General features: G+C 30.0%; 126 protein-coding genes and 2 tRNA genes (2 of these 128 only partly in view). 69 read left to right on the top strand and 59 right to left on the bottom strand.

Features of this window, described 5'->3' with window-relative positions:
• Window positions 1-2,134 carry the 5' portion of a methionine synthase gene (gene metH / locus A9601_RS13825; protein WP_011818423.1) on the bottom strand. 1,433 nt of this gene lie to the left of the window's left edge, so only the first 2,134 of its 3,567 coding nucleotides appear in the window; it begins with the start codon at window positions 2,132-2,134; its stop codon lies off the left edge, out of view.
• Window positions 2,135-2,152: 18 nt separating this feature from the next.
• The gene (locus A9601_RS13820) at window positions 2,153-3,067 is read right to left on the bottom strand and encodes a branched-chain amino acid transaminase (RefSeq protein ID WP_011818422.1); all 915 of its coding nucleotides are present in this window, start codon (window positions 3,065-3,067) and stop codon (window positions 2,153-2,155) included.
• Between the two features lie 72 nt (window positions 3,068-3,139).
• Here A9601_RS13820 and cobN point away from each other — a divergent pair, with 72 nt between their 5' ends.
• On the top strand, window positions 3,140-6,877 hold the full coding sequence (gene cobN, locus A9601_RS13815) for a cobaltochelatase subunit CobN (RefSeq protein WP_011818421.1): 3,738 nt from the start codon (window positions 3,140-3,142) through the stop codon (window positions 6,875-6,877).
• Window position 6,878: 1 nt separating this feature from the next.
• On the opposite strand, the gene A9601_RS13810 is transcribed toward cobN, so the two are convergent.
• From A9601_RS13810 to A9601_RS13795, 4 genes are all read right to left on the bottom strand, one after another.
• Complete coding sequence (locus A9601_RS13810; RefSeq protein WP_011818420.1) at window positions 6,879-7,526, bottom strand: PHP domain-containing protein; 648 nt, start codon at window positions 7,524-7,526, stop codon at window positions 6,879-6,881.
• Window positions 7,519-8,085 carry a protoporphyrinogen oxidase HemJ gene (hemJ, locus tag A9601_RS13805; protein ID WP_011818419.1) on the bottom strand — a complete coding sequence of 189 codons (567 nt, stop codon included), beginning with the start codon at window positions 8,083-8,085 and terminating at the stop codon, window positions 7,519-7,521. The genes A9601_RS13810 and hemJ overlap by 8 nt, the downstream gene beginning before the upstream one ends.
• 88 nt (window positions 8,086-8,173) lie before the next feature.
• Window positions 8,174-10,132, bottom strand: a complete 1,959-nt coding sequence (uvrC, locus tag A9601_RS13800) for an excinuclease ABC subunit UvrC (protein ID WP_011818418.1) — start codon at window positions 10,130-10,132, stop codon at window positions 8,174-8,176.
• A 9-nt stretch (window positions 10,133-10,141) separates the two neighbouring features.
• Entirely contained in the window at window positions 10,142-10,630 is a 489-nt protein-coding gene (locus A9601_RS13795; RefSeq protein ID WP_011818417.1) for a flavin reductase family protein, read from the bottom strand.
• A gap of 60 nt (window positions 10,631-10,690) precedes the next feature.
• Here A9601_RS13795 and coaD point away from each other — a divergent pair, with 60 nt between their 5' ends.
• Window positions 10,691-11,164 (top strand): pantetheine-phosphate adenylyltransferase, encoded by a 474-nt coding sequence (gene coaD / locus A9601_RS13790; RefSeq protein ID WP_011818416.1) that lies wholly within the window; start codon window positions 10,691-10,693, stop codon window positions 11,162-11,164.
• 8 nt (window positions 11,165-11,172) lie between these two features.
• Here the strand turns inward: coaD and A9601_RS13785 are convergent, their stop codons facing one another.
• From A9601_RS13785 to dapF, 4 genes are read right to left on the bottom strand one after another with little or no spacing between them, the layout of a single operon-like run.
• Complete coding sequence (locus A9601_RS13785) at window positions 11,173-12,390, bottom strand: D-alanyl-D-alanine carboxypeptidase (RefSeq protein ID WP_011818415.1); 1,218 nt, start codon at window positions 12,388-12,390, stop codon at window positions 11,173-11,175.
• 7 nt (window positions 12,391-12,397) lie between these two features.
• Window positions 12,398-13,024 (bottom strand): DUF1995 family protein, encoded by a 627-nt coding sequence (locus A9601_RS13780; RefSeq protein ID WP_011818414.1) that lies wholly within the window; start codon window positions 13,022-13,024, stop codon window positions 12,398-12,400.
• Entirely contained in the window at window positions 13,024-14,196 is a 1,173-nt protein-coding gene (locus A9601_RS13775; RefSeq protein ID WP_011818413.1) for a cysteine desulfurase family protein, read from the bottom strand. The genes A9601_RS13780 and A9601_RS13775 overlap by 1 nt, the downstream gene beginning before the upstream one ends.
• Complete coding sequence (dapF, locus tag A9601_RS13770) at window positions 14,196-15,056, bottom strand: diaminopimelate epimerase (RefSeq protein ID WP_011818412.1); 861 nt, start codon at window positions 15,054-15,056, stop codon at window positions 14,196-14,198. The genes A9601_RS13775 and dapF overlap by 1 nt, the downstream gene beginning before the upstream one ends.
• 105 nt (window positions 15,057-15,161) lie before the next feature.
• On the opposite strand from dapF, the gene leuS reads away from it, so the two are divergent.
• On the top strand, window positions 15,162-17,732 hold the full coding sequence (leuS, locus tag A9601_RS13765; RefSeq protein WP_011818411.1) for a leucine--tRNA ligase: 2,571 nt from the start codon (window positions 15,162-15,164) through the stop codon (window positions 17,730-17,732).
• On the opposite strand, the gene A9601_RS13760 is transcribed toward leuS, so the two are convergent.
• A complete protein-coding gene (locus tag A9601_RS13760) occupies window positions 17,729-19,312 on the bottom strand; it encodes a glucose-6-phosphate isomerase (RefSeq protein ID WP_011818410.1) in 1,584 nt (527 codons plus the stop codon). The genes leuS and A9601_RS13760 overlap by 4 nt on opposite strands.
• Before the next feature lie 183 nt (window positions 19,313-19,495).
• On the opposite strand from A9601_RS13760, the gene purN reads away from it, so the two are divergent.
• Window positions 19,496-20,152, top strand: coding sequence for a phosphoribosylglycinamide formyltransferase (gene purN, locus A9601_RS13755; protein WP_011818409.1), 657 nt, complete (start codon window positions 19,496-19,498; stop codon window positions 20,150-20,152).
• Here purN and argC read toward each other — a convergent pair.
• A complete protein-coding gene (argC, locus tag A9601_RS13750) occupies window positions 20,136-21,191 on the bottom strand; it encodes an N-acetyl-gamma-glutamyl-phosphate reductase (RefSeq protein WP_011818408.1) in 1,056 nt (351 codons plus the stop codon). The genes purN and argC overlap by 17 nt on opposite strands.
• Window positions 21,192-21,279: 88 nt before the next feature.
• Here argC and ribBA point away from each other — a divergent pair, with 88 nt between their 5' ends.
• Window positions 21,280-23,004 (top strand): bifunctional 3,4-dihydroxy-2-butanone-4-phosphate synthase/GTP cyclohydrolase II, encoded by a 1,725-nt coding sequence (ribBA, locus tag A9601_RS13745; protein WP_011818407.1) that lies wholly within the window; start codon window positions 21,280-21,282, stop codon window positions 23,002-23,004.
• A gap of 3 nt (window positions 23,005-23,007) precedes the next feature.
• Here ribBA and A9601_RS13740 read toward each other — a convergent pair whose 3' ends face one another.
• The 5 genes from A9601_RS13740 to A9601_RS13720 all read right to left on the bottom strand — a co-directional run bounded on the left by A9601_RS13740 (window position 23,008) and on the right by A9601_RS13720 (window position 27,107).
• The gene (locus tag A9601_RS13740) at window positions 23,008-23,445 is read right to left on the bottom strand and encodes a peptidylprolyl isomerase (protein ID WP_011818406.1); all 438 of its coding nucleotides are present in this window, start codon (window positions 23,443-23,445) and stop codon (window positions 23,008-23,010) included.
• A 37-nt stretch (window positions 23,446-23,482) separates the two neighbouring features.
• Window positions 23,483-23,866, bottom strand: a complete 384-nt coding sequence (locus tag A9601_RS13735; RefSeq protein WP_011818405.1) for a DUF3110 domain-containing protein — start codon at window positions 23,864-23,866, stop codon at window positions 23,483-23,485.
• Between the two features lie 33 nt (window positions 23,867-23,899).
• Window positions 23,900-24,859 carry a DnaJ C-terminal domain-containing protein gene (locus tag A9601_RS13730; protein WP_011818404.1) on the bottom strand — a complete coding sequence of 320 codons (960 nt, stop codon included), beginning with the start codon at window positions 24,857-24,859 and terminating at the stop codon, window positions 23,900-23,902.
• The gene (gene dnaK / locus A9601_RS13725) at window positions 24,810-26,807 is read right to left on the bottom strand and encodes a molecular chaperone DnaK (protein WP_011818403.1); all 1,998 of its coding nucleotides are present in this window, start codon (window positions 26,805-26,807) and stop codon (window positions 24,810-24,812) included. Before dnaK ends, A9601_RS13730 begins: the two co-directional genes overlap by 50 nt.
• 213 nt (window positions 26,808-27,020) lie before the next feature.
• Window positions 27,021-27,107, bottom strand: a tRNA-Ser gene (locus tag A9601_RS13720).
• Between the two features lie 49 nt (window positions 27,108-27,156).
• On the opposite strand from A9601_RS13720, the gene A9601_RS13715 reads away from it, so the two are divergent.
• The 9 genes from A9601_RS13715 (at window position 27,157) to psaK (ending at window position 33,354) form a co-directional block, all read left to right on the top strand.
• On the top strand, window positions 27,157-27,531 hold the full coding sequence (locus A9601_RS13715) for a 2Fe-2S iron-sulfur cluster-binding protein (RefSeq protein ID WP_011818402.1): 375 nt from the start codon (window positions 27,157-27,159) through the stop codon (window positions 27,529-27,531).
• 5 nt (window positions 27,532-27,536) lie between these two features.
• Entirely contained in the window at window positions 27,537-28,385 is an 849-nt protein-coding gene (locus A9601_RS13710; protein ID WP_011818401.1) for an inositol monophosphatase family protein, read from the top strand.
• 18 nt (window positions 28,386-28,403) lie between these two features.
• The gene (locus A9601_RS13705; RefSeq protein WP_011818400.1) at window positions 28,404-29,555 is read left to right on the top strand and encodes an ATP phosphoribosyltransferase regulatory subunit; all 1,152 of its coding nucleotides are present in this window, start codon (window positions 28,404-28,406) and stop codon (window positions 29,553-29,555) included.
• A 118-nt stretch (window positions 29,556-29,673) separates the two neighbouring features.
• Entirely contained in the window at window positions 29,674-31,578 is a 1,905-nt protein-coding gene (htpG, locus tag A9601_RS13700; protein WP_011818399.1) for a molecular chaperone HtpG, read from the top strand.
• Window positions 31,579-31,617: 39 nt separating this feature from the next.
• The gene (rpmB, locus tag A9601_RS13695) at window positions 31,618-31,854 is read left to right on the top strand and encodes a 50S ribosomal protein L28 (protein ID WP_011818398.1); all 237 of its coding nucleotides are present in this window, start codon (window positions 31,618-31,620) and stop codon (window positions 31,852-31,854) included.
• A 5-nt stretch (window positions 31,855-31,859) separates the two neighbouring features.
• Complete coding sequence (locus A9601_RS13690) at window positions 31,860-32,393, top strand: peroxiredoxin (protein WP_011818397.1); 534 nt, start codon at window positions 31,860-31,862, stop codon at window positions 32,391-32,393.
• 3 nt (window positions 32,394-32,396) lie between these two features.
• The gene (locus A9601_RS13685; protein WP_011818396.1) at window positions 32,397-32,699 is read left to right on the top strand and encodes a DUF2499 domain-containing protein; all 303 of its coding nucleotides are present in this window, start codon (window positions 32,397-32,399) and stop codon (window positions 32,697-32,699) included.
• Window positions 32,692-33,027, top strand: coding sequence for a DUF3593 domain-containing protein (locus tag A9601_RS13680; protein ID WP_011818395.1), 336 nt, complete (start codon window positions 32,692-32,694; stop codon window positions 33,025-33,027). Before A9601_RS13685 ends, A9601_RS13680 begins: the two co-directional genes overlap by 8 nt.
• Window positions 33,028-33,093: 66 nt before the next feature.
• Window positions 33,094-33,354, top strand: a complete 261-nt coding sequence (gene psaK / locus A9601_RS13675; protein WP_011818394.1) for a photosystem I reaction center subunit PsaK — start codon at window positions 33,094-33,096, stop codon at window positions 33,352-33,354.
• 18 nt (window positions 33,355-33,372) lie between these two features.
• Here psaK and dxs read toward each other — a convergent pair whose 3' ends face one another.
• Window positions 33,373-35,262 carry a 1-deoxy-D-xylulose-5-phosphate synthase gene (gene dxs / locus A9601_RS13670; RefSeq protein WP_011818393.1) on the bottom strand — a complete coding sequence of 630 codons (1,890 nt, stop codon included), beginning with the start codon at window positions 35,260-35,262 and terminating at the stop codon, window positions 33,373-33,375.
• Between the two features lie 116 nt (window positions 35,263-35,378).
• Between dxs and ilvA the strand changes: the two genes are divergently transcribed.
• The 3 genes from ilvA to A9601_RS13655 all read left to right on the top strand — a co-directional run bounded on the left by ilvA (window position 35,379) and on the right by A9601_RS13655 (window position 37,810).
• Window positions 35,379-36,920: a threonine ammonia-lyase, biosynthetic gene (ilvA, locus tag A9601_RS13665; RefSeq protein ID WP_011818392.1), complete on the top strand. Its 1,542-nt coding sequence runs from the start codon at window positions 35,379-35,381 to the stop codon at window positions 36,918-36,920.
• A 66-nt stretch (window positions 36,921-36,986) separates the two neighbouring features.
• A complete protein-coding gene (gene scpB, locus A9601_RS18335) occupies window positions 36,987-37,493 on the top strand; it encodes an SMC-Scp complex subunit ScpB (protein WP_071813227.1) in 507 nt (168 codons plus the stop codon).
• A 38-nt stretch (window positions 37,494-37,531) separates the two neighbouring features.
• Window positions 37,532-37,810 carry a YggT family protein gene (locus tag A9601_RS13655; RefSeq protein ID WP_002807500.1) on the top strand — a complete coding sequence of 93 codons (279 nt, stop codon included), beginning with the start codon at window positions 37,532-37,534 and terminating at the stop codon, window positions 37,808-37,810.
• A gap of 2 nt (window positions 37,811-37,812) precedes the next feature.
• On the opposite strand, the gene A9601_RS13650 is transcribed toward A9601_RS13655, so the two are convergent.
• The gene (locus tag A9601_RS13650) at window positions 37,813-38,142 is read right to left on the bottom strand and encodes a nucleoside triphosphate pyrophosphohydrolase family protein (RefSeq protein WP_011818390.1); all 330 of its coding nucleotides are present in this window, start codon (window positions 38,140-38,142) and stop codon (window positions 37,813-37,815) included.
• A gap of 61 nt (window positions 38,143-38,203) precedes the next feature.
• On the opposite strand from A9601_RS13650, the gene pyk reads away from it, so the two are divergent.
• The 5 genes from pyk to A9601_RS13625 are packed head-to-tail and all read left to right on the top strand — an operon-like array spanning window position 38,204 to window position 43,760.
• Window positions 38,204-39,994 carry a pyruvate kinase gene (pyk, locus tag A9601_RS13645; protein WP_011818389.1) on the top strand — a complete coding sequence of 597 codons (1,791 nt, stop codon included), beginning with the start codon at window positions 38,204-38,206 and terminating at the stop codon, window positions 39,992-39,994.
• On the top strand, window positions 39,987-41,219 hold the full coding sequence (locus A9601_RS13640) for an ABC transporter permease (RefSeq protein WP_011818388.1): 1,233 nt from the start codon (window positions 39,987-39,989) through the stop codon (window positions 41,217-41,219). The genes pyk and A9601_RS13640 overlap by 8 nt, the downstream gene beginning before the upstream one ends.
• 48 nt (window positions 41,220-41,267) lie before the next feature.
• A complete protein-coding gene (locus tag A9601_RS13635; RefSeq protein WP_225866271.1) occupies window positions 41,268-41,804 on the top strand; it encodes a biotin transporter BioY in 537 nt (178 codons plus the stop codon).
• Window positions 41,804-42,259, top strand: coding sequence for a signal peptidase II (gene lspA / locus A9601_RS13630; RefSeq protein WP_011818386.1), 456 nt, complete (start codon window positions 41,804-41,806; stop codon window positions 42,257-42,259). The genes A9601_RS13635 and lspA overlap by 1 nt, the downstream gene beginning before the upstream one ends.
• A 1-nt stretch (window position 42,260) precedes the next feature.
• The gene (locus A9601_RS13625; RefSeq protein ID WP_011818385.1) at window positions 42,261-43,760 is read left to right on the top strand and encodes a GTP-binding protein; all 1,500 of its coding nucleotides are present in this window, start codon (window positions 42,261-42,263) and stop codon (window positions 43,758-43,760) included.
• 133 nt (window positions 43,761-43,893) lie between these two features.
• Here A9601_RS13625 and A9601_RS13620 read toward each other — a convergent pair whose 3' ends face one another.
• Window positions 43,894-45,279 (bottom strand): pyridoxal phosphate-dependent decarboxylase family protein, encoded by a 1,386-nt coding sequence (locus tag A9601_RS13620; RefSeq protein WP_011818383.1) that lies wholly within the window; start codon window positions 45,277-45,279, stop codon window positions 43,894-43,896.
• A 43-nt stretch (window positions 45,280-45,322) separates the two neighbouring features.
• Here A9601_RS13620 and A9601_RS13615 point away from each other — a divergent pair, with 43 nt between their 5' ends.
• Entirely contained in the window at window positions 45,323-45,838 is a 516-nt protein-coding gene (locus A9601_RS13615; RefSeq protein ID WP_041484530.1) for a nucleoside deaminase, read from the top strand.
• On the opposite strand, the gene A9601_RS13610 is transcribed toward A9601_RS13615, so the two are convergent.
• Window positions 45,813-46,997, bottom strand: coding sequence for a pyridoxal-phosphate-dependent aminotransferase family protein (locus tag A9601_RS13610; RefSeq protein WP_011818381.1), 1,185 nt, complete (start codon window positions 46,995-46,997; stop codon window positions 45,813-45,815). The genes A9601_RS13615 and A9601_RS13610 overlap by 26 nt on opposite strands.
• A gap of 213 nt (window positions 46,998-47,210) precedes the next feature.
• Here A9601_RS13610 and glnA point away from each other — a divergent pair, with 213 nt between their 5' ends.
• From glnA to A9601_RS13595, 3 genes are all read left to right on the top strand, one after another.
• Window positions 47,211-48,632 carry a type I glutamate--ammonia ligase gene (gene glnA, locus A9601_RS13605; RefSeq protein WP_011818380.1) on the top strand — a complete coding sequence of 474 codons (1,422 nt, stop codon included), beginning with the start codon at window positions 47,211-47,213 and terminating at the stop codon, window positions 48,630-48,632.
• Window positions 48,633-48,733: 101 nt separating this feature from the next.
• A complete protein-coding gene (locus tag A9601_RS13600; protein ID WP_011818379.1) occupies window positions 48,734-49,789 on the top strand; it encodes a class I SAM-dependent methyltransferase in 1,056 nt (351 codons plus the stop codon).
• Between the two features lie 12 nt (window positions 49,790-49,801).
• Window positions 49,802-50,065, top strand: coding sequence for a DUF6439 family protein (locus A9601_RS13595; RefSeq protein ID WP_011818378.1), 264 nt, complete (start codon window positions 49,802-49,804; stop codon window positions 50,063-50,065).
• Here the strand turns inward: A9601_RS13595 and A9601_RS13590 are convergent.
• Both A9601_RS13590 and A9601_RS13585 read right to left on the bottom strand, forming a co-directional pair.
• On the bottom strand, window positions 50,044-50,478 hold the full coding sequence (locus tag A9601_RS13590; protein ID WP_011818377.1) for an ATP-binding protein: 435 nt from the start codon (window positions 50,476-50,478) through the stop codon (window positions 50,044-50,046). The genes A9601_RS13595 and A9601_RS13590 overlap by 22 nt on opposite strands.
• A gap of 48 nt (window positions 50,479-50,526) precedes the next feature.
• On the bottom strand, window positions 50,527-51,246 hold the full coding sequence (locus A9601_RS13585; RefSeq protein ID WP_011818376.1) for a GUN4 domain-containing protein: 720 nt from the start codon (window positions 51,244-51,246) through the stop codon (window positions 50,527-50,529).
• Between the two features lie 36 nt (window positions 51,247-51,282).
• Between A9601_RS13585 and mnmH the strand changes: the two genes are divergently transcribed.
• Genes mnmH through A9601_RS13570 form a run of 3 tightly spaced genes read left to right on the top strand, consistent with a single transcriptional unit; the run spans window position 51,283 to window position 53,794 of the window.
• On the top strand, window positions 51,283-52,323 hold the full coding sequence (mnmH, locus tag A9601_RS13580; protein WP_011818375.1) for a tRNA 2-selenouridine(34) synthase MnmH: 1,041 nt from the start codon (window positions 51,283-51,285) through the stop codon (window positions 52,321-52,323).
• A 60-nt stretch (window positions 52,324-52,383) separates the two neighbouring features.
• Window positions 52,384-52,737, top strand: a complete 354-nt coding sequence (psb28, locus tag A9601_RS13575; protein ID WP_011818374.1) for a photosystem II reaction center protein Psb28 — start codon at window positions 52,384-52,386, stop codon at window positions 52,735-52,737.
• 13 nt (window positions 52,738-52,750) lie between these two features.
• The gene (locus A9601_RS13570) at window positions 52,751-53,794 is read left to right on the top strand and encodes an AI-2E family transporter (protein WP_011818373.1); all 1,044 of its coding nucleotides are present in this window, start codon (window positions 52,751-52,753) and stop codon (window positions 53,792-53,794) included.
• A 204-nt stretch (window positions 53,795-53,998) separates the two neighbouring features.
• On the opposite strand, the gene secF is transcribed toward A9601_RS13570, so the two are convergent.
• The 6 genes from secF to rsmA all read right to left on the bottom strand — a co-directional run bounded on the left by secF (window position 53,999) and on the right by rsmA (window position 59,669).
• Complete coding sequence (gene secF, locus A9601_RS13565) at window positions 53,999-54,913, bottom strand: protein translocase subunit SecF (protein ID WP_011818372.1); 915 nt, start codon at window positions 54,911-54,913, stop codon at window positions 53,999-54,001.
• Window positions 54,914-54,933: 20 nt separating this feature from the next.
• Window positions 54,934-56,403 (bottom strand): protein translocase subunit SecD, encoded by a 1,470-nt coding sequence (gene secD / locus A9601_RS13560; RefSeq protein WP_011818371.1) that lies wholly within the window; start codon window positions 56,401-56,403, stop codon window positions 54,934-54,936.
• A 3-nt stretch (window positions 56,404-56,406) separates the two neighbouring features.
• Complete coding sequence (locus A9601_RS13555) at window positions 56,407-57,390, bottom strand: pyruvate dehydrogenase complex E1 component subunit beta (protein WP_011818370.1); 984 nt, start codon at window positions 57,388-57,390, stop codon at window positions 56,407-56,409.
• A 179-nt stretch (window positions 57,391-57,569) separates the two neighbouring features.
• Window positions 57,570-57,872: a DUF3082 domain-containing protein gene (locus A9601_RS13550; RefSeq protein ID WP_011818369.1), complete on the bottom strand. Its 303-nt coding sequence runs from the start codon at window positions 57,870-57,872 to the stop codon at window positions 57,570-57,572.
• Between the two features lie 24 nt (window positions 57,873-57,896).
• Window positions 57,897-58,832: a 4-(cytidine 5'-diphospho)-2-C-methyl-D-erythritol kinase gene (ispE, locus tag A9601_RS13545; protein ID WP_011818368.1), complete on the bottom strand. Its 936-nt coding sequence runs from the start codon at window positions 58,830-58,832 to the stop codon at window positions 57,897-57,899.
• Between the two features lie 12 nt (window positions 58,833-58,844).
• Window positions 58,845-59,669, bottom strand: coding sequence for a 16S rRNA (adenine(1518)-N(6)/adenine(1519)-N(6))-dimethyltransferase RsmA (gene rsmA, locus A9601_RS13540; protein WP_011818367.1), 825 nt, complete (start codon window positions 59,667-59,669; stop codon window positions 58,845-58,847).
• A gap of 56 nt (window positions 59,670-59,725) precedes the next feature.
• Here rsmA and A9601_RS13535 point away from each other — a divergent pair, with 56 nt between their 5' ends.
• From A9601_RS13535 to A9601_RS13515, 5 genes are all read left to right on the top strand, one after another.
• Window positions 59,726-60,058: a hypothetical protein gene (locus A9601_RS13535; RefSeq protein WP_011818366.1), complete on the top strand. Its 333-nt coding sequence runs from the start codon at window positions 59,726-59,728 to the stop codon at window positions 60,056-60,058.
• Between the two features lie 19 nt (window positions 60,059-60,077).
• Window positions 60,078-60,494 carry a 23S rRNA (pseudouridine(1915)-N(3))-methyltransferase RlmH gene (locus A9601_RS13530; protein WP_011818365.1) on the top strand — a complete coding sequence of 139 codons (417 nt, stop codon included), beginning with the start codon at window positions 60,078-60,080 and terminating at the stop codon, window positions 60,492-60,494.
• 98 nt (window positions 60,495-60,592) lie between these two features.
• A complete protein-coding gene (locus A9601_RS13525) occupies window positions 60,593-61,009 on the top strand; it encodes a LexA family protein (RefSeq protein ID WP_011818364.1) in 417 nt (138 codons plus the stop codon).
• Complete coding sequence (locus A9601_RS13520) at window positions 61,006-62,292, top strand: Y-family DNA polymerase (RefSeq protein ID WP_011818363.1); 1,287 nt, start codon at window positions 61,006-61,008, stop codon at window positions 62,290-62,292. Before A9601_RS13525 ends, A9601_RS13520 begins: the two co-directional genes overlap by 4 nt.
• 10 nt (window positions 62,293-62,302) lie before the next feature.
• Window positions 62,303-62,770: a hypothetical protein gene (locus A9601_RS13515; RefSeq protein WP_011818362.1), complete on the top strand. Its 468-nt coding sequence runs from the start codon at window positions 62,303-62,305 to the stop codon at window positions 62,768-62,770.
• 16 nt (window positions 62,771-62,786) lie between these two features.
• On the opposite strand, the gene dnaG is transcribed toward A9601_RS13515, so the two are convergent.
• On the bottom strand, window positions 62,787-64,820 hold the full coding sequence (dnaG, locus tag A9601_RS13510; protein ID WP_011818361.1) for a DNA primase: 2,034 nt from the start codon (window positions 64,818-64,820) through the stop codon (window positions 62,787-62,789).
• A gap of 96 nt (window positions 64,821-64,916) precedes the next feature.
• Here dnaG and A9601_RS13505 point away from each other — a divergent pair, with 96 nt between their 5' ends.
• The 5 genes from A9601_RS13505 to A9601_RS13485 are packed head-to-tail and all read left to right on the top strand — an operon-like array spanning window position 64,917 to window position 67,626.
• Complete coding sequence (locus tag A9601_RS13505; protein WP_011818360.1) at window positions 64,917-65,807, top strand: DMT family transporter; 891 nt, start codon at window positions 64,917-64,919, stop codon at window positions 65,805-65,807.
• Between the two features lie 18 nt (window positions 65,808-65,825).
• Window positions 65,826-66,188 (top strand): glycine zipper 2TM domain-containing protein, encoded by a 363-nt coding sequence (locus tag A9601_RS13500; RefSeq protein ID WP_011818359.1) that lies wholly within the window; start codon window positions 65,826-65,828, stop codon window positions 66,186-66,188.
• Window positions 66,189-66,866: a Holliday junction branch migration protein RuvA gene (gene ruvA / locus A9601_RS13495; RefSeq protein ID WP_011818358.1), complete on the top strand. Its 678-nt coding sequence runs from the start codon at window positions 66,189-66,191 to the stop codon at window positions 66,864-66,866. It abuts the gene before it with no gap.
• A 31-nt stretch (window positions 66,867-66,897) separates the two neighbouring features.
• Window positions 66,898-67,167, top strand: a complete 270-nt coding sequence (gene rpsO / locus A9601_RS13490) for a 30S ribosomal protein S15 (RefSeq protein ID WP_011818357.1) — start codon at window positions 66,898-66,900, stop codon at window positions 67,165-67,167.
• Between the two features lie 9 nt (window positions 67,168-67,176).
• Window positions 67,177-67,626 (top strand): PAM68 family protein, encoded by a 450-nt coding sequence (locus A9601_RS13485; protein ID WP_011818356.1) that lies wholly within the window; start codon window positions 67,177-67,179, stop codon window positions 67,624-67,626.
• Window position 67,627: 1 nt separating this feature from the next.
• On the opposite strand, the gene A9601_RS13480 is transcribed toward A9601_RS13485, so the two are convergent.
• From A9601_RS13480 to A9601_RS13445, 9 genes are all read right to left on the bottom strand, one after another.
• The gene (locus A9601_RS13480) at window positions 67,628-71,125 is read right to left on the bottom strand and encodes a DNA polymerase III subunit alpha (RefSeq protein ID WP_011818355.1); all 3,498 of its coding nucleotides are present in this window, start codon (window positions 71,123-71,125) and stop codon (window positions 67,628-67,630) included.
• An 84-nt stretch (window positions 71,126-71,209) separates the two neighbouring features.
• Complete coding sequence (gatA, locus tag A9601_RS13475; RefSeq protein ID WP_011818354.1) at window positions 71,210-72,658, bottom strand: Asp-tRNA(Asn)/Glu-tRNA(Gln) amidotransferase subunit GatA; 1,449 nt, start codon at window positions 72,656-72,658, stop codon at window positions 71,210-71,212.
• Between the two features lie 30 nt (window positions 72,659-72,688).
• Complete coding sequence (locus A9601_RS13470; RefSeq protein ID WP_011818353.1) at window positions 72,689-72,925, bottom strand: DUF1816 domain-containing protein; 237 nt, start codon at window positions 72,923-72,925, stop codon at window positions 72,689-72,691.
• A gap of 125 nt (window positions 72,926-73,050) precedes the next feature.
• Window positions 73,051-74,058: a 23S rRNA (guanosine(2251)-2'-O)-methyltransferase RlmB gene (gene rlmB, locus A9601_RS13465; RefSeq protein WP_011818352.1), complete on the bottom strand. Its 1,008-nt coding sequence runs from the start codon at window positions 74,056-74,058 to the stop codon at window positions 73,051-73,053.
• A 4-nt stretch (window positions 74,059-74,062) separates the two neighbouring features.
• Window positions 74,063-74,461 (bottom strand): ribonuclease III domain-containing protein, encoded by a 399-nt coding sequence (locus A9601_RS13460; protein WP_011818351.1) that lies wholly within the window; start codon window positions 74,459-74,461, stop codon window positions 74,063-74,065.
• The gene (locus tag A9601_RS18325) at window positions 74,458-74,820 is read right to left on the bottom strand and encodes an STAS domain-containing protein (RefSeq protein ID WP_343205482.1); all 363 of its coding nucleotides are present in this window, start codon (window positions 74,818-74,820) and stop codon (window positions 74,458-74,460) included. Before A9601_RS18325 ends, A9601_RS13460 begins: the two co-directional genes overlap by 4 nt.
• A 64-nt stretch (window positions 74,821-74,884) precedes the next feature.
• Entirely contained in the window at window positions 74,885-76,024 is a 1,140-nt protein-coding gene (gene carA / locus A9601_RS13455; RefSeq protein ID WP_011818350.1) for a glutamine-hydrolyzing carbamoyl-phosphate synthase small subunit, read from the bottom strand.
• 14 nt (window positions 76,025-76,038) lie between these two features.
• Window positions 76,039-77,073, bottom strand: a complete 1,035-nt coding sequence (trpD, locus tag A9601_RS13450) for an anthranilate phosphoribosyltransferase (protein WP_011818349.1) — start codon at window positions 77,071-77,073, stop codon at window positions 76,039-76,041.
• A 33-nt stretch (window positions 77,074-77,106) separates the two neighbouring features.
• Window positions 77,107-77,403, bottom strand: a complete 297-nt coding sequence (locus A9601_RS13445) for a DUF3288 family protein (RefSeq protein ID WP_041484528.1) — start codon at window positions 77,401-77,403, stop codon at window positions 77,107-77,109.
• Between the two features lie 80 nt (window positions 77,404-77,483).
• On the opposite strand from A9601_RS13445, the gene A9601_RS13440 reads away from it, so the two are divergent.
• The 3 genes from A9601_RS13440 (at window position 77,484) to A9601_RS13430 (ending at window position 80,096) form a co-directional block, all read left to right on the top strand.
• Window positions 77,484-79,229 (top strand): ABC transporter ATP-binding protein, encoded by a 1,746-nt coding sequence (locus A9601_RS13440; RefSeq protein ID WP_011818347.1) that lies wholly within the window; start codon window positions 77,484-77,486, stop codon window positions 79,227-79,229.
• Between the two features lie 37 nt (window positions 79,230-79,266).
• On the top strand, window positions 79,267-79,995 hold the full coding sequence (gene msrA / locus A9601_RS13435) for a peptide-methionine (S)-S-oxide reductase MsrA (protein WP_011818346.1): 729 nt from the start codon (window positions 79,267-79,269) through the stop codon (window positions 79,993-79,995).
• A gap of 27 nt (window positions 79,996-80,022) precedes the next feature.
• Window positions 80,023-80,096, top strand: a tRNA-Pro gene (locus tag A9601_RS13430).
• A 209-nt stretch (window positions 80,097-80,305) separates the two neighbouring features.
• Here the strand turns inward: A9601_RS13430 and A9601_RS13425 are convergent.
• Complete coding sequence (locus A9601_RS13425) at window positions 80,306-81,106, bottom strand: undecaprenyl-diphosphate phosphatase (protein ID WP_041484601.1); 801 nt, start codon at window positions 81,104-81,106, stop codon at window positions 80,306-80,308.
• 68 nt (window positions 81,107-81,174) lie between these two features.
• On the opposite strand from A9601_RS13425, the gene A9601_RS13420 reads away from it, so the two are divergent.
• Complete coding sequence (locus tag A9601_RS13420) at window positions 81,175-81,447, top strand: hypothetical protein (protein ID WP_011818344.1); 273 nt, start codon at window positions 81,175-81,177, stop codon at window positions 81,445-81,447.
• A 203-nt stretch (window positions 81,448-81,650) separates the two neighbouring features.
• Here the strand turns inward: A9601_RS13420 and A9601_RS18930 are convergent, their stop codons facing one another.
• The 5 genes from A9601_RS18930 to A9601_RS13400 form a co-directional block, all read right to left on the bottom strand.
• Window positions 81,651-81,776 (bottom strand): hypothetical protein, encoded by a 126-nt coding sequence (locus A9601_RS18930; RefSeq protein ID WP_011818342.1) that lies wholly within the window; start codon window positions 81,774-81,776, stop codon window positions 81,651-81,653.
• 89 nt (window positions 81,777-81,865) lie between these two features.
• Entirely contained in the window at window positions 81,866-82,093 is a 228-nt protein-coding gene (locus tag A9601_RS13415) for a DUF1830 domain-containing protein (RefSeq protein WP_011818341.1), read from the bottom strand.
• 91 nt (window positions 82,094-82,184) lie between these two features.
• Window positions 82,185-83,129, bottom strand: a complete 945-nt coding sequence (locus tag A9601_RS13410) for a kinase (RefSeq protein WP_011818340.1) — start codon at window positions 83,127-83,129, stop codon at window positions 82,185-82,187.
• 4 nt (window positions 83,130-83,133) lie between these two features.
• Window positions 83,134-83,931, bottom strand: coding sequence for a mannosyl-3-phosphoglycerate phosphatase-related protein YedP (gene yedP / locus A9601_RS13405; protein WP_011818339.1), 798 nt, complete (start codon window positions 83,929-83,931; stop codon window positions 83,134-83,136).
• Between the two features lie 2 nt (window positions 83,932-83,933).
• Window positions 83,934-85,694 (bottom strand): sugar phosphorylase, encoded by a 1,761-nt coding sequence (locus A9601_RS13400; protein ID WP_011818338.1) that lies wholly within the window; start codon window positions 85,692-85,694, stop codon window positions 83,934-83,936.
• 50 nt (window positions 85,695-85,744) lie between these two features.
• On the opposite strand from A9601_RS13400, the gene A9601_RS13395 reads away from it, so the two are divergent.
• Complete coding sequence (locus A9601_RS13395; RefSeq protein ID WP_011818337.1) at window positions 85,745-86,971, top strand: glycosyl transferase; 1,227 nt, start codon at window positions 85,745-85,747, stop codon at window positions 86,969-86,971.
• Here the strand turns inward: A9601_RS13395 and ureC are convergent.
• The 4 genes from ureC to A9601_RS13375 are packed head-to-tail and all read right to left on the bottom strand — an operon-like array spanning window position 86,968 to window position 90,260.
• Entirely contained in the window at window positions 86,968-88,677 is a 1,710-nt protein-coding gene (gene ureC / locus A9601_RS13390) for an urease subunit alpha (protein WP_011818336.1), read from the bottom strand. The genes A9601_RS13395 and ureC overlap by 4 nt on opposite strands.
• A 4-nt stretch (window positions 88,678-88,681) precedes the next feature.
• Entirely contained in the window at window positions 88,682-89,002 is a 321-nt protein-coding gene (locus A9601_RS13385) for an urease subunit beta (RefSeq protein WP_011818335.1), read from the bottom strand.
• Between the two features lie 2 nt (window positions 89,003-89,004).
• Window positions 89,005-89,307, bottom strand: a complete 303-nt coding sequence (locus A9601_RS13380; RefSeq protein ID WP_011818334.1) for an urease subunit gamma — start codon at window positions 89,305-89,307, stop codon at window positions 89,005-89,007.
• 50 nt (window positions 89,308-89,357) lie between these two features.
• Window positions 89,358-90,260, bottom strand: coding sequence for an urease accessory protein UreD (locus tag A9601_RS13375; RefSeq protein WP_011818333.1), 903 nt, complete (start codon window positions 90,258-90,260; stop codon window positions 89,358-89,360).
• Between the two features lie 48 nt (window positions 90,261-90,308).
• On the opposite strand from A9601_RS13375, the gene ureE reads away from it, so the two are divergent.
• The 8 genes from ureE (at window position 90,309) to urtE (ending at window position 97,280) form a co-directional block, all read left to right on the top strand.
• Window positions 90,309-90,758 (top strand): urease accessory protein UreE, encoded by a 450-nt coding sequence (ureE, locus tag A9601_RS13370; RefSeq protein ID WP_011818332.1) that lies wholly within the window; start codon window positions 90,309-90,311, stop codon window positions 90,756-90,758.
• Entirely contained in the window at window positions 90,751-91,437 is a 687-nt protein-coding gene (locus tag A9601_RS13365; RefSeq protein WP_011818331.1) for an urease accessory protein UreF, read from the top strand. Before ureE ends, A9601_RS13365 begins: the two co-directional genes overlap by 8 nt.
• Window positions 91,438-91,440: 3 nt before the next feature.
• Window positions 91,441-92,052, top strand: a complete 612-nt coding sequence (gene ureG, locus A9601_RS13360; protein ID WP_011818330.1) for an urease accessory protein UreG — start codon at window positions 91,441-91,443, stop codon at window positions 92,050-92,052.
• Between the two features lie 128 nt (window positions 92,053-92,180).
• Window positions 92,181-93,458 (top strand): urea ABC transporter substrate-binding protein, encoded by a 1,278-nt coding sequence (gene urtA / locus A9601_RS13355; protein WP_011818329.1) that lies wholly within the window; start codon window positions 92,181-92,183, stop codon window positions 93,456-93,458.
• An 82-nt stretch (window positions 93,459-93,540) separates the two neighbouring features.
• Window positions 93,541-94,695: an ABC transporter permease subunit gene (locus A9601_RS13350; protein WP_011818328.1), complete on the top strand. Its 1,155-nt coding sequence runs from the start codon at window positions 93,541-93,543 to the stop codon at window positions 94,693-94,695.
• Entirely contained in the window at window positions 94,695-95,825 is a 1,131-nt protein-coding gene (urtC, locus tag A9601_RS13345; protein WP_011818327.1) for an urea ABC transporter permease subunit UrtC, read from the top strand. The genes A9601_RS13350 and urtC overlap by 1 nt, the downstream gene beginning before the upstream one ends.
• Window positions 95,818-96,567: an urea ABC transporter ATP-binding protein UrtD gene (gene urtD, locus A9601_RS13340; protein WP_011818326.1), complete on the top strand. Its 750-nt coding sequence runs from the start codon at window positions 95,818-95,820 to the stop codon at window positions 96,565-96,567. The genes urtC and urtD overlap by 8 nt, the downstream gene beginning before the upstream one ends.
• 2 nt (window positions 96,568-96,569) lie before the next feature.
• Complete coding sequence (gene urtE / locus A9601_RS13335) at window positions 96,570-97,280, top strand: urea ABC transporter ATP-binding subunit UrtE (RefSeq protein ID WP_011818325.1); 711 nt, start codon at window positions 96,570-96,572, stop codon at window positions 97,278-97,280.
• A gap of 32 nt (window positions 97,281-97,312) precedes the next feature.
• On the opposite strand, the gene A9601_RS18885 is transcribed toward urtE, so the two are convergent.
• The 4 genes from A9601_RS18885 to A9601_RS13320 form a co-directional block, all read right to left on the bottom strand.
• Window positions 97,313-97,492 carry a hypothetical protein gene (locus A9601_RS18885; RefSeq protein WP_041484600.1) on the bottom strand — a complete coding sequence of 60 codons (180 nt, stop codon included), beginning with the start codon at window positions 97,490-97,492 and terminating at the stop codon, window positions 97,313-97,315.
• 251 nt (window positions 97,493-97,743) lie between these two features.
• Window positions 97,744-97,917 (bottom strand): hypothetical protein, encoded by a 174-nt coding sequence (locus tag A9601_RS18625; RefSeq protein ID WP_011818323.1) that lies wholly within the window; start codon window positions 97,915-97,917, stop codon window positions 97,744-97,746.
• Window positions 97,918-98,317: 400 nt separating this feature from the next.
• Window positions 98,318-98,632 carry a hypothetical protein gene (locus tag A9601_RS13325; RefSeq protein ID WP_011818322.1) on the bottom strand — a complete coding sequence of 105 codons (315 nt, stop codon included), beginning with the start codon at window positions 98,630-98,632 and terminating at the stop codon, window positions 98,318-98,320.
• A 127-nt stretch (window positions 98,633-98,759) separates the two neighbouring features.
• Window positions 98,760-99,158, bottom strand: coding sequence for a hypothetical protein (locus A9601_RS13320; protein WP_011818321.1), 399 nt, complete (start codon window positions 99,156-99,158; stop codon window positions 98,760-98,762).
• Window positions 99,159-99,234: 76 nt separating this feature from the next.
• Here A9601_RS13320 and A9601_RS18620 point away from each other — a divergent pair, with 76 nt between their 5' ends.
• The 3 genes from A9601_RS18620 to A9601_RS13310 all read left to right on the top strand — a co-directional run bounded on the left by A9601_RS18620 (window position 99,235) and on the right by A9601_RS13310 (window position 100,298).
• The gene (locus A9601_RS18620) at window positions 99,235-99,384 is read left to right on the top strand and encodes a hypothetical protein (protein WP_167315822.1); all 150 of its coding nucleotides are present in this window, start codon (window positions 99,235-99,237) and stop codon (window positions 99,382-99,384) included.
• A gap of 97 nt (window positions 99,385-99,481) precedes the next feature.
• Entirely contained in the window at window positions 99,482-99,778 is a 297-nt protein-coding gene (locus tag A9601_RS13315) for a hypothetical protein (protein ID WP_011818319.1), read from the top strand.
• A 280-nt stretch (window positions 99,779-100,058) separates the two neighbouring features.
• Window positions 100,059-100,298: a hypothetical protein gene (locus tag A9601_RS13310; RefSeq protein ID WP_011818317.1), complete on the top strand. Its 240-nt coding sequence runs from the start codon at window positions 100,059-100,061 to the stop codon at window positions 100,296-100,298.
• Window positions 100,299-100,319: 21 nt separating this feature from the next.
• On the opposite strand, the gene A9601_RS13305 is transcribed toward A9601_RS13310, so the two are convergent.
• The gene (locus A9601_RS13305) at window positions 100,320-100,661 is read right to left on the bottom strand and encodes a hypothetical protein (RefSeq protein ID WP_011818316.1); all 342 of its coding nucleotides are present in this window, start codon (window positions 100,659-100,661) and stop codon (window positions 100,320-100,322) included.
• Between the two features lie 366 nt (window positions 100,662-101,027).
• Here A9601_RS13305 and A9601_RS13300 point away from each other — a divergent pair, with 366 nt between their 5' ends.
• From A9601_RS13300 to A9601_RS13290, 3 genes are all read left to right on the top strand, one after another.
• Entirely contained in the window at window positions 101,028-101,222 is a 195-nt protein-coding gene (locus A9601_RS13300) for a hypothetical protein (RefSeq protein ID WP_011818315.1), read from the top strand.
• Window positions 101,223-101,379: 157 nt separating this feature from the next.
• Window positions 101,380-102,702: a Rieske 2Fe-2S domain-containing protein gene (locus tag A9601_RS13295; RefSeq protein ID WP_011818313.1), complete on the top strand. Its 1,323-nt coding sequence runs from the start codon at window positions 101,380-101,382 to the stop codon at window positions 102,700-102,702.
• Between the two features lie 104 nt (window positions 102,703-102,806).
• The gene (locus A9601_RS13290; RefSeq protein ID WP_011818312.1) at window positions 102,807-103,595 is read left to right on the top strand and encodes an ABC transporter ATP-binding protein; all 789 of its coding nucleotides are present in this window, start codon (window positions 102,807-102,809) and stop codon (window positions 103,593-103,595) included.
• Here A9601_RS13290 and A9601_RS13285 read toward each other — a convergent pair.
• Window positions 103,588-103,776, bottom strand: a complete 189-nt coding sequence (locus A9601_RS13285) for a hypothetical protein (RefSeq protein ID WP_041484527.1) — start codon at window positions 103,774-103,776, stop codon at window positions 103,588-103,590. The genes A9601_RS13290 and A9601_RS13285 overlap by 8 nt on opposite strands.
• A 154-nt stretch (window positions 103,777-103,930) precedes the next feature.
• Between A9601_RS13285 and A9601_RS13280 the strand changes: the two genes are divergently transcribed.
• Window positions 103,931-104,518, top strand: coding sequence for a Crp/Fnr family transcriptional regulator (locus A9601_RS13280; RefSeq protein WP_011818311.1), 588 nt, complete (start codon window positions 103,931-103,933; stop codon window positions 104,516-104,518).
• Window positions 104,519-104,522: 4 nt separating this feature from the next.
• Window positions 104,523-104,810 (top strand): hypothetical protein, encoded by a 288-nt coding sequence (locus tag A9601_RS13275; protein WP_041484526.1) that lies wholly within the window; start codon window positions 104,523-104,525, stop codon window positions 104,808-104,810.
• Here the strand turns inward: A9601_RS13275 and A9601_RS13270 are convergent.
• Together A9601_RS13270 and A9601_RS13265 are read right to left on the bottom strand one after the other, a co-directional pair.
• Window positions 104,796-105,350, bottom strand: coding sequence for a ferritin (locus tag A9601_RS13270; protein WP_011818309.1), 555 nt, complete (start codon window positions 105,348-105,350; stop codon window positions 104,796-104,798). The genes A9601_RS13275 and A9601_RS13270 overlap by 15 nt on opposite strands.
• 244 nt (window positions 105,351-105,594) lie before the next feature.
• Window positions 105,595-106,653 (bottom strand): ABC transporter ATP-binding protein, encoded by a 1,059-nt coding sequence (locus A9601_RS13265; RefSeq protein WP_011818308.1) that lies wholly within the window; start codon window positions 106,651-106,653, stop codon window positions 105,595-105,597.
• A gap of 95 nt (window positions 106,654-106,748) precedes the next feature.
• Here A9601_RS13265 and nth point away from each other — a divergent pair, with 95 nt between their 5' ends.
• Genes nth through A9601_RS13250 form a run of 3 tightly spaced genes read left to right on the top strand, consistent with a single transcriptional unit; the run spans window position 106,749 to window position 108,312 of the window.
• Window positions 106,749-107,402 carry an endonuclease III gene (gene nth, locus A9601_RS13260; protein ID WP_011818307.1) on the top strand — a complete coding sequence of 218 codons (654 nt, stop codon included), beginning with the start codon at window positions 106,749-106,751 and terminating at the stop codon, window positions 107,400-107,402.
• Between the two features lie 35 nt (window positions 107,403-107,437).
• Window positions 107,438-108,097, top strand: coding sequence for an SDR family oxidoreductase (locus A9601_RS13255; protein WP_011818306.1), 660 nt, complete (start codon window positions 107,438-107,440; stop codon window positions 108,095-108,097).
• Between the two features lie 26 nt (window positions 108,098-108,123).
• Window positions 108,124-108,312 carry a hypothetical protein gene (locus tag A9601_RS13250; RefSeq protein ID WP_002805798.1) on the top strand — a complete coding sequence of 63 codons (189 nt, stop codon included), beginning with the start codon at window positions 108,124-108,126 and terminating at the stop codon, window positions 108,310-108,312.
• Between the two features lie 10 nt (window positions 108,313-108,322).
• Here the strand turns inward: A9601_RS13250 and A9601_RS13245 are convergent, their stop codons facing one another.
• Window positions 108,323-108,934 carry a PCC domain-containing protein gene (locus A9601_RS13245; RefSeq protein ID WP_011818305.1) on the bottom strand — a complete coding sequence of 204 codons (612 nt, stop codon included), beginning with the start codon at window positions 108,932-108,934 and terminating at the stop codon, window positions 108,323-108,325.
• A gap of 183 nt (window positions 108,935-109,117) precedes the next feature.
• Between A9601_RS13245 and pgsA the strand changes: the two genes are divergently transcribed.
• Window positions 109,118-109,657 carry a CDP-diacylglycerol--glycerol-3-phosphate 3-phosphatidyltransferase gene (gene pgsA / locus A9601_RS13240; RefSeq protein ID WP_011818304.1) on the top strand — a complete coding sequence of 180 codons (540 nt, stop codon included), beginning with the start codon at window positions 109,118-109,120 and terminating at the stop codon, window positions 109,655-109,657.
• Here the strand turns inward: pgsA and A9601_RS13235 are convergent.
• Complete coding sequence (locus A9601_RS13235) at window positions 109,631-110,551, bottom strand: NAD-dependent epimerase/dehydratase family protein (RefSeq protein ID WP_011818303.1); 921 nt, start codon at window positions 110,549-110,551, stop codon at window positions 109,631-109,633. The genes pgsA and A9601_RS13235 overlap by 27 nt on opposite strands.
• Before the next feature lie 92 nt (window positions 110,552-110,643).
• Between A9601_RS13235 and hisA the strand changes: the two genes are divergently transcribed.
• From hisA to A9601_RS13210, 5 genes are all read left to right on the top strand, one after another.
• Window positions 110,644-111,411 (top strand): 1-(5-phosphoribosyl)-5-[(5-phosphoribosylamino)methylideneamino]imidazole-4-carboxamide isomerase, encoded by a 768-nt coding sequence (gene hisA / locus A9601_RS13230; RefSeq protein ID WP_011818302.1) that lies wholly within the window; start codon window positions 110,644-110,646, stop codon window positions 111,409-111,411.
• Window positions 111,412-111,490: 79 nt separating this feature from the next.
• Window positions 111,491-113,107, top strand: coding sequence for a DUF3685 domain-containing protein (locus A9601_RS13225; protein WP_011818301.1), 1,617 nt, complete (start codon window positions 111,491-111,493; stop codon window positions 113,105-113,107).
• A 14-nt stretch (window positions 113,108-113,121) separates the two neighbouring features.
• Window positions 113,122-113,670, top strand: coding sequence for a thylakoid membrane photosystem I accumulation factor (locus tag A9601_RS13220; protein ID WP_011818300.1), 549 nt, complete (start codon window positions 113,122-113,124; stop codon window positions 113,668-113,670).
• 10 nt (window positions 113,671-113,680) lie between these two features.
• A complete protein-coding gene (locus tag A9601_RS13215) occupies window positions 113,681-114,847 on the top strand; it encodes a hypothetical protein (protein WP_011818299.1) in 1,167 nt (388 codons plus the stop codon).
• Window positions 114,848-115,343 carry the 5' portion of a hypothetical protein gene (locus tag A9601_RS13210; RefSeq protein WP_011818298.1) on the top strand. Its footprint extends 560 nt past the window's final position, so only the first 496 of its 1,056 coding nucleotides appear in the window; its start codon is at window positions 114,848-114,850; the stop codon falls past the right edge of the window.

The following is a 115,343-nucleotide window of genomic DNA, read 5'->3' as shown; positions in this document are numbered from 1 at the left end:
TTTCGGCGGATTGGAGTACAAATGGCAATTGCATTTGACCTGAGCCAAATAAATCTCCTACAACTTTCATCCCATCTAGTAAAAAGGTATTAATTATTTCAAGAGGTTTATATTTTTTTAACGCTTTATTTAATTGATCCTCTAATCCTATTTTTTCTCCATCTATAATATGATTTTTCAGACTTTCCTCAAGAGTTTGGTTTTTATTTTCTGAAGATGCTTTTTTGAAATCTTGAATAGATAAATCTTGAAAAGCCTTTGTTAATTCTACTAATGGATCATAAATACAAATATCATCTTCAAATTTTCTTTTATCATAAATCAAATCTAAGCAAAGCTTTTTAGTTTCTTCAGAAATTTTTGATAATGGCAAAATTTTATTTGGTGCGATGATAGCAGAATCTAATCCTGCTTTAATGCATTCATCTAAAAATATTGAATTTAGATTAATTCTTGATAATGGTGAAAGACCAAAACTAATGTTTGATATCCCAAGTATGATATGAATATCTGGGAAATTTTCACGAATTTTTAAAATAGCACTAATAGTTTCTTTAGCGTTTAATCTATCTTCTTCTATCCCTGTAGATATTGGCAGAGCTAATGGATCAAAAAATAGCTCATAATCTGACAAACCACATTCTCTTGTTCTATTAATCGCTCGTTTGACAATCTTATATTTTTTTTCTGAATTCCTTGCCATTCCATCTTCATCAATTGTTCCGACAACAAGACCCGAACCATACCCTAAGGCTAAATTTAGAACTTGATCAAACCTTTCATTGCCATCTTCGTAATTGGTTGAATTTATAATACATTTACCACCAGCTGACTTTAATCCACTTTCCATTTTGTCAGCATCTGTAGAGTCAATCATTAATGGTAAATTTATATTGGTAACTAGTCTTGAAGTTATTTCTTTCATATCTTTCACTCCGTCTCTGCCTACATAATCAACATTTACATCAAGAACGTGAGCATTTTCTTTTTGTTGTTGTTTGGCAATTGCAACTAAGCCATCCCAATCGTCGTTATTTAATAACTCCCTTACCTTTTTCGATCCACTTGCATTTAATCTTTCTCCTACTATTAAGATTGAATTGTCTTGTTTATATGGCACAGAGTTATATATTGATGAGGCAGATGGAATAAAACCACTTGAATTTTTCTTACCATTGTTGTGTGTCCTTTCAATATCAATAATTTCATCGATTATTGAAGACAGGTATTTTATATGTTCAGGTGTTGTCCCACAACATCCACCTATTAATTGAACATTAAAGTCATATATAAAATTCATTAACTGCATCTTTAATTCTATTGGCTTTAATCTATAGTGAGCTACACCACCAATATTTTCAGGAAGACCTGCATTGGGAATACAGCTTATAGCGAAGGGAGAATTTTCAGACAAATATTTAATATGTTCCTTCATTTGCTCAGGACCAGTTGCACAATTAAGTCCAAGGATATCTATATTAAATGGCTCTAATATTGTTAATGCAGAAGCAATATCAGATCCAACAAGCATAGTACCTGTTGTTTCCATTGTTATAGATACCATTAACGGTATATCAATATTTTTACTTTCGAGAATTTCTTTTGATGCTAATAAGGCAGATTTAATTTGTAAAACATCCTGACAAGTTTCAATCAAAAGAATATCAACTCCTCCATCTATAAGACCATAAATTTGTTCTTTATATGATTGCTTTAATTCATCAAAATCTATATGTCCTAAGGTGGGTAATTTAGTTGTTGGCCCAATTGAACCTGCTACAAACCTTGGTTTATCAACTGATGAGTATTTGTGAGCAGCTTTTTTTGCTATAAATGCTGCATTTTTATTTATCTCATAAGCCTTATCTGCAATATCATATTCATCAAGAACTATTGATGAGGCACCAAATGTATTAGTTTCTATAACATGACAACCTGCTTCTAAAAATGAATTATGAACCTTCTCAACTACCTCTGGCGATGATAAAACAAGGTTTTCATTACATCCCTCTAATTCTTTTCCTCCAAAGTCATCTGGAGTAAGATTTAAGTTCTGAAAAGATGTTCCAGTACCTCCGTCAAAAATAATTAATGGTTTTTCATCTCTATTTAAATAGGTTCTGAAAGATTCCATTTTTAGTTAAAAAATAATTTATTTTAGTGAAATTCTTGTTACCCAATTATCATAGTCTTGAGAACGACCTTCTGTTATTTCTATAAGCTTACTTTTTAATTTATTCATTATTGGTCTTTCAACATTTAATTCAGTTGATTCAATTTTTTTAACTGGTGTAATTTTTGCTGCTGTACCAGTTAGAAAAACTTCATCTGCTATTAATAATTCTGTTTTATCAACAGGCCTTTCAATTACATTTATTCCAAATGATTTTGCTAATTCAATTACACTAGCTCTAGTAATACCCTCAAGGATATCTTGATCAACACCAGGAGTGATTAAGTCTCCATTCCTTACAATAAATAAATTCATACCACTAGCTTCGCTTACCTTACCACTTGAATTTAATAGCAGGGCTTCATCAAAACCCGATAAACTAGCTTCTGTTTTGGCTAATGAGCTAGTAATATATGCTCCACTTATTTTTCCTCTTAAGGGGAGAGATCTATCTTCTTGTCTTGACCAACTACTCATCCTACAAGAAACACCATCTGGGGATAGATAATCTCCTAGTTCAATACAATAAATAAAGAAATTTGTTTCAATATTGTGTAACCTTGGCGCTATACCTAAATCGCTTGTATATACAAATGGTCTTATATAAATAGGTTTTTCTGGCTTATTTCTTTTTATAACTTCTTCTAAGGCTTTATAAATATATTCTTCAGAAATTTCAGTTAAGAGTAATTTTGCACTTTGAGATAATCTTTTTATATGTTTATCAGTTCTAAACAAAAGGAATTCTTCTTTGTTTTTTGGGTTAGGTATCGCTCGCATTCCTCCAAATGCAGCAGTACCGTAATGTAGTGCATGAGTAGCTATTGATATTTTTGCTTCTTTAAATGGAATACATTTACCTTCGAACCAGGCGTATGGAAGAAATTCATGCATATTTAATTTATTTAATTAAGGTAAACTTGTTTTATCCTACTTACGTATTCTAAACCTTATTTATATATAAAAATGCACAGGATATTAAATATAGCAGGAAATGAAAAGAATAAGGATGATTTAATTGAGCAACCAGCTGCAGATTTTATTTTTATAACAAGTGTCAAGGCTGATTTAAATCTTATATCAAACTTATTGTTAGAAAAAGAATTTGCTTCATTAAAAAATAATATAAGAGCTTTAGAAATTTCTAATTTAAATTCCTCTGCTCAAATAGATAACTATATATTAAAAACAATAAATTATGCAAAAGTAGTCGTACTTAGAATATTTGGAGATAAAGGTACATGGAACTATGGAATTGAACAACTTTTAAATTGGCAAGCAGTTAATAAAAAAAGGAAGTTAGTAATACTATCTGGTACGATTGACCAGGAAATTTGCTTATGTGAAATAAGTAGTATAGATAAAAATATTGCATTAAATATTTCCAGATTACTAAGATCTGGAGGACTAGATAATTATAGAAAGTTTCTTAATTGTTTAAATTATTTAGTTGTAGATGAAAAATTAATTCCTGATGATTTTTTGAATATTACTTTTTATGCAGATCCCTATTTACATGATTGGAAAAATGAAAGTGGCGAAAAGATAGGAATAATATCCTATAAATCACTTTTTTTGGCTAATGAAATTGAAGTAAACGAAAAACTTAACTTGCAACTAAGAAAATGCGGATTATCTCCTAAAACATTTTTTATTTCAACACTAAAAGATCATATTATTCAGAAGAAGTTAATAGAAATTTTTAAAAAGGAAAATATTAAACTAATAATTACCACAACTTCATTTTCTTCATCTCAAATCAAAAATAATGAATTAATTGAAAATTCAACAAATATTTTTACTTCTCTTAAAATTCCAATTTTACAGCTTCTTTCTTCTAATAGATCAAGAAAAAAGTGGTTAAATTCATCTATTGGAATGAATTCATCTGATTTATTAATGCAAATAATTATTCCTGAATTTGATGGAAGAATTACTACCTGTCCTTCAGCATTTAAAGAAATAATATCTAAGAAAAATACACTATATAGTGAAATAACTAGTTACAAAGCTGATCAAGTAGGTATTCAATGGATTTCAAAATTTGCAACAAATTATGTGAAACTTCAGAAACTTAATAATTTTGATAAAAGAATTTGTTTAATAATAAGTAATTATCCAGTAAAGAACGGAAGAATCGGTAATGGCGTTGGTCTAAATACACCATCTTCAATAATAAATATTCTTAATTGGTTAAAAGATGAAGGTTATGACCTTGGATCATGTAATTATCCTCAAGATTCTTCGGAATTAATGTCAATGCTTATAAAAACTAGAACTAATGATATTGAATCTCAAAATAATAAACCATTAGATTACTTACCACTTAGTGAATATTTAAAATACTGGAATTATTTAGAAATTGATCCCAAAAATATTATTGTTAGTCGTTGGGGTAAACCATCTGATGCTATCGATCTAGATAATAAAGGTTTCTCAATAAATGGTGTTAGATTTGGAAAAATAACATTATTGATTCAACCTCAACGAGGTTATGACGCTTTCACTGATAGAGATATTCATTCTCCCGATCTTCCACCTCCCCATAGATATTTAGCACAATATTTTTGGATTGAAAATGTTTTTAATGCAAATGCTATGTGCCATATTGGTAAACATGGGACTGTTGAATGGTTACCTGGTAAATCTATAGGTCTCAGCAATAAATGTTTTCCAAATATTATTTGTCCAGCAATACCAAACATATATCCCTTTATCGTAAATGATCCTGGAGAAGGATCCCAAGCTAAAAGAAGAACTGCTGCAACAATTATTGATCATTTAACCCCTCCTTTGGATAGGTCAGAATTATATGGAAAATATTCAATATTAGAAAATTATTTAGACGAATATTTTGAAGCAAAATTATTAAATTCTAATCGGATTGAAATAATAGAAAATTCCATTTTTGAATTAATAAAAAAAGATTTTAGCGAAATTACTTTAAAGAATAAAAATAATCAAATAGAAGAAATTGATTCCTTTCTTTGCAATATTAAAGAATCTCAAATTAGGACAGGTTTGCATATTTTTGGCAATAGGCAGAATGATATTAATGAAATAAATTTATTCTTGTGTATAGCAAGAGTACCAAATACGAACCGAATTGGTGTTATTCAATATATAGCAAAACATTTAAAACTAGATTTGAATCCTTGGACAAATCAATATGATCAAATGTTATGTGAAAAGGATAAAAAAATATTATTGACTTTTTCCAACAAAAACATTTTAAACTTTAGAATGGCTATTGATTTTTTGGAACAACAAGCAAAGTATTTAATATATTGGTTTTTTTACAAAAAGAATACCAATATAAAAAATCTAGAAAAATATAAAAATCAGAAAATAATAGACTATTTCTTTAATGAAAAAAAACATAATAAGTATTTTTTATTATTAAAAAAAGAGATTCTAATTCCAATCATTAATTCTTCATATAATGAGAAATTATCATTTATTAATTCATTAAAGGGACAATATGTAAAAAGTGGTCCCTCTGGAGCCCCTACGAGAGGTAAAACCGAAACTTTACCCACTGGTAAAAATTTCTTTTCAGTTGATTCGAGAGGACTGCCAACTGAATCAGCATGGAGTGTTGGTTGTCAGTCTGCTTCACAAATACTTGATTTATACAAACAAGATAATGGAGAAGATTTAAAAAATATAGCAATATCTGTATGGGCAACATCCACAATGAGAAATGGTGGTGAAGACATTTGTCAAATTCTATATTTATTAGGAGTACAGCCTATTTGGGATGGGCCTTCAAGAAGAGTAGTTGATCTAGAAATCATTCCTTTATCTGTTCTCGAAAGACCAAGGGTTGATGTTACTTTAAGGATTTCGGGAATGTTTAGAGATGCATTTCCACAGTTAGTTAAATTAACATCTAAAGCAATAAATCTTGTTTCAAATCTTAATGAAGATGATAAATTTAACCCTCTCGCTGGGGCATCAAGGGATGGTGATTCAATTAATCGTATATTTGGGTCGGCGCCAGGTTCATATGGAGCTGGTCTGCAAGAACTAATTTCAAATTCTAATTGGGAAAATATTGATGATTTTGGAGAATCTTTTCTTAATTGGAGTAAGTGGATTTACAGTGATAATCTTGAACCTATAGAGGATAAAAAATCATTAGAAAATGCACTTAAAAATGTGCAGTTAGTTGTTCATAACCAAGATAATAAGGAACATGATATTTTAGATTCTGATGATTATTATCAGTTTCATGGTGGATTATCTTCAGCAGTTAAAAAATTGAGCGGTAAATTTCCTGAAATGTATCATGGTGATTTATCAAAATTTGGATTATCCAAAATTTCAAAATTACAAGATGAAATTAATAAAGTTGTTATTTCAAGAGTACTTAACCCTAAATGGATAAATGGAATGAAAGATAATGGTTATAAAGGAGCGTTTGAATTTTCAGCTACACTAGATTACTTATATGCTTTTGATGCTTCTACTGAAGTAGTCTCAGATTGGTGTTATGAGGAAGTTTATAAATCATGGTTATGTGATCTGGATCTTAGGAATTTCTTTATAGAGAATAATCCATGGGCTTTAAGAGATATTGCCCAAAGATTTCTTGAAATTATCAATAGAAAAATGTGGAATAATTGTTCATCAGATGTCATTGAAAATTTAAAGAACATAATTATTAATACTGATTCAATAATTGAAAAAAACGAATTCTGAATTATCTACCTAATAGCGAAAGTCCATGACTATCTGTTCCGCATGTTTTTAGCATTGAATATTTATCTGCTAATTTATCTATTTCTGAACATACAAATAAACTAGGATTCCATACTTCATTAAGTTCATAATCGTACCAAACCTCTATTCCATCAATACCTTGTATTTTGGCCTCTGGAATTAATTTATAAAAGGGAATCCTGTATCTCGCTGGATGTGCAAGAAATGATAAGCCACCAGCTAAATTTATTGCTTTTATAACTGATTTAATATTTAAATCATTACCTATTGGAGACTCTCCAAGGATGTAGGGATTTAGGTATTTACTTTTTATATCTATTCCCAATCCAATTACATGTACTAAACATCCTAAAATCAAACAATTAATTTCTATTCCCGAAATTAATGTAAAAGAATCTTTAGGATAATTTTTGAGTATATTATTTTTATTTATATATTCATGAGCTTTAATTGTATGATGATCGGTTATTGATAAAAATTTCAAGTTATTTTTATAAGCTTGTTCTAAAAGTTCATATGGTTCTAAACTTCCATCACTAAATTTTGTATGACAGTGAAAATTAATATTTTTAGGACAACTATTTTTATTAATATTGGAAGTTAATTTAACTAAGTCTTCCCTATTCATTACTTAATGAATTCTCATTTTTCTTTCTAATCTTTGCATATAATTGTATTGAAGCCAACATGAAAATAATAAGTCCAACTACGCTCCATGTAGCAACACTAGTTGGAAAATTATTTTTAAAAATAACTAAAAGTACAATTATAAACAATAATAAAGTAGGCAATTCATTTAATAATCTAAGGTTCTTTGCTGAAATGCTTGAAGTACCATTATGTAATGAATACATTATTTTATAACAATAAGAATGATAAATTACTAATCCCAAAACAAAAGAAATTTTAATTTGCAACCACTTCTCACTTAGCCAACTTGGTTGCATAATAACCATGCAAATAGCCATACTTAAAGCTAATATCATCCCAGGTGTTGTGATTATATTCGCCAGCCTTTTTTCCATCAAAGTGTATTGCTTATTAAAGGCAATTTTTAATTCATTATCCATATTTTTAGATTCTTCATGATATATAAAAAGTCTTACTAAATAAAAAAGTCCCGCAAACCAAACGATTACACCAATAATGTGAAGTGATTTAAACCAGAGATATGCTTCAGCTGCCAAATTACTAGATTAATATAAAAATATATATTTTTAATATAGTTATATTTAACAATATCAAGAAATCTATTTTTCAAAAATTAATTAATATTTATAACTCGTTAAAATATTCATATATATCATTTACTGAATTTTTTCCAAGTCCTTTAACTTTTGATAATTCCTCTTTACTAGCTATTCTTATCGCGTCTATTGATTTAAAATGCTCAAGCAATTCTCTTATTCTTGATGGTCCTAATCCACTGATTTGGGACAATTGAGATCTATTCATTCTTTTAGATCTTTTGTCTCTATGAAAAGATAATGCAAATCTATGTGCTTCATCTCTTACCCTTCTTAATAGAAGAACTCCTTTTTGATTTTCATCAGTATCAAGAGACTTAGTAAATCCTGGAATAAATATTTCTTCATTTTTTTTTGCCAATGAACATATAGTTACTTCTTCCTCAAGACTTAATTCTTTTAATGCTTTAATAGCTGCATTTAACTGTCCTTTCCCTCCATCAATCATTATTAAATCAGGCCAATCTGATAGAAGTTCATTGTCTAATTTACTATTCGTTTTATCATTTAATATTGAAAAATCTCCTCCGTTTTTTTTAAATCTTGACCATTTCTTAAACCTTCTATGTATTACTTCATATATCGAAGCAAAATCATCACTATGTCCTACAAAAACGTTTGGATCTTTAATTTTATATTTCCTATAATCCTGTTTAGAAGGAATCCCATCAATAAAAACGACTTGTGATGCTACAGGGTCACTACCTTGAATATGGCTTATATCATAACCTTCAATTCTTTTAGGTTGTTCGCTTAATTCAAGTATTTGGGCAAGATCCTCAATTGATGATTCATTATCTTGTATCCCATTTAATATTCTATCTAATTCCAATTTCGCATTTTTTAAAACCATTTCTACAGTTTCATGTTTTTTATTTCTTTTTGGGATTAAGATTTTTACTTTATTTTTTCTTAGCTCCGTTAACCAATCCTCTATGGTTGCTTGTTTTGGAAGGTTATATTGAATAAGAATTTCTGATGGTATTTCTACAGGTTCAACATTCATATAATGCTCTTCTAATATCTTTTGTAAAATAAGATTTTCATCTTCATTATTTAATTTTTGACTATAGCCAATTCTCCCAATGAGCTTACCAGATCTCATTTGGAAAATTTGTATACTAGCTAAATTTTTTTCTGAAACTATTCCAAAGATATCTCTATTAATTGAAGAATCTGGTATTGATATTTTTTGTGATTCAGTTAATAATTTTAAACCTGAAATTTGGTCCCTTATTTTTGCTGCATTCTCATAATCTAAATCATTTGAAAATTGCAGCATTTTTTTTTGTAAAAATATTTCTAAGTCATCATTTCTTCCCTGAAATATCATAGATACTTGTTTCATTATTTTTTTATAATCGTCAGATGATATTACTTCTTGGCAAACACCTGGACATCTTCCTATTGAATAATTCAAACAAGTTCTATCCTTATAGACTGGCCTTGGTCTTTGTCTAAGTGGAAATATTTTTTTTATCGTAAATAATGTTCTCCTTAATAGTCCGACATCAACATAAGGTCCATAATATCTATCTAAATTATTTCTATTTCTTCTTCTTCTTGTAATAAATATTCGAGGATATTTTTCACTCCAAGTTATACAAAGATATGGATATTTCTTATCATCCTTTAAAAGAATATTAAAATATGGTTTGTTTGTTTTAATTAAATTTGACTCTAAATTTAATGCTTCATATTCGCTATCTGTGACTATTATTTCTATTTCAGTTATTTGACGAACCATCAAACTTAATCGGGGAGTTAAATCTGAATAATTATTGAAATAACTACTTACTCTACTACGTAGTTTTTTAGATTTACCGATATAAAGTAAGTTATTATCAATATCTTTAAAAAGATAACAACCAGATGACTTTGGAATTTCGGATAATCTTGATTTTAATAACTCCTTATTATTAATTAATTTATATTCAATTTTAAAATTATATTTGTTATTTATTTTTTCGATAGAGGAATTACTCATTTATAATGACTAACCTCCATAATTCCAGCCAGTTGAAGATAAATTTAGTGAGTCAACATCATTATTCAGATAAGCAGATTGAACCTCTCCTACAAAAACGGTATGGTCTCCATGCATAACACTTCCAACAACATTACATTCAACACCACCAACACTATCAACTAAAATAGGCAATCCAAGCTCACCTAAATTAAATTCAACAGATTCAAATCTACCTCCTAATGCTTTTTGAGGTTTAAAGAAAACAGCTGCTAGATCCTTTTGATCACTTTTGAGCACATTTAATGAGAACTTATTGGTTGACTTTATTATTTCATGACTAGAACCCTCTGCTCTAACAGCCATTACAACTAATGGTGGGGTGAAAGAACCTTGAGTCACCCAACTTGCAGTAAATCCATTCACTTCATTTTTATCCTCATCTCTAACGCCACAAATAAATAATCCGTGAGGTATTTTTCTTAATAAGATTTTTTTTGCTTCTAGATTTAATGTCATAATTGATTTAACTAATAATCTTATTTTAACTAAATTTTCTTATTCGTTCATAATAAATTCATGAAAATTCTTTATCCAGGTACATTTGATCCTTTAACAAATGGGCATCTTGATTTAATAGAAAGGGCTGAAAAAATATTTGGCAATCTAGTAGTTGCTGTTTTAGAAAACACCTCTAAAACACCAACATTTAATCTTGAAAGAAGAATAATACAAATAAAAAATTCTCTTTCTCATTTACCTAATATTGAAGTTATTTCTTATTCTGGTCTAACTGTTGATTGTGCAAATGATCTAAAAGCAAATCTTATTCTTAGAGGCTTAAGAGCAATGAGTGATTTTGAGTATGAACTTCAGATTGCTCATACAAATAAATCTCTTAATAATGATATTGAAACTATATTTTTATCTACAAATACAAATTATAGTTTTCTTAGTAGTTCTTTAGTAAAAGAAGTTGCAAAATTTGGTGGTGAAATTAATCACATGGTACCCCCCCCTGTTGAGAAGGATTTAAAAGAATATTTTAAATAATATTTTTGTTAACAAGATTTCAAGTAATAAAGATCACGTAATAATTTAAAAGCTTTTTCTTTATCAATTTTATTAGAATTTTGGATAATGCTTATAATTATTGGCTTTTCATTTTTATATAAAAAGCCAGATAATGCGAAGACATTTGAAAGAGTCCCAGTTTTACCAAAAAACTTTCCAGACAATTCACTATTTACAAATCTTTTAGCTAAAGTTCCTCTCACTCCTGTAATTGAAAGTGTAGATTGATAAGCTTTAAAATCATTAAAATATCTCATTTTATCTAAAAACAATACAACTAACTTTGTTGTAATTTTATTTTTTCGAGACAAACCACTAGCATCAGCAAAGTATGCATTAGTTGCTGGGAGGCCTTTATTTTCAAGCCATCTTTTCAATTTTATATAGTTATTATCGTTCCATGTATTTGAGGCATTTTTAAAAAGAGATTCAGCCGTAAAATTATGGCTTTCAGAATTTGTTAGAGTTAATAATGAAAGAATTGGAGTTGAATATACTTTATTTATCTCTTTAAAATTATTTAAATAAAAAGTTTTTTCTGAATCAAAAATATTTATATATATTTTTGAATTTGGAAATTTATTTTTTAAATAATTTTTAATAAAATTTTTTAATGCATAAATATCATCATATTTATTGTGATTACTTTCTATTGCAAGAGATGTAATTGGAGATCCATATTCGTAATTTTTATCAATATTTGTCCAACCATTAGGCCAATATAATTTTGAATCAATTTCTACAATATTGAAGTTAATAATTTTATTTTCTTTAACATTTGAAATTAGTTCGATTATATTTTCATAATTAAGATCTGGATCACCTTGACCGTGCAAATAATAATCGTTTTTATTTTTAAATAAGGAAGTTTTTAAATTATTATTTAGTTTATATTTACTTAAAACATAAGCTGATGAGAATAATTTTTGGTTAGATGCTGGCAACCTTGGAACATCCTCATTGTAAGAACTTATTATTTCCCCTTTATTATTAATAATTGATACACTAAAGGAATCATCAAGCGTTTGATTCAATAAAGCATCATAAGTAGGACATATTTTGTTTTTAGTAATTATTCCCGGAAAATTAAAATAAATACTATTTAAAACAGTTATTTTCTGATTTGCTAGTAAATATCTTATTAAGAAAGGAAATGTTACTAATACAAGAACAATAAATAAAAATGAAAATATTTTTTTTATCACATTCAATCTATAAATTTACAAAAATAGATTCATTGTCGGGTTTAATTTCAAATTCTTTTTTAAAAAAATATCTTTTATTTTCTTCTTTGAAAAGCAACCAGTTATTTGGATATATATGCATAAGAGCAGCTTTATTTAAAGGCTGCAGAAAATAAATATTTTTCCATGTTTTGACAAAGTTTTTACGTCGCTCTCTTATAACACTTCCTATACCAATATTGGCATCTTCAAATTTTGGATTTAATGAATAATGCGTACCTTGATAATTATCAGACATTGGTTCAAATGAATCGAAATCATATGGCTGAGGTAGTATCGATATCATTGCACTATCAATATTATTTATATTATTTGATTCATTAAATGATTTAAAAGTAAAGATTTTATCTTTGATATCTGGATAGTCTCTTTGAGCCAAAGCCACAGCACCTTGATCAGCAAATGTTATGAATACATTATTATTTTTAGACAATATCTTGTAGATAGTTATTCCAATTCTGTTAAATTTCAATCCTTCAAAATTAAATTCTATAGTAAATCTTTTATTTGAATCTAATAAACTTGGAATAATTGCATCCTCCATATTCTTAAGAGATTCATTTAAATCTTTAGGTAGTCTGTAATTAGTTTCCATTAAAATTTGTCAATACATATTTGAATAAGTTCTAAAAATTTATCTATTTCTGACTTATTGTTTATTGAACCTAAAGTAACACGAATATTTGAATATAGTTCATCATCTTTTAAACCAATATTTTTAAGTGTTGAGCTAGGTTTCCCAGATGAGCTTGAACAAGCACTTCCACTGCTTATGGCTATTTTATTTTCTGACATGAAATTAACAATCTTATAGGCCCGTATAGGCTCAAATAGTTTATTTAACAGTAGAAAAGAAATATGACTGGGAAGTCTATGGTTAATACTACCCGTAATCTTTATATGATTATTATCTTTAATTTTTTGAAAAAAATAATTTTTAAGTTTATTAATATTATTAGAAGGAAATTCAGTTATGTAATCATATAATTTAATTTTTCCTTCAATATTCTTTAGTGATTCATACATTCCAGCGATTAATGGCAAAGCTTGTGTACCTTGTCTAATTGAAAATTCCTGAGTAAGTGATATGTCATTATTTTTTAAAATTTGTCTAGACTTTTCTTTTGTTAAAAGAATACCGATCCCTTTTGGACCTCCAAATTTATGAGCGGATAAACTTAAAAAATCACATTTAAGATCTTTCCAACTGAATATTCCATTACTTAATATTTGAGTTCCATCTAAATGAAACATTATATTTAATTCTTCACATTTGGAACCAATAAATTGGACAGGTTGTATTGTCCCAATTTCACTTTGTCCCCAAATAATTGATACAAGCTTAGTATCATTGTTTAAAAATTTTTCGATATTGGAAATATTTAAAATTCCATCATTTTTTACCGTCCATTCGAAAATATCCCAATTTTGTTTTCTTAGTTTATTAGCACAAATAATTGTTGCTTGATGTTCGACATTTGAAATAACAACCCTACCATTTTTAAATTTCTCATAAATATTATTAAATACAATATTTGTCGATTCCGAAGAACCAGATGTAAAAATTATATCCTCTGGATCTGCTTCAAATATATAAGCTATTTTGGATCTAATTTTTTCAAGATAAGTAGAGCATTTTATACCTAGCTCATATGTAGATGAAGGGTTATGCCAATAATTCCTATAAGTTGAATTAATTATCTTTAAAACATTCTCAGATAATGGAGTTGTGGATGCATTATCTAAATAGATAAAATTATTTTCCATTAATTTACTAAAATTGATCCTGAGAAAACCTTTTTAGCATTACCGGTCATCATTACTTCACAATCGTCTTCTGACCAATCAATTTTAAGATTACCTCCTGGTAAGGTTACTATGGTTTGTGAATTACAAAGGCCTAATTTATAAGCTGCCACATGGATAGCACAGGCACCTGTTCCACAAGCTAAGGTTGGTCCTGCACCTCTTTCCCATACTTTTACTTTTATATTATCTCTATTTAAAATTTGACAAAAATGTACATTAGTTTTTTCAGGAAATAATTCATTTTTTTCAAATATAGGACCAAGTCTGGAAAGAACAATTGACTCTATGTCTTTTACAAAGAATATTAAATGAGGATTTCCCATTCCTACGGCATAACCCATATTACTAAAATCTTTCTCAATAAATTCGTGTGAAGGAATTGAATTTATTTTTTTTTCAATTGTTGTTGGAATATTTTGACCTTCTAAAATAGGGACTCCCATTTTAACTGTAATTTCATCATTTATATATTTTGCAATTTTTAAACCTGCTTTAGTCTCAATTTTATATTCTATATTTTCATTATTCATTGAATCATTTACGTGGAGATACTCAACTAAACACCTAATTCCGTTTCCACACATTTGTGCTTCAGAACCATCAGAATTAAAAATTATCATTTTTGCATAATTATCTTCATTAGGTTCTTCTATAAAAATCACACCATCTGCTCCAACACCAAATTGCCTGTTGCAAATTTTTTTTATATCAAATATTTTATTTGTCTTGTAATTTTTATATAATTCATTTCCTCTAGAATCTATTATTACGAAATCATTTCCGTTACCTTGATATTTTTCAAAACTTATATTTTTCATTTGTAATTCATATATCTTAAATTTTAATTATAAATTATTCCTTTTAACAATCTATTTATTTTATACAATGGATATTAAAATAATAATTTAACAAATAAAAATTAAGTGATTTCTCCCGATAAACGATATGAGGCTGATACCAATTTATATAATCCATCTGAAATAGAAAAAAAATGGCAGTCAATATGGACAGAAAACAATTTATACAAAACCGATGAATTAACTGAGAATAGCGATAAGTTTTATGCCTTATCAATGTTTCCCTACCCTTCAGGCAATCTTCATATGGGACATGTTAGGAATTATGTTATTACAGACTTAATAGCTAGATTCCAAAGGTTTAAGGGTAAATCTGTCTTACATCCAATGGGTTGGGACGCTTTTGGTTTGCCTGCTGAAAATGCAGCTATTGAAAGAGGAATTAGTCCAAGTGTCTGGACTAAAAAAAATATTTCTCATATGAAGTCACAATTAAAGCTTTTGGGCCTATCAGTTGATTGGGATAGGGAATTTGCAACATGTGATGAAAATTATTATATTTGGACTCAATATCTATTTTTAGAGTTATACAAGTCAGGTCTTGTATATCAAAAGGAATCAGAAGTTAATTGGGATCCTATAGATAATACAGTCCTAGCGAATGAACAAGTTGACTCAGAGGGTAAATCTTGGAGATCTGGGGCAGTAGTTGAAAAAAAATTATTAAAGCAATGGTTTTTAAGAATTACTAATTATGCTGATGAGTTATTGAAGGATTTAGAAAAATTAGATAACTGGCCAGAAAGAGTAAAAATAATGCAAGATAATTGGATTGGAAAGTCAATTGGTGCAAATATTAATTTCAATATCAATACCAATCCAGAAAAGAATATAACTGTATTTACAACAAGGCCAGATACTTTATTTGGAGTTACTTATTTAGCAATTTCTGTAAATCATTCATTAATTAAAAAAATTACTGATCAAGAAACCATACAAGATATAGAAAATCTTAAACAATATTTGAAAGATAATAAAAATAATGAACTTGAAAAAATTGGAATAAAAACTAGCTTAATAGCAATAAATCCAGTTAATTCTGAACCTATACCTATTTGGGTGGCTAGTTATGTTCTTGATGAATACGGTACAGGCGCTGTTATGGGTGTACCTGCTCATGATTTAAGGGATTTTGAGTTTGCTAAGAAAAACAATATAGATATTAAACAGGTAATAGTAAAGGATAAAAGTGAACAAAGTAATGAGCTTGATAATGCTTATGTAGAAAATGGATATCTAATTAATTCAAATCATTACAATGGTTTAGCAAATACTATTGCTAAATTAAAAATTGCAGAGGAGGGAGTAAATAATGGATGGGCCGAAAATAAAATTCAATATCGTTTAAGAGATTGGTTAATATCTAGACAAAGATATTGGGGATGTCCGATACCCATCGTTAATTGCAAAAAATGTGGAGCTGTTCCTTTAAACCAATCTGATTTGCCTGTTTCATTACCAAAAGATATAGAAATCTCCGCTAACAAGATTAATGCTTTAGGTAATAATAATGATTGGATAAATACAACATGTCCAAAATGTGGAATAGGGGCAAGGAAAGAAACTGATACTATGGACACTTTCATGTGTTCATCTTGGTATTTTTTAAGATACCCATCTTCAAAATGTTCAACTAAGCCATTTGAAAAGAATGAAATTAATAAGTGGTTACCTGTAGATCAATATGTTGGAGGTGTAGAGCATGCAATTTTGCATTTATTATATGCAAGATTTTTCACTAAAGCTTTGCGAGATAATGAACTATTTGATATTGATGAACCTTTCAAAAAACTATTAACGCAAGGAATGGTTCAGTCCGCAGCCTATAAAAACAATAAAACTGGTAAATATGTTTCTCCTTCCGATATTACTGACTTATCAAATCCTACAGATCCAATTGACAATTCTAAACTCGAAGTTCTTTTCGAGAAGATGTCTAAGTCTAAATATAATGGAATAGACCCTGAATCAGTAATTAAAAAATATGGAGCAGATACAGCAAGAATGTTTATATTATTTAAAGCACCACCTGAAAAAGATTTGGAATGGGGAGATACAGATGTTGAAGGACAATTTAGATTTTTAAGTAGGATTTGGAAGCTTTATATAAATTGTGCAAAAAATATAAATAGTAAATCTAATTCCCATCCAGATAAAGAAAAAAGTTTAATAAAGTCAATGAATATTGCTATAAAAGAAATTTCAAATGATATATTAAATAACCAATTTAATACTGCGATTTCAGAACTAATGAAGTTTTATAATTCATTATCAAATTCCATTAATGATATAAACAATAATTTAAAAATTGATGCTTTAAAAACTTTTTGTATTTTGTTGGCTCCATTTGCACCTCATATTGCAGAAGAAATATGGCATCTTATAGGATTTAAAAAATCTGTACATTTAGAACACTGGCCTTCCTTTAATGCCGAGGCACTAAAGGAAGATTCATATGAACTAGTAATACAAGTGAATGGAAAAGTTCGAGACAAAGTAAATATTAATAATGATATGAGTGAAGATCAAATTAAAGAATTGACTCTTAAAAGACCTAACATATTAAAATGGACTCAAGATAAGGAAATAAGAAAAATAATTATTGTTAAAGGAAAAATAATGAATATTGTTGTTTAAGAATTTATTTTTTGAATAACTAATGAATTTGGATTTGACCAATCGCCCTTAACTAAATAATTATCATTACCGAAACACATTTCACGGAGTATAAAAAATATAGGTTCACTAACTGAATTATCAAATAATGATGTTATGTCATTTATAGAATATTCTCCACCTTCATCTAATAAATGACTTACTTTTTGTTGATACTCAATAATATTTGCAGCTGCTTTCTTTCCAGCTTCAACTCCAGGTTGATCATATGCATTTATATTTACCAATTCAGCGTAGAAGGATACAGCCCTTTCAAATAAAGCGATTAAGGCACCTAGTGAAAAACAATTTAACTTTTCTAACGTAATAGTGATACTTTGTCTGTTTTCACTAGAGAGTGCTGATCTGGTTCCTTGCAAAAAACCAGAAAGATATTCTTTAGGATTCTCTTTTTCATCAAATATATTAGTAGATGGAGAATCTAATAATTCAATAAAAATACAAAAGAAATTATCAATACCATCTCTCAGTTGCTGAACATAGGCATGCTGATCTGTAGATCCTTTATTACCAAAAACGGAAATACCTTGATTAACTACTTGACCATTCCTATTAAATTTCTTTCCTAATGATTCCATTACTAATTGCTGAAGATATTTACTAAAAACCTGTAACCTATCTCTATAAGGTAATACGACCATATCTCTCTTTCCAATACCATCCCCAGTTAAATACCATGCGGATGATAATAGTGCTGCTGGATTATTTTTAAAATCTCTTATACGTGTGGTTTCATCCATTAATGATGCACCTCTGATAAATTCAGATATATTTTCATTAATAAGAGCTAATGGAAGTAATCCCACAGAGCTTGTAATACTAGTTCTTCCACCAACCCAATCTTGCAAATTAAATATTTTTAACCAATTTTCAGAAGTAGCTTTTTTGAATAACTTACTACCTTTCATAGTTATAGCTATAGCATTAGAATTCCATTCAAGAGAATTGTTTTCGCAGTGACTTTTAATAATTTCCATAGCAATTCTAGGTTCAGGCGTACCACCTGATTTGCTTACTACTACAAATAATGTTGTTGATAATTTTTCAGATAACTCTTCTAACTTTTCGCTAATTAAAAAAGGATCAACATTATCGATATAAGAAAAATTTAAGCCTTTAGAACACTTCTGCAGTGACTCTGTAATAAGTAATGGTCCTAATCCACTTCCACCAATTCCTATCCATAGAACATCAGTATACTGCTGATTATTCTTATTCTTAATATCCCCATTTAAAATTTGTTTTCCAAATTCAGAGATTGAATTAATATCTGCTCTAATTTCTTCTCCTATTTTTGAAGAGGGTGAAATTGATGGATTTCTAAGCCAATAATGTCCAACTTGTCTATTTTCATCAATATTTGAGATTGCACCATTTTCTAATTCTTTTATTGATGAAAAAACATCTTTAAATTTATCTTCTAAATTTTTTATCTCTTTACTTGTGAAATTAATTTTGCTTATGTCTAACCAAATATTTAATTTTTTATCAAACCAAAGATAATTACAAAATTTATCCCAAGAGTTTAAATCTCCATTCATTTTATATATTTGTTTCTTTTATTTATTATTCAATTATATCTATACGAATAGTACATAGATTTGAATCATTTAAATTTGTTTAAATTATTATCTTCAAATAAATATGTTTTTGAATATAAACAATTAAAAATGAGGGTTTTTTTTATTTCATATGAATTTATCATTGGATAAAATAAAAAAATTTTGGATAGATCATTTAATTACATAATTTCGCCTGAGATATCTGAATTTAGAAGATTTTCCCCTAAATTAAAAATAGGTGTACTAGCTTCTGGGAAAGGAACAAACTTTCAGGAATTAATTGATCTCTCAGAAAAAGGAGAATTAGATATAGATATAAAAGTTCTAATAACTAACAAAGATGATGCAGGATGTATAAAGAGAGCTGAAAGTAATAAAATACCTCACAAAATTATAAGAGGCAAAGACTTTTCGCAAAAAGAACTATTTGAATTAGAAATTATAAATACTTTAATTCATTACGATGTTGAACTTGTAGTTATGGCTGGCTGGATGAAAATTGTTTCTCCTTTTTTTATTAATAAATTTAAGAATAAGATAATAAATATTCACCCTTCATTACTTCCCGCATATAAAGGTGGTTCTGCGATAAAGGACTCTGTATTAAATGGTTCAAAAATAACTGGTTGTTCAGTACATTTTGTAGAAGAGGAGGTAGATAGTGGATCATTGATAATGCAAGCTGCATTGTCAATTAGAGATGATGATGATATTGAATCACTTTCCAAAAGGATACAAATGCTTGAGCATAAAATTTTACCTCACTCAATCTCTCAAGCTGGGTTTTTGATAAGAAGTAATTTTATGGAAAATTATTAGTTAAATCAAGACCTTCATCCATTGAAAATCCACTCATAAGATTTAAATTTTGAATTGCTTGCCCAGTCTGACCTTTTAACAAATTATCAATTGCAGATAAAATAATAATCCTCCCATTTCGAATATCGACTTTAACAGAAAGGAAAATTTGGTTTGTATTTTTAACCCATTTTGTTGATGGGAATGTATCTACAGGTAAGACCTTAATATTTTTGAAATTTCTATAATAATTATCCAAAAGAATTCTGCAATCATCAGAAGTTAATCCTGGATCTCTTAATCTCCCATATATAGTCGAATGCATACCCCTTGATATCGGTACCAAATGTGGAGTAAAGAGCAGTTCAATTTTATTTCCAGATATTAAAGATGCTACCTGTTCGATCTCTGAGGTATGTCTATGGTTAATCAATCCATATGCTGATAGACCTTCTCCACATTCTGATAAAAGTAGCTTTTGGTTTGGTTCTCGACCACCACCAGAAGTTCCGCTTTTAGAATCAATTACTATACCTTCATTTTCAATAATTCCTTGAGAAAGATAAGGAACTAAAGGAATAAGAGCAGATGTTGGATAGCATCCTGGACAGGCAATTAATCTTCCTTTTGAAATGGCTTCTTTATTTATTTCGGGAAGACCGTAGACTGCCTCTTTACATAAATCGTCATCATTCCTTTTATAAATAGCAGCTTCTTTGGAATATACATTTTTCCATTCATCTAAAGACTTATATCTGTAATCAGCAGATAAATCAATAACTTTAAGTCCCCGATCTAATAATTTCCTTGTCAATGTTGAAGATAGTCCATTTGGTAAGCAAAGCAAAGCAACATCTGCATTTTTTGAAATATTATCTACAGAAATTTCTTCTATATAGGGATCATTATCTAGATAAATAAAAGGAAAATTTTCATTCCACTTTGATCCAGATGTTTTATTACCTCCTAAAAATGAAATTTTGTATTTTTTTATTTTCTTTAAAAGATTTACCGCTTGAATACCGCCGTAACCAGTAGCACCTACAATTGCAACATTCATTTCTTTGAATTGGCAGACTTTGAGATAGGATTATAAAGTGTTGAATTTAAGGTAACTAAAACACTATTTTTCTATATTGATAGGAATAATGAAAGAAACAAGTCCCAAATCAAATAATGGAACAATTTTGGATATAAATGAATCTTTTAAAATTGAATTTGATCCTATCAGCGATGCGTTGGCAGCCATAAGAAATGGTGAATGCATAATTGTTGTAGATGATGAAAGAAGAGAAAATGAAGGAGATCTAATATGTGCGGCTCAGTTTGCTACTCCACAGCAAATTAATTTTATGGCAACTGAGGGACGTGGACTTATATGCCTAGCAATGCAAGGCGAAAAACTTGATTCTTTAGATTTGCCATTAATGGTAGATAGAAATACAGATGAAAATCAAACCGCTTTTACGATATCAATTGATGCTGGACCTGAAAATAATGTTACTACTGGAATTTCTGCTGAAGACAGGGCAAAGACAATTCAAGTTGCTATAAACCCAAAGACAAAACCAGATGATTTGAGAAGGCCAGGACATATTTTTCCATTAAGAGCTAAGAAAGGTGGAGTATTAAAAAGAGCAGGTCATACTGAAGCGGCAGTAGATATTGCGGCGATGTCAGGTCTTTATCCCGCTGGAGTTATTTGCGAAATACAAAATCCTGATGGTTCCATGTCAAGACTTCCTCAACTTAAAGAGTATGCAAAACAGTGGGGAATGAAATTAATATCCATAGCTGATTTAATTAGTTATCGTTTCCAAACTGAGAGATTTGTATTTAGAAAATCCGATGCGGTACTTCCAAGTATTTTTGGTAATTTCAAAGCTTATGGATATGTTAATGAACTTGATGGTTCAGAGCACGTTGCATTAGTTAAACAAAAATCATTCAAATTAAGCGAACCTGTATTAGTAAGAATGCATTCAGAGTGCTTGACTGGCGATGCTTTTGGATCTTTACGTTGTGATTGTAGACCCCAATTAGAGGCTGCCTTATCAAGGATAGAAAAGGAGGAAGAGGGGGTTGTTGTTTACTTAAGGCAAGAAGGCAGAGGTATTGGTCTAATAAATAAATTAAAAGCTTATAGTTTGCAGGATGGTGGATTAGACACTGTAGAAGCTAATGAAAAATTAGGTTTTCCAGCTGATCTCAGAAATTACGGAGTTGGAGCACAGATATTAACCGATCTAGGTATAAAAAAACTAAAATTACTTACAAATAATCCCAGAAAGATTGCTGGATTAGGTGGTTATGGAATAGAAGTTATTGAGAGAGTTCCATTAGTAATTTGTCCAAACGATAATAATGCAGAATATTTGAGTGTAAAAAAAACGAAGCTAGGTCACATGATTGATGAAGATAATTCTAATTCAAGAAATATCGATCCATTTATATCAATATTTCTTGACGGAAAATATAAATCTATTGATCTAGTTCCAATAAAAAATAACGTTATTAAATTCTGTAGTGATAAGAAAATTAATATTAAACTTGAAAGTACTCCAAGATTATTGGCTTTTTGGAATCGACCAAAATTAGTTTGGCGAATTTTACATGATAAGAATAGAACCAATTCCAACATTACTAATGAAGAGATAAAGAATATAGAATTATTTATTCAATTTTTATCCAATTATGAAAATAGTACAAAGATTGGAATTATTGTTTCTAGAAACATTGAACAAGCATTACACCCAAAAAGTAGTATCAAATTAATCAATACTAAATTTTCAATAAATAATGAAATCTTGTATTCATCTACAAGAAAATTTAATCTAGATAAAGAGACATTTAGTATTGTTTTTGAGAGCTAAAAACTATTTTAAAGTTGCCTTTAAAATTTTTGACCCATTAGTAAGCTTTAGCACTACATCCATATCATCAGTCTTACCAAAAACTGTATGAACTCCATCGAGATGGGGTTGTGGTTCATAAACTATGAAAAACTGACTTCCACCTGTATCCTTTCCTGCATGAGCCATAGAAAGTGAGCCTTTTAGATGTTTATTGGAATTAATTTCACATTTTATATTATATCCAGGCCCACCAGTTCCAGGCATACCTGATGCTCCATTACGAGTATTTGGACATCCACCCTGAGCCATAAATCCAGGAATAACTCTGTGAAATGCTAGACCATCATAAAAACCATCACTAATTAGGCTCGTGAAGTTTTTAACTGTATTAGGTGCATCGTCAGAGAAAAATTCAATATTAATGTTCCCAACTTCTGTTTCAAATAATGCAGCTGTCATGTTTTATTTGTTTAGTAATTAATAAATATTTTAGTAGCTAAAGCAACTTTTCAAGGTTTTCCTTAATAGTGTTTATATCAATGCTATCTTTATTACTGTTTTTCTCTTCCTCCCAATTTTCAACTTCTAGGTTTTTATGGGGTGGTGAAATTAATAACCTATCTTCAGCGGTTTTAGGTACAAAATTTTTTTCTACTAGTTTGCATTCATAATCTAATTTAATACAGAAATCTTTTATTTCCTCTATATTAATCATCTCAACCGTTGGCAAAGGAAAATCTTGAGCTTCTAGAAGACCACAATATCTTGTTGCATCATCCTTATCTTCAAACATAAGAACGATGGTCCTTCCTTTAAGTTCGATTGAATGAATTCCTTCCTTATCTGTTCCTGAATTATATAAAAGAACAAATACGTTCATAAGTATCGATTTTACTATTTATATAATATTTGATTAAGAATCAGAAAGTGATAATTCTTGTAATCTTGTATATAAAGCAATTTCTTCATCATTAATATCAGCAGGTATCACTACCAGGATTTCAACATATTGATCACCTACATTATCTTCGAAAGCTAAGCCCCTCCCTTTCATACGTAACATTCTTCCCGTGGATGATTTGGGTGGTACTTGAAGTGTGACATTTCCATCAAGGGTAGGAACCTCTACTGCACAACCAAGAAGAGCATCATGAGGAAATAACTCTAATTTATACAGAACTCTTAAACCATCAATTCTTAGACCACTTTCCGTTTGAACTTTTAACTGTAGATAATGATCTTTACCTCCTCTTGCAATATTTTCAAGTCTTAATCGCCATCCATCTCCAGCGAATGGAGGTGTATCAACTTCTACTACAGTTTCATCTTCAAGCTCAATTAAAATTGAAGCTCCATTTAAGGCCTCATCAGGAGTTAATTCTATAACTGTTTCAATATCTTGGTGGAGTTTAACTGGTGGCGGCTCTTCTGGAGAGGTTGTAGGGTATTCATAATGATTAAATTCATCATTATTTGTATTTGTCGAATCATCCTCATATGTTTCGTTTTCATAATCATCGGAATTCTTTGGTGAATATTCATATCCAAATAATGAATCAAGATAATCATCAAAATCAGGAAACCCAGTCTTGAAATTATTATTTTCGTTATCACCATGGACATTTTCATCCCCATTATTTTTTTTTACATTAGGATCACGAAGATATTCGTATGCTTCGTTAATTAATTTAAATCTTTCTTCCGCATTAATATCATTTTTATTTAAATCTGGATGCCATTTTCTCGCTTCTCTTCGAAAGGCCTTTTTGAGTTCTTTATCATCGAAATCAGGGGGTAAACCCAAAATCGACAAATAGTCTTTTTTAGAGGAAGTAGTCATTGTCCCATGGATCATCGTCCCTAGAATTACCATACCTCGAATTTTTATAATTTCTATTCATTTGATTATCCCAAGGGTCATCATCCCAATAATCATCAGAAAAGAGTTCATCCTTTAATGATCCAAATGTATTTTTAATACCCTGTAAGGGATTATTATCAGTTTTCTTTTCAGCAGCAAATTTTCTATTTAATCCGAATAATGCTTCTTGTAGAGCACTTACTGATATTTCTAATTCTTGAGGATCATCGTAATCTATATACTCTTCAACATCTTGAATAGCCAATTCAACAGCTCGTTGTTGCCTTTCGGCCCCATAAGGGCCAAATTCTAATGAGGCATCTCTAAGTCTTCTCTCAGCTTGCGCAATCAGAGTTAAAGCACTATTTTTTCTATCAATAACAGCTCTTGTCTTTCTATCTTCATTTGCTTTTGCTTTAGCTTCTTCAATTATCGAATTTATTTCTTGTTCATTTAAATTAGAACCTCCAGAGATTGTAACTGTTTGCTTTCTTCCGGTTGTCCTATCAGTAGCACTTACTTCTAAAAGACCGTTAGCATCAATATCAAATGCCACCTGGACTTGAGGTATCCCTCTTGGAGCTGGAGGTATTCCTGATAGTCTAAATTTACCAAGGGATTTATTTTCAGAGGCTAAAGGCCTTTCTCCTTGCCGTACTTGAACAACGACTGATGATTGATTAGCTTCAGAAGTACTAAAAACATCAGATTGTCTTACTGGTATTGGCGTATTACGAGGGATGAGCACTTTCATAAGACCACCAATAGTTTCTAAGCCTAAAGATAAGGGAGTAACGTCATTTAGTAGTAAATCTTGTAAATCACCACTAATAATTCCAGATTGTATCGCAGCTCCAACTGCTACAACTTCGTCAGGATTAACTGATTGACAAGGATCATTTGGAACAAGGGTCTTCACCAATTGTTGAACCATTGGAATTCTTGTGCTGCCTCCCACAAGAACTACCTCATCAATATCTTCAGCGCTCCACCCAGAATCATCTAAGGCTATTTGCACAGGCTCTAATAATCTATCTAGTAAATCTTGTGATAATGATTCAAATATTTTTCTATCTAAGGTTTCTTCAATATGTAACGGCCCTTCTTTACTTGTTGTGATAAATGGTAAAGATATTTTTGTTTTTTGTAATCCTGACAATTCACATTTAGCTTTTTCAGCGGCCTCAGTTAATCTCTGTAAAGCTTGTCTATCCCTTCTTAGGTCAATATCATTTTTAGCAAGAAATTTTTCTGCTAGCCAATCAACTATTTTTGAATCAAAATTATTTCCACCTAGCTGTGTATCACCACAAGTTGCTTTCACATCAAATACACCATTAGAAATTTTTAATAATGAAACATCAAATGTTCCTCCTCCTAAATCAAAAACCAAAACATTATTAGAAGAACTTTTTTCAAAACCATAAGCTAGAGCAGCAGCAGTAGGTTCATTTAGAATTCTATCTACTTTAATACCAGCTAATATTGCAGAATCCTTTGTAGCTTGCCTTTGAGATTCATTAAAGTAAGCAGGGACAGTAATAACAGCAGAATCAACAGTATCTCCAAGATAAGTTTCAGCATCATTAATTAATTTTCTAATCAATGAGCTCACTAATTCTTCTGGTGCATACTCTCTTTCTGTATTTGGACTAAGAACCCTAACGCTTCCATTGTTATTAGCCTTTACGTTATAAGGAACAGAAATACTATTCTCATCTAATTCATCCCAGTCACTACCAATAAATCTTTTTAGGTTATAAAAGGTATTCTTGGGATTTAGAACAAGTTGTCTTCTCGCCTGGTCTCCTATTACTATTTCCTTTTCTTTTGTAAATCCAACAATTGAAGGTGTAGTTCTAGATCCCTCAGAATTTGCAATAACAATTGGACGACCAGCTTCTATAACTCCGACTACAGAGTTAGTAGTTCCTAAATCAATTCCAACTATTTGCCCCATGATTTTAGATTGCTAAATTAAAGCAAAATTTACTAATAATTTAATTAATTTTTATCTTAGATATCTACATATAATAGTAAAAATCAAATATTTTCAACTTAATTTAAATAAATAAGATTATTTATAACTTATCAAAAAGATTACTATCTATTTTAAAAGATTCTTTAATGACAAATGTGTTGATGTAGTTAACCAAAATAAACTAATATAAAACGGAGAGAGAGGGATTCGAACCCTCGATAAAGTTGCCCCTATACAGCATTTCCAGTGCTGCGCCTTCAACCACTCGGCCACCTCTCCCAAGATAACTATTTTAACCCTTGATCATCCCATTTTAGAGGAAAGTTATTTGAAAAAGACTTTCACAGTCACGATTAAAAATAAAGAAACCGGAAAGGTCTACCAAGAGCAGGTTAATAGTGACGAATATATACTTAAGGAATTTGAAAAGAAAGGTTTCAAACTTGCATTTTCATGTAGAAATGGTTGCTGTACAAGTTGTGCAGTTAAAATTAAATCTGGTACTTTACATCAACCTGAAGCAATGGGTGTATCTCAGGCATTAAAAGACAAAGGTTATGCACTTCTTTGTGTAGCTAAAGCAACTTCAGATCTTGAGGTAGAAACTACATATGAAGATGAAGTTTACGATTTACAATTTGGACAATATTTTGGCAGGGGAAATACAAGAGTTGCGCCACCTTGGGAATTTGAGGAGGATTAACTATCATGTTTGAATTAAGTGAAATAGAGGAACTTGCAAATCAAGTAAACTTATCTAATTTATATGAAATAGCCAAGAATTCCGCTCAAATTGGTAATGAAATTTTAAAAGTTAATTACAATAAAATTCAGAAAATATCATCAAAGGGTAGGAAGGGTGATCTAGTTACCAATGTAGATTTGGAAGTTGAAAATAAAATAAAAGAATATTTATTAGAAAAGACACCAAACATATCTATAAATGCAGAGGAATCGGGTAAATTAACCAAATCTAGCGATTTAACGTGGTGTATAGACCCATTAGACGGTACAACAAATTATTCCCATGGATATCCTTTTTTTGGGACTTCTATTGGTCTTGTGTATAAAAATAAGCCAATAATAGGCGCTATATCAGTACCTTATTTAAATGAACTATATTCTGCCTGTTTAGGTTTAGGATCATTCTGCAATGATAGTGAACTTAAAGTATCGAATCCTTCTAATCTATCTGATAGTCTTCTTGTAACTGGTTTCTCTTATGACAGATTTGAGACAGAGGATAATAATTATGCTGAATTTTGTTATTTAACACATAAAACTAGAGGCGTTAGAAGAGGAGGTGCAGCAGCTGTTGATCTAGCATTTGTTGCGGCAGGTAAGGTAGATGGATATTGGGAAAGAGGATTGGAAGTATGGGACCTAGCGGCCGGTGCTATTATTGTTAAAGAGGCTGGTGGTATTATTTCTGATTATCCATCAGGCGAATTTAATTTAAGTTCAGGAAGAATTTTAGCTTGTTCTCCCTGCCTTGAGAATGAATTAAAAAATGAACTAGATAAAGTTTCTCCATTTAAAAAAAATCTGTATACCTAAAATTAGTTAAATATTCAAATGTCAGATATAAAAGAAATTAAATTAGTCGATGTAAAAAATAATTCAAACATCATAAATAATTTAAATAGTATTTATAAACTTTGGGGATATGAAGAGGTTTCACCATCATTTATAAATACTTTACAGACCATAAAAGGCCGTGGCGTTATTGACGAAAATCAGGTTGTAGGAATAGTAAGTAATAATTCATTATGTCTTAGGCCAGAAATGACAACATCAATTGTTAAATTATCATCTACAAGATTAATAAATAAGAAAAGACCTATAAGATTATTCACTAATGGAATGGTTTTTGATAAAAAACAAAATAATAAAAATTCATTTAAGTTACAAGAAAAATTGCAGAGTGGAATTGAATTAATTGGATATGATACAAAATACCCAGAAATTGAAGTTATTAATATTTTGTTTGATTCAATCGATAATATTAATTTGAAGGACGGTTGTAATTTATTTCTACTAGTAAGTACCACAAAAATAATGGACTTGATACTGAACAAATATAAGAATAATAATTTTGAAGAAATTAAGAAAAGTCTGGTTAATTTTGATCAAGATAATTTATCTAAATTAGGAATAGATGAAGATGATAAATATATTCTTAAAGATCTTTTATTCACACGAGGAGAGCCAATTGCAATTTTAAAAAAATTAAAAACTATATATGGTACTAGTAAAACATTAGATGACTTAAATTTTTTATTTGAAACATTATCAAAAATATCAAATAAATATGGTGTTAAATTACAACTTGATCCCACTTTTCAACCTCACTTGAATTTATATGAAGGAATAGTTTTTCAATTAATAGGGGATAATGGTAAAAATAAAAGCGTAATCGCAAAAGGCGGAAGATATGATGAGTTAGTAAGATCATTTAGTCCTAATGAGAAAATATTTAATGGGATTGGATTTACAATTTCAGTAGACATTTTAAGAAATTTAATTAAGGAAGAAAAGACAGATAAAAAAAGAATTTTATTGATGTTTAAAGATTCGTATTTGTTAGAAAAAGGTATGAATGAACAAAAAGAACAACAAAAAAGAGGAAACATTGCCGTCTTACATTTAAATCCATGTGATGACTTGGCTAAAGCCAATCAAATTATGAAAGAAAACAATTGTAGTGAGATTTTGTGGGTTAAATAAAACCTTTTAAAAGTTTATTTAAGTTTTAAAATTCAAATATTGTTCGGACAATACTCCTAATTAAACTTGATTAACAAGTTTTTAAGAAATATTATTTAATATGTTTGATTTTTTTTAAATGGAAAAAGGCGAAATTCGTATTAATACCGAAAATATTTTCCCAATTATCAAGAAGGCAGTATATTCTGACCATGAAATCTTTTTAAGAGAACTTGTTAGTAATGGTGTTGACGCAATTAGTAAAAGGAGAATGGCCTCTATGGCTGGTGATTGCGAGAATACTGAGGAGGCTCAAGTAAAAATAACAATTAACCGTGAAAAAAGTACGTTAACAATTTCCGATAATGGAATTGGAATGAATGATGAAGAAATTAAGAAGTACATAAATCAAGTTGCATTTTCTAGTGCTGAAGAATTCCTAACAAAATACAAAAAAGATAATGATGAATTCATAGGTCATTTTGGACTAGGTTTTTATTCAAGTTTCATGGTGGCAGATAGAGTTGATATATTAACTAAGTCGGCAATTGGGGAATCAAAAGCTTTCAAATGGTCTTGTGATGGATCGCCAAATTTCACGTTAGAGGAATCTGAAAGAGAAACAATTGGTACAGATGTTATTCTTCACCTACTTGAAGAAGAAAAAGAGTTTATCGAGCCTGAAAGAATTAAATCACTAATAAAAAAATATTGTGATTTTATGCCAATAGATGTCTTATTAGAAGGAGAGACAATTAATAAGAAAAATCCTCCCTGGAGAAAACAACCTAGTGAATTAAAAGATGAAGATTATATTGAGTTATATAAATACCTTTATCCTTTCCAGGGAGATCCACTGTTATGGATTCATCTAAATACAGATTACCCATATGACATACAAGGCATTTTGTATTTTCCAAAGTTGTCAGGTAGAGCTGATTGGGAAAAGGGAGAAATAAAACTGTTTTGCAATCAAGTATTCGTAAGCGATTCAATTAAAGAGATAGTACCAAAATACCTTTTACCTTTAAGAGGAGTTATTGACTCTACAGATATACCTCTAAATGTTAGTAGAAGTGCATTACAAACAGATAGAAAAGTAAGGTCTATATCATCATTTATCTCAAAAAAAATCGCTAATAAACTGAAGGATTTGATAAAAAATTCTCCAGAATTTTATGCAGAAATTTGGGATTCAATCTCTGCTTTTATTAAAATTGGTGCTATCGAAGATGAAAAATTTGCTGATTTAGTTAATAACAGTATAATTTTCGAAACAATTTTAAACTCAGAGAAAGACGTAACTAAAGATATTGAAAATAAATCCCTGATCAAGTCCAATGATAAATATTTCACAACTCTCGCAAATTACAAAGAGCGAAATAAATTAACTGATTCTAAAAAAATAATTTATTGTTCAGATCTGATTGCACAGTCTAGTGCATTAAATATCTGTTTATCTGATAATAAAGAAGTTATTAAATCAGATCCCTTAATTGACGCACAATTTCTTCCATGGTTGGAAAGTAAAAATGAAGATTATCAATTCCAAAGAGTAGATTCAGAAATAAATGAACTAGAAGATAAAGAATCTAAAGAAATTGTAGATAAGGATGGCAAATCAAATACAGATAATCTTAGAGATACGATAGTTAAAGCCCTTAAAAATGAGAAAGTAACAGTTAAAGTGCAGTCACTTTCAAGTAAAGATGCTCCACCAGCGATGATCTTGCTTCCAGAACAAATGAGAAGAATTAATGATATGGGTGCTTACATGGAACAAAAGATGCCTGGCTTACCTGAATATCATGTGCTCTTAATTAACAAAGAACATCCACTTATTGTTGGTCTTAATAAAATTACAGGCAACAAAATAATTATTGATGAAAAAGATCCTATTGAGAATCCATTAGCCTCTAAAATTGCTAATCATGTCTACGATATGGCTAAGCTTTCCGTTGGTGGATTAGATCAAGAACAGATAATTAATTTACAAAATAATAATGCCGAATTAATTTCAGAACTACTAAATTCAACAAATTGAGTCATGTGTTAGAATTTTTAAAGATATAACTCAATTAATATGTCAAGAGCTTGCGAACTGACAGGTGCAAAAGCTAATAACGGAATGGCAGTGAGTCACTCACATATTCGTACAAAAAAATTGCAACAAGTTAATCTCCAAAAAAGGAGACTTTGGTGGGAAGAAGGGAAAAAATGGGTAAATATTAAAATTAGCACCAAAGCCCTAAAGTCTATACAAAAAGTAGGTTTAGATAAATTTGCCAAATCTAATGGGGTTGATTTAAAAAAATTCTAAATTTGATGAGAAATTTAGTTATAAGTATATTTATATCTTTTATTTTTTTATTTAATTGTACTTCAGTAATCGCTTTTGACTTTGCTCCTGAAGTTGGAGATATTGCTCCAAACTTTCAATTAGAAGGTTTTAATAAAAACATAAAATCAAAAAATATTTGGGAATTAAATGATTTTCAAGGTAAGTGGCTTGTTATGTATTTTTATCCAAAGGACTTTACAGCAGGTTGCACTCTTGAAGCTAAAGGTTTTTCGGAATTAAAAAAAGATTTTTCAAAATATAATGCCGAAATTGTCGGTATTAGTGCTGATAATCAAGATTCTCATGAAAGTTTCTGCAGCGAAAAATCTATAAACTACACTTTATTATCCGATCCTGATGGAATTATTAGCAAAAAATATGGTTCGTGGATTCCTCCATTTTCTGATAGAAATACTTTTTTGATTTCTCCAAAAGGTGAAATTTCTTATAGATGGATAAGTGTTTTACCTATAAATCATGCCAAAGAAGTACTTAATGTACTAAAGAAAAAAATATAAATTTTGCACGAACTTTCATTTGGAACTTGGTTAATTCACATCTCTTCGGTCATTGAATGGATATTTACCATCTTTGTTATAAACAAAATTTCTAAATATAAAAAATACAATTTATTTTTTTGGTTAAGCTTAGCTATGGTTCCTAACTTAATAGGAGCTATGTGCGCTATTACCTGGCATATTTATGACAATCAAGAAAATCTATACGGTCTAGTATCACTTCAAGGAATATTTACATTTATAGGAAATTCAACATTAGCCTTAGCTGCTATAAAGATTTTTAGAGGAGAAGAGACTTATGAATGATTTATTTTTTAAATTTATAGAGAAATTAGGTTCTATTGATAACACATTATTGTTTGCAGTATCAATAATTCCATATGCAATATTTTTGTTTTACTTATATAAAATCAAATCTGTTAATAATTTTGTAAAAACAGGCTTTTCCTTAACTGTTTTATTCGTATTCATAACTATATTAGTATCTATCTTCACACTTAATTACTATGATAAAACCCTTGTTGAGGTTGACCTCCTGCATGGCTTTGCAGAAGCCTTCCTAACTCTAAGTGATTTTGTTATTTTGTTTGGATTTACAAACTTGTTAAATAGCTTAGAAGTAAACAACTCTTAAGACCTTTTACAATTTTGTGTTTTTTGGGTAAAAGTATTAGAGAATATATGAAAATAACGATTTTTTATGTTTACTACATTATTTGCAGCTGCAGATCCAGCAACTTTTTCTTGGTCTCCAAAGTGTGCCGTCGTAATGATTGCATGTAATGTTTTTGCTTATGCAATTGCTAGAGCAACAATAAGAAAACCTAATGAAGGTTTTGAAATACCTAATTCAAAATTCTATGGTGGTTTAAGTCACGCATCAGTTGTAGGTGCTAATTGCCTAGGTCATATTTTCGGAATTGGAGCAATCTTAGGATTAGCCTCACGAGGTGTTTTATAAATATTTATTTATAAAATTTTAAATAACTAACTTAAATTTCTTAATAATTTTATCTGCCATCTGATCAGGCAAAAGCCCTAATTTTTCTTTACTCTGATCAGGTGAAGCATGATCAACTAAAACATCAGGAATACCTATTCTGTATACAGGAATGTTTATTTCATTATCGTTAAATAGTTCAACTATCGCGGAACCAAAACCACCTATTAAAGTTCCTTCTTCCATAGTTACAACTTTTTGAATCCTACTTGCTAGAGGCATAATAAGATTTTTATCAAGAGGTTTAACAAATCTCGCATTAACAATGCATGCATTAATGTTCATATTTTTTAATATCTTTGCTGTTTCGATTGCTGATGCGACCATTGAACCATAAGCAATAATTAAAATATCTTCTCCTTCTTCAAGTATTTCAGCTTCGCCTATATTCATAGGTTCCCAACCCTCATCCATTACAGCTACTCCTAATCCAGAGCCTCTTGGTATTCTTAGAGCTGTAGGACCATTATGGTTTATTGAAGTTATTAACATTCTCTGTAATTCAGACTCATCCTTTGGAGCCATCAATACAAAATTAGGTATAGATCTCATATAACTGATATCGTACTGACCTTGGTGAGTAGGACCGTCAGCTCCAACTATCCCAGCTCTATCAAGTACGAATGATACAGGTAAATTTTGTATCCCTACATCATGAATTAATTGATCAAAGGCACGTTGAAGAAAAGTACTATAAATAGCTACAACAGGTTTAAGACCATCGCAAGACATTCCTGCCGCAAGAGTAACTGCATGTTGTTCTGCTATTCCTACATCAATATATTGATCAGGGATGTTTTTTTGCAATATATCTAAACCAGTACCTGTAGCCATTGCAGCTGTGATACCAATGACTTTGCTATCTTGCTCACATATTTTTAATAAGGTTTGACCAAAAATTTTACTATAACTAACAGGTTTAGGTTTCTTTGATGGAATAGATTTCCCAGTTGTAAGATCAAATGCAGACTGTGCATGATATCCAACCTGATCGGCTTCTGCATATGGGTATCCCTTCCCTTTTGTTGTGACAACATGAACAAGTACAGGTCTTTTAAGTTTATGGGCTGCGTTAAAGGTCTTAATTAAATTAGCAATATCATGACCTTCAATTGGACCCATATATGTAAATCCAAGTTCTTCAAAAACAGCTCCAACCTTAGGCACAGATAGTCGTCTAACACTTCCTTTAATATTTTTGAGTTCTTCTGGGATATCCTTACCAATTAAGGGTATATTTTTTACACTTTCTTGAACACTATCGGACAAAAATTGCAATGGTGGACTAACTCTTACCTTATTTAAGTACGATGAAAGGGCTCCAACAGGAGGTGAAATAGACATGTCATTATCGTTCAATACTACAACTAAAGGAGTATTTGGTAAGTGACCTGCATGATTTATAGCTTCTAATGCCATTCCTCCAGTTAGTGCTCCATCTCCAATAACAGCAACACATTTATAATTTTCACCTTTTCTATCTCTCGCTATTGCCATTCCTAAAGCAGCAGAAATAGATGTACTTGCATGTCCAGCACCAAAATGATCAAATTTACTTTCACTTCTTTTTAAATATCCAGCGACTCCATTTTGTTGCCTTAGAGAATCAAATTGACTGAAACGTCCTGTAATTAATTTATGAGGGTAACCTTGATGTCCTACATCCCAAACAACTTTGTCAAAATCAAGATCGAGAGTTTGATATAGAGCCAATGTCAACTCAACCACACCTAATCCAGGACCAAGATGTCCACCACTAGTAGATACTACCTGAAGATGTCTTTCTCTAATTTGACAAGCAATTTCCTCTAATTGTGAAACTGTTAAGCCATGAAGTTGATTTGGATGACTTAACTCACTTAAAAGCATTTAACAAAAATTGGCATCTATATAATCTAAAACGCCGAGGTGCAAAATGAGTATTTTTTTTGAAATAGATCATGTAATGTTTTATTAGATTAATAATTAATGCTAAAAATATATATATGAATGATTATTTTGAAAAAATACTTCAAGCTGAAGTCTATGAAGTTGCAAAAAAAACACCACTAGAGAAAGCTCATAATTTAAGTAACACACTTAATAATGAAGTTTTTCTAAAAAGAGAAGATCTTCAGGATGTATTTTCATTCAAAATAAGAGGTGCATATAACAAAATGAGTAAGCTAACTAATTCACAGCTTGCTCAGGGAGTAATTACTTCTAGTGCTGGAAATCATGCCCAAGGGGTTGCACTTAGTGCCCTTAAGTTAAATTGCCAAGCAACCATATTAATGCCCGTTACCACACCTATAGTAAAAGTTAATGCAGTAAAAAGTTTAAAAGCAAAAGTTATATTATATGGTGACAACTATGATGAAACATACAAAGAGGCAATAAGGATTAGCCAAGAAAGAAATTTATGCTTTATTCATCCCTTTGATGATCCAGAAGTAATAGCAGGACAAGGAACTATAGCTATAGAACTTGAACAGCAGCTTAAGGAAAAACCTTATGCAATTTATATTGCTGTAGGTGGTGGGGGATTGATATCAGGAATATCCATATACGTTAAAAAAATATGGCCAGAAGTAAAAATAATTGGTGTAGAACCTGAAGATGCTGACGCTATGACTAAATCATTGGAAGAAGAAAAAATTGTGGAACTACCTTCTGTAGGTCAATTTGCAGATGGAGTAGCGGTAAAAAAAATTGGTAAAAATACTTTTGATATTGGTAGAAAATATATAGATAAGATGATTAGGGTTAATACTGACGAAATCTGTGCTGCTATAAAAGATGTTTTTGAGGATACTAGATCCATATTAGAGCCCGCAGGGGCCTTATCAATAGCGGGAATGAAAAAAGATATTTTAAATTCGAATCATTCAAATAGAAAAATGGTTGCGATTGCATGTGGTGCAAATATGAATTTTGAGAGGCTTAGATTTGTAGCAGAAAGAGCAGAACTTGGAGAGTGCAAAGAAGTAATGATGGCTGTTGAAATTCCTGAACGTGCTGGTAGTCTAATTGATTTTTGTAAGTTACTTGATAATAGAAATCTAACAGAATTTAGCTATAGGATGTCGAATTCTAAGAATGCACAGATATTTGTAGGGGTTCAAGTCTATGGTTTAAATGATAAAAAAAATTTATTAAATGTATTTAGAAATTCTGAGTACTCATTTATTGACATAAGTGATGATGAATTATCTAAAAATCATCTCAGACATATGGTAGGTGGAAGATTACCAAGGGATTTTAAAGAGATGGAATATAAAAACTTTATTGAGCTTTTATACAGATTTGAGTTTCCTGAAAGGCCTGGCGCATTAATAAACTTCTTAAATAATATGAAATCTAATTGGTCTATAAGCGTATTTCACTACAGGAATTATGGAGCTGATGTAGGGAAAATTGTCATTGGAGTTTTGATCGATAAAAATGAGATTTTAGAGTGGAATAAATTTGTAAAAATTCTAGGTTATAAATTCTGGGATGAAACTCAAAACGATACATATAGATTGTTCCTTGGTGCATCAGATTAAATTTAAGGTAAATTAGGAAAGATTTCGGTAATTAAAATCAATCAATCTGATCTAAATACCACGCCAATATCTGATATAGATCTAGTTACTAAAGTTGAAGCTGTTCTATATTTAAAGGGCAGACCAATAACAAAAAAGGATCTTTCAGAAATTACTAATTCTGATATAAACTCAATAAATGACGCAATTAAAGATCTAAAAAATAAATACTCTAATCCCAACTCAGCTATTGAATTAAATGCAGTAAATAACTGTTTTTCTCTCGAATTAAAATCTAGTCTAAATGAATTCGTCGATGATTTACTGCCTTCTGATTTGAAAACATCCGAATTAAGGACATTGGCAACTATTGCGATCAAAAAAAAGATCCTGCAATCGGATCTTATACTTCTTCGAGGTTCAGGTGCTTATGATCATATTAAAGAATTAATAGAAAAGAAATTCATCGTCAAACGGAAGCAAAAAGATGGTAGATCGTATTGGCTATCATTATCAGAAAAGTTTTTTCAAACTTTTGCAGTAAGTAATGAATATCTCTCAAATATAGGAAGCGGTAACAATAAGCAGCAATAATAAGTAAATGTTAGGATGTATTAAATTACGACAAGATAATGCTATCTGAGATTTTTGCAGTTCTGGGTCAAACTTTATCAATTTATTCTTTCATATTGATAATTAGAATTTTACTTACATGGTTTCCAGGTATTGATTGGAGTAACGGTGTTTTATCTGCATTAACTTCTATCACAGATCCTTATTTAAACATTTTTAGAGGTATTATCCCTCCAATAGGTGGATTTGATATTTCATCTTTGTTAGCTTTTTTACTTTTAAATGTTATTCAAAATTTAATTACAAATCTACAGTATGCAAGCTTAGGTTATAGCTGAATTTATCTATCATCTCCTGAACCTCTTATCTTGCCTTTAGCAGCTCTTAATTTTAATTTTTCAAGGTTTTGCAATGCAACATCCTCTAAATTGAAATTTAATTCTGTACAAAGATTTGATACATACCACAAAACATCTCCTAACTCTTTTTTAATACCTAATTTTGAATCGTAGTCAAATATTCCATTTTTATCTCTTATAACCTTTTTCACTTTTTCTGCCACCTCACCAGCCTCTCCCACTAAACCAAGAGTTGGATAAATATTATTTGAACCTAAATCTGGATATTGTGCTGTTTCTCTAGCTTTTTTCTGATAAGTTTTAAAATCCATGACTTAAATAACTAACTTTGGGTATGGTAAATTTATTTATATCTAGCAATATTATCTATATATGTCGAATATTGATTTAAAAAGAAGAACAAAAATAGTAGCAACTATTGGCCCTGCGACCCAATCTGAAGAGATAATTACAAATTTAATTAAAGCTGGAGTAACAACATTCAGATTAAATTTCTCACATGGAGATCATAAAGATCATGCTGAGAGAATAAAAACCATAAGGGAAGTATCAAAAAAGTTAGATATAGATATTGGAATATTGCAAGATCTTCAAGGACCTAAAATACGATTAGGACGCTTTAAAGATGGGCCAGTAAAAGTTAAAAAAGGCGATAAATTTACGCTTACATCAAATGAAGTCGAATGTACAAATACTATTGCAAATGTTACCTACGACAAACTTTCTCAAGAAGTTAGCGAAGGGAAAAGAATACTTTTAGATGATGGAAAAATAGAAATGATTGTAGAAAAAGTTGATACAAAAGCTAATAATCTGGAGTGCATGGTAACTGTAGGAGGGGTTCTTTCAAACAATAAAGGTGTTAATTTTCCAGATGTTCAATTATCAGTAAAAGCATTAACAGAAAAGGATAAAGAGGATTTAAAATTTGGTTTATCTGTAGGAGTTGATTGGATAGCACTAAGTTTCGTAAGAAATCCATCCGATATAAATGAGATAAAAGATTTAATAAACACAAATGGGCATTCAACTCCGGTAGTCGCAAAAATAGAAAAATTTGAAGCAATTGATCAGATCGATACAGTTTTACCCTTATGTGATGGGGTTATGGTTGCAAGAGGTGATTTGGGAGTAGAAATGCCTGCTGAAGAAGTTCCTCTTCTACAAAAGGAGTTAATAAGAAAAGCTAATTCATTAGGTATCCCAATAATTACAGCGACTCAAATGCTTGATTCTATGGCTTCTAATCCAAGACCAACTAGGGCCGAAGTTAGTGATGTTGCAAATGCAATTCTGGATGGTACAGATGCTGTAATGCTTTCAAACGAAACTGCAGTTGGCGATTATCCTGTAGAGGCAGTTGAAACGATGGCAACCATAGCAAGAAGAATTGAAAGGGATTATCCACTTAAGGCTATTGAAAGCCACTTACCCAGTACGATCCCAAATGCTATTAGTGCAGCAGTAAGCAATATAGCTAGACAACTTGATGCAGGAGCTATAATCCCTTTAACTAAATCAGGTTCTACCGCTCGAAATGTAAGTAAGTTCAGACCTCCAACACCTATCTTGGCAACTACTACAGAAAGAAGTGTAGCGAGAAGATTGCAACTTGTTTGGGGAGTTACCCCAATAGTAGTTAAAAATGATGAAAGAACAGCAAAGACTTTTAGTTTAGCTATGCAAATTGCTCAAGAGATGGGCATCCTAAATCAAGGAGATTTAGTAGTTCAAACCGCAGGTACATTAACAGGAATTAGCGGCTCTACAGATTTAATAAAAGTCGGTTTAGTAAGAAAGATTGTATCAAGAGGAATTTCAATAGGGGAAATCGGTGTTACAGGTAAAGCAAGGATAATTAAAAATAATCTTGATATATCCTTAATTTGCCCAGGAGAAATATTATTTGTTCCCAAGGAATTAATGAAAAATATTCCACTGAGTAAAAATATTGCCGGCATTGTTACAAACCAAAATGTAAATGATGTTTACGCCTTTTTTAATAAAAATAATAAAAAGATTTCTACAATTTGTAATTTAGAGAATATGGATAATCATCAAATCAGTAATGGCGATCTTATTACCCTCCAGCTTAATGAAGGTGTTATATACATGGGACAAATTGAAGATGATGATGCAATAGATAAATATAAATATGTCTAGGAATATTTCAATAAAAGAAGCCTTAGGCATGGCAACAAAAACTTTAGTTTCGAACAAATTGAGAAGTTCGCTAACAATGCTTGGAATAATTATAGGAAATGCCTCAGTTATTACACTTGTTGGACTTGGTAGAGGTGCTCAAACATTAGCAAAAAACCAATTAAGTAATTTAGGCGCCAATGTTTTATTCATTGTTCCCGGAAATAATGACACAAGAAGAAGAGGTATTTCATTTCCTAAAAACTTAGTTTTAGAAGATGCAATAGCAATAAGAAATCAAGTCCCAACAGTTAAAAAAGTAGCCCCTCAAATCTCTGCTAACGAAATAGTGCAATCAAATTCTAAAAGTTTAAATATATCAATTGCTGGAGTTACTCCTGAATTTCTTGAAGTAAGAAGCTTTGAAGTAGATAAAGGTAGATTTTTATCAAAAAGTGATGTTAATAGTGCAAGAAGTTATGTTGTGATAGGACCTGATCTGAAAGAGGAATTTTTCAAAGATAAATCTTCATCACTTGGAAAAAAAATCAGAATTAAAGACCATACTTATGAAATTATCGGAATATTAAAGCCCAAAGGTGCTGTATTTGGGAGCAATCAAGACAAAAATGCTTATATTCCATTAACCACCATGGTAAATAGGATTACAGGGAAGGACCCGACATATGGAGTAAGTTTAAGCTTCATTAGTGTTGAAGCGATAAATAAAAATGCAACTAGTGCCGCTAAATTTCAGATTACTAACTTATTAAGGCAAAGACATAAAATAATCAGAGATGATGACTTTGCGGTTAGATCACAAGAAGATGCGCTGAACATAGTAACCAACATAACAAGTGGACTAACTTTTTTACTGGCTGGTATTGGTGCAGTATCTTTAGTGGTTGGAGGCATAGGAATCATGAATATTATGCTCGTTTCTGTAAGCGAAAGGACTGAAGAGATTGGACTTAGAAAAGCAATAGGAGCTAAACAGTCAGATATATTAATTCAATTTTTAATTGAGGCATTGATTTTATCTACAATTGGAGGATTAATTGGAACAACAACAGGATTATCAGGTGTTTTTCTTTTATCTCTGATAACACCACTTCCTGCATCGGTGGGAATTACAACTACTTTTTCCACCATGATCATTTCAGGATCAATAGGTTTAATCTTTGGCGTTTTACCTGCTAAAAGAGCTTCTAAATTAGATCCAATTGTTGCATTAAGAAGTTTATAAATAGAATTTATAATAATGCTCAATTTTTATAAATTAATTGAGATACTAGTGAGTCTTCAATCACTTGTAATAACATCAATGATACCTGTTTATATTCCACTACCTTTTATCTACAAATCTAGTAATAATTTTGAGTTGCCTATCACATGGCAAATTCCAACCATAATTTTATTAACACTTATATTTCATAAAAAAGTTGTTTTCAGAGCATTTACTATATATATAATTTTGGGGCTATTTATATTTCCTGTCTTTCATCAAGGTGGTTCAATAGGTTATTTACTAACCCCAAATTTTGGTTATTTACTAGGTTATTATCCATTAATCAAAATAGTTGATAATTTAAACACTAGAAATAAATTAAACGTTAGTAACTTTTTAAAAAATGGATTTATAGCAATATTTGCTATGCATTTAACTGGAATATTTTACAACTTCATACAAATAATATCTTACAGTCAATTTAATTTATTTTTATATAATTTAGGTAAATACTCATTAGGTAAGATTGGATATCATTTTTTAATGCTTTTTCCACTCTTATTACTTATAAAACCTATAGAACGAATAAAACATAATAAATAATGGTTAATAAAATACAAACAAAATTATATTTTTTATCATTAAGTATTTTTATTGTTCTAATAGATCAATTTACAAAGTATTTAATATCTTATGAAAAATTATTTGTCAATAAAGATTTTCTTTTATTCAAATTAGACCTTGTAAAGAATTATGGGGCAGCATTTAACATATTTAGTGGTAGTAGAATTTTTTTATCTTTAATAAGTATTATCTTTTCAATATTAATTATTTATTTAATATTTAGGAAAAATACCTTAAACATATTTGATTTATATGCTTATAGCTTTATACTTGGTGGAACTTTTGGTAATGGTATAGATAGAATATATAAAGGATTTGTGGTTGATTTTATAAATTTAAATATTATAAATTTTCCAGTATTTAATATTGCTGATATATCTATTAATATTGGTTTTATTTTTTTACTGTATAACTTATTTAAAAATAATAGATAAAATGAATCACTTGAAGTTAAAGTATATAAAGTATTTGGTCTTAATATTATTTCTATATATTTTATTTTCGATATTTGTAAGAATAGTAAATATTTATACTATTTTATTTTTAATAATAATTATTTATATCTTTTATAATATTGATAAGAAATTATTTAAAAAAATAGTTTATAAAGTTATATATAAAAATAAAAAAAATACACTTTTATTTAAAAATACATATGGTGCTGCCAAGATAAGTTTGGAAGGGGTCGAGAATATTAATAAAAAAATTAACGATAAAGTAAAAGTTGAATTGTTAAATTACCAAAAAAATAAACTAGAGTCCCAATTAAAAACAGGAGATTATAAAGTTACTCTTTTTGGAGCAGGTTCCTCAGGAAAAACATCTATAGCAAGATCATTATTGAAAAATATTGTCGGACAAACTTCAGCAAAAATAGGTACGACAAAGCATATTAAAAGCTATAAAATTCGTATCCCAATCTTAAAAAGAAACATTAATATAGTGGATACTCCGGGTTTATTCGAACCATCTAAATTAGGAGAAGAAAGAGAAAAAGCAACAATTTTACAAGCATCAAATTCTGACTTGGTTCTTTTTGTGTTAGATCAGGACATAAATAAATACGAAAACTATTTAATTAAAGAATTATTAAAATTAAGAAAAAAAATAATAATAGTTCTAAATAAATGCGATTTGAGGTCTAGAGATGAAAATAATCTCATCAAAGAAAATATAATTTCTATAACTTCCGCTAGAAAAAATAAAATTTCAGTTGTTAAAACAATTGCAGCACCTCAAGATTCTCCATACATAAAATCAGATGCTTTAAATTTAGTTCCAGAGGTAGGAAGTTTATTTAGAGAAATAATTGAAACACTCGATAATAATGGTGAAGAGTTATTGGCAGATAATATTCTTTTTCGCTCAAATAAGTTAGGTATTAAAAGTAAAAATTTCGTCCAAGAACAAAGATATTTGATGTCAAATAAAGTGATTAATAAATACATGTGGATAACAGGAGGTGTAATACTAGTTAATCCACTACCAGCTATTGATTTCCTTACTACTACCTCCGTAAACCTTCAAATGATAATGGAATTATCAAAAATATATGAAATAAAGCTTACAAAAAAAGATGCAAAAGATTTAGCGACATCATTGCTAAGCGCATTGGCTAAACAAGGAATACTAAAAGGGGGACTCGCTATTCTTTCTCCTGCTTTAGCTACAAGTTTGACAAAAATAATATTATCTAAATCTATACAATCAGTTACAGCAGGCTGGTTAATAAGGATAGTAGGACTAAGTTTGATTGAGTATTTTAAAAATGGTCAAGATTGGGGAGATGGAGGAATTCAAGAAGTAGTAGATAAGATCTATAGGATAAGTAAGAGAGAGGACATCCTAAACAACTTCGTAAAAGAAGCTATTTCAAAAATTGAAATGAAAAAATATTTTAAATCAAATAAAAGGTTGCCCCCATTTACTATGTAAAATTGGATAATTGATCATTTAGATATGTTCTGAAATCAAAGATAGTTATTAAGAGTAAATAAGCAATACAAATAGCTATAGATATAAACCCTGTTACAATTGCAATAATTTTTGGTCTGCCCATATTCACTATTTAAGCATTTAAAAGTCTCAAAAGTTCCTCTATATGGGATTCTTTTGTATTGTAATTTCCCATTACAACCCGTAAAAAATATTTACCTTTAAATTTTGGTCTAGAAAGCATAAAATTATTGTTAATTAGTTCATTAACTTTAGTTTGAGTCCATGCATCAGAGTCTTTTGGCTCAAGTTTCTTTGGTAAGAATGAAACGATATGAAGAGGACCTGAATATATATCAAATTTATTGCTACTAATATTTCTTATAAAAAAATCTTTTCTTTTAATTGATGACTTTAATATATTTTCTATTCCATTCATACCTAAAAAACGTAACCCAAGCCATAATTTTATAACCTCTGCAGGTCTAGAACCTTGTATGCCTATCTCTCCTCTATTTATAATATTTTCTTTAGATGATATGTATGGTAGTCCAGTATTAAAAGTATTTTCTAAAGTACTCATATTTGATACCAATAACAAAGATGAAGTCTTTGTAATACCAATAATTTTTTGTGGATTTATCGTTATCGAATTAGCCTGATTAATATTATTTAAACCTTCTATTGGAATAGAAGTTATTGCAAAAATCCCTCCAATTGAACCATCAATATGTAACCATATATTTCTTTGCTTACAGATTTCACCAATTTCTTTAATCGGGTCAATTGCTCCTCTTACAGTTGTCCCAAGGGTGGCAACAATAGCAAAAATTTTTTTATTTTCTATTGAACATTTTTCTAAAGACTTTCTGAGCTCGTTTATATCCATTCGACCTTGATTATCAGTTTTAATCCTGACAAGATTCGAAGTATCAAGACCCATTACTCTTATACATTTAACGAAGGATGAATGAGCATCTTCACTAACTAGTAATACAGAATCAGGATTTGTACCTAATCCAGCATTATTTCTAGCTGCTATAAGTGCATTCAGATTACTTAATGTACCTCCGCTTGCAGCTATACCCCCTGAGAAATCATTAAACCCTATTTTTTTGGCAAACCATTTGCATAATGATTCCTCAAGCAAAGTTACACTTGGTGATAATTCGTAAGCGAGAAGATTATTATTTAAACCAGCAGCAATTAAATCTCCCAATATAGAGAAAATTAAAGGTGGGGGATCAAGGTGAGCTAGTGAGCCGGGATGAACGGGATTAAATGAATTATTCAAAAGAGATTCAATCTCAGAAAACAAATCTTCTTCAGAGTTGCCATCCTCCGCAGGCATAATGCACTTGAAGCTCTCATCAAAAGGTAAAGGACCATTTTTATCAGATTTAGAGAACCAGTCACAAAGAGTTTTACTTGCTCTATTTAAAAGAATATTCAATTTGTCATTAGTCCCTAAATATGAGGGAAAATATATATTTTTATTATTAATTAAATCTTCAGCCATCAGATAAAATATCTATTAGTAATTGTATTCTCAATATTGGTAAATGAGATATATTTTTGAAAATGGAAATAGTAATGAAGATCAACAAAGAAAAACAAATAATTCAAAATACACTTTGTGGATGAATTCGATATTAAGAAGATCCAAAGAAATTGGAAAAGTTGAACTACCAATATGTTCAATAATTTTAGATGAGAGAGGAAGATGTATCGGGAGAGGTGTTAACAGTAGGAATATAAATAAAGACCCATTGGGTCATGCTGAGATAATGGCACTTAGGCAAGCATCTCTAATAAAAAATGATTGGAGATTTAATGAATGTACTATTATCACAAATTTAGAACCTTGTACTATGTGTTCCTCTGCTCTTATACAAGCGCGGATGGGTAAAGTTATTTTCGGGGCTTACGATAAGAAAAGAGGGGGATTGGGCGGCTCAATTGACCTATCAAAACATGAAAGTGCTCATCACAAAATGGAAATAATTGGAGGTATCCTAGAAGATGAATGTAGTCAAATTTTACAGATTTGGTTCAAAAAGTTGAGGACTCAAAAATAGAAAATTTCTTTAGCTCAGTATCAAATAAGTTTAATAATCTGTCGACATTCTCATCACTTGAGTTAAAGCCCATTAAACCTATCCGCCATACCTTACCAGATAATTCTCCAAGCCCATTTCCTATTTCAATTCCAAAGTTTCTTAAGAGATGATTTCTAAAACCATCCCCATCAACTGCTGGAGGTATTTTAACTGTTGTTAAGGTTGGCAATCTATAATCCTCTGATACATGTAATTCCATGCCAAGACTTTCCAGGCCATTCCAAAGTTTCTTTGCATTAGTATTGTGTCTATTCCAAACATTTTCTAAACCCTCATTCGCAATTAATCGCAAACCTTCTCGAATAGCAAAATTCATATTTACAGGGGCCGTATGATGGTAAACGCGATCAGAACCCCAATATTTATTTAAAAGAGATAAATCTAAATACCAGTTAGGTACTTTTGTTTTTCTTGAACTTAGTTTTTCTTCAGCTCTTTTATTCATCGTAAAAGGGCTTAATCCCGGGGGACAACTTAATCCCTTTTGACTACAACTGTATGCTAGATCAATTTTCCATTCGTCAATCAATAGTTCTAGAGCTCCAAGAGAAGTAACTGCATCAACTAAAAACAAGCAGTTATTTTTTCTACATACATCCCCTATACCATCAAGAGGTTGTAAAACACCACTTGATGTTTCAGCATGGACAATAGCAAAAATTGCTGGTTTTTTAGTTTCTATTTCATACTTGATTTCTTCATAAGAAAAGGATTCACCCCAAGGTTTTTCAATAACAGATACATCTGCTTTATATCTTGTTGCCATATCAACAAGTCTGTCTCCAAAATATCCTTTTTTAGCGATAAGAATTTTTTCTCCTTCCTCTATAAAATTAGCTATTGATGCTTCCATAGCTGCACTTCCAGTACCACTCATTGGAAGAGTCAGACGATTATTACATTGCCAGGTATATCTTAGAAGTTGTTGAACATCAGACATCAATGAAATATATGCTTCATCTAAGTGACCAATAGGATTCAAAGAAAGAGCGCTTAAGACTTCTGGATGTGCGTTTGAAGGCCCAGGACCTAATAAAAGTCTAGAGGGAACATAAGTCTTTGAGAAATGAGATAAATTCTCTTCATTTAAAGCTGAAATAAGTTTTGCTTCTGTCAAAGCATTACATTCAATTACTTTTAAATTAATCTAATATCTCCACATAAGCGATATTTATTTATAGAAATTAATTCAATTTAAATATTTAGGTAAACAATTATTAAACTTATGACTTGAAACACTAAAAGAAGACATCAAGTCTTAAAAAAAGTTACCGTTGATACATAACAAGAATCATCAAGTTATTAATTTCATATAAGGTATTACAAAATTATGTCTAAATCTCCTCAAGATGTTTTAAGTCAAATTAAAGATGAAGGAATTGAACTCATCGATTTAAAATTCACTGATATTCATGGAAAATGGCAACATTTAACTCTTACATCAGACATGATAGAGGAGGATTCTTTTACAGAAGGGTTAGCATTTGATGGCTCATCAATAAGAGGTTGGAAAGCAATTAATGCCTCGGATATGTCAATGGTGCCCGATGCAAGTACAGCTTGGATAGATCCTTTTTATAAACATAAAACTTTAAGTATGATTTGCTCTATTCAAGAGCCAAGAAGCGGGGAACCTTATGATAGGTGTCCAAGAGCTTTAGCTCAAAAGGCATTAAAATATTTAGACTCGACTGGTATAGCAGATACTGCATTTTTTGGGCCAGAACCAGAATTCTTTTTATTTGATGATGTTAGATATGACTCTAAAGAAGGAGGTTGCTTTTATAGTGTAGATACTATTGAAGCTCCATGGAATACAGGGAGAATTGAAGAAGGGGGAAACTTAGGATACAAAATACAATATAAAGAAGGATATTTTCCAGTAGCTCCAAATGATACTGCGCAAGATATCAGATCTGAGATGCTTCTTCTTATGGGTGAATTAGGTATCCCCACTGAAAAACATCACCATGAAGTTGCTGGTGCCGGCCAACACGAGCTTGGAATGAAATTTGATTCGTTAATAAATGCTGCTGATAACGTTATGACTTATAAATACGTTGTCAGAAATGTTGCAAAAAAATATGGAAAAACAGCAACATTTATGCCTAAACCTGTTTTTAACGACAACGGAACAGGAATGCATGTTCACCAAAGTTTATGGAAGAGTGGACAGCCACTATTCTTTGGTGAAGGATCATATGCAAATTTATCTCAAACAGCAAGATGGTACATCGGAGGCATACTTAAACATGCGCCATCATTCTTAGCATTTACTAACCCAACCACTAATAGTTATAAACGATTGGTTCCAGGATTTGAAGCACCTGTAAATCTAGTTTATTCTGAGGGTAATAGATCAGCTGCTGTAAGAATACCTTTAACAGGACCAAGCCCCAAAGCTAAAAGATTAGAATTCAGATCAGGTGACGCACTTGCAAATCCTTACTTAGCATTCTCTGTAATGATGCTTGCCGGTATTGATGGAATTAAAAATCAAATTGATCCTGGTGATGGAGTAGATGTAGATTTATTTGAACTTCCAGCTGATGAACTTGCAAAAATTGATACAGTGCCTTCATCTCTTAATGATTCACTTAATGCGCTAAAAGCAGACAAGGATTATCTATTAGCTGGTGGAGTATTTACTGAAGACTTTATTGATAACTTTATCGATATAAAATACGAAGAGGTACAACAACTAAGACAAAGGCCTCATCCACATGAATTCTTTATGTATTACGATGCATAAATAAAAAAAACAATAGTTTAAATTAATCAATTTGAGAAATATCACAAAATATTCTCAAATTGATTTTTTTTTTGTTGGAATATATATATATAAATCGAAAAATGGCTAGGGAATCTATCTCAAAAATTGCATATAAAACGCTACAACAAAGTAAAAGCATTGCAGGTTTCGCTCACAAGCAGATTAGTTCAAGATTAATGAACTTTATTCTTCCCGATTCAAAGCTTGAAAATTTTAATATAGATAGAGACCTTCTAATGCAAATCCAAAATTCAATGGATATCTTAAGAGAAGAAGATTGGAATGATGCAGAAAAAAATATATATCCAAAAAAATTATTGTTTGACGAACCATGGCTTAGATATCTAACTCAATATCCTAAAATTTGGCTTGATATGCCTAACACATGGGATAGACGCAGAAAACAAAACTTTGATGATCTTCCAAAATCAATTGATAAAGATAATTATCCTCAATATTATTTGAGAAATTTTCATCATCAAACAGATGGTTATTTATCAGATTTTTCAGCCAGCATTTATGACCTACAAGTTGAGATACTTTTCAATGGGAGTGCTGACTCAATGAGGAGAAGAATAATTAAACCAATAAAAGAAGGACTTGAAATTTTTAGAGATAGAAAAAAAAGTTCTATAAAATTACTTGATGTGGCTACAGGATCAGGAAGAACATTAAAACAATTAAGAGCAGCATTTCCTAAAGAAAAAATTACAGGCATTGATTTATCTGATTCATACTTAAAAGAGGCAAGTAGATATATTTCAGATTTAGATGGAGATTTAATTCAGTTGATAAAAGGCAACGCTGAGGAATTACCTTTTGAAAATGATAGTTTTCAATGCATTTCTTGTGTTTACCTGTTTCACGAATTACCTAGAACAATTAGAGCTAAAGTATTAAATGAATTTTTTAGAGTTCTTGAACCTGGTGGAATATTAGTTTTAGCTGATTCAATTCAAATAAGTGATTCACCTGACTTTACATCTGTAATGGAAAGCTTCTATAAATCATTTCATGAGCCTTTTTATTGTGATTACATAAAAGAGGATATAAATTCTAAAATTGAGGATGTAGGGTTTAAAGATGTAAAATCAAATTCCTTTTTTATGACCAAAGTATGGTCTGCTGTAAAGTAAAAAAAAACTCCTATGACCTATTGGGATAAAGATACTATTAAGCTGGTTCAAAGTCTTAATGACAAATTAAAGATTGATCATTCTAAATGGCATAAAGATAAAGGAAATAAATATAAACGAGCTGCAGAACTAATTTCGGCTGGATTATGCCATTTAATTATTTCTTGCAATGAAAAGGAATCTATTGAGTATATAGAAGAAAGTGTTAAATGGTTAAAAGAAATAAACGTAGATCAACCTTGCCCTAGTAAAAATCACCTTTTTAAAGCCAACTGAAGCCTATTACCTTTACTACTCCATCTAATATCATCAAAACATTCATTAATAATGTATAGGCCACGCCCATTTACACTATTTATTTTTTTTGGTAATGTGTAGTCTCTTTTTTTTATTTCTAAACCATTACCTTGATCTTGAATTTGCCAAACACACCAATTAGGAGTAATTATTCTTCTTACTCTAATATTTTTTTTAGGATCTAATTTATTTCCATGTTTTACTGCATTAACTAGAGCTTCATGTAAACCAAGTTTTATAAGATAGCTTGATTGAGTATTTTTAATAGGTTCTAATAATTGATCGACAAATTCATTTAATTGTAATGATGATTCGAATTCGTAGTTTGACCAGTCAATTTTTGGTCTTTTAAAAAATCTTTTTAAAATATTTTTGCCCCGGAATAAGGACATAATAATATTTTTACACTATCTTAATTTTAACTTATTAAATACCTCATTTTAAAGAATATTATTGTGTCTCTTCGCAATAGCAGGATGCCGTAGGATGGAGTCCATAAGTCTAACTCCTCTAAGTTGATTTATTAAAGGCATATGTCCATCAGGAGCATCCAATGACCAGCAAAAAGATCCAGGATATCTAGTCCATAAGCCCTCTTTTTTCCACCCTATTTTCGGCCACATTAATTCATATTTTTTCCCTACTGATTTTAATATCTTTGCTTGAATCGAAAATCCAAATCTGCCAGTAGAATAGATATTCCATAATCTATCTATTGTTTCTAGATCTTTTCCTGACATATTTTTAACTTCACTGTAGAAAACATATCCACGTTTTTCTGCCAATTTTCCAGCTAATTTGCGTAAGTAGGAACTTGTTAATCTATCTGCATCTTCAAATTTTTGCTCAACTAACATCAATTGCAAATCTTCATAATTAATATCAATATCTGAATATGTATTAAACCAATTATTGAATTTAGAGTTTTCAAAGAATTCTGGCTTAAATTTTTTTAAAACTTGCAATATCCAACCAGCAGCCCAGTCATCTCCTTCTCTATCAAACATATCAAACAGTGATGGGCCAAGATTAAAAATATTTTCGACTTCAGATTCTATTTGAGTTAATGAATTTATTCTTTTTCTTTGATTGGAATCTACAAATTTTTTTATAAGATCTAATGTAACATTACTATAGTTATCCTGTTCTTTGTTATTCATTTTAAAAAATCAATCTAAAAAAAATAAAAACTATCCATGTATTTCAAAAGAAAAGAACTAGTGAAATTTAGATGTTTTAAAGGACCACTTATAGATGTTAGGAGCCCGAGTGAATATTATAAAGGACACATGCCTAATTCTATTAATATTCCAATATTTGATGATGATGAGAGATCTATAATTGGTACATTTTACAAAAAAGAAGGTAGAAAAAAAGCAGTCATAGAGGGTTTAAAATTTTTTGAAAAAAAAATGGAATTACTTCTTGATAATTTATTCAAGAGTATTGAGTCTCATAAAACTATTCCTAAAAAAAATAATGAATTATTTATCAGGATATATTGCTCTAGAGGAGGAATGCGTTCACAAAGTATTGGATGGTTATTAGATAAATTTAAATTAAATATAGTTACACTTAATGGCGGATACAAAATATATAGAAGATGGGTATTAGATAGTTTTTCAAATAAGTTGAATTTAGTAGTTATTGGCGGGAAAACAGGAACAGGGAAGACAAGATTATTATCATTACTTGATAAATATAAATATCAAACTATTGATCTTGAAGGATTTGCTTGTCATAGAGGAAGTACATTTGGAGGTTTAGGAATGATAAAACAACCTTCAAATGAACAATTTGAAAATATAATTGCAGAAAAATTAAATTCTTTTAAATTTTCTAATAATATTTTTGTAGAAGCTGAAAGTGCAAATATAGGTAAATGTAAAATTCCTCATGAATTCTTCAATCAGATGAAAAACTCTAGGAGGATTGAAATTATAAGGAGCGAATCTAACAGGTTAGATGAGTTAATAGATACTTATAGTGTATTTAAAAAAGATGAACTCCAAGAATCAGTACTAAGGATAAAAAAAAGACTTGGACCGCAAAGAACGAAAATAGCTCTTGAATCAATTCATAATGAGAAATGGGACATAGTTTGCAGATCAGTTTTAGATTATTACGATAAGTGTTATGAATATGAAAAGGTTGGCAAAACTAATATAAAGACAATAGATTTAACTGATAAAAATTATGATGAAAGTATCCTAGAGTTAATAAATAATGTTTTATAAAATAACTACAAACGAATATGAAAAATATTTCCTAAGATAAAAAATTATAAACCGAATATTATGACATCAAATAAAACTGCAAAAATACAATTTTATGAGGGAACTGATGAACCAGTAGTGCCTGAAATAAGACTGACCAGGAGTAAAGATGGTACCACCGGTCAAGCTTTATTTTTGTTTGAAAAACCTCAGGCATTATCTTCAATTACAGACGGTGAAATCACAGGTATGCGGATGATAGATACCGAAGGTGAAATATTAACTAGAGAAGTTAAAGTAAAGTTTGTTGATGGAGAACCAATATTTTTAGAAGCGGTTTATATTTGGAAGAACACGCCAGACTTTGACAGATTTATGAGATTTGCAAATAGTTATGCCAAATCAAATGGATTAGGATATTCTGAAAAGAAGTAGAATATTATGAAAATTGAATAGTTCATCATATTTCAAGTTAGTAGTAATATTAATCACTTTATTAATAGTATGGACTTTAAGGGATTTTCTCCTACTAATAATTTGTTCTTTAGTAATTTCAAATATTGTATGTAATTTATCTAATCAAATCCAAAAAGGTTTGAAAATTCCTCGATCGATTTCTTTGTTTCTTGTCTTAGCCGTCATATCAGTAATAATATTTACTATTTTTATTCTTGTATTACCTCCGTTTATAAAAGAATTCAATGAAATACTAGTTGACATTCCAAATGCTTTATCAAAAATAAATATATTGATCAATACAAATCTGAACAAATTTAATAACTTATTTTATGGCAAACAATCAGAAAATGTTATAGACATATTCAGTTTAATAAATAATGTAGTTACCATTCCAGATGTCTCAACTATTGCAAAAGCTATTCAAGAAAGTTTTAAGAATTTAATTAATATTGCGGGGAATCTAGGTTCAGGTCTTTTGAGATTAATATTCGTATTAGCAGTGAGTTTGATGATTTCTATTGAACCAAAACAATATAAAGAAAATGTACTTCTATTAATACCAAAAAATTACCGTAATAAATTTAGAAATATTCTGGAAAAATGCAATATTGCATTAGCAAATTGGACCTTTTCTATGGTCATAAGCTCATTATCAGTAGGTTTATTATCATTAATAGTTTTATCTATATTAGATGTCAAATACGTTGTCTCAAATGCCTTAATAGCAATGGTTCTTAATATAATTCCGAATATAGGTCCAGTTATAAGTGGTATATTTCCAATCTCAATTGCACTACTAGATAATTTTTGGAAACCACTGGCAGTTTTAGGATCATATATAATTATTCAAAATATTGAAAGCTATATCATAATGCCATCTATAATGAAGAAAAAAGCAAACCTACTTCCTGGTTTGACATTAATATCACAATTTGGATTTACCTTCATTTTTGGTCCATTAGGATTAATACTATCTCTTCCATTAGCTGTAGTAATACAGGTTTTAATCAAAGAATCATTTAAAGATATTTAAAAACTACTTGATTAATTTTTTATATAAATATGGGTATGAAAAAAGTATAAAGATAGCTAAGGGGTGTTTACCCATAGCAAAATATAAAGAGTTAAAAGTAAAATGATCAAATAATATTCTTAGCTCAGTAGAAAGATCTATGAAAACTAAAGAAAATAAAATGATCAAATAGTAATTCAATTTCATAAAATGAGAAGCTTAAGTTCAGTCTTTAAGCAACAAAGATGGGGCCAATAAAATGCTTGAATAACTTCCAACAATAATTCCTACTGATAAGGCCAAAGAAAACCAAAACAGCGAGTAAGATCCAAACAAAATTATGCTTAATAAAGGGATAAGGGTTGTAATACTGGTAAAAGTTGTTCTCCTAAATGATTCGTTTACTGATAATTGAATAGTTTCGTTATAGCCTTCTTCCTTTGATTTTAAATTCTCACGAATTCTATCAAAAATAACAACAGTATCATTTACAGAATAACCAGCAATAGTTAACAAGGAAACCGCAAATAAACTATTTACCTCGACAGATAATATAATTCCCAACCAGGAAAATATACCGAAAACAATTAATAAATCATGGAATAAAGCTATTAATGCAAATAATGCATATTTTTTATCAAACCTAATAGTTATATATAAAGATATTGCAAATAAAGAAACCAACAAAGAAGTAACACAATTGGTAAGTAATCTTTTCCCAAGCTTTGGACCTATTAATCTTGAATCCTTACTCTCATAATTTAGAGGTCCAATAATATTTTCAAGATTAGTAATTAGATTATTTGATTCTTCGATACTCAAATAAGGCGTTCTTATGGAAATTAATTTATTATTATTTTGGAATTGTAATTTAATATTATTTATAAAGTTTTTATTAATAGAGATCTCTCTTAAATTTTCTAAAACTGAATCAGGGGAAAGATTAGAACATTCTTCTTCACAAACTCTTTCTATTCTTAGTTCATTTCCTCCAACAAAATCCATCCCTAAATTTATAGGTTTCTTATAAGAAGTATTAAAAGTTGAATATAAAATTCCTAAAAGACTTAACAAAATAAGAAGAGTTGAAAAACTAATTATTTTTCTTTTATTTTTTATTAGTTCAAGATTGTATTTCATGGAATTTAGAAACAAAAAATTTAATTTGAAAAATTATTCTTGGGTAGATAGAGATTTTTTTCTCTTAAAGATTGATATGTTGTAAAAAATCGCAAAATAGTTTTAGAACAATTTAATGAGGTAAACAAGCTTATTAGAACTCCAATACCTAATGTTGCCGCAAAACCTTTAACAAAATTTGTTCCTAATAAAAACAATACAAAACAACTTAGAAGAGTTGTAATATGACCATCAACTATAGATGAATTAGCTCTTTGAAAACCGCTATCAATAGATCTTGTAAGAGTATTTCCTTCATATAATTCTTCTCTAATTCTCTCAAATATTAGAATATTTGCATCAACAGCCATACCAATGCTAAGTATAAGCCCAGATATTCCAGGTAAAGTCAAAGTTACAGGAATTAAAGAATATAGGGCTAAGTTAAAGAAACCATAAAGTACTAGAGATAAAACTGAAACGAAACCTAGAATTCTATAATTAAGAATCATAAATATACCAACAAAAATTAAACCACTAATAGCTGCATAAAGACTTTTTAAAATATTTTTGGATCCCAATAGAGCCCCTATAGTGTTAGTTTCTACTATTTCAATTGGCAATGGCAATGAGCCTCCTTTAAGTTGAACTTCTAATTCTTTAGCATTTTCAGCACTAAAATTACCGCTTATTGTTGCTGATCCACCTGTAATACCAGTACTAGAAAACTGGTTACCAACACTAGCTTCACTTATAGATTCGCCATCAAGAATAATAGCCAATAGTTGATTAGTGCCAGCAATTGACTTTGTAATTTCTGCAAACTTTTCACCTCCAGAATTACTAAAAGTTAATAAAACTTCCCAATTACTATTTGTTTGTTCTTGTCTCCTTCCTGCGTTAATAAGATCCTTACCAGATAAATCTGTTTTAATAAATAAATTTGTAATTTCTTTATCAATATATTTTTTGATTTCAATTAACTTCCCATATAAATCATTACTAGTAGATGAGTAATTCAATTCTTGCTCTATATCTTTAAGATCATCTTGAATAACTTTTAAGAAATTAACATTATTTTGATTTTTTTCTTCAAAGGAATATTGTTCAATTAATTCTTTAATACTCAATCTTTGAAGTTGCAGGGTTTTTAAATCTGTAGATGTTCCTTCTTTTTGGGTTCTAAATTCTAATAAAGCAGTCTTACCTAATACCCTTGAAGCAACTAATGGATTTTGTTCACCTGGTAATTCTAAAATCAATTGATCTCCACCGAGGGTTTGTAAATTAGACTCAGAAACTCCTAAATTGTTAACGCGCTTATCTATAACCGAATTAACTGCTTCAAGTTCATCCCTTGTTACCTTACCTTCCTCTTTAATAATTTGAAGTGTAAGTTGAGACCCCCCTTGTAAATCCAATCCCAACTGTAATGGATAATTTATTAATAGATAAACAGATAAAGTAAGTAGAAATATAATAAAAAAAAGCCAACCTTGCCTTCTTTTCATTTTCTATATACTCCCACTAATTAAATGTTCAACTTTTTCAACAATTTGATGTGGTTGGATTATTGTCAAATTCTCAAGATTTCCATTATAGGGAGTTGGAATATCCTGACTAGATAATCTAATTGGTCGGGCATCAAGATCATCAAAACACTCTTCTGTTATCAAGGCAATTAATTCTGCACCAATACCTCCAGTCTTCATACATTCTTCAACAATAATTACTTTATTTGTTTTTTTTATTGATTTTGAGATGGTTTCCATATCAAATGGTTTTAAACTTATTAAATCTATTAACTCAACATCTATTCCTTTTTTTTCTAATTCTTCAACAGCTTTAAGGCAGTGATGTCTCATTCTTGAATAAGTCAATAAAGTAATATCACGCCCTTCTTTTACAACGTCAGCCTGATCTAAAGCGCAAGTATAATCACCCTCAGGTAATTCTTCAGACAAATTGTATAGAAGAACATGTTCAAAAAATAGAACCGGATTATCATCTCTTATAGCTGCTTTCATTAAACCTTTAGCATTTGTGGGTGTACTACATGCAACAATCTTTATGCCAGGAACTGCATGAAAATATGCTTCAAGTCTTTGACTATGCTCAGCACCAAGTTGACGACCAACTCCACCAGGTCCTCGAACTACTGCTGGTATTTTATAATTTCCGCCACTTGTATATCTAAGCATACCCATATTGTTTGATATCTGATTAAATGCTAAAAGCAAAAACCCCATATTCATTCCTTCTACTATTGGTCTTAAGCCAGTCATTGCTGCACCCACAGCCATACCCGTAAAACTATTCTCTGCAATTGGAGTATCTAAGACTCTTAACTCTCCATATTTTTCATATAAATCCTTAGTTACCTTATAAGATCCTCCATATTGACCAACATCTTCCCCCATTACGCAAACATTTACATCATTTGCCATTTCTTCATCAATTGCCTCTTTCAAAGCATTAAATAATAATGTTCCAGCCACAATTAATTACCTAATTTATCACATATATAATCCTACCACTTTGAATAAATCAGCCTCCTTCAGCGAAGGTTATGAGTAGTAATATTGATAAAATCATTCCTGGCGACAGCAAAAGGACTAAAAGGCCTAAGTCATGTAAAGACATTCAAAGAAAGTGTTTTCTTAATAATATTGGCAATTCAACTATTCTTCACAATAAAACTGCGAATAAATACAATAAAAAGTCCTATACCTATAAAAGCAAAAGAGAAAGTTAGCAAAAATGATAATCCAATTATTAATGTATTAATACTAGAGGAAATACTTTGGACTATTTCAGAAGAATTAGATGGTTTATGTACTGAAAAATAAATTGCAATTTTATTACTTAAAAAATAAAAAAATATAAATAATAAAAAACTTGTTAATGATCCAACAATAAAATTTAAAGGTCCTTTTTCGGGAATATTTTTTTCAATATTCTCATTACTATTATCAGCCACAATAGATTTTTATAAAAAAAAAATTTATATGAATGTTATTCCCTTTTCAAGGAAAGTGCAAACCCATGAATCATAGCCTTTATCTTTAAATAATTTAGAATTTGCAGTTAATTCTTTTTTAGCAGTCTCTTTATCTTTAAAGAGTGCAAAGCATGTAGGTCCTGATCCACTCATTGAAAATGTTAGACAATTTTCTAATTTAGAAAGTAAATATAATGCCTGCTTTACAGAATCATTTTCATTTTCAACAACTAACTGCAAATCATTTTTAATAGATAAATGTTGATTATCAAAATTTAAGTTATTTAAACCATTATCTCTTAAATTTTTTCTTATGTTCTCAATCATTTCTCTATCAGTAAGATATTGATCACAAAATCTATTACTATATTTTTTATAAGTTTCAGCTGTGGATACTGATACATTAGGATTTTTTAAAAGAATTGCTCCATATTCAAGGGTTGAATCTAATTTCTCCAAAATTTCGCCTCTTCCAAAACATAATTGAATACCACCATTTATAAAAAAGGGAATATCAGATCCTAAAGTTGATGCTAATGAACATAAAGTTTCTTGATCTAATTTCAAATCCCATAAATTATTAAGACCAATTAATGTTGCTGCTGCATTACTGGATCCACCAGCTAATCCTGCACCAATTGGGATATTTTTTCTTAAAAATATATTCGCACCGTAATCTATATTTGATTTTTTCCTTAATAGGTTTGCCGATTTAACAATTAAGTTATCATCAGATAGGCTTAAATCATTACAATCAGACTCAAGTTTAATTAAACCTTCATTATTAATTTCAAATTCTAAATAATCAGCAAGATCGATATTTTGCATAATCATTGCTAACTCGTGAAATCCATCCTCTCTTTTACCAATCACTTCAAGGTGCAAATTTATTTTGGCAGGAGATTTTATATTAATTTTCTTTTTAGCAAAATCTTGCATATACTTAAATTTTTATTTTTTAATTTTAATACAATTTTCTGCAAGCTTAATCCATTGTTCAATAGAAATATCTTGTGGTCTTAAATTAAAACAAACTTTTGAAGATTCAGATAATTCATTTATCTCTTCATTTGAAAGTATTGAATTAAGTGTATTTCTAAGCATTTTTCTTCTTGAATTAAATGAAATTCGAAGAAGTTTATCTATATTTTTTTCTATACTAATATCTAATCTTAAATGATTTTTAATTGGTTCGAAAACTACTAAAGAAGAAAAAACTTTTGGAGGTGGACTAAAAGATGAAGGCGGTACATCACAAATTTTTTTTATTTTTGATAAGAGTTGCATTCTTACACTAAGCGCACCAGCATTGGGACTTCCTTCTTTAGACAAAATCCTATCTACAACGTCTTTCTGCATTAAAAAAATTATTTTTTCGTAATTATAGTTTCTTGTAATACCCAATCTCCCTATGAAAATATCCAATATTGGGCCAGTTATATTGTAAGGAATATTTGCAATCACTTTTGTAATCTTTTTATTAATTGAATCTAAATTTACGGTAAGAATATCTCCCTGCTGAAGTGAAAACTTATCATTATTATTGAATTTATCATTCAATAAATTTATTAAATCTTTATCTAATTCAATCGCATGTAATTTTTTAATTTCTGAATCTAATAACTTAGATGTTAAAGCTCCTTTACCTGGGCCAATTTCTAAAATAAAGTCATTTTGATTAAGAACAGCAATTTCTTTGATTTTTTCTAATATTTTTTTATTTACCAACCAGTGTTGTCCAAATCTTTTTTTTTGATGATGGTTTTTAGAATTCATCTAAAAGATAAATAATATGTTTAAATTAAATATGAATTTATTTAATACTTTATATCATGAGCTTATCAAAAAAAAATTTAGATAAACTCAATAAATTTAAAAAAAAGAAAAATTTAAATCACGAAAGTAAAAATATAAATAATTATACAAATTTAATTAATAATGATGATTTAATCAGCAATCCACTTAATTCAGAAGATCCCAATAAAATTTTTTATTCGTTAATTGATAATTCAGAATCTTTAGAAGAGACTTCTAACGTTAATAATTCACTAAGAAGAAGTGAGATTAATCAAATTAATATGAATACTAAAAAAGATAATTTTCCCAAGAAATTAACAACCGAAGAGGAACTATATGATGAATTTAATTATCTTCTTGATGAATAATTAGTTTTAATATTTTCTTATGCTTCAGAGTAATAGATTAACAATTTATGCTATCGGCAAAATAAAAAAACATTGGATTAGAGATGGAATTAATCAATACAAAAAAAGAATGCCTGAACTTATCATTAATGAGTCAAAGACTTTTAATTTAGATAATCTCAGATCCAATAACAATATTATTATCTGCCTAAGTGAAGAAGGGAAGCAGTTTAATTCAGTTGAACTATGTTCCTTACTCTTGAATTTTAAAAATAAAAAAATTAATTTCTTAATCGGTGATACTGATGGTGTTAGTTCAGATATAAAAGAAAAGTCAGATCTTGTACTAAGCCTATCTCCTTTAACTTTTCCTCATGAATTAGCTAGATTAATCCTTATCGAGCAAATCTATAGAGCTATTTCTATATCTAATAACTCCCCTTATCATCGTTCTTAAAAAGATTAGATTCAATCTAAAATTAATCTATAAAAGTTTAATAACTAACTATTTTTTGATTTTTTGCTATATAGTACATATATACTATTAATTTAATCTTGGATTCTTTTGGCTCGACTACTAAGAAATTTAAAATCCCCTTATTAACTGATTCGGTATCAGCAGGGTTTCCTTCTCCTGCAGATGACTATACAGAAGAAAATATTGATTTAAACGAACATTTAATATCTAATCCGTTTAGCACTTTTTTTCTTAGAGTTAAAGGTGACTCAATGATAAATGCAGGAATTAAAGATAAAGATTTAATAATAGTAGACAAGAGCTTAACAGCCAGGCCAGGGAATATCATCATTGCAATGATAGACGGAGAATTTACAATAAAAAGATTATCTATAAAAAATAATGAATTATATTTAAAAGCAGAAAATCATAATTATCCTGATTTTAGATTTAAAAACCATATTGATGTACAGATATGGGGAGTTGTTATTTATTCAATACATAGCTATTTATGAGAATTTCAAATATTGATGCAATAGCTCTTATAGATGCCAATAATTTTTACGCGTCATGTGAACAAAATATTAATCCTCATTTGAGAAATAAACCAGTAGTAATTTTATCTAATAATGACGGATGTATCATTGCAAGAAGCCCTGAAGCGCGAGCTTTAAAAATTAAAATGGGAACTCCGTATTTTAAGGTCAAAGAAAGACTAAATAAATTAGATGTAGCAGTCTTAAGCTCAAACTACTCGCTTTATGGGGATATGAGCAGAAGACTAATGAATTTACTGAAAAATTACTGTGAACAGATAGAAATTTATTCTATTGACGAAGCATTCGTCTCGATTTCTAGACCTAATGATGAAAATCTATATCCTTGGGCAAGAAGCATAAGATCATTAATATATCAGAATCTAGGGATTACCATAACAGTAGGAATAGGAGAAAATAAAGTAAGAGCAAAAATTGCTAATAAACTAGCTAAAAATATTGATTATTCAGCTGGAATATTTGATTTAGCTAGAACCGAAAATGAGAATAATTATTTGAAAAGAATTAGTATAGATAAGATATGGGGAGTCGGGAAACAAACCTCTAATTGGTTGCAAAGTAAAGGTATTAAAAATGCGAGAGAACTAAGAGATATGGAAGAAAATGAAATCATTAAGAAATTAGGCATCGTAGGGAAAAGACTGCAATTAGAACTGAAAGGCCATAGATGCCTGCCCATAGAAAAAAACAAGAAATCAAAAAAAGAAATTCAGGTGAGCAGGAGTTTCGGCACGCCTATCACAAAATTAGAAGACTTAACTCAAGCACTAGCAACTCACGCAATAAAAGCCTCTGAAAAAATGAGAAGTCAGAATTTGCAATCATCTGATATTAGAGTATTTGCCAGAACCAGTAAATATTCAAGTCAAAATTATCAAAGAAGTGCTCATAGAAAACTTACAAATGCAACAGATGACACAAATAAAATTTTAAAAATAGTAGTTGAATTATCTGAAGAAATTTATAATCCCGAATATAAATTCTCAAAAGCTGGTGTTTTAATGCAGGATTTAACTAATAGCGAATATTTACAGCAATCAGTTATCAATTACAAATCTCAGAAAGACTTAAAAAAATCAGCAAATCTTATGAAAACGATTGATTTATTAAATAAAAGATTTAATAACAATGCAATTACATGGGCTATTACAAAAAATCCACAAAGTTGGAAGATGAATAATAATTTCTTAAGTCGCTCATCTACAACTGATATAGAACAAATCCCAACTATAGTGAAGTAAACAAAATAGAATGGAATTTATATTATTTTTGAGCAAATTAGATAAAGAGATTCTTAACTTATTAATTAAAGCAAACTACATAGTTGAAGAAAATAAAATTGAATGTCTATTAAACAAAGAAATAAAAGGGCTACATAATTTTAAAGAAAATAAAATAATAATATGTACTGAAAACGCAAAAAGGAAAACAAATTATAGAAATAAGAATCAACAACCAAATAAAGATAACTTCAAAACAGAAAGGGCGATAAGAAAAGCATTAAGACACGAAGCAACTCATGCGATACAAAAATGTAATGACAATAAAACAATAGGGAATATAAAAAAATTAGAAAGCAAATTGCATCAAAGTAAAAGAAAAGCATTAGAGTTCTCTAGTTCAACTTTTTCTGGGACTTATGCGAAAGAAGTAGAAGCTTATGTTCTTGAAGATAAACCCAAAAAAGTTAAAAACTTGATAGAAAAATACTGTCTATAAATTAAAAATTTTTATATTAACTAGCGATGAAATTGCCACAACGTTGTTTATCTAAAAAATTAATATGTTGCCTTTCCAAGTAATATAATTCCTGAAATTTAATCGCATCTGAGTTTAAATCCTTAAAAAGATCATCTATCTCTTTATTTGTATTTGAAGAACCTGAAGAAGGATTATCAATTAAAATAGATATACAATTTTCTAAAGTTTTTAATCTTTGAGATCCCCAAGATTCGATTAGGTGTCTACATCTTTTAAGAGAATTATATTTCTCAAGAAGTGATAATGTTCCTAGTAAATTGTCTTTAGGATTACTAAGCAATGTTAAAAACAACTCATTTGGATTAATAAAAATATTAATTTTATTTGATGATTCAGAATTATTAAGAGCTAAGTAATCAGGCAGAAGTGAAATTAGGTTAATAGAAGAAAAATCTTTTTGAAGATTTTGACTATTTGATTGTTTTAAATCATTTAAGTAGTTTAAACCTAAATTATTTTGTTCAATTTTTGAAATAGCTTCCCATAAACTTTGAATATAACTAGTATTAAAACCATTAATTTCTCTTTTGAGAAATTCATCACGAATAAATAGCCTAAGATCTGGACAATGTAAATAATAAAAAATTATTTCCGATTCATTTTTCTCACGTCGGGAAATTTCATTTGGTTGTTCAAATTTTTTTGATCTACCATGCCAACGAAATCCCTTTACTTGATTTCTTAAATCTTGTTCAAACTGTATTGCTAACCTAGCTTGTCCCTTACTTAATTTTTCGGAAACTTTTTGTAGATAATGAGTTCTGGTTGATGATTGAGGTAATTTACTCAACAATTTTACCAATGACGAAATAACACTCTGGAAAATTTCAGACTTAGTTAAATCTTTATCTTTAAAAATCTGATCAATCTCCCAATCAATCCAAAAGGATGAATTATCAATTAAATTAAAATAATCTTCAGGAGTATGACTATTTAAATATTCATCAGGATCTTTAAAATCACTTAGTTGAAGTATCTTAAGATTAATTTGATCATGAATGGATAAACTCTCGACTTCTTTAATTACTCTTTTTGTAGCTAAAATACCTGCATTATCAGAATCAAAATTCAAAATTATATTTTTATTATCTGTACATCTACATAGTTGAGAAATTTGATACTTATTTAATGCGGTGCCGAGAGAAGCTACAGAATTAGTAATACCTTTTGAATGAAGAGAAATAACATCAAAGTAGCCTTCAACAATAATAGCTTTATCTCTTTTCCTAATATTGCTAGAAGCTTTTTCGAATGCAAACAACATTTTGCCCTTTTCAAATATCTCTGATTCAGGAGAATTAAGGTATTTAGGTTCCTGACCATCAAGAGATCTTCCTCCAAAAGCAACTACTCTTCCCTGCATATCATGTATTGGAACAATTAATCTATTTCTAAAACGATCATAAATTTTGTCAGAATTATCTTTAGAAATTGCAAGGCCTGAAGCTAATATTAAATTGATAGGAAATTTTTCTGCCTTGGATAGATAGTTAAATAAATCATTCCATGAATTTGGGGCAAAACCTAATTCAAAGTTATCAATAATCTTATTACTTAAGTTTCTCTTTGATGTTAAATATTTCATAGCTTCAACACCAAGAGAATTATTTAATTGAGACTTAAACCAATTTTTAGTGACTCTTAATATTTTATAAAGCTCTTCCTTTCTAGTTAATTGTTTTTTATAAGCTTCTACCTGGGGACCCTCGAGATTTTCAACATTAATATTATTTTTTTTAGCTAGAGAGAGTACAACATCTGAAAAATTTGCACGAGTAAATTCCATTAAAAATTTAATAGAGTTACCACCAGCACCACAAGAAAAACAATAATAGAATTGTTTACTAGGTGATACTGTCATAGATGGCTTAGTATCATCATGAAAAGGGCAAATACCAACAAATTCCTTGCCTTTCTTCTTAAGAACAATATGTTCAGATATAACATCAACAATATCTGCCTTTTCCTTAACCTCTTGAATAGTTCTTGGGTGTATAGAATGAACCATTGAGATTATTATCGAAAAATAAATAGTGATTTATTTGTTATAGGTCAAAATCAAGTAAGAATCTACTTAATTTCACAATAAAATTATTTTTTTTAAATGATAAATATCGAAGAATTAGAAAAAAGAATTAATTCATTAAAAAAGTATAATTTAGTATTTGCCTCATTCTTCTTCAGTTTGATGACTTTGTGCGTAAAAAATATTGATAAAAGGATACCTATCTTTGAATTAGTTTTATTCAGATCATTGTTAAGTTTAATAATTACATTATTAATAATTAATATAAAAAATATAAATCCTTGGGGCAAAAATAAACCATTACTTATTTTAAGAGGTTTTTTAGGAACTTTAGCTTTAGTTTGTATTTTTTATGCGATAAGAAATATGCCTCTTAGTATTTCTACAGTCATTCAGTACACATATCCTATTTTTATATCTATATTTGCTGCCATATTTATAAACGAAAAAATAACTCGTAATATAATTTTTGCTTTAATTATTGCCTGGTTTGGAATATTAACAATATTGAATCCAAGCCAATTATCAATTGTAAACGTTGAAATTGAAATTATTTCGATTTTGATAGCATTTCTTGGAGCAATCTGCACCGCATTAGCCTACGTTACAGTTAAGAAACTCTCATTTAGTGAAGATATTTATGTAATTATTGAATATTTTCCACTTGTTTCTTTTATAACTCTATTACCAATTGTATTAATCAATTGGGTCACCCCAAATTGGAGTGAATTAGTTTGGATATTAGGAATTGGCTTATTTACTCAATTAGGTCAGACTTTCTTAACTATTGGATTAAAAAATTTACCTGCTTCTGAAGCATCAATAATTAATTATTTACAAGTTTTATTTGGTTCAATTTGGGGGATTTTATTTTTTAGTGAAATAATAAACATAAATTTTTTATTAGGGGCCTCACTAGTTTTATTAGGAACTATTATATCTACTACCAAAATAATCAAAAGGACATAGAATATTATTAGATTAAAAATGATGATGAAATTTCACTATTTAGCTTTATTATTTTGTTTTTCTCCTATCGCTCAAGTTAATGCAACAACTCCAAAATCAGTAACTTGTACAAGAACTGAATATAGAGAAGAGTACATTCCTGGAACGAAATCAAACCCTGGCTACGTAAAAAGTTATGAGGTAGACGTTGTAATACCTTGTGGAGGTCAAAACAAAGCTGAAAAAATAGATGATAATGACTGTAGTGAAGGTTCTGTTATAGGGGGTCTTCTTGGTGCTGGAATTGCATTATCCTCATCTAGAGGTAAAGACAGGTTTTGGGCCGTACCAGCGGGCGGTACTGCAGGAGCGCTAATTGGATGTCAGGTGGATGGTGGTTAATTGATTAGTTGGATAAATGGAGATTTAGTTGATTTATGGCAAACTAATCAAAAATCTTTTGTTTTAATAAATTGTCAAGGATTAGGATACGAAATACAAATACTAGAATCCTTTTTTCTCAAATTAAAAACAAATCAGATATCTACTAAAAACATCACTCTTTGGATAAAGCATATTAAAAAAGAAGATTCAGATTTATTATTTGGCTTTACATCAAAGGATCAAAAGAATTTCTTTATTGAAATTTTAAGTATTCGAGGTGTTGGATCTCAAATTGGTATTGGGATATTAAACAAATTTTCTATTAGTGAAGTTATAAATGCAATAAAAACACAAGACAAAAAATTAATTTGTTCCGTACCTGGTATAGGACAAAAAATGAGTGAGCGGTTAATTTTAGAATTAAAAAGTAAATTTAAAAGCGAAATATTATCTGAAGAAGAAAAAAGCAAAGATGAATTTGAGATTAAGGATCCTGAGATAATTAAAATGATAGAAGACCTTCAGTTAACCCTTCAATCATTAAGTTACAAAAACAAAGAAATAAATACTATTTTGCCAATTATTATTAAAGAAATAGATCACCTAGGTAAAAAAGAAAATAGTTTATCATTTGAAAAACTATTGAAATTGGCTATGCATTATCTTGATGAAGATAGTAGTAATAAAGATAGATGACGTAGTATCATAGGTAAAAAGAAATAAATTTATGTCATTAGATACAGCTGAAAAACAGAAGCTTATTGAAAATCATCAAGTGCATCCTACTGATACAGGTTCAGTTGAAGTACAAGTAGCAATGCTTTCTAAAAGAATATCGAAATTAAGTGACCATCTTCAAGGAAACATTCATGATTTTGCTTCAAGGCAAGGATTATTAAAAATGATTGGTAAAAGGAAAAGATTATTGTCTTACTTAAAAGACAAAAACGTTCAAAAATATCAAGAACTAGTTAAGAAAATTGGAATCAGAGGATGATCTCAATTAATGAAAAGAAAACAATCAAAAAAAAAGACACAAAACAAAAAGAAAAAAAACTATTCTGAAACAACTGCTTTCGCTAATCTAGAAAAAACATCTATTCCTGTAACCAAGCCAAAGCGATCATCAAGTGGCATCCCAAAATATGTTGCTGACAGAATGGCAAGAAGAATATTCTTTACAGCTGGAATACCGACAATATTAGGAATGTCTGTTTTTGTTGTTAGCTACATTATAGTTACAAGAAATATTGCCGAAATACCTCCTTCATCAACAATTGCTATTTCAGCATTGTTTTTCTTGTTAGGTCTGGCAGGATTGAGTTTTGGAATATTATCGGCTAGTTGGGATAAAGAACCTGGATCTTTTTTTGGTATTGAAAATATTCCAATGAACATACAACGTGCAAAAGCAGCCTTCAAACCTGCAACTCAAAATTTCGAGGATAAAAATTAATCTAGGAAACTAAAGATTTCAAGTTAACTTTAAATGATTTATCTTCTAATAATTTGCATGCTCCCTGAATATCACCAATACAAAATTGTTCGCCAAATTTAACGTAGGTAACACTATTTTTATTTCTTACTGCAGCTAAAACTGGAATCTTTATTCCACATCTACCTTTATCTGGTTTAAATTTAATTAAACAGTTTCTCAAAGTATTTTGTACGCGTACATCTGATGCTTGAGAACTTTCAAGATTAATAATTAGCAATTTAAGGTTATCGATTTCTCTACAATCATCAATTATTAATTGAGTCTTATCACTTTTTTTATCTATTGTTCCCCAAACCAATAATCTTGTATCCGTCAGAAGAAATTCTGATAATCTTACATAGGTTTTTGGAAAAACTATTGCTTCGCAACTTCCTGAAAGATCTTCTAGCTGAACTATAGCCATCCTATCTCCTTTTCTCGTTGTAATTTGCTTCAAATCAGGGATCATTCCAACTAAAGAGACTTTGGTTCTATCTTTTGTTTCTTCTAAATGCGAAATGCTTATAGGAGATATAAGTTTTGCTGGCTTAGTTAAATGCTTTAGAGGATGATCAGATAAATAAAAACCTAGTAGCTGTTTTTCTAACTTTAACTTCTCAATAAGTGAATAATCCTCAACCTTAGCTAATTGTGAATCTGAAAAAGCAACATTAGAAAATTCTTCTTTAGAATCAAATAGATTGCCTTGCCCAGATAACCTATCACGATTTCTTGAAGAGGCCCACTCAATGACATTTTCGAGATCTGACAATAATTGAGCTCTATTATTATCAATTGAAAACTCATCTAGTGCTCCACAATGAATTAGAGATTCAAGACTTCTTTTGTTAAGAACATTAGAAGGCAAACGATCGCACAAATCGGCTAGTGACTTAAATATTCCTAAACTATTTCGGTTTTCAATTATATTTCTTATCGCAGAATCTCCTAAATTCTTAATTGCAGATAACCCGAATAAAATCTGATTATTCTTAATAGTGAAATCAACACCAGAAAAATTAATGCTTGGTGAAATAACTTCTATTCCCATGGAATAACAATTAGAAATATATCTTTGCATCTTATCGCTAGAACCAGAGTTTACGCTTAGAAGGGCTGCCATATATGCAACAGGAAAATGGGCTTTTAAAAATGCAGTTTGATAAGTTACAGCCCCGTAAGCAGTTGAGTGACTTTTGTTAAAACAATATTCCGCGAATAAAACCATTTGATCAAAAAGATCATTTGCTAATTTTTCATTTACACCTTTCTTCATAGAACCTTCTACAAAAATATTCCTATGCTTTACCATCTCAGATACTTTCTTTTTCCCCATTGCTCTTCTAAGTAAATCAGCATCACCTAAAGAATAGCCAGCTAGGTCTTGAGCAATTTTCATGATTTGCTCTTGATAAACCATAATTCCATAGGTTTCAGTAAGAATTGACTTAATAAAAGGATGAGGAAAATCAATCTTTTCATTCCCATTTTTTCGATTTATAAATTTAGGAATGAGACCCGCATCAAGAGGACCAGGTCTATAAAGAGCCAGTATGGAAGAAATATCCTCTAGAGAGTTAGGTTTGAAATCCTTAACAACCTGTTTCATACCAGAAGATTCAAGCTGAAAAATACCTTCAAGATCTCCTCTTCCAATAAGCTCAAAGGTTTTACTGTCATTTCGCGGTAACTCATCGATATTTATTTTCTTTCCGGAGGATTGATTAACAAGAGAAACTGTCTTTTCAATCATAGTGAGATTCTTAAGACCCAAGAAATCCATTTTCAATAATCCAAGTGATTCGATATCATCCATAGAATATTGGGTTATTATTTGTCCTTCATTATTCCTTTGAAGAGGTACAAGTTCGTCGAGAGGATCTGATGCGATAACAACTCCAGCAGCATGAACTCCATATGTTTTATTAGTTCCTTCAATTCTCAAAGCCAAATCAACCCATTTTTTTATCCTATTATCATTAATATATTTGTCTCTAAACTCTTGGCTAGGAGAATTCTTATCAATCATTTCATTTAGTTTATAAGGTTTCCCTCTTACAACCGGTATTAACTTAGCCAATTTATCAGCCTCTCCATACGGAATATCTAGAACCCTTGCAACATCTTTTAAAACCGCCTTAGAGGTCATTTTATTGAAAGTAATTATTTGCGCAACTTTATCCTCTCCATAACGATTAGTAACATAATCAATAACTTCATTTCTCCTATCAATACAAAAGTCGGTATCAATATCTGGCATAGACTTTCTTGCTGGATTTAAAAATCTCTCAAATAACAATCCATGCTCGACAGGATCTATATTTGTGATTTGAAGTGCATAAGCTACTAGTGAACCCGCAGCAGAACCTCTACCTGGTCCTACTGGTATAGAGTTGTCTCTAGCAAATTTGATGTAGTCCCAAACAACCAAAAAATAATCTGGGAAACCCATATCTTTTATAATTTTTAATTCAGAAGTTAGTCTTTCTTTATATTTTTCATCAACTTCATCAAGATCATTTTTTTTAAGTCTTTTTAAAAGACCTTTATTAGATAATTGTTTAAGGAAAGAAAATGAATCTTTATCTTCATTAAGAGGAAATTTGGGCATTCTATAATTACCAAACAAATCAAATACCTCAACTTTTTGAGAAATTTCTACTGTATTATTCACTGCATCAATAATTGATTTATCATCAATATGATCTTTAAAAAGTTCAAGCATTTCATTTTCACTTTTAATATATTCTGTACCGGTATATCTCAATCTTTTTTCATCACTTATTAGTTTTCCAGTTAATACACAAAGTAAGGCATCATGAGCTTCAACATCCATACTTGATAAGTAATGGGCGTCGTTGGTGGCTATGACTTTTATTTGGTGCTTCTTCCCAATTTTTATTAATTCAACGTTAACAATTCTATCCTCAATAGAGCCGTGATCTTGTATTTCTAGATAAAAGTCATCTGCAAATAATTTTTTATACCAAAGAGCTATATCCTCTGCTACGTCTAACCTACCTTTTAAGATAGCCTGAGGTATCTCTCCACCAAGACAAGCTGTAGAGACTATTAGGCCATCACTATATTTGCTTAAAAGAGATTTATCAATACATGGCCTAGAAAAAATGCCTCGACCTCTCATCCCGTTTAGGTGACTAATTGTTGTCAACTTCACTAGATTCTTATAACCAGTATAATTTTTTGCTAGCACCACCAAATGATATCTTTTTTCTTTTTTTGGTTGAGGATCATCAATAGAACCATTAATAACGTACATTTCATTACCAATAATTGGCTTTATACCTTTCTCTTTACACTTCTTGACCAAATCAAGAACACCATACATAACTCCATGATCTGTGAGAGCAATAGAATCCATCCCAAGATCACAAGCTCTTTCTACAATTTTTGAAATTTGACTGGCACCATCAAGTAAGCTGTAGTCACTATGATTATGAAGCGGAACGAAAGCCATATTCAAATAATTTATATATATAAGATAGAGAAGATTTCTAAAAGATCTATAATTTGTGATTACAAATTAATTATTAATACAAATTTAAAATAAAGGTCTTTTCTTAATTACATGAGCATCAATTTCAAAGATATTTGCGGCATTCAATATTCTATCTTCCTCTAGTACATTGCCTATTAATTGCAGTCCTATAGGTAATCCTTTAGTATCAAAACCACAAGGAATACTGATTGCTGGGAGGCCTGCCAAATTAGCGGGAACAGTTAATAGATCAGATAAATACATTGAAAGTGGATCATTGACAAAATCTCCCTTCAAAAAAGCAGTGGTTGGGCAGGTTGGAGTTAATAAAACATCTACTTTCTTAAACGCATTATCAAAATCTTTTCTTATAAGCGTCCTTACTTTTTGTGCCTTCTTGTAATAGGCATCACTGTATCCGGCTGACAAAGCATAAGTACCTATCAAAATTCTTCTCTGTACCTCATCTCCAAAACCTTCAGCTCTACTTTTTGAAGTCATATCTATAAGATTTGAACCCTCATTCGATCTGTAGCCATATTTAACGCCATCATATCTAGCTAAATTTGCGGAGGCTTCAGATGGTGCAATGACATAATATGTCGCAATTCCATCGTTAAATCTAGGACATTCAACTTCGATAATTTCAGCACCTAAAGCTTGGAACCTATCAACTCCAGAAAGAACAGATTCCTTAACTTCTGGATTAAGCCCTGGGTGTTCAAAACACTCTTTAATGATTCCAATTTTTAAGCCCTTTATAGATTTATTTAGGTCAGTCAAATAATTTGGTACTGGCTTATCAAGACATGTTGAGTCAAAGGGGTCTTTACCAGATATTGAATGAAGAATTTCAGCTGCATCTGAAACAGTATTTGTAATTGGACCAATTTGATCAAGAGAGCTAGCAAATGCTACAAGTCCCCATCTGCTAACTCTGCCATAAGTAGGTTTAAGACCTACGACGCCACAAAAAGAAGCTGGTTGCCTTATTGATCCTCCTGTATCAGAACCTATAGCAGCTGCACAAAATCCAGCGGCAACTGAAGCAGCACTACCGCCTGAACTACCTCCTGGCACTCTATTAATATCCCAAGGATTTGAAGTAACTCCAAATACAGAAGTTTCCGTTGAACTACCCATTGCAAATTCGTCTAAATTTGTTTTTCCTAAACAAATTCCCCCTGAAGACCATAATTTACTAGAAGCTGTGGATTCATAAGGTGCAACAAAGTTTTTGAGCATATTACTCGCACAAGTTGTTGCAACTCCTTTGGTGCAAATATTATCCTTTATTGCTATTGGCATCCCTGCGAGAGGAGGAAGTTTTTCATTATTTTGAATTAATTTATCAATATCCTCTGCTTGCGCGATAGCATTATCTTTTGTAGTACAAATATATGAATTAATCTTAGAGTCCTTATGATCGATTTTTACAAAAAAATCATTAACTAATTCCTTAACAGAAGCATTATTGCTAGTAATTTCTTTTCTTAAAGAATTAAAGTTCATTCCTTGATTTATTTCTTAAATTAAAAATTATCAAACAGTAAGTGGTTCTTCTTTTTTGCAGCGAACTAAACTATGTTTAATGTTTTTAGACCCTTCATCAGAAAGATCATTAATAAAAGAAGGGATATTTTCTTTTAAACTACGTTTAGTAATAAATGGACCGAACCAGTAAGTACCACTAGGATGTTCCGTCTCAATTTTAGCCCACCAGGCTAACCCGAGTTTGTTTCCAAAGTTTCTAATCAATTTTTTTGGCCAATTAGCCATCAATTCTTGTTAAATTCTATACAATTTTGTAGCGAAAATTCAATAAATTTTTATTAAACATATAAATATACGGAAACAACAACATTTTAGAGGGCTTTAAAAACAATGATTATTAACAAATAAATTTATATACTTGTCAAGTGAAATAGTGATATAGCGGCCGCTACAGATGCATTTAAACTTGAAGTCTTACCTCTAAGGGGAATACTTAATAGAAAATCGCATTTTTTTTGAGTAAGTAAAGAAATACCTTTTTCTTCTGAACCGACTATAACTACCAAAGGGGCTTTTTCAAGAAAATTTGAGATAGATAATTGGCCATCTCCAGATAGGCCAACAACAATAAAACCATTTTTCTTAAGTTCCTCAAGTGCTCTATTTAGGTTTACAACTCTACTTACTTGCACGTGTTCTAAGGCTCCTGCAGCCACTTTAGCTACTGTTCCTGTCAATCCAGCGGATCTTCTCTGAGGAATGATGATGCCCTTGCAATCAAATGCTTCCGCTGATCTAATGATCGCACCAACATTATGCGGATCAGTAATACCATCCAATGCAAGTATTATGGGATTTGCGCAGTTGTGTCTAGAAAAATCGATTAATTGTTCTAGGGATATTGTTCTAGAACATGCCAACTGTAATGCGATGCCTTGATGTGAAGCACCATAAGTTAATTGCGAAAGCCTGTTCCAAGAAACTTCTTCAATAAGCACTCCTTTTGATTTAAGATCCTTAAGCAAAATATAGAATTTATCTGAAGAAAAGATTTCCGATGTACACCAAATCCTATTAATTGCTCTTTCACTACTAAGAGCCTCATAAACCGAATGTTTGCCCCATATCCAATCATCAAAATTTTTCTTGTTATTAAACTCTTGATTAATATCAGGATTTTTATTATGAAGACCTATATTAGATTTAAATGTTGGCTTTTTTCTTTTTAAAGATGAAAAAGTACTATCCTTTTCATTTTTATTTAAATTTTCAACATTCTTATATTTATCAGAATTGTTCGATAATCTATCAATTTTTTCAGAACGATTTTTATTTTTTGGGTAATAACCAAAATCTGAGTTTTTTTTGTATTCTTTATTATTTTTTCCTGGGAATTTTTTTTTAGAGGAGTTTTTCATAGATTCAATCTATTTTTAATTCTAAATATTCAAAAAGTTTTGATAGCCTTTGAGGATCTTTTAAAAATAGCCAGCCAATAAGAGTTTCAAAACCAGTTGCTCTAGAGTATATGGTAGGGTCTGAAGACTTTGGATATCTCTTTGTTTTATTTCTAGCACGCCTAATTAGATCCACTTCATTTGAATTTAATAAATGTTCAATTTGACTTAATGATTTTGACTGAGATTTTGCTTTGACTTCGTTTACTACTGATAAATGGAGATCTTTAGACTTTAAAGGAAAATGAACATGCTTTAGTCTTTGGTGAAGCTCCCATACAGAATCTCCAAGCCAAGCAAGTTGAATAACACCTATATCATCGGGAGATCCATATGGAACCAAGTTTTGAATCCAATAATTCAATTTTTCAAATAATTTAATGCATCTTCAAGGCTTGACTTCAAATTAAGAAAATCCCCTAGACGAACAAGTTTAATCGTTTGGGCCACTCTCGAATTGCCAACGACTGAGAACCCATGCTTAGATTTTTTGCAATCTTTTGCAGTCTGAACAAGTGCTCCAAGACCCGAAGAATCTAAAAAATCTATTTTTGTAAGATCAATAACGAATGGAAGCTCATTTTTTAAATTATTAGTAACAAAAGTCTTGAATTGTTTTTCTGAGAAAGCATCAAGTTGGCCTTTAAAGGAAAAAACAATAATGTTTGTTTTTACCTCAAGGTTTCCTCTTAAAGAAACCGTTAACTTCTGGAAATCTTCTATGATCTAATCCCTCCAAAAAATTAATGTATCAAATGTAATTATCAAATCAAAAGAAAACAATATGTCAACATCTTTCTAACATTAGAGAAACAAATTTTTTAAATAAATAATCTGAATCATGTGGGCCAGGTCCTGCTTCTGGATGATATTGCACACTAAATATTGGCTTATTATTAACTTCTAGGCCAGCCACAGTATTATCGTTAAGGTTGTAATGGGTTATTCTAACTAAATTCTTTGGTAGAGAATTAGGATCAATAGCAAAACCGTGGTTCTGACTAGTTATCTCTATCTTGTTATTTTGACCACAAGGGTGATTTAAACCACGATGGCCAAAAGATAATTTATAAGTTGAGCCACCTAGTGCTAATCCAAATATTTGGTGGCCAAGGCATATACCAAACATAGGAATTTCACCATATTCTATGAGTGATTTTGCTAGGTCTATACCTTCAGAAACAGTAGAAGGATCGCCTGGACCATTTGAGAAAAATATACCATCCGGCTTGTTAGACAGGACATCATTTAGAGAAGATCGAGAAGGTAAAACCAAAACTTCACAACCATGGGATACGAGTCTATTTAAAATTGAATTTTTAATTCCAAAATCAATTGCCACTATTTTTAACTTTTTAGAAGATTCATCATATCTTTTTCTTAAATCAAAAACTGTTTGTGTATGACTATTCCATAAATATTGTTGCTTTGTTGAAACAACTTTTGATAAATTTAATCCCTCCATCTTTGGTGTATCCTGAATTATCTTTAAACAACTTTCATCAGTTTTATCTAGAGAGGTAATAACTCCATTCATTGCGCCAGTAGATCTTAAAATCTTAACAAGAGCCCTTGTATCAATTCCGTATAGACCAATGATATTTTTCTCCACTAACCATTGATTAAAATTCTTTTTAGATCTCCAATTGCTGTTATTAGATGAAAAATTTCTAACAATTATACCTTTGATATTAATATTGGATTCTGAATCTTCAAAATTAATACCAGTATTTCCAATCTCTGGATAAGTAAACGTTAAAATTTGTCCATAATAACTAGGATCAGTAATAACTTCCTGATATCCGGTCATTCCCGTATTAAAAACTATTTCACCAACTGCAGTACCAGAAGCACCAAAAAAGAATCCCGGAAATACAATACCATTACTTAAAACTAATTTCGCGTTTTTCTTATATGGATTAATCATCAATTTGAAACTAATTAATTTGTTTGTAAATAATTTTTTAAAAGTAAAAACTTTTTCCAAGGATCTCCTTGATTTATAGAAAATAAAGCTTTATTAAATCCTTCATTCAAATCATCCTCAATTCCTGCTGCCCAAAGCACTAAAGCAGAATTCAAGGCAACTACATTAATATGAGATATTTGTCCGGAACCATTTAAGACACTCTTTAATATTTCTTCGTTAGATTCTTGATCAGAAACCACAAGCTTTTCGTTAGCAATATTTTCATGATTAAAATTTGAAATATTTATTTTTGAAAATCGTAATTCTCCATTCTCAACAAGAACTAATTTATTTTCTCCTTGAAGAGAAGCTTCATCAAGGCCGCCAGAACCATATACGACTATTGCTCTATTCATCCCCATTTTTAAAAGCGCTCTCCCCATAGGTTCTAAAAGATCCTCAGAAGCAACACCCAAAACTTGCGCATTGGGTCTTAAAGGGTTTACCAATGGTCCAAGTTGATTAAATACTGTCCTTATTCCAAGAGTCTTTCTTAAAGGAGCTAGTTTTATTAACGATTTATGCCAAACAGGTGCAAACAAAAAAGTTATTCCAATTTCACTTACAGCTGTGATTACTTTTTCTAATGAACAATTTAAATCCAAACCAAGATTCAACAAAACATCGGCAGAGCCAACTTTGCCACTAGCACTTTTATTTCCGTGTTTTGCAATTTTTACTCCACAAGATGCAGCTACAAATGCTACTGCAGTTGAAATATTAAATGTATTTGCTCCATCCCCTCCAGTTCCACAGGTATCTACTAAATACAAATTTGGTCTTGCTACTGGCAATTTGCAAACATTTAAGAGTTCCTCAGCCATAGAACTTAGTTCTACACCCGTAGAGCTCTTAGCTCTCAAAGCACTCAAAAAAGCTCCTGTTTCTACATCTGAAATTTCATCATTAAGCCATCTTTGCATTAAGGATCTAGAAGTTAATTCATCAAGGTTCCTTCCCTCCAATAAATTATTTAGGATTTGAGAGTTTGAAAGATTAGAGGACATTTATTTATGGAAGAAAAATTATGAAGATAAAATTCAATTTGAGGTATCAAAACCTGAGCCAACTAAATCTTTATTTGTATTAGAAGGCCTGAAGTTTTTTGACCAAATAATTTTTGTTTTTGAAAAAAGTTCATCTTTAGTGATCTTCCAAAAATTTAAAATTTTTTCAATATCGTTTTTAATTTCAATTTCTCCTGGGAAATTGGTATAACGATTTATTAATCTAGCTAAATTTATAAAGTCGAGATCATCTGGTGTTTCTTGAGTTATAAGGGAATCTATAATGTTTTTATCGGTTTCATGTAATGGATGAGTTTGATCGTTACCCATAAATAAATACTGAATCATTTATAAAATTAGCTCACATATTCAAAAATGAAACATTATCTTAATCATATCGGCAAAATAAAATGAAAAATTTAAAGATAAAAGTTATAACTAAATACCTAAGACCTTACAAAAAAGAATTCTTATATGGAGCTTTAGCTCTCTTAATCGTAAATATACTAAGTGTTGTTATACCCTTAGAAGTAAAAAATATAATTGACCAATTACAAAATGGGTTCTCTTCGGATTTTGTTATTTCTAAATCTTTATGGTTAATATTTTTAGCAACTTGTATGGGTTTAATAAGATTATTATCTAGACAGATTGTCTTCGGAATAGGTAGAAAAGTAGAAGTAAATCTTCGACAAAAACTATTTGACCATTTACTTATTCAAGATCCTGAATGGATACAAAAAAAAGGTAGTGGAGACATTATTAGTAGAGCTACAAGTGATGTAGAAAACATAAGAAGACTTTTGGGGTTTACAGTTTTAAGCTTGTGCAACATTGTCTTAGCTTATTCATTCACTATTCCTTCAATGTTTTCGATTAATAAAACATTAACAATATCAGCTTTAATGATTTTCCCATTAATCCTTGGAATTGTAAGTCTATTTGGCGGCAGAATGGTTAATCAAAGAAAAGCTCAACAAGAATCATTATCAAAACTTAGTGATCTAATACAAGAAGACTTATCTGGCATAAGCGCCATTAAAATTTATGCCCAAGAGAATGCAGAGAAAAAAGAATTTAGCATATATAATAATGACTATCGAAATTCAGCGATCAAACTTGCAAGAACAGCGAGTACCCTATTCCCCTTATTACAAGGGATTTCCTCAATTTCTTTATTAATTTTATTATCATTAGGAACTTTTCAATTAGAGAGTGGATTTATCTCTATAGGTGGTTTAGTAGCTTTAATTCTTTACGTAGAAAGACTTGTCTTCCCAACTGCATTATTAGGTTTTACCTTAAATACTTTTCAACTTGGTCAAGTAAGTTTAGATCGTGTTGAAGAAATCTTTCAGAATAACCCAAATATTGTAGATAGAGAAGAAACTAAATTTTTAAAAAGAAAGATTAAAGGATTATTAGAAGCAAAAAATTTAACGATAAAGTATCCAGGATCAAAATTTAATTCATTAAATAGTCTCAATTTTAAAATTTATCCTGGAGAACTTATTGCAATAGTTGGCCCAGTAGGCTGTGGAAAGACAACACTAGCAAAGTCACTAGGACGGACTATTGAAATACCAGACAATCAATTATTTTTAGATGAAATTGATGTAAAAACTTTAAAATTAAGCGATCTTAGAAAAAATATTTCAATCGTTCCTCAAGAAGCATTCTTATTCACTTCTACAATCTCAGAAAACCTAAGTTTTGGAGAACCCAAAGCTTCTAAATATTTAGTTAAAGAAAGTGCAACAAAAGCTGGATTAATTGATGATATCAATAGTTTTCCACAAAGGTTTAAAACTATTGTTGGTGAAAGAGGTATTACATTAAGTGGTGGACAAAGGCAAAGAACTGCACTAGGAAGATCACTACTTGTTGATTCTCCTATTGTTGTTCTTGATGATGCTTTAGCGAGCGTAGATAATAAAACTGCAGCAAGAATAATAGATGAAATGAGTAATAGAAGTAATAAAACAATCATAATGATTAGTCACCAACTTTCTGTTGCAGCTACCTGTGATAGGGTTTTAGTGATGGATAAAGGAGAAATAATACAAGAAGGGACTCATAAAGATTTAGTAAAAGTAAATGGACTATATAAACAACTTTGGGATAGAGAACTAGCCACCAGAATTGTTAAGAGCTAAAAGTAATTTTTTTTCTTATAATAAATAGATTTAAATTATGTTTAAATTCTTGAAAAACATCATGAATAATGAGGAGGTAAATTTAACTAATGATGCTTATTCATTACATAGAATATTAAAAACAGATATCAAAAAAGATCCTAACTTAGAAGAAGATGAAATAATTTTTGGATGTGGTTGTTTCTGGGGTGCTGAAAAATGTTTTTGGAAACTTCCTGGAGTTATCACAACTTCTGTAGGTTATGCTGGAGGAGAAAAAAACAATCCAACTTATTATGAAGTATGTTCCGGCTTAACTGGTCATTCAGAAGTTGTAAGAGTTATATGGGATAAAAGGCAAATTGATTTAAGTGACTTATTAAAAATGTTTTGGGAATGTCATGACCCTACTCAAAAAAACAGACAAGGTAATGATATGGGAACACAATATAGATCAGCAATATATTACAAAAATGAAAATAATATTCCAATCATATTAGCCAGTAAGGAACAATATCAAACGGAACTAAGCAAAAAGAATTTTGGTTTAATTGAAACGGAAATAAAAATGATTGATTCATATTTTTATGCTGAACAGTACCATCAACAATATCTTGCATCAGCTGGAAGCAGGCAGTATTGTTCCGCTTCACCTACAAAAGTTAAGTTAGGAGTTTTTTCTGGAAGCAACTATAAATTAGAGGATCATATATGGGAAAACTTTAATTGGGAAGTTGACAAGTGTGTATTGAGATCTGATAACAATCCCATAAAGAATAACATTTAAATCAATCTAATCTTTATAGTAAAGACACGGGGCGTAGCGCAGTTTGGTAGCGCACCACTTTGGGGTAGTGGGGGTCGTGGGTTCAAATCCCGCCGTTCCGATTATTTATCGTCTTCATTTATAAGAGATTTGTATAGTTTATATGAACTTATTCCTACTGCTATAAACGTAAAGGAAGAAAAAAAAGCTAAAACCAATATAGTTAGATTTGAAACTTCCACTTCACCTAATTGGAAAGATATAAAAATGTTCATTAGAAAGATTTTTTTTAAAACCTTAACACAATTGCAAAAAATATTTTTTCATCCAGTTATAAATTCAAAAGGATTACTATACCAAAAATTACTCGATAGATAATAAATATTTTCAACCCATTTGATGAAAAATACTTTAATAAGAAATCTATTGCTAATAAAGAGGACACAAATGTGGTAATAAGTCCAACAAAAAGAGGGAAAAAACCTAATGCAAAAAAATCATTAAAAGAAGAAATAAACTCAACAATCGCAGCAAGAGAAATAGCTGGGATCCCTAAAAGAAAAGAAAATTTTGCAGCATCGCCTCTCTCCCATCCTGATATTAAAGCACTAGAAATAGTGATCCCCGATCTTGAAACACCAGGAAAAATTGCAAATGCTTGAAAGAAACCTATCAAAAAGCTATTTGAATAATTATGGTTTTTAATATTAATAGAACCTCTTCTCGAACTATCGGCCAAGTACATAAAAAAAGCCATTAGAAATGAGACCAATGCTATTGATAAATTTGAACGAAGAACGTTATCAAAAAAATAAGGGACAAATAATTTTATACTCCCACCAAGCAAAACAATTGGGATAGTGCCAATCAAAATTGACCGTAATAATCTTTTATGTAAGAGATATGCAATAAGTTTTTTTGAAGATTGACTTCTAAAATTAAAAATATCATTTTTAAAATACCAAGCTATGGCTAAAACACTTCCAAGTTGAATAGTAGCTGACAAAGATGCGCCAGGATCATCAATACCTAAAAAAAGAGATATAACTTTTAAATGAGCGGTGCTACTAACAGGAATAAATTCAGTGAAACCTTGGATCAAGCCATATAAAAAAAATTTAAGATATTCCAAAAGATTATAAACTTGCCTAAACAATTATTAGCAATTTACATTTAATAATTAAAAGCTAATATATAAAAATGAAAAAAAAATCTATCTTAATATTATTTTTTCTTTTTTCCTTAATCGTTTCTGATTCTGCAAAAGCTAAGTATTGGTTAATAATTGGAACTTATAGACAAGGGCCGGGTAGAAGACCAGAGGTTAGTGGAATAACAAGTCCCTCTTTACATTCTATTCCCATGAAAGATTTGGATTCATGTAATAAGGCAGGTGAAAAAATTACAAATGAAATATATAAACCTGTTTGGCAATTTGATAGTAGATGGACATGTGTATTTACAGGTGATTAAAATTATCTTTTAACATCGTGAGCACAGCCATCACCTTTATAGTTTTCACTCTCATAAAAATCATTTTTTGTTCCAAAGTAAACAGTTAATAAAACGAATGGTAAGCTTAATATAAATAAAATAGTAGTTAAATCCATAATGATAATTATTTTTTAGTAAGGTTATAAAAAATTAAATAAACTATATGTTCTTTAAACTCAGCTTTAATAATCTGTAGGCCCTTTAATGCCAAGATAAAAGAAGGCTCCTAAACCAATTAAAAGAAGAACTCCAGCGATAGCTGCAGAAGGAACAAAACCTCCTATTGCAAAGGAAGAAAAATGATACATCTTTAAAACTAAAACTAGTTAGATAATATCAATAAAAATTAGGTATTTGTAAAAAATTTTGACTCGAAGACAATTAGAGGAAATCTCTACTAGGCAACTAAAGTAGAATCTTCGTTATCAGCGGAAATTCTTATTCTCTCTTCTAACTTTGGACCATATAATTCATTTCCCCATATTTCCACTCTTGAGTCATTTGGCGCCATAAAAGTAAGTATATCAGTGGGAAATAAAACTCTCTCTAAAAAAAAATTTGATGGGCCAACACATCGCAAAACAACCATTCTGCAGCCTTCATTTTTATAAGAAAACTCAACCATCCTTAAACAGCAAAATATCTATAATTAAACACTATTTAAAGCTTAAAAGATTGTATAAAAAATTACTGAAAAAAAAGAAATTTAGAAAATGCTACAAATTTAATCCAACCTCAACTAAATTTCTTTCTTGATCAATTAATAAAAGCGCGTAAGATTTTATGAAATCAAAACTATTATGAGGGATAGAGACATTAAGCATTCTCAAGAAATTAGATAATTTTTCATCTTTAAGGGAGTTGCCTTTCTGTAAAAACATTTCTTTTTCCTGATTTGTCTTCCACATATTCATATATTCAATCTTCAAGGGCTTTAAATGCCAGATATTGTCTATTAAACTCCAAACATCTAAATATTCATTTAACTTATTTTGAATCTTTAATGTATATGAAGATTCATTTGGACTCAACACTGCTGATTGTATATGTTGATCTTTAACATCAATTGAGCAAGGTTCTATTCCTAAAAACCATCCCTCGAGAATTACTAAATCAGGATTATCAAATCTCCAATGAGATCTATCTCCTAATCCATTCCTCAGTGACTTATCAAAAACAGGAACATTTAACTCTCCATTAATTTTCCAATATAATAATTTTTCATACATTAATTTTACTGAGTGACTACCAGGGAAACCTCTCGATACATTCCAAGGGTTATTATTAATAGCTAATTTCATTTCATCTGATGGAAGATAAAAATCGTCTATTGATATAACAGCAATTTTGAAATTTAAATTTAAGGATATTGCTTCAAGCCAGTTACCTAAAGTTGTTTTGCCTGTACCTGGAAGAGCTGAGATCCCAATAATTTTTCTAGTAGAAAAATCATTATGAAATCTATAAGCTTGAGATAAAAGAGGTAAAGCTAAACCCCAAATCCAGTCCTCATTTACTTTATTGTTCCAATATTGATCAATTGAAAGAATATTTCTTTTGTTATTCCAAAAATTGAACCAATCATCCAAGGATTCCCAACCAATATCAATAATTAATTTTTCAAATTTATCAAGAGGAAAATTAAAATCTAAATCTTTCATCTTTCTAACTTAGTTCTCGCTTATTTATTAATTTATTGATTTCATTTTTCCAACCATATCCATTTGGTTCAGAAGCCAAAGTAAATTCCAAATCTTTTAATTGATCTAGTAAATTTAAGTTAGGTCCATCTACTCCAGGGATAACTATTTTAATATCTGAGTTTAAAAGTAGAGGCAAATCATTTGGAGAATCGCCTAAACCTATAATTTCAATATTATGAACATTTGAATATTCTTTAAGAGCATTTATTGCTTTCCCTTTATTCGATTTTGTAGATAATAAGTGACTCATTCTATTGCCCTTAAAAATATCAACATTGAATTTTTTACAACAGATATTAATTTTCTCTTCTAAATAACTTGGCGGATTTAAAAAAGGCATGCTCCAGTGTCTTTCACGCATTAAGTTCAATGAGTTGCCTACTAATCCTGTAAGCTGAGTGGCTTCTTGATCAGTGAGATTATTAAGAGGAGTAAGTTTGTAATCAATTTCTTTAGAAATAAAATTTAAGATTTCTTCAAGAGATTCGTATTTTATTCCAAGAATAATTTCTCCATTTACTCTTTTAAGAGATTCACCATATATTGCCGCACCATTCTCAACAATATAAGGATCCGTCAAGTTAAGTTCTTTTCTAATAACTTTTACTTCAGAAGCGGTTTTGCTTGTACAAAGAATTACGGGTATAGATAATTTTTGTAGTTTTTTTATAGTTTCTTTAGCAGGTGATAAATCATATGAGTGATCCATTAAAGTGCCATCTACATCACTGACTACCCAAACAGAAGAATTTTCTATCATTTTTATAAAGCACTAAGCCAAATTACTTGAAAAGGATCAAGACTAATATTTTTGCAATTGTATTTAGTGGATGTCAAAAAATCATGGATGTTGAAATCATTATCAATTATTTTGGGTAGATCATTATCATTCAATTGATAATTAATTTTATTTTCAGTCATATTATGGATTGCAAAAACAGACTCAGGACCTATACCTCTTTTGATTACAACAATATCACTTCTACCTTTAGACAAACATTTCATTTGTGAACAAGGGTGAAATTGCTTTAATTTTGATCGGACATCCATAGCATTACGAAGACATTTTAAGTTTTTATTAGCATTAGATTCAGGATTATTTAAAACAGCTGAAAGATTTTCTGATTTAAACTTTTCTCTGTTTAGATCTCTTCTTTGACCTGTCATAGAAAAACTTTTGATATCGTTTTCTGAAGCTAGTAATGCTGGCAAATAAAATGCAGGGACTCCTTTCAGAGCCATTACTAATAGTTGACTCAAAATAAATCTCTCATATTGAAATCTTTTAGAATCTCTACTGGAGTCTTCCATTGCACTCCACCAACTAATATTCAATTCATAAGGTTTATCATCACCATTTGATAAACGTCTATGACTTACTAATCCTCCTCTTTTCTCACAATTAATTAATAAATCCTTGATTCTCTGCTCATTCATTAAACCCTCAAGAGCTCTTAGCCCAACACCATCGTGCGATGCAGTAAAGTTAAAAAGAGTAGTATCTTCAGGTAATTCCGGCCAATCAAAAATCCATGAGTTTAGAATATCAGCTCTGGAAGTAATAATTGCTTCTAGGAGAATTGGAGGTAATGGGAAATTGTATGCCATATGAGCTTCATCATCAGGAACTAGATAAGATAGATTCTCTTTCTGAGGAACATTGGTTTCTGTTATTAAAACGCCATCATCAAGAAGATTATTTAAAAGAACTCTTAATAGTTTCACAATTGAATGCGCTTTAGGTAAATGTAAGCAGGTAGTCCCTGATTCCTTCCAAATAAAACCTACAGCGTCAAGCCTGAACCATTTAATTCCATTAGATAAATAAGTAGTAATTAAATTTAAGAACTCAAGAGTCATTTTAGGATTATGCCAATTCAAGTCAATTTGATCTGGCCCAAAAGTTGTCCAAACTTGTTTAGGACCATCATCAGTATTTATTTGAGAAAACAAAGAGGAACTTCTAGGTCTAACTACATTTGACCAGTCAAGACTTTGTTTCGGTGAAAAAACATTTGATATCCCTGGTTCCTGGGATTTAATAAATTGTTGAACCCATGGGTGAGATGATGAGACATGGTTTAGTACTAAATCAGCCATCAAATCATGATTTTTAGATATACTTTTGAGATCATCCCAACCACCAAATTTTTCTTCTAAGGAATCATAACTTGAAACCGCGAAACCTCCATCACTTGTAGATTTCAAAAAAGGAAGAATATGTACAACTTTAGAAAGACTGCCAAAATGTTTACTCAACAACTTTCTAAGAGTTATTAATGTTGCCTCGCCATCTTTATAAATACTATCTGCATAAGTTATCAAAACCGAATGAGATTCATTCCACCTTTCCTTATATCTTATTTCTTCATAAGAAGATTTCTCTGAGAAATCATCTAAAATCTGTAATAATTGGTTTGAAATAAAATTAATTTCTTCTGTAGTAAGATTTGAATAAATTGTTTTTAACAATTTATCAATTATTAATCTATCTAATTTTTTCTCTGAATCAATTTGCTTCACTTTGAAAAAATCATCGAAGTATTAATACCATTCTGCACATCAATTAGAAAATGGACTTTCAACAAGGTTTAATCACAACAATACATGAATATGGAGTTACAGGAAATTTACTTAAAGAATTAAACAAAAGTCTTAAAAGAAGATCAACTAGCATTTTAATACCTTGCTTATATGAGGAATTTGAGCGTCCAGCATTAAAAGATATAAGAGAAGTTTTAAAAAACCTTACAGGCTTAAATGAATTAGTAATTGCTCTCTCTGCAAAAACTGTTGAGCAAGTTAAGGCAGCAAAATCATTTTTTGACTCAATGCCATTCCCAGTTCACGTTCAATGGACTAATTCTCCCTCTGTAATTGAGCTATTGAAAAGCCAAGAAAAAAATGGATTAGAACTTTTAGGAACTCCAGGTAAAGGATGGGCTGTATGGCAAGGTATAGGAGTTGCGACTAGAAAATCAGAAGTTGTTGCTCTTTTTGATGCTGATATAAGAACTTTTAGTCCTTTATATCCTTCAAGAATGATACTTCCACTTCTGGATGAATCATATGGAATATCATATGTAAAAGCTTTTTACAGTAGATTATCTCTAGAAACAAATCAATTGCAAGGAAGAGCAACAAGATTATTCGTGGGTCCTTTATTAGCAAGTCTGGAGCAATTAGTTGGTAAGGGTCCTTTTTTACAATATCTTCAATCATTTAGATATCCATTAGCAGGTGAGTTTGCTTTTACTAAAGACCTTGCTATGAATTTAAGAATACCTTGTGACTGGGGTTTAGAGATAGGTTTATTATCAGAGGTTTATAGAAACGTAAGGACCTCCAAAATAGCCCAGGTTGACCTAGGTTTATTTGACCATAAACATAAGAACATTGGAGATTCTTCTAAAGAAGGATTGCAAAAAATGTGTACAGAAATACTATCAAGTGTTTTGAGAGGTCTCATGGAGCATCAAGCCGAGACCTTAACTAGCACTCAACTAGCAACTTTAGAAGTTCTCTACAAAAGAGTTGGAGAAGATCGGGTAAAACAATTTGGATTAGATTCAGCAGTTAATCAACTTCCATACGATAGGCACGAAGAAGAATTATCAGTACAAAAGTTTGCGAAACTATTAAGACCTGCTACAGAAGATTATCTGGCTTGTCCTACAACACTTCAATTACCAAGTTGGTCAAGGGTTCTATCTTGTGAGAACAAACTTCAAGAAGATTTAGCGATTGCGGGGTCAAAAGACATAAAGATAAGTGAAAAAGAATTAATTAAAAACTTCTAAAGCAAAAAATACCTCTGAGCCATTGGGACTTCATCAAGTGGTTCACAAGTAAGAAGTTCTCCATCAGAAAAAACTTCATAAGTTTGAGGATCAACTGAAATATTTGGTAGTTTAGTATTAAGTTTTAAGTTTGATTTATTGATATTTCTTGTATTTTCTACGGCAATACATTTTTTTTGTAAGCCTAATTTATTTGGAATATTTTGTTCAATTGAATTTTTACTTAGAAAGGTAAAAGAACTCTTAATTAGAGATTGGCCGAAACTTGCAAACATAGGCCGACCATGTACGGGACCTGGAGTAGGAATTGAAGCATTTGCATCACCCATTTGGGACCAAACTATAGATCCTCCTTTAACAACTAATTCAGGCTTCACCGCAAAAAAGGAAGGTTTCCACAATACCAAATCTGCAATTTTACCCTTTTCTATAGACCCAACATGTTTATCAATACCATGAGCTATTGCAGGATTAATTGTGACTTTAGAAATATATCTCTTCACTCTATAGTTATCGTTTCTATCAGAATCCTGCGATAGCGGCCCCCTTTGGACTTTCATTTTATGTGCGGTTTGAAAAGTTCTTGTAATTACTTCGCCAACTCTTCCCATAGCTTGAGAATCACTAGCAATTATTGAAAAGGCACCTAAATCATGCAAGATATCCTCAGCTGCAATAGTCTCTCTTCTTATCCTTGACTCAGCAAATGCAATGTCTTCTGGGATTTTAGAATCTAAATGATGACAAACCATTAACATGTCAAGATGTTCTTCTAATGTGTTTCTTGTATAAGGTCTTGTTGGATTTGTACTACTAGGAAGAACATTTTTTTCTCCACAGATTTTTATAATGTCTGGAGCATGACCTCCACCTGCTCCTTCGGTATGAAAAGTATGAATAGTTCTTCCTGCAATAGCGTTGATGGTATCTTCAACAAAGCCTGCCTCATTCAAAGTATCAGTATGAATACATACTTGTACGTCAAATTTATCTGCAACATTTAGACAAGAATTTATTGTAGAAGGGGTGGTCCCCCAATCTTCATGAAGCTTCAAACCACAAGCACCAGCCTCAACCTGATCAATAAGATTGATCTCGTTTGTTGAGTTTCCTTTTCCAAAAAAACCTAAATTCATAGGAAATGCTTCTGCAGATTGAAGCATTCTTGAAATATGAAAAGAACCAGGAGTACAAGTAGTCGCATTTGTGCCAGTTGCAGGTCCTGTTCCTCCTCCCAACATGGTTGTAATTCCAGAGGATAGTGCTGTCTCAATTTGTTGGGGACAGATAAAGTGAATATGGGTATCTATTGAACCTGCAGTAAGAATATGCCCCTCTCCAGCTATTACTTCTGTTGATGCACCAATAACAATATCAACATTATCCTGGATATCTGGATTGCCAGCCTTACCAATTTCAAAAATCATTCCATCTTTTATACCCACATCAGCCTTAATAATTCCCCACCAATCTACGATCAAAGCATTAGTTATTACGGTATCTACAGCTCCATCAGCTCTTCTTACTTGAGACTGTCCCATCCCATCTCGAATAACTTTACCTCCACCAAATTTAACTTCATCTCCGTATGTAGTTAAATCCTTTTCTACTTCTATAAACAGTTCGGTATCAGCAAGCCTTACTCTATCTCCTGTAGTAGGTCCGTAAGTTTGAGCATAAGTTTTTCTATCAATTTTGTAAGACATAATTCTAACTATTTAAAGAACCATTAACTAATGAATTAAAACCATATGCATTTCTTAAACCTGAAAATGGAACTAATTTGACATCTGTTGTATCCCCCGGTTCAAATCTAATTGCTGTTCCTGCAGGAATGTCAAGACGCATACCATATGTTATTTCTCGATCAAAAATCAAAGCCTTGTTTGCTTCATAAAAATGATAATGAGATCCAACTTGCACAGGTCTATCTCCAGAATTAGAAACCGTTACTGTTTTAACTTGCTTACTAAGATTTAGTTCAATTTGGCCTTGTTCAGGAATTATTTCGCCAGGAATTAAATTACTCATAACTAATTAATTGGATTGTGAATAGTAACTAATTTAGTCCCATCGGGGAAAACCGCTTCTATTTGAACTTCATCAACCATTTCAGGAATGCCCTCCATAACTTGTGATTTTGAAAGCCAGGTAGTTCCCTCTGACATTAATTGACTTACACTTTTACCATCTCGTGCTCCTTCAAGAACTTGAAAACTTAAAAAAGCAATTGTTTCAGGATAATTAAGCTTAAGACCTCGACTAAGCCTTCTTTCAGCTAATAGCGCAGCAGAAAAAATCAATAATTTATCCTTTTCTTGAGGTGAAAGATGCATAATAAAAAATTAATCTATAAATTCTTAAAAAAGGTTCTTTCTGAACATAATTAATAATTCATAGAATCTTGTAAAGGCCATACACCTTGATATTTTGGCTCACAAAATCCACTTACAGACCTAATTTGTTTCCAAATACGAAAAAAACATTTTCTAGCATCTTGAGAAGAACTCCCTAGGAATCGTACAGAGATTCCATTTTCAAGGATTCCAATAGATAAATTATTATTAGTTTTATTGAAAATCTTTTTTATTTTTCTTACAAGATTATTTATTTTTGACTTTGAAAAATCCTTTTCGCAAATCCAAATTAAGGATCCAAAAACGGGCATATAATCCATGCCTGACTTGGCTACAAAGCTTGCCTTAGATAATTCAATTTGATCAACATATTCCCAATCATCAAGTAAATCATTATTTCTTATAATTTCTAATCTAGACCTAAAAACTCCACTCTCAATAGATTCTCCGGAAGAAGATCTTCCAAGTCTTATTAAATCAGTAAATAAAAAACTTGAAGTTTCTGAAATAGATACTTTAAAAATTTGCTCATATAAACCATTTGCAAAGATGATTGTTTCTTGGGGAAGGTACTCTAAATGAGAATTGTCAAGAATGTTTATGAGATTCTTTTGCTTTGAAAAACTTCCTTTTGGATTAATTTTAGATATTCCAACTGATCCATATACTTTCTGAGCTGAAGAAGTCGTTAACAAAACCTTAGAGTTTTTTTCAAGATTAACCTCAAAAACGAGTAAATCACCTCCTACCAATCCTCCTGCAGTATGTAGAACTGGCAAAATGCATCTGCCCTCTTGATCATGAGTAGACTTTAATAGCTTATAAGGAGAAGTTGATTTAGATTTAAAGATTGTTTTATCAACATTTCCTAAACTTACTTTATTATTGAAAAAATTTAAGAAACAATTACCTTCCCATGAAGTTTTAATCATAAATTGTTTTCTTTAATTACTAAATTAAAGTAACCAAAAATTTTGATTATGAGAATGAATAAACAAATTGTTGTAACTGATTGGATTAAGGAAAAACCGAAATTAGGTTTATTTTTAAAACTTACCTTAAGTTCAGATGAAAGAAGAATCTTAAGAGGTAAAAGATTAACTGATTGTGATCAAGAAATAATTTTGCAATTACCTAGAAATGGTAAATTAAATGATGGAGATATTCTTTCAACTAATGAATCCAATTTTTATGTAGAGATAATTGCCAAAACAGAAGATTTAATTGAAATAAGTTCAAATTCTAAAATTGAGCTTATTAAAACTGCTTATCATCTTGGGAATAGGCACGTAGAAGTAGAAATCGAAGAAGGCATTCTTCTAACAAAAAGTGATTATGTTATTAAAAATATGCTTCTTAATTTTAAAGTTAATGTAAAAAATACGAAAAAAAAGTTTTTTCCGGAAAGAGGTGCCCATAGTCATGAGTAAAAGTCACTTATTAAAATATTTATTAATAAGTCCTAACTTACCAGTTGGAGGATTTTGTTATTCGGAGGGAATGGAGAGTTATCTTCATAATAAAAATTTAATAGATTCAAATTCGGTAAAAGACTTAATAATAAATGAATTAAAAATTGGTCAAATAAGATTAGATGCAAGACTTTTACTAGATTTTTTTGATATTTTCGATGAGATAAACGAAGGCAAAAATTTAAAAGGTAATTTGCATAAGCTAATGAGCTTGGATAAATGGATTCTCTCATCAAAGGACACACTCGAAATTAGAGAACAACAAATTCAAATGGCAAAATCTCTCTTTGATTTAACCAAAGAATTTGGATTTGAATATCTATGTAAAAATAATAAAAAAAGCTCTTGGCCATTGGCGTGGAGTTGGGCTTGTTATTGTTTTAAAATTACCAAGTTAGAAATGATTGAGAATTTTTTCTATTCGTGGAGTGCAAACCAACTTAGTGCTGCATTAAGAATTATTCCTATTGGGGCAACAAAAGCACAATTAATCCAGAGAGACTTACTAGCAATAATTTCAAAAGTTTCTAAAGAAATTATGGACAAAGAAATTGATGACATCTATTTTGGCAATGTAGGTTTAGCTATGGCACAACAAAATCATAATGACCTTTATACAAAACTTTTTAGAAATTAATTTATGAGCAGCAAATTGAGAGTAGGGGTTGCTGGGCCTGTAGGTTCAGGAAAAACTGCATTAGTAGAAACTCTATGCTTAAGCATGAATAAAAATTATGAGATAGCAGTTGTTACCAATGATATCTACACCAAAGAAGATGCTAACTTTCTAATAAATAAGAAGGTTTTAGAGGAAGGAAGGATTATTGGTGTAGAAACAGGAGGGTGTCCTCATACCGCGATAAGAGAGGATTGTTCATTAAATAAAAATGCAGTTTTAGATTTAGAAAATAAATATAATCCATTAGATTTTGTTTTTGTAGAAAGTGGAGGTGATAATTTAGCATCTAGTTTTAGTCCAGAACTTGTAGATTTATCAATATATGTAATTGATGTATCTGCCGGAGACAAAATCCCTAGAAAAGGGGGCCCAGGGATAACAAGGTCGGATCTATTATTGATAAACAAAATTGACTTAGCAGACAAAGTTGGTGCAGATTTAAATATTATGAAAAGTGATACTGAATTTATGAGAAAAGGGAAACCATGGTTTTTTACCAACCTAAGTAGCGGCATGGGAGTTGAAGAAATAATTCAATTTTTAGAATCACATATACCCAACAATCGAAACTAGAAAAATGATCATTACTAATATATTGGATTCAACAAAAAGTTACGACCGATACAAAACGAATCCTCACTCGTTAATAACTTTTACTTTATCCCCCTAATGAGGGTCAATTACCTAATTTATCCTAATTCATGAGAATTTCAAGGCGTATTTTGGCAGGTTTAGCTACTGCCTCACTTGCGGTCACCGCAACTTCGTGTGGTGGAGGCGGAACCTCAGGAAGTTTCGATGACACAGTCACCGTTGGTATTTTGCATTCGTTATCCGGAACAATGGCTATCTCTGAATCAACTCTTGTTGATACAGAAAAAATGGCTATTGAAGAGATAAATGCTGCTGGTGGTGTTAAAGTTGGCGGCAAAAGCTACAAAATAGAATACATAGTCGAAGATGGTGCATCTGACTGGCCAACTTTTGCTGAAAAATCAAAAAAACTTATAGACCAAGACGGAGTTCCTGTCGTATTTGGTGGATGGACCTCTGCAAGTAGAAAGGCAATGTTACCTGTCTACGAATCAAAAGATGCGTTCCTCTATTACCCAATTCAATATGAAGCTCAGGAATGTTCTAACAACATTTTCTATACAGGAGCCACACCAAACCAACAATCGGAACCTGCTACAGATTTCATGTATAAGCGTTCCCCCGCAGCTGGTGGAGATTTTTTCCTTGTAGGTTCTGATTATGTTTTCCCAAGAACTTCAAACACAATCACGAAAGCTCAGGTAAAACAGTTAGGCGGTAAAGTTGTTGGAGAAGATTACCTTCCATTAGGAAATACTGAAGTTGCTCCGATTATCTCAAAAATCAAAAAAGCGTTGCCTGACGGTGGAATAATCATTAATACTCTTAATGGTGACCAAAACGTTGCATTCTTCAAACAGATTCAAGACGCCGGTATCACACCTTCAAGTGGATATTACGTAATGAACTATTCAATTGCTGAAGAAGAGATTAGCACAATTGGTCCTGAGTTCCTTGAAGGTCACTACGGTGCTTGGAACTACATGATGTCAATTGATACTCCTGCATCTAAGAAATTTGCTGCAAGTTTCAAGAAAAGATGGGGAGCAGATCGTGTTGTAGCTGATCCTCAAGAATCTGCTTATAACATGGTCTACTTATGGAAACAAGCAGTAGAAGATGCTGGAACATTCGACGACAACGCAGTTAGGGAAGCCCTTGTTGGACAAAAGTTTGATGCTCCACAAGGTCCTGTTGAAGTTATGCCTAATCACCACTTATCTCAAACAGTGAGAATTGGTGAGATTAATGCTGAGGGTGGATTTACAATCCTTGAAGAGACAGGAGTTGTACTTCCTCAAGCATGGAACCAAAAGCATCCAAGTTCAAAAGGATTTGCATGCGATTGGACAGATCCTTCAAAAGGAGAAAAGTATAAGCTTTAAACTTATTAAAACCTATACTTCAAAATAAAAGGAGGTTAACACCTCCTTTTATTTTATATAATCAAATTTTTCTTTTTTAAAATTGGAGTTACTTCTCGATAGTCTTTTTAATGGTGTTGCAATCGGATCTGTACTACTTGTTGCAGCATTAGGTCTAGCAATTGTTTTTGGTCTTATGGGTGTAATAAATCTTGCCCATGGAGAGCTTATGATGCTTGGGGCTTACACAACATACGTAACACAATTAATTTTCAAATTACCTATATTAAAACCTTTCTACAATTCGTACATAATAGTTTCTATTTTCCTTGCTTTTATTGTTAGTGGAGTAGTTGGCATTCTTCTGGAAAAAACCATAATAAGAAAGCTTTATGGAAGTCCACTAGAAACACTTCTAGCAACTTGGGGCGTAAGCTTAATTCTTCAACAATTTGTCAGAAGTGTACCTTTAGCTTATGGGACCGGTCTGGTTATAAGTCTGTTAATTGGGTTATTCTTACCAACAACATTCCCTTCAAAAATAAAAGAATCAATAAATTTCAAATATTTTAAATTTAGTTCTTGGATATTTGCTGCTTTAACTGGGGTCCTGACAGGTGGTGTAATCTCATCCTCTGTCAGCAAACTTAGTAGAGCAAGCGCTAGAAATGTTGATGTAACAGCACCCTCATGGATGAGAGGTCAAGTTGAAATCATTGGAACTGCATTTCCTAAGACAAGATTAATGATAATTGTCATAACTCTAATCTCTGTAATAGCAATAACATTATTTCTTAATCAAAGTGCCTGGGGGATGCGTATAAGAGCAGTTACTCAGAACCGACAAATGAGTGATTGTCTTGGTATATCTACTGAAAAAGTGGATATAATTACTTTTGGAATTGGATCTGGCTTAGCAGGAGTTGCTGGTGTAGCAGTATCTCTTTTAGGTTCTGTAGGACCAAATGTTGGCGGAAACTACATAGTTGGTTGTTTTATGGTTGTAGTGCTGGGAGGTGTAGGAAATTTATTAGGAACAGTACTTGCTTCATTTGGAATAGGAATAATGACTGATTTAATCGGAGCCGGAAGGCTCTTATCAATATGGCCAGATATGCCTTTACCTTTATCAAACACAATTAACTTTTTTGCGACCACAAGTATGGCAAGAGTAATGATATTTGCACTAATTGTTATATTCTTACAATTTAAACCTACAGGTTTATTTCCTCAAAAAGGAAGGATGGTTGAAAACTAATGTCCTTAAGTAAAATTAAATTTGATAAAAAAATAGTATTATCATTTTGGATAATATTAATAGCCTTAATTATTGCAGCACCAACTATACTCCCTGTATTTAGACTAAACCTTTTAGGTAGATACTTATCATTATCCATAGTTGCACTTGGTGTTGATCTTATCTGGGGATATACAGGTTTACTAAGTCTTGGACAAGGTATATTTTTTGCACTAGGTGGATATTGTGCAGCAATGTATTTGCAAATAACCAGCTCCTCTGAATTTCCAAATAATATTCCTGAATTTTTTGCTTTATATGGTGTTGAAAAATTACCTTTTTTCTGGGAACCGTTTAGATCGCCTGTTTTTACCTTCTTCGCTATCTGGATAATTCCAGCATTGGTTGCTGGTTTAATTGGATTTCTTGTTTTCAGGAATAGAATCAAAGGGGTTTATTTTTCTATACTTACTCAAGCTTCTCTTCTTGTATTTTTTAACTTCTTTAATGGACAACAAAAACTTATAAATGGAACAAATGGATTAAAAACAGATGTAACACAACTATTTGGTCAAATGGTAGGCTCTGAGTCTATGCAAAGAATATTCTTTTGGATAACCGCCATACTAGTAATAGCAGCATGGTTTTTTGCAAAGTGGGTAGTTAAAGGAAGATTTGGGAATATACTTATAGGAATCCGAGATGATGAACCAAGAGTTAGGTTTACAGGATATAACCCAGTTATATTCAAGACGATAATATTTTCTATTGCTGGAGGACTCGCTGGAATTTCGGGAGCTTTATATACCGTTCAGTCTGGGATAGTATCCCCTCAATTTATGACAGTTCCCTTTTCTATAGAAATGGTTATATGGGTTGCTGTTGGAGGAAGAGGAACTTTATTGGGAGCGATACTAGGAGCAGTTTTTATCAACTATGCAAAAAGTCTTGTAAGTGAAGCTTTACCTGCTAGCTGGATGTTTATTCAAGGAGGGTTATTTATATTAGTTGTAACAGCTCTGCCAGAGGGAGTTTTAGGATGGATTCAAGGAGATGGTCCTAGGAATCTTCTTCAAAAATTTGGTTTGAAAAGAAAGATTGAAACCTATCCAAGCTTAGAAGTTAACAATAAGGAGGGGAATAATGAATAATAAAGATCTTCTAAATTTAATAGATATTACTGTTAGTTTCGAGGGTTTTTTAGCTCTTAACAAACTTAATTTAAATTTGAAGAAAGGAGAATTAAGAGCTGTAATAGGACCCAATGGCGCAGGTAAAACAACATTTCTTGATGTAATTACTGGAAAGGTCAAGCCAACAAATGGTGAAGTAATTTTTAAAGGGAAATCTTTAGTAGGTAGAAAGGAGCATAAAATAGCCAGACTTGGAGTTGGAAGAAAGTTCCAAAGTCCAAGAATCTTTGAAAATCTAACAGTTAAAGAAAATCTTGAAATATCGGTGACAACTCCTAAAAGTCCCTTAAACCTTATAAATAAAAGTATTAAGGATGAGCAGCTTAATGAGATTGATCGTCTTATGAAGATTGTTAATTTAGCTCAAAAAGTTGATTCTAAAGCTGGATCTTTATCGCATGGACAAAAACAATGGCTCGAAATAGCCATGTTAGTAGGACAGAAGCCAGATTTAATGTTAGTAGATGAACCTGTTGCCGGTTTAACTGATGAAGAAACTGATCTTACAGCTGATTTATTAAAATCTTTATCAGGCGAAAATACTGTAGTAGTAATAGATCACGATATGGAATTTATAAGAAGACTTGATAGTAATGTTTCAGTATTAAATCAGGGAACAGTATTATGTGAGGGAACGATGGAAACCATACAAAAAGACAAAAAAGTAATTGATGTTTATTTAGGAAGACCTGAGGACTAATTATGGAAAATTTACTCGAAATAAAATCGTTAAATACTTATTATGGCGAGAGTCATATTCTTAGAGATGTAGATTTAAATGTTAAATCAGGAGAAATGGTTTGTTTGATTGGTAGAAATGGAGTTGGCAAAACAACTTTATTGAAATCACTAATTGGCTTGTTAAAACAAAAAAAAGGCGATATTTATTTGATAGGTGAAAATATGAATAGAAAAGCACCTCATCAGAGAGCGAGGAAAGGAATGGCTTACGTTCCTCAAGGCAGAGAAATTATTCCATATCTATCAGTTGAAGAAAATCTTATGTTAGGAATGGAGTCTCTACCAGGTGGATTATCTAAGAACAAGAATATAGACACATTTATTTACGATCTCTTCCCAATCCTTAAAGATTTTCTGCAAAGGAAAGGTGGAGATCTTAGTGGTGGACAGCAACAGCAATTAGCTATTGCAAGAGCATTGCTGGGCAAACCTCAACTATTATTACTTGACGAACCAACTGAAGGTATTCAACCGAATATAGTTTTAGACATTGAAAATGCAATTAATCAGATAATTAGAGATACAGGAATTGGTGTTTTATTAGTTGAACAACACTTGCATTTTGTAAGACAAGCTAATAGATATTATGCGATGCAACGCGGCGGAATTGTAGCTAGCGGAAATACTAGTGAGTTGAGTCAAGCAGTTATAGATAAGTTTTTAAGTGTCTAAAGAAATTATTTTAGATTACTAAAAACTTTTATTCATTTTTCGCATCTTATAAGGTCTATACTATTTGGATGCTCACTAATATACTTATTAAATTCCATTGCTAGTGTTCTAGCCTCGTAGGCGTCAAAAGCATAAAAACAATTTTCTAATCTTATATTTTGAAAATCACGGTAATGTACTGTATATGGCTTCAACATATTATTTTGGTTCATTTTAATTTTGCTAAAAAGCAATTATATATATTTCAACCATGCATATATTTATAATTTTAAAGCACAAATTTTGTTGTTATCAAAATATAGAGACTTAAATTATGTATTTAAAAATACTTTATAACGATAAAAAGTAATTAATCTTTTTTTTTTGAATCTGGCTTTTTACCTTCTATTAAAAAAACAAATTTTGATAAAATATAACCAAAAACTGGAACCCAAAACTTTTCATAAAAATATTTCATAAAAAATTAAGCAACTAAAGATTCGTTATCTTCAATCTCAGTTTTATTAATACGCTTCAATTCTAAAGAATTAAATAAATGTTGCATAAGCAAAAAATCAAGTTCACCTTTCAACAAATTAACATCGGATGAAAGTAGATCATCAACAAAATCATCAAAAGTATCTGAAAGAAAATTCACAATTAGAAATTTTTTTTGTCATTATCAACGCAATAACTAAAAAAGTCAACCAAGTTCGAATATTAATTTTTGAATTTTTTGAAAATTAATTAATAAAGACTAAGAATTAAATTATAAATATTAACAAGCAAAATAAAAGATTTAATATCAAACTTAGGGTTTTAGAATTTAATTTCATTTAACTTGCTTTTATTAATTTTATATCTCTCCAAATTAAAATTATCAAAACGACAATACACATATTTGTTAAAAAGAAATTTAAAGAATTCATCATCAAACCATTTAATATATTCATAGCAAAACTATTGATGTGCCAATTCCGAAAGAATCACTTAAAAATTTTTTAAACGAAATAAATTTTTAGCAATCAAATTTGATATTAATAGCTAATTTTTAAATATTATTTTTTAATTAGCTCGAAATAACCATTTTTATTTAATAAGTACTTATCAAACCAAAGGCTTAATAGATTATCTAATCCTATCCCATTCATTTTATTTATTTGCGAAGTCTTGTAGTCTGAGAGAGCAAGCAATAAATACGGAAAAATCATATCAGAGACACCTTTTGGCAGTTTTTCTAAAGGCACTCCATGGGCCCTATCCCATAAAATTTGCATATCATTGGAGAACAAAGAACTCCAATAACTAAAATTACAATATAATTTTTCTGGGGGGAGGAGATTTACAGATAAACCTGGGAGAGATGAATTCATAGGAATAAATATTTTATAGATTAATTGAATTTAGGTTTTTGAAATGATGAAAAATAATCTTTATATGCGAATCTCCTATATGTATAAATTGAATTTAACGCACAGTTCATCACTTAGCAACACTTTATTAAGAGTTATATTTATTCATCATTTCCTGAAATTTTAGGAATGATAAAAACTTTTTATAAGTTTGCAAGTCAAAAGCTTCCTGATTCTCTTCATTTAAATGGGTTAATTTACTAGGAATAATATGATTTCCCAAGTTAGTATCAATTGAGAGTTTTGCATTATCTGTAAAGTCACCAGATTTATCAATTAAGTTTTTTGAATTATCCTCATTTGATTGATATGATTGAGTTACTTTACCATCTTTTTTATTAAATATACCTCTTATAGAAAGTGCTTCTTCTACCAAAATACTTATTATTTTTGAATTACTTAAATTGTTCTCTGTGCTCAACTTTTGAATTATTCTCATAACATCATCTCTAGGAATAAAACCAACTCTTTTTTTCTTGGTAGGCATTTAAAAATTAATTAAAGTTCAGCACTTGACTGTAATAAGTGTTGCACTATATTCATTATAAGTCAATTTAATGCTAATGATCTTACCAACAACATTACTCTTAGGAGCTCTTGGATATCTTTTCTATACCTCAAAAAAAGAACTTTCACTAGATCACCATGAACTTATAGAAAACCAAAAAGAGAATGATGATTTGTATAAAGATTTGGAAGATCTATTTATTTAAAATTACCGTATATGCATTAAAGAACTTTGTTTCTTGACTAAAGATATACAAAACCTTAAACATAATTAAAATTGGAGTAATAAAATTATAAATTTCAATGACTGTCCATCAAGATTACGAAATAAAAATCAATCTAAATGAATTGATCGAGAAGAGAATCCCATGTTGTGATTTACTTCATCCAGATCATTGTCTAACAGAAAAACAAGTTTCTGAAATTGCACATGATATTCGTATGGATTTAAATTTGCATGATCTTTACAAGCAAGTGGATCAACATATTATGAATTATGTAAATGCAGCAGGAATTGATAATAAAGATCATTGGGTTGAACCTCATCTTCCAGATTTGGAAAGAAATTTAAAAGAAGAAGTTGGAATAGAATTTGATTAATCTTTATTCTTACAAAAGAAATCAATATATATATTTTTTTTCCAAATCATCTATTAATTTATAAATACTTTTAGCTGATCTCTTTCTTTTTTTTAATATTCTCAATACTATAAATCCAATCAATAATGCAAAAATAGGTGTAAAAATAATAATTTCATGATTCATAACCATCAATGAGAAGCCTATTATTTAAATTATTAAAATTTTTGCATCAATAAAATAGGTACTTTATACAAATATCCTTCGCTATAAATAATTAAGATATTTTATAAATAAGTGAATGGATACAAATTTTTTTATAAATTATGAAGAAATAAATTTTAATTCAATAAATATAATGATTAATTATTTTGCTTTAACAGTTACTGAGATGGGGATCGGTAAAATAGAGTTAGCAGTTATTGGCTCAGTAATTTTAATATTTCCAATTTTATTTGTTTATGCTTCTAAAAACCTTGATGCCAAGGAAGTTTTCGAATGGATGATGGAGAAACCAAATGATTGGATAGGTAAAAAATAAGACTCATACAAAATACATTTTCTAGTTAAATTTCAAATTTTCTAAATTACTAATCTCGAAATCATAAACCTGGCAATTATTTTCTAAATCATTAACTATTGAATTTTTTAGTAGAGAATAATCTATCAACTTATTGAGTTTATTATTTTTAAATTCCTTATTAGTTTCTCCAATAGCAAATGCCAAAGCTCCTTCATAAGAAATACCGAAGTTGCTAGTGTTGCAGTAAGTTCTAGTGAACTTGCTAGAAATCTTTTTAGTGTACTTTTCAAGAGTTTGAGAAGAAGTATCCAATGAGTAAACTGGACTACTAAATAGAAAAAGCAAAGTTAAAATGAATATCGTAAAAACTCTTCTAATCATAATATTTCATAAATTGCAAATTTAATATAATTTAGAATTCAACTCAGCCGACTAATTTTTATTAAAAATATAGAAATTAAAAATTTATTAACCAAAACAGCTTTTTCATATTTTTGAAGATAAAAACTCTCTAAATGAGTATTTTATAGTTTTAATTTTTTTGGGTATTTTTTTTAAAAACCGCCAAAATGCTTTTGGCATAATAAAAATCCATCTTAATAATTAATAGATAACAAATAATACTTGGATATTCAATAAATAATTACCCAAAAATAAGTAAATTAATTATTAAATATATAGATTGAGCTATGGAAATGTATTTAAACATGAATTATTGTTTAATTAAGTATTAAATAAAAAATTAATATGGCTTTACCAGAACTTATTTATGCTCCTATCGATGGCGGAACAATACATAGATATGAGATTACTGGTGGCAAGAGAAAATTCTTAAGATTCATAGGTTGTTATTTGGGACAGTGCAATTTCTACAAAAATATTGATGATGCTATCGATTACATAAAAAGTTTGAAAGAATCACAAAAGATACAAAAAACATGAAATAAAGATACACCAATACAATAGGGACTCAATATTTTTCAAGAACTAAATAATTATTGCTACAAATAATAGAGAATTTTCTTTTTATAGAGAATTGATTATTTACTTGGGTTATAGTTCCGAAAGATAAACAGTCAATTAAAAAAGAAATTAATTTATGGAAAACAGACAAATTAATTTTTTTAAATCAAAAGACTTTAATACCGTTCTTAAGCCATTTAAAAAAGGAACGGTAGTAAAAATTGACTCGTTAGATGTTAAGGAAAGCCCAAATGAATTAAAAATAGGTTTATTTGGTTGGTATGCAATTTGTCCTTCGAAAGAACTAAAAAATAATAAGCTATATTATTTTTCACTTTTTGATGAGCCTCTTGTTCTTTATAGAGATGAAAATGAAAACGTTAGGTGCATTAAAAATATTTGTCCACATAGGGGGGCCTCTTTTTTTGAGGGGTCATTATCAGATGGAGTAATAACTTGTCCATATCATGGAGCTAAATTCTCATCTGGTGGAAGTTGCCAAAATCTCGACAGAATAACATGTAAACATATAGTAGATAATAACTACGATAACTACGCCAAAAGAATACACTTATCTCAATACAAAGCTTTAGAAAAAAATGGATATATTTTTGTACATTTTTCTAAAAAATCTGACACTGATTTAAGTAACATAAGTGAAGATGTGCCAATAAGTAATTACGAATTATATGAAAATGGGTTTTTGCATAAAGATTATGTATTTGAAGAGGTATTAGTTGACTTTAAATGTGATTGGTCAAGGATAATTGAAAACCACTTAGATATCCTCCATCTTTTTTGGGTTCATGGAGATACAATCCCTGATAAAGATGTTAATAAAAATGTTCTAGTTAGTTTTAACCAGAAAATTAATGTGACTCATAAATACATTGAAAGTATTTATTACTACAAGAATGAACCTACAAAAGAATTTATCCGGATAAAGTACATACCACCAGGAAGGATATTAATTTATAAAGGTGATCCTTCTGCAGCTAGATATTTACAAGTTTTAGATCATATTCCACTAGGAAATAACAAAGCAAGAGTAATAGTGAGACATTACAGGAAATTTTTAAGAAATAAATTACTTAATAACCTCATGTTGTTTAAAGAGAACCAAAGAAAGATTTTTTATAAGATATTCGATGAGGATTATATGATTTTAAAAACACAAACATATAACCACAATATGGGATTTATAAGTAAAGATGAAATAAAATTATTGGGAGAAGATAGAATAATCAATTATTTTTGGAAATGGTACAAAAAGTCTGAAGATAAAGATGAACCATGGAAAAATAATATAAAAAATCAAAATCTTGATGTCTATGACAAAGTGATATTGAAATATCCTCCTGAGATAAAGAAGTTAGAAATTGTTAATAATATAGAAATTATTAGAAAAACATTAGTACGATTTGCTGCTCCGCTTATATTTTTTATCTTAATAATATAATTTATGAAGAAAGTAAATAGACCTTCATGGTTGAATTGGCTTTATCTTTTTATATTTATTTTAAGCTCAATTCAATTGATTATATTTTGGAGCAATAAGTTTTAGTGTTTAATAAATTTTGGTTTGAGGCAAAAAATATAAATTGTTTTAAAAATGGCTTTGAAGTAATTAAAGATTTAAATTTAAAGATAACGTATTCAGAAAATGTCATATTAATTGGACCAAATGGTTCAGGTAAATCATCATTAATAGAAGTAATTAATAGAAACATATACCCAGTAATAACTAATGATTCGAAACTGAAAATATTTGACAAAGAACTTATAAATTTATGGGAACTAAGAAAGAGAATAAGTACCGTAAATAATGATATAAAAAATAGAATAAATCCAAATCTACAAGTTTTTGATTTAATTTTAAGTGGACTATATGGAAGATATTGTTATATACAAAATAAATCAGAAAGAGATTCTTACAAAGTAGAAAAAATTATGAAGAAAATGAATATGTCTAATTTATCAAAAAAATATTTTTCCTATTTATCTGATGGAGAAAAACAAATTTCTCTGATTGCTAGGGCGTTAATCAAAAAACCGGATATATTAATCCTAGATGAACCAATTGCAAATTTAGACTATAAATCAAAGTTTTTTGTAATTGATAAAATTAATGAATTATCAAAATTAAAAACTAAAATTTTATGCGTAACTCATGATATTTCAACAATTACAAAAATTTATGACAGGGTCATAATGTTAAAAGATGGCAGGATAATCGCTGATGGGGAGCAAAATAAGGTTATAAATAGTGACAATCTTAATAAGTTATATGGTATTGATGTAGAGGTAACTAAAAATAATGGACTTTGGAATATAAAGAGATTATCTAAATAACAATTATAAAAATAACTATCGCAATAGCAAGAAATACTAATTTTTTACTTTTTAAAAATGAAGAGGATTTATTTTTAAATAAGGAAGATCCACATTTAGAGCAGACAATCTTACCTCCTAAAGATCGATCTGAGACGAATGAACAACTTCCACAATTAATACAGACTTTATTTGCTCCCATCAAAAATAAGAATATTTAGTAATTCTAACTAAATTATATTGATAAAAACTTTGTAAAGAAAAACTTCAAAAATAAGATGATAATGAGAATCTATTGCAATAAGTGATTTTATAGTGCATAATTGATAATAATTCTCATTATCATATTTAAATTAATGAATTTCCATAGTTATGGAGAACCCCCTTCAAAATTAGTAAGGATAATAACTGGACAATCTGTTTTAATAGACCCTTCATCAAGGCCAAAAGGTACCTGCTTAGAAGTTGAGAGTGGAATTGCTAGGGTTTATTGCCCTTGTGAAGAAACTGAAGGAATGACACTTGCATTTTTACAATCAGGTGATCAACTAAGAACGGATCTTTTATGTAGCGAAGGTGTTTGTGTTGAAGCATTAACAGATTTGTCTTTTCATAGCAATGTAAATATTGATCAGAATATTGGTTTTGATGCAGTAAATGAATGGACTTTGCAACTCCTTAGGATAAGACACTTGGGAAATGCAGAACAGCGATTACAAGCATTGTTTTCAATACTAGTAAATCGTCTAGGTAGAAGATGTGGTCAATGGTGCGAGCTACCCTTTAGGTTAACGCACGAAAGGATTGGAGAATTAATCGGTTCTACACGCGTAACATCAACTAGATTAATTTCTAAATTAAGATCATCTGAGTTATTAATAGCTCCAATTGGAACCCAAACAATCAGTGTTGCGCCTTCTTTTATTGAAACATCTCCGCTATAAAAACATGAAGGAATCACAATCACTTACAAACAACTTGTTAATGGAAGTTGATTTTTTATCGAATAGACTCAGAAATATCAAGCAATCCTACAAAACTACAGAAAATAAAGCATTGAAGGGAAGGTTATTTACTGAAACCAAAAATATTTTTAATAGAGTTAAGGAGATTTATAAAATAGCTGAACTCTTAAATAAAAATAATGGGAAAATCAACTTTTCGAATTTACTTTTTGAAATAACCAAAAGGACTTTGAATGAAAATAAATTTGAAAGTAATTTATTTTTTCTTTAAATCACTATCTATTAATAAGATTGCCGAGGGTTGATTAGAAGCAAACTTAACCTTGCCAAGTATGTTCGCAAATTCATCTTCTGATTGTGTTTGAGCCTCTATGATTGGATCTAAAAATACGTTAGTTCTTGTATCTGAAATTCTTTCTGATATGGAATAAAGCTGTTGAAGAGATGAAGTTAAATCAGCCTCCATATTAAAAGAATAAGAAATCAGCTCCTCTATAGAATCCCATGTTTGAACGGGTGCAGGAATTTCATCTAATTTTACGCTTTGTCCTCTTGCGATTAAATAATCTGCAAATTTCTGAGCATGTTCCATTTCACCTTGTGATTCACTTAGGAAATGAGAGGCAAATCCATTTAAATCACGTTCTTGAAACCATAGATACATAGAAAAATATTGAACATTGGCAAATCTTTCCATCGTTAGATGTTCAAAAAGGTTATCTAATAAACTATTGTCTATCGGTTGAGCAACGGCTCTTCCAGATGGACCAAAATTAATTAATTTCTTTGTTTTTAAATTATTTTCATTCATTTTTATATAAGGATCTATACAAATAATACAACATTTTGTATAAATTAGTAATTAATTAATTCTTTAATTTAAATAAAGCAATATGATAATGAATATCAATAGCAATATCATAAATGATTCTTGAATACGGTTTCCCTGAACTGCTATTAACTAATAAAATATACTTTAGTAAAAAAAAGAAATGTAAAAAGAAAAAATGCTCTAAATGGAAGGGAGGGAAGTGTAATTGCCTATAAAAAAAAACTTAAATATATATCTTTTGTGCCCCAGGATATAAAAAATAATAACCATTTTTGTTAATAGAAAGAAAACATTTATCACCATTATTTAGTTGATTATTAATATTAGTTCTTACCCTTAATATCTCCTCATTAATAGAAACTTTGTATATAAGAAAATCACCAAGAAATTCTTTTGATATAACAATGGCATTTCCAGATTCAGATCTTTTTATAGAAATAAATTTAGGCGATATTGACATACTTTTAATAGTTGAATTATTTAACAAGTCTGAACTATTTATTTCACCTAAACAAGACATATATGTATTACCATTTTTTTGGAGATTAAGAATATTATTTCCCAATATAAAACTACTAACAAATATAGTTTTGGGATTATTTAGTAAATTAATTGGTGTATCAATTTGATGTATTTCACCTTCATTCATAACTGCAACTTTATTACAAATTGCCATTGCCTCTTCAGGATCATGGGTAACCATAAGTCCACTTGCATTGCACCCTCTAAGAATATTTGGAAGTTCGCTTCTCAATTTAAGTTTGACGTGCATATCAAGGCTACAGAAGGGTTCGTCTAATAAAATAAAATTTGTGCCTGGAGCAAGAGCCCTTGCAATTGCGAGTCTTTGTTTTTGACCTCCAGACAATTCGTGTGGGTACCTTCCAACAAAACTATTAAGACCTACAACATTTAATAAATAATCAACTCTTGATCTATCTTTTTTATTTTTCAAGCCAAACATTGCATTTTCCAAAACTGTTAAGTGAGGGAAAAGTGCATAATCCTGAAAAACCATACCGATATTTCTTTTCTCGGGGCTCAGAATTCTATTACTTCTTGAGATTTCCTTATCATTTAAAGAAATCCTTCCTTTAGTAGGATATTCAAACCCCGCGATCAATCTCAAAAGTGTAGTCTTTCCGCATCCAGAAGGACCAAGTAAACCTAATAATTCTCCACTTTCAATTTTTAGGTTAATTTCATTTAATATCCAATTAGAATTATCTCGCTTATCATATTTATGATGTAAATCATCAATTATTAACGCACCTTTATTCACTAAATTCTTCTTATTTAAATATTTTAAATTAGCAGAAAATATTCACCTTAAATATCTCTTGTATAATTTTATACACCATTAAATTTATTAAATTAATGAGAAAATCAGAAAGAGCAGAAATAATATCCAGGGAACTTAAAAAGCTATATCCATCGCCTCCAATCCCTCTTGATCATACAAATGCATATACACTTCTCGTAGCAGTAGTTCTAAGTGCTCAATCAACAGATAAGAAAGTTAATGAATTAACAAAAAGCTTATTTAAGGTTGCAGATAATCCAGAAAAGATGGTAAAGCTAGGTATTAAAGGCATTTATGAATACATAAAATTTTTAGGTTTATCTAATCAAAAATCAAAGAACATATATAACCTTTCTAAACTCTTGATTGAGAAGCATAAAAGTATAGTCCCTAATACTTTTGAGGAGCTTGAATCTCTTCCAGGGGTAGGTCATAAAACAGCATCAGTTGTAATGTCTCAAGTGTTTAAAATACCCTCATTCCCAGTAGATACTCACATACACAGGTTGGCACAAAGATGGGGCCTATCAAATGGCGATAGCGTAGTTCAAACAGAAGAAGACCTAAAAAAAATATTTCCTGTTAATGATTGGAATACGTTACATTTACAAATAATCTTTTATGGCAGAGAATACTGCACAGCAAGAGGTTGTGATGGAACAAAATGTTATTTATGTCGTACTCTTTATCCAAAAAGAAAAAAGAAATTTATATGTAAAAAGCCTTAAGAAATTTATATAATATTTAAATTAGTTTTTTAATCATGAAATTAGCAATTACTGGTGCATCGGGGAAAACAGGTTATAGAATTTGCGAAGAAGCAGTTAAGAAAGGATATAAGGTAAGGCAAATCATCAGAAAGAATTCAAAAGTTTCAGCAGGACTAGAGCGTTTAGAAACAATTAGGATTTCATTAGACAAAAAAGGAGAACTTGATGAAGCTTTAAAAGATATGGATGTTTTGATAATTGCGACTGGGGCGAGAGCATCATTAGATTTAACTGGTCCTGCGAAGGTTGATGCATTAGGTGTATACAGGCAATTAGAGAGTTGCAAAAGAGTTGGTATTAAAAGAGTTATTTTAGTTAGTTCCCTTTGTACTGGTAAATTATTTCACCCATTAAACTTATTTGGTTTAATTCTTATTTGGAAGAAATTAGGTGAAAACTTTCTACGCAATTCAAATTTTGAATGGACTATTATTAGACCTGGAGGATTAAAGGAAAATGAAGATATCAAATCAGAAAATATAAATTATTCTAAAGAGGATACTCAAATTAATGGATCAATCCCAAGAAGATTAGTTGCGCAATGTTGTATAGATTCTTTAAAAAACAAAGAATCCATAAATAAATTAATAGAAGTTACAAGTTCGAACGATAATAAAAAAATATCTTTTAAAAAAGCTATGCAAATGATTTAAAAGATGTAAATATATAAATTAAAACTATGAAAATAAATCCCAAAATTGACGCATTACAATTAATGCTTACTGATTTAAGAACTAGAAATGAGCCAATAAGACATAAAGCTGCATTTAAAGGCTGTCAACCAGAATTTCAAAGTCTTGTATCAAGATTAATAAAGCAGTTAGAGGACGAATTAGTTGCTGAAAAACTTACTAATCGTGATAGTTAAAAAATTTAGATTACTTAAATGAAATTAAGTTATCCAATTTTGCTTGTTCTGAAAGTTCATCATATCCTCCAAAAAATTTATTATCCAAAAATATTTGAGGGAAAGTATTATGGCTACTTTGAGCCATAATTTTTTGAAAGCTCTCATCATTGTCTATTAGAGTAACTTTATGAGGGATAGATAAAGAATTAAGTAACCTAATTGCTCTTTTAGACCAAGGACAATCCTTTAAAATATATGCTTTTACACGTGATTCATTAGTGATTAAATCATGATTTGAGATATTAATAATTTTCTGTTCAAAAGAAAGTAATAATATATCAGTACCTTTTTTTACAATACATCCCTCCTCAAGATGCCCGCCAAAAACATTACATCCCTCATCTGCAAAACTCAAATGTAAATGAACATCTCCTTTATTAAAATGCCCGTTTAAAGAAACTATCTCTAAATTTCCTTCAAATTTATTTATCTCTTGATTACCTGGGCATTGAATACAAACTGTTCTAAGATTACCAACCACTCCAGAAACATACCCGTATAAATTATTCGATAAAGAATATTCTTTAATTGAATTTATCAAATCAGATTCTGGAAATAGCTTTAGGCTATGAGGCTGCATTAGATATAAGGAATAATTTTGTAATATAAAACATCATCATTCATAAAGAGAAGTTGAGTTTATAATCTTTAGAATTCAGATATAAATTGAATTTTAGAATCTTGCATCAAAACCATTTAAGACTTTTACTAAAAATTTAAGCTTGTTGAGAGTGTAATATATTTTTTATATACAAAAACTAATTTGTTATTAAGAAAAAATCTTAGAAATTTGGCATTGAATATTCCCAATTTACTATCGATATCTCGCCTTTTCCTTGTATTTCCATTAATACTTTTTTTAGAAATTAACAGACCTTTTTATGTTTTTATATTGATTATTATTGGAGGTTTAACTGATTATTTTGACGGGTTAATTGCGAGAAAATTTAATCTTAAAACCAGATTAGGAGCTATCCTCGATCCCTTAAGCGATAAAGTATTCTATTTAATTCCTTTGACCTTTCTTTGTAAAAATAATTTTATACCCTTCTGGTCTTTTTCATTAATTTTATTTAGAGAATTAATTATCTCTGGCCTAAGGAGCTCTACAAAAGACGGTTTACCAGCATCTATATTAGGTAAATATAAAACATTTTTCTTTTTTATTTCAGTAATTACCTTCTTTACACCATTGAAAATTAGCTTATTGAATAATTTGGCTTTAATTTTTTATTGGTTAGGATTCATCCTGACTTTTATGACTTTATTAGGCTATTTAAGAATTAAAAAGAATATTATCTGAATTTTCATCAAACTCCTCACTCTTTTTATTATTAAAATCATTCACAAAACTATCCTTTAGACCATTAAGTAAATCAAAAGTTGGCGCCCACTCTAAATCACGTTTTATCTTAGAGATATCAGTCTGATAATGATTCAATCTAATTGGAAAACCTTTTCGAGACTTAGGATCTAATTTTTGATAATCAAATGTTCTTAAAGAAATCTCATTTTGTTTTAATCCAAGAACATTCGCACAGAAATAAATTAAACCCTTGATTGTTACTCCTTTTTCACCTGAACAATTGTAAATATTATTTTTGGAATTTTCAAAATTTATGCACCTAATCATTACATCAGTTAGATCCGAAACATGGCCTAGCTGAGTAATTAAAGAACCGTCACCAGGGATTGGTATAGATTTTTTAGTAAATAACCTTTCAAAAAACCAATTTTCAATTTTATTATAATTTCCTGGTCCATAAATATAAGTAGGTCTAAAACTTGTAAAAGGAATTTTTTGTTTTTTTAACCAATTTTCTGTCTCAAACTTTCCTTTGTGCCTACTATCTGGATCAATTGGATCAACTTCGGATAAGGGTAGTTCAGAATTATCTTTATAAACTCCTGCAGAGCTGACATATATATATCTTTGGAAAGAGTTATCTAAATTTTCTATAAGAAGTTTGGTTTGTTCTAACTCTCTTCCAGAAATATCATAAACAACATCATACTTTTTATTTCTTAGCTTGAGGATATCTACTGAATTATTTCTATCACCCTTAATTAAATTTGTTTTTTCAGGATTACTTTTATTACCTCTCGTGAAAATATCGATATCATAATTTTTACTTAATAACTTTCCAACCAAAGACTTGCCAACAAATCTAGTGCCACCCATTACAAGAATTTTCATATTCAAAAAATGTTTAACTGAAGTAGTAATCTTAAATAGAATTACATATTGAATAGTACTACTAATAAGTAATTAATGAAAAGGATGATTCTATGGACCTAATACCAGCAATTGATTTAATGAATGGTAAGTGTGTAAGGCTTTTTAAAGGCGACTTTAATAAAAGAAAAGACTTCGCCAAAGAGCCTCATGAGCAAGCTGAATTTTGGGAAAGAGAAGGAGCAAAATATATACATATAGTTGATTTGGATGCTGCAAAAACTGGATCCCCAACAAACGATAAATCTATAAAAAAGATTGCAAAAACAGTAAACATACCTATTCAAATAGGTGGGGGTATAAGGTCTCAAGAAAGGATAGAACAATTATTTTCTTATGGTGTTGAGAAAGTTATCATGGGAACCTCTGCAATAGAAAATAAAGAACTAGTTAAAGACTTATCAAATAAATTTCCTGGAAGGATAATTGTTGGGATAGATGCAAAAGATGGAAAAGTTAGTACAAGGGGGTGGCTTGAGCAATCTAATATTTTTGCCACAGATCTAGTAAAGGAGTTTTCTTCATTTAAAATTGCTAGTTTTATTGTTACGGATATAAATACAGATGGGACGTTGGAAGGGACAAATGAAGAATTCATAAAAAGCATACTTGAAATTACAGATATTCCAGTAATAGCCTCAGGAGGTGTTGGTTCAATTTCTGATTTATTATCCTTAGTAAAATTTGAAAACTCTGGCCTATTTGGAGTAATAGTAGGTAAAGCTCTATATGAAAATAAATTCACGATAAACGAAGCGAATAATGTATTGTCAGCAGAGAGATTAAATGACATTGATTTAAACACAAATTACTACGCTTAAAAGAGTATAAAAATTGATTTAAGGCTGGTGTTTGCAGTAATTGTTAGTTAATTTTGTATAAGAGATAAGAAATCTAGTCTTGGAATTAATTTCAAAAAAATCGATATTGATTATTGCTCCAAGCTTAATAGCAGAATCTTTATCGCTTAAGTTAACATCACTAGACCAAAATTTAGACATTAATTTTAGTAATGGAAAAGGTAATAAAACTCCAGATTTAGTTATATGGAATGTTCTTAATTTCCAATCAGAAGATCTTATAAGTTTAGAATTATTAAAATTAAGAGAAAGATATGATGAGTCAAAGTTTCTTATAATTCTTTCTGGCGAACTTGTTTATGAAGCAAATACCCCCACATCGTTAAATGCTGAAGGTTTTCTTTTAAATCCTAGTGCAGAAAAAGTTCTTGAATCTATTGAAACCATTTTAAATGGAGGAAGGGTATTTGATATTGAAAATAATTCCCGAGTTCAATTAAACAAAAATAAGCCTCTCAGTTTTAGTCAAAAAATTCTAACTTCAGGTCTTAAACAAATAGATTCTGAAATTAACTATATATTCAAATATGTCAACTCTGATTCAACACCAGAATTTTATAAATTCATTTTAAAAGGAAGATTAAGAGAACTTATTACTGCAAAATCTTTTCTAATTTTCTTATGGGGTAATTCACTAGAACTTTATACAGAGGCAGTTTACACTGAAAATAAAATAAATCTTGAAAATAAGAACACTGTTTTCATTAAAGATAAAAACACCGCAGAAATATGGAATTTGATTTTAGATAGACTAAAAGAAAGGTATAGCTCAACTAACTTACAGGTTGAATTTAATAATTCATCAATAATTCTCTCTGGAATAAAGAAAGAATTCATTTCGCGACTAATTTGCAAAATGTTAGATGAGTTAGATAATTTAGTCAAAAATATTAAGGAAAACTATAAGGAGAAAGATTTTAAAGATGATTTAAATTCTCTTATAAAAGAACTTAAAGTTAATACAATTTCAAATATCACAGACAGTTATTTTCGATTAAAAAAAGGTGGCGAATCTATTTCAATAAATGATTTTATTTATAGTGAGGTAAGTTGCGAAGAGATAGATAGAGAATCACACGAATCAATAATGTTTATTGAGCCAATTATTAAAAATGAAGCTCTTGACTATGATGGAAAATTACTCCCTCTATATGAAACAGAATCGTTTTTGATCCTTGAAAATATTATTTCAAACTGGACAATAAGGAACTGTAATTTATTAGCTTCTGAAATCTTTAATATTTGTTCTTCTTGGCCTGAATTAAGAACTGTACTTATAAATCCCGAATTACAATCGACAAGAAATTTTGAAAGATTTAGAAATAATATTAATAACTACAATCGCTGGCATGACTATATTTATATGCCTATCTACTTGTATGAGAGTAAAAGAGAATATATTGATATTATCGATAAAAAATTTACCCGTTACTTTAAAAATGAAAATAGAGAGAAAGAATTAGAGAATCTAGAATGGCTACAAAAACAAGTTACATTGTTAGTTGAGATAAGAGATGCCGTAGCACCACAGTTAGAAGTTGCTGTAAAATATATCGGTAATCTTTTCGTAACTTTCCTTACAAAGGTCGTTGGTAAAGCTATCGGTTTAGTGGGGAAAGGAATCCTTCAAGGATTAGGAAGATCAAGTTCAAAGTAAGTTATTAAACTTTAATGAAAATAATTCAATGGATCCTGATAGCATTAATTTTCTTAAGCCCATTTAAAGCAAATGCCTCTAGAGATACTGATAGTTACGATGGCAACATTTTCCCAATATACTCAGGTAATGGGGCTATAGTTCCTCCCCAGACAACTCTTCAGGAATCATTAAAAAATAAAAGAGTTTCAGTTTTATTTTTTTATCTTGACGACAGCTCGGATAGTAAAGCTATGGCTCCGATAATATCCGGTTTAGATTTGATATGGAGAAATAATATAGATATCATTGCTCTAACTACTGATGATTTACAGGATAAAGAAAAGTCTGATCTTAGAAATGAACCTAATTATTATTGGAACGGATTAATTCCACAAACCATTATTTTAAATAGTGATGGTGCAGTTAAATTTGATAAAAATGGAATGATTAATATCGATGAATTAAACAAAGTTATTGGAGAACTAAAGGGAATTGATATAGAAGAAACGACATTTTCTGTAGAAAGTTTTAATGAATACAACAGTATCATTTCTGAAAAAAAAAATAAAAACAAAAATTAATTAAAAAAAAATGATATTAATAAATATCTTCTTAGTTCTTTTAATTTTTTTAATTATTTCAGATTTATATATTAAAAACTCACCCAAATCAAAGTTAAATCTGGTACCTATAAATTACAAAATCAAAAAAAAGGATGGTTTAAACGAATTAATTATTGATTTAAAAATAACTAATAAAAGTAAAACTAAAGAGACGATGGTTTCTAATATAAATTTTGAGTTAGATTGTTTTAAAAGTAAAGGTAACGAATATTGCCAAAATTTTAATTATCAACAAGATATTTACATATATGAAAATAATAAAATTAAGAATTTAAATAATTACTGGCCAACAACAATTATCAAGTCAAATTCAGAATTATTTGTAAGAATCATATATAAATTTAGCAATGATAACTTTAGAAAAAAAATAAAATATCTATGGTTAAAAATATATTGGGAGAACTATGGACATTTTGGTATTTCAAATAATAAGGATTGTTTCTTAATTAATTTAGATGGTCAAAAACAAAGGCCGAAAGAGGTTTTTGAAATTCCAATAAATAATAAATATAAAGCACTTGCTATTAAAACTGATTTACTTGGTTGCTTTGATAACCCAGTAAATACTGTGATTAAATACTGCAAAGGAATTGTAGAAAAAAATGATATTTTAACTATCGGTGAGAGTCCGCTAGCGATTATGCAAAATAGATATATTTCCCCTCAAAATTTAGAATATAGTTTATTTTCGAAAGCTTTATGTTATTTTTTTCACCCTACAAGCAGTCTCGCAACAGCTTGCGGGATGCAATTATTAATAAATAAAATCGGAGTCACAAGAATAACCTTTGCACTATTTGTTGGATATCTCTTCAAATTAGTTGGGATTAAAGGTATGTTTTATAGGTTAACTGGTTCAGAATCATCCCTCATTGATGATATAAGCGGCACAGTTACACCTTACGACAAGAGTATAGTTATGGGTCCTCTCAATGCGGATTTATTTTGTAAGGAGGTCTCGAACTATCTAAAGATAGATGTTGCAGTTGTCGATGTTAATGATCTTGGAGGTGTGAAAGTCTTAGCAAGTTCAAATAAAAAAGTAAATAAAATACTTAAAAAAAACTTATTATCTAATCCAGCTGGCAATGGAGATGAAAAAACCCCTATAGTATTAATAAGAGAAAAAAAGTAAATGAAAAAAGATACCTCTTATTCTTTTCAATCTAAAAAAGGAATGGAAGTAACTTTTGAAGAACTCCATATACGGCACATTAATCTTTTAATAGATATTAAAAATAAGGAATTGAATAATTGGTTTTTAAAGATGGCAATTATCAATACCTTTGATGACTTAAAAATCTTCTTGAATAATCTTAAGAAAAATAAAAATAAATGCATAATTGCTATATATGGAAACGAAATTATTGGTTATTTAAATATTTTTCCTTTAAACAAAAAAGAGACTTGCTTAAAAATATCTAAACCCAAGTTGATTAAAAGCAAGTGTTCTTTAACCGATAAACAATTAACTTTAGGATTGATAAAAAAATCCATCTCAATAAAAGAAATCAAAACTTCAAGTTGGATAATTAATTCAGATATAAATAATGTTGACCTCATATCAAACGCAAGAGAATTAGGCTTTCAACCTTTAGGAGAGATAATCCTTTGGGATGGTTCTGATCTAA

It is taken from the genome of Prochlorococcus marinus str. AS9601, assembly GCF_000015645.1.
Lineage (GTDB): Bacteria > Cyanobacteriota > Cyanobacteriia > PCC-6307 > Cyanobiaceae > Prochlorococcus_A > Prochlorococcus_A marinus_O.
This window is presented reverse-complemented; position numbering and strand designations above follow the sequence as displayed.

Bases quoted from the DNA above. Each gene is read 5' to 3' on its own strand.
- A9601_RS13810 (WP_011818420.1), bottom strand. From the start codon at position 7,526: ATGAATAGGGAAGACTTAGTTAAATTAACTTCCAATATTAATAAAAAT.
- A9601_RS13780 (WP_011818414.1), bottom strand. From the start codon at position 13,024: ATGGAAACTAATTACAGACTACCTAAAGATTTAAATGAATCTCTTAAG.
- A9601_RS13375 (WP_011818333.1), bottom strand. From the start codon at position 90,260: ATGATTAAAACTTCATGGGAAGGTAATTGTTTCTTAAATTTTTTCAAT.
- A9601_RS13280 (WP_011818311.1), top strand. From the start codon at position 103,931: ATGAATTTCCATAGTTATGGAGAACCCCCTTCAAAATTAGTAAGGATA.
- ureE (WP_011818332.1), top strand. From the start codon at position 90,309: ATGAGAATGAATAAACAAATTGTTGTAACTGATTGGATTAAGGAAAAA.
- hisA (WP_011818302.1), top strand. From the start codon at position 110,644: ATGGACCTAATACCAGCAATTGATTTAATGAATGGTAAGTGTGTAAGG.
- rpsO (WP_011818357.1), top strand. From the start codon at position 66,898: ATGTCATTAGATACAGCTGAAAAACAGAAGCTTATTGAAAATCATCAA.
- A9601_RS13420 (WP_011818344.1), top strand. From the start codon at position 81,175: ATGAAAAAAAAATCTATCTTAATATTATTTTTTCTTTTTTCCTTAATC.
- A9601_RS13740 (WP_011818406.1), bottom strand. From the start codon at position 23,445: ATGACAGCTGCATTATTTGAAACAGAAGTTGGGAACATTAATATTGAA.
- argC (WP_011818408.1), bottom strand. From the start codon at position 21,191: ATGAATGTTGCAATTGTAGGTGCTACTGGTTACGGCGGTATTCAAGCG.
- urtE (WP_011818325.1), top strand. From the start codon at position 96,570: ATGGAAAATTTACTCGAAATAAAATCGTTAAATACTTATTATGGCGAG.
- A9601_RS13590 (WP_011818377.1), bottom strand. From the start codon at position 50,478: ATGTCCTTATTCCGGGGCAAAAATATTTTAAAAAGATTTTTTAAAAGA.
- htpG (WP_011818399.1), top strand. From the start codon at position 29,674: ATGGAAAAAGGCGAAATTCGTATTAATACCGAAAATATTTTCCCAATT.
- A9601_RS13315 (WP_011818319.1), top strand. From the start codon at position 99,482: ATGACTGTCCATCAAGATTACGAAATAAAAATCAATCTAAATGAATTG.
- A9601_RS13600 (WP_011818379.1), top strand. From the start codon at position 48,734: ATGGCTAGGGAATCTATCTCAAAAATTGCATATAAAACGCTACAACAA.
- A9601_RS13440 (WP_011818347.1), top strand. From the start codon at position 77,484: ATGAAAAATTTAAAGATAAAAGTTATAACTAAATACCTAAGACCTTAC.
- A9601_RS13305 (WP_011818316.1), bottom strand. From the start codon at position 100,661: ATGATTAGAAGAGTTTTTACGATATTCATTTTAACTTTGCTTTTTCTA.
- psaK (WP_011818394.1), top strand. From the start codon at position 33,094: ATGTTTACTACATTATTTGCAGCTGCAGATCCAGCAACTTTTTCTTGG.
- urtD (WP_011818326.1), top strand. From the start codon at position 95,818: ATGAATAATAAAGATCTTCTAAATTTAATAGATATTACTGTTAGTTTC.
- rlmB (WP_011818352.1), bottom strand. From the start codon at position 74,058: ATGAAAAACTCCTCTAAAAAAAAATTCCCAGGAAAAAATAATAAAGAA.
- A9601_RS13615 (WP_041484530.1), top strand. From the start codon at position 45,323: ATGAGATATATTTTTGAAAATGGAAATAGTAATGAAGATCAACAAAGA.
- ilvA (WP_011818392.1), top strand. From the start codon at position 35,379: ATGAATGATTATTTTGAAAAAATACTTCAAGCTGAAGTCTATGAAGTT.
- A9601_RS13625 (WP_011818385.1), top strand. From the start codon at position 42,261: ATGAATCACTTGAAGTTAAAGTATATAAAGTATTTGGTCTTAATATTA.
- A9601_RS13235 (WP_011818303.1), bottom strand. From the start codon at position 110,551: ATGAAAATTCTTGTAATGGGTGGCACTAGATTTGTTGGCAAGTCTTTG.
- A9601_RS13735 (WP_011818405.1), bottom strand. From the start codon at position 23,866: ATGAACGTATTTGTTCTTTTATATAATTCAGGAACAGATAAGGAAGGA.
- A9601_RS18930 (WP_011818342.1), bottom strand. From the start codon at position 81,776: ATGTATCATTTTTCTTCCTTTGCAATAGGAGGTTTTGTTCCTTCTGCA.
- A9601_RS13410 (WP_011818340.1), bottom strand. From the start codon at position 83,129: ATGAAAGATTTAGATTTTAATTTTCCTCTTGATAAATTTGAAAAATTA.
- A9601_RS13310 (WP_011818317.1), top strand. From the start codon at position 100,059: ATGGATACAAATTTTTTTATAAATTATGAAGAAATAAATTTTAATTCA.
- yedP (WP_011818339.1), bottom strand. From the start codon at position 83,931: ATGATAGAAAATTCTTCTGTTTGGGTAGTCAGTGATGTAGATGGCACT.
- A9601_RS13710 (WP_011818401.1), top strand. From the start codon at position 27,537: ATGTTTGAATTAAGTGAAATAGAGGAACTTGCAAATCAAGTAAACTTA.
- A9601_RS13250 (WP_002805798.1), top strand. From the start codon at position 108,124: ATGAAAATAAATCCCAAAATTGACGCATTACAATTAATGCTTACTGAT.
- lspA (WP_011818386.1), top strand. From the start codon at position 41,804: ATGGTTAATAAAATACAAACAAAATTATATTTTTTATCATTAAGTATT.
- secD (WP_011818371.1), bottom strand. From the start codon at position 56,403: ATGAAAAGAAGGCAAGGTTGGCTTTTTTTTATTATATTTCTACTTACT.
- A9601_RS13480 (WP_011818355.1), bottom strand. From the start codon at position 71,125: ATGGCTTTCGTTCCGCTTCATAATCATAGTGACTACAGCTTACTTGAT.
- dapF (WP_011818412.1), bottom strand. From the start codon at position 15,056: ATGAAAAATATAAGTTTTGAAAAATATCAAGGTAACGGAAATGATTTC.
- carA (WP_011818350.1), bottom strand. From the start codon at position 76,024: ATGATTAATCCATATAAGAAAAACGCGAAATTAGTTTTAAGTAATGGT.
- glnA (WP_011818380.1), top strand. From the start codon at position 47,211: ATGTCTAAATCTCCTCAAGATGTTTTAAGTCAAATTAAAGATGAAGGA.
- A9601_RS13245 (WP_011818305.1), bottom strand. From the start codon at position 108,934: ATGCAGCCTCATAGCCTAAAGCTATTTCCAGAATCTGATTTGATAAAT.
- ribBA (WP_011818407.1), top strand. From the start codon at position 21,280: ATGAAAGAAACAAGTCCCAAATCAAATAATGGAACAATTTTGGATATA.
- A9601_RS13655 (WP_002807500.1), top strand. From the start codon at position 37,532: ATGCTATCTGAGATTTTTGCAGTTCTGGGTCAAACTTTATCAATTTAT.
- rpmB (WP_011818398.1), top strand. From the start codon at position 31,618: ATGTCAAGAGCTTGCGAACTGACAGGTGCAAAAGCTAATAACGGAATG.
- dxs (WP_011818393.1), bottom strand. From the start codon at position 35,262: ATGCTTTTAAGTGAGTTAAGTCATCCAAATCAACTTCATGGCTTAACA.
- nth (WP_011818307.1), top strand. From the start codon at position 106,749: ATGAGAAAATCAGAAAGAGCAGAAATAATATCCAGGGAACTTAAAAAG.
- A9601_RS13220 (WP_011818300.1), top strand. From the start codon at position 113,122: ATGAAAATAATTCAATGGATCCTGATAGCATTAATTTTCTTAAGCCCA.
- A9601_RS13505 (WP_011818360.1), top strand. From the start codon at position 64,917: ATGATAAATATCGAAGAATTAGAAAAAAGAATTAATTCATTAAAAAAG.
- secF (WP_011818372.1), bottom strand. From the start codon at position 54,913: ATGAAATACAATCTTGAACTAATAAAAAATAAAAGAAAAATAATTAGT.
- mnmH (WP_011818375.1), top strand. From the start codon at position 51,283: ATGTATTTCAAAAGAAAAGAACTAGTGAAATTTAGATGTTTTAAAGGA.
- cobN (WP_011818421.1), top strand. From the start codon at position 3,140: ATGCACAGGATATTAAATATAGCAGGAAATGAAAAGAATAAGGATGAT.
- A9601_RS13530 (WP_011818365.1), top strand. From the start codon at position 60,078: ATGCTTCAGAGTAATAGATTAACAATTTATGCTATCGGCAAAATAAAA.
- A9601_RS13620 (WP_011818383.1), bottom strand. From the start codon at position 45,279: ATGGCTGAAGATTTAATTAATAATAAAAATATATATTTTCCCTCATAT.
- A9601_RS18885 (WP_041484600.1), bottom strand. From the start codon at position 97,492: ATGAACCAAAATAATATGTTGAAGCCATATACAGTACATTACCGTGAT.
- A9601_RS13515 (WP_011818362.1), top strand. From the start codon at position 62,303: ATGGAATTTATATTATTTTTGAGCAAATTAGATAAAGAGATTCTTAAC.
- A9601_RS13775 (WP_011818413.1), bottom strand. From the start codon at position 14,196: ATGGAAAATAATTTTATCTATTTAGATAATGCATCCACAACTCCATTA.
- A9601_RS13380 (WP_011818334.1), bottom strand. From the start codon at position 89,307: ATGCATCTTTCACCTCAAGAAAAGGATAAATTATTGATTTTTTCTGCT.
- A9601_RS13595 (WP_011818378.1), top strand. From the start codon at position 49,802: ATGACCTATTGGGATAAAGATACTATTAAGCTGGTTCAAAGTCTTAAT.
- A9601_RS13500 (WP_011818359.1), top strand. From the start codon at position 65,826: ATGATGATGAAATTTCACTATTTAGCTTTATTATTTTGTTTTTCTCCT.
- A9601_RS13415 (WP_011818341.1), bottom strand. From the start codon at position 82,093: ATGGTTGAGTTTTCTTATAAAAATGAAGGCTGCAGAATGGTTGTTTTG.
- A9601_RS13365 (WP_011818331.1), top strand. From the start codon at position 90,751: ATGAGTAAAAGTCACTTATTAAAATATTTATTAATAAGTCCTAACTTA.
- A9601_RS13445 (WP_041484528.1), bottom strand. From the start codon at position 77,403: ATGGGTAACGATCAAACTCATCCATTACATGAAACCGATAAAAACATT.
- pyk (WP_011818389.1), top strand. From the start codon at position 38,204: ATGTCGAATATTGATTTAAAAAGAAGAACAAAAATAGTAGCAACTATT.
- A9601_RS13585 (WP_011818376.1), bottom strand. From the start codon at position 51,246: ATGAATAACAAAGAACAGGATAACTATAGTAATGTTACATTAGATCTT.
- gatA (WP_011818354.1), bottom strand. From the start codon at position 72,658: ATGAACTTTAATTCTTTAAGAAAAGAAATTACTAGCAATAATGCTTCT.
- A9601_RS13285 (WP_041484527.1), bottom strand. From the start codon at position 103,776: ATGGGAGCAAATAAAGTCTGTATTAATTGTGGAAGTTGTTCATTCGTC.
- A9601_RS13730 (WP_011818404.1), bottom strand. From the start codon at position 24,859: ATGGTAATTCTAGGGACGATGATCCATGGGACAATGACTACTTCCTCT.
- rsmA (WP_011818367.1), bottom strand. From the start codon at position 59,669: ATGAATTCTAAAAACCATCATCAAAAAAAAAGATTTGGACAACACTGG.
- A9601_RS13320 (WP_011818321.1), bottom strand. From the start codon at position 99,158: ATGCCTACCAAGAAAAAAAGAGTTGGTTTTATTCCTAGAGATGATGTT.
- A9601_RS13395 (WP_011818337.1), top strand. From the start codon at position 85,745: ATGGACTTTCAACAAGGTTTAATCACAACAATACATGAATATGGAGTT.
- A9601_RS13485 (WP_011818356.1), top strand. From the start codon at position 67,177: ATGAAAAGAAAACAATCAAAAAAAAAGACACAAAACAAAAAGAAAAAA.
- A9601_RS18620 (WP_167315822.1), top strand. From the start codon at position 99,235: ATGATCTTACCAACAACATTACTCTTAGGAGCTCTTGGATATCTTTTC.
- urtA (WP_011818329.1), top strand. From the start codon at position 92,181: ATGAGAATTTCAAGGCGTATTTTGGCAGGTTTAGCTACTGCCTCACTT.
- dnaG (WP_011818361.1), bottom strand. From the start codon at position 64,820: ATGGTTCATTCTATACACCCAAGAACTATTCAAGAGGTTAAGGAAAAG.
- A9601_RS13690 (WP_011818397.1), top strand. From the start codon at position 31,860: ATGAGAAATTTAGTTATAAGTATATTTATATCTTTTATTTTTTTATTT.
- A9601_RS13705 (WP_011818400.1), top strand. From the start codon at position 28,404: ATGTCAGATATAAAAGAAATTAAATTAGTCGATGTAAAAAATAATTCA.
- A9601_RS13255 (WP_011818306.1), top strand. From the start codon at position 107,438: ATGAAATTAGCAATTACTGGTGCATCGGGGAAAACAGGTTATAGAATT.
- A9601_RS13640 (WP_011818388.1), top strand. From the start codon at position 39,987: ATGTCTAGGAATATTTCAATAAAAGAAGCCTTAGGCATGGCAACAAAA.
- A9601_RS13470 (WP_011818353.1), bottom strand. From the start codon at position 72,925: ATGGCTAATTGGCCAAAAAAATTGATTAGAAACTTTGGAAACAAACTC.
- A9601_RS13820 (WP_011818422.1), bottom strand. From the start codon at position 3,067: ATGCATGAATTTCTTCCATACGCCTGGTTCGAAGGTAAATGTATTCCA.
- A9601_RS13270 (WP_011818309.1), bottom strand. From the start codon at position 105,350: ATGAATGAAAATAATTTAAAAACAAAGAAATTAATTAATTTTGGTCCA.
- A9601_RS13215 (WP_011818299.1), top strand. From the start codon at position 113,681: ATGATATTAATAAATATCTTCTTAGTTCTTTTAATTTTTTTAATTATT.
- A9601_RS13535 (WP_011818366.1), top strand. From the start codon at position 59,726: ATGAGCTTATCAAAAAAAAATTTAGATAAACTCAATAAATTTAAAAAA.
- A9601_RS13385 (WP_011818335.1), bottom strand. From the start codon at position 89,002: ATGAGTAATTTAATTCCTGGCGAAATAATTCCTGAACAAGGCCAAATT.
- trpD (WP_011818349.1), bottom strand. From the start codon at position 77,073: ATGTCCTCTAATCTTTCAAACTCTCAAATCCTAAATAATTTATTGGAG.
- A9601_RS13795 (WP_011818417.1), bottom strand. From the start codon at position 10,630: ATGACATTAAATCTAGAAGCAAAAAAAATCTTATTAAGAAAAATACCT.
- A9601_RS13520 (WP_011818363.1), top strand. From the start codon at position 61,006: ATGAGAATTTCAAATATTGATGCAATAGCTCTTATAGATGCCAATAAT.
- A9601_RS13650 (WP_011818390.1), bottom strand. From the start codon at position 38,142: ATGGATTTTAAAACTTATCAGAAAAAAGCTAGAGAAACAGCACAATAT.
- ureG (WP_011818330.1), top strand. From the start codon at position 91,441: ATGAGCAGCAAATTGAGAGTAGGGGTTGCTGGGCCTGTAGGTTCAGGA.
- msrA (WP_011818346.1), top strand. From the start codon at position 79,267: ATGTTTAAATTCTTGAAAAACATCATGAATAATGAGGAGGTAAATTTA.
- A9601_RS13300 (WP_011818315.1), top strand. From the start codon at position 101,028: ATGGCTTTACCAGAACTTATTTATGCTCCTATCGATGGCGGAACAATA.
- psb28 (WP_011818374.1), top strand. From the start codon at position 52,384: ATGACATCAAATAAAACTGCAAAAATACAATTTTATGAGGGAACTGAT.
- coaD (WP_011818416.1), top strand. From the start codon at position 10,691: ATGAAAATTCTTTATCCAGGTACATTTGATCCTTTAACAAATGGGCAT.
- A9601_RS13295 (WP_011818313.1), top strand. From the start codon at position 101,380: ATGGAAAACAGACAAATTAATTTTTTTAAATCAAAAGACTTTAATACC.
- A9601_RS13325 (WP_011818322.1), bottom strand. From the start codon at position 98,632: ATGAATTCATCTCTCCCAGGTTTATCTGTAAATCTCCTCCCCCCAGAA.
- uvrC (WP_011818418.1), bottom strand. From the start codon at position 10,132: ATGAGTAATTCCTCTATCGAAAAAATAAATAACAAATATAATTTTAAA.
- dnaK (WP_011818403.1), bottom strand. From the start codon at position 26,807: ATGGGGCAAATAGTTGGAATTGATTTAGGAACTACTAACTCTGTAGTC.
- A9601_RS13760 (WP_011818410.1), bottom strand. From the start codon at position 19,312: ATGAATGGAGATTTAAACTCTTGGGATAAATTTTGTAATTATCTTTGG.
- A9601_RS13680 (WP_011818395.1), top strand. From the start codon at position 32,692: ATGAATGATTTATTTTTTAAATTTATAGAGAAATTAGGTTCTATTGAT.
- ureC (WP_011818336.1), bottom strand. From the start codon at position 88,677: ATGTCTTACAAAATTGATAGAAAAACTTATGCTCAAACTTACGGACCT.
- ispE (WP_011818368.1), bottom strand. From the start codon at position 58,832: ATGCAAGATTTTGCTAAAAAGAAAATTAATATAAAATCTCCTGCCAAA.
- urtC (WP_011818327.1), top strand. From the start codon at position 94,695: ATGTCCTTAAGTAAAATTAAATTTGATAAAAAAATAGTATTATCATTT.
- A9601_RS13275 (WP_041484526.1), top strand. From the start codon at position 104,523: ATGAAGGAATCACAATCACTTACAAACAACTTGTTAATGGAAGTTGAT.